Here is a 115,343-nt window from a genome sequence, read left to right as displayed (position 1 = left end):
TTTGCGCATTGCCCTGCCGGGCGCACACGATCCACACCGGGTTTTCTGCCGCCATCCGGTGCATGGCGAGAATCGGCTTGCTGCGGGCAGCCTGCAGTTGCAGTACATCCCACTGCGCACCAGCCTCTTCGAGTGCAGCGGTTGCCGTGGCAAGGTTTTCCAGGGTCACGAAATTCATCACCAGCCAGCCCTCGGTGCGCAAACGCTTCAGGCAAAGCTTGATCAATCCGGCCAGCTCACCCCCGGAGCCACCAATAAAGACCGCATCCGGATCCGGCCACAAATCAAGCCCCTCCGGCGCCTTGCCATGAACGAGGGTGTGATTGCTCAAGCCGAAAGCCGCGCGGTTTCGCCCGGCAATCGCGAAATCATCGGCATTTTTTTCGATTGCCCAGACGTGGCCTTGCGGACACAAACGCGCCGCCTCGAGCCCCACCGAGCCGCTGCCCGCGCCGATATCCCAGACGCGACTATCTGCACGCAGCTGCATCCGCGCGAGGGACACGGCCCGCACCTCCTGCTTGGTGATCAGGCCCTTCTCCGGCTGGCGCTGGGCATAGGTGGCATCCATCAAGCCGAAACGCACCGGCTGGCGACGCTCGCGCACCCGCCACAGCAGCAGCACATTGGGGTCGGCAAACTGCATGCTGGCTGCATCGGCCGGGCGCAGATCCGCCAGCACCCGCTCGCCGGCCTGATTCAGGCGCTCGGCCACGGCCAACTCGAAATCCTCTGCCAGCCCCTCCGCCATCAGCAGCCGGGCAACCCGGTCCGGCGTATTGGCCGGGCTGGTCAGCACCAGCAGCCGGTCATGTCGACGCAAGGCCTGCGCCAGTTCATACAAACCATGCCCGGGCGCTGCGCCGCACTGCCATTCGCCGGCATCCCGGGCATGGATGGATACGATGCGCGCATCGGCCCAGGGCAGACCGACACGTGCGCAGGCCAGCTGCAGGGTGGATACATTGGGCAGCACCTCGATGGCCTGCAGACACAGCTGCGCCGCCAGGTAAGCCGCGATGCCGTGACACAGCGGATCCCCGGTGGCGAGCAGGACCACCGCCTGATTCGCCTCGCGTGCCAAGCGGATGCGCTCCACAAGCTCGGGCAAGGCGCCCAGCACATGGCGCTCGGCATCGGGCGCGATTTCGTCCTCGAACAAGCCCAGGGTTCGCGGTGCGCCAATCACCAGCTGCGCTGCGCGCAGGTGGGCCAGTGCGGGAGACGCCAGGCTGGCCGCGCCATCATCCAGCACACCGATCACGCGGCACGGCATGGGATCGCGCGCCACGGTATTACACAACACATCATTCATGGTTTCAGTCCTGCTCCTCGTCATCGGCCACTACTGGCTGCAGCGGCAGATTGGCCCGCTGCGGATCGGCGGCGGCGGAGTGCGCTGCGCAGATTTTCTGGCCATCGAAATCACACACCAGTACCTGCAGCGCGAAGCGGCCGGCGTAGCGCCCCACCTGGGGGTCACACAAGGTATGCACGGTGCGTTCGGCCAGCGCCTGGTGAAAGGCAAGATGCAACCCGCGCTCGGCCATGCGCTCGGCCGCAAAACGCGCGGTCGGATTGGCTTCGATCTCCGTGCAATCCTCGGCACTGGCGCCAATCCCGGCGGCCAGCTCGGCCAGCAGGCGGGTGTCCACCTCGGCCCGGTTGGCATGGGTGATGGTTTCACCCTGGGCGATCTTGGTCAGCTTGCCGACCATGGCGGCGATCACCACCTGGCGGATGCCGCGCATAGCGGCTTCGTCCAGCGCATAGCGCAGGAAGTCCCCCATCTGCACAAAGGCACCCGGCGCTAGATCGGCGTATTCACGCATCGCGAACTGCTCGGTGCGCCCGCCAGTCGTCAGCACCACAATCGAACGCGCGTTTCGCTGGCCGAGGCTGGCCGCCAGTTGCACGCCCTGAACCACGCTCGCGCGCCAGGCTGCAGTGCTGTAAGGCTTGACGATGCCGGTGGTACCGAGAATCGAGATGCCGCCGAGAATGCCCAGACGCGCGTTGTGTGTCTTGCGCGCCATCTCTTCGCCGCCAGGCACCGAGATGATCACGCGCAACCCGTCCTGTGCCAGCAGGCTGCCCGCCACCTCCCGCAGATTGGCCTCGATATTGGCGCGCGGCTTGGGGTTGATCGCGGCTTCCCCCACCGGCAGCCCCAGCCCGGGCAGGCTCACCACACCCACCCCTGCTCCACCGGTAATCTCGATCCAGCCGGCACGCCCGGGCAGGCGCTGCAGCTCGGCCGTGAGCCGGGCGCCATCGGTACAGTCCGGGTCATCGCCTGCAAACTTCACGACGACCGCCCGCGCCATCATGACGTGGCCATCCTCACCGGGCGGCTGGCAGTAAGGTTCGCAAACGGCAAACTCCACGCGCTGCGCATTCGGCAATTGCGACTCGATGCGCGCGGGGATCACCCCCAGCATCAGCCCATGAACCGCTGCCCGCGCCGCTGCGGCAGAGCAGGCACCTGTCGTGAAACCGGTACGCGTGCCGCGCGGTTTGGGCGAGGCGCCCGTGGCATCACTCATGCGGGCGCTTTCTGCCTGGCCTCGGCTAGGGCCAGCAAGGCATGCAGTGCCGCCACCACCAGTGTGGAGCCGCCTTTGCGGCCCCGGATCACGATCCACGGCACGGCATCGATTTCCGCCATCAAGGCCTTGGACTCTGCGGCGGCCACAAAGCCCACCGGCATGCCGATGACCAGCGCGGGACGCACGCCTTCTTCGCGGATCAGGCGCACCAACTCGATCAGCGCCGTGGGCGCATTACCGATGCCGACAATGGCCCCCTCCAGCAAACCCAGGCGCTGCGCCTTGCGCATGGCCTGCACGGCCCGCGTCGTATCCGCCAACTGGGCAGCGGCGATCACATCCGGATCGCTGATGAAGTGATGCGCCTGAATGCCAAAGTGCGCGAGACGCGGCCGCGAGAGGCCAGAGCAGATCATCTCGACATCCGCCACCATCGCTGCACCACTGCCCAACATTGCAACGATGCCGGCCTCCACCGCCTGCGGATGGAAAGCCGTCAGGCCGTTGAACTCGAAATCGGCATTGGCGTGAATCATGCGGCGCACGATGGGCCACTGCTCGGCGCTGTAGGCATGCGTGCCGACCTCCGCATCGATGATCGCGAAGCTATCGTGCTCGATGAGCTGACCAGCACGCGTGAGCTGCTCGGTGACGGTATTCACACTGCTCATCCGGCGTGCTCCGCATGCAGTGGCTGCGCGCCAGGGGGCACGAAACTCAGCGGCTGCTGCGCATGGGTATGCTCATGTGAGTGACCATGCCCCATGTCATGCGCCAACTCACGATAGCTGCAGCCATCGCAAGGCAAAGTGCTCTCGGCGCGCCCCGCCTTGAGATCTTCCACCCGCTGCTCAAGCAGGGCAAAGATCTCGGGCTCGAAACCGAAATGCTCGCCACAGGCAAACCGGATCTGCGGATACTGGCTGCGCAGATGCGCCACCTGGCGATGGATGCGCTGCATCAGCGTGCCGGTGTAGAGGTAATAAGGCAGCACCACGATCTGGGTCATGCCCAGCAAGGCCTGACGCTGCACCACCCGCTCCAGGCGGGGCCAGGTGATGCCGGTGAAAGCCAGATCCACCAGCTCGTGATCGCCTTCCTCCTGCAACCAGCGCGCCATCTTGGCCATGTCGCCATTGGCGGCGCGATCCGACGAGCCACGGCCGAGCAGGATGATGCCGGTGGTGGTCGGGTCCGGCACGTCCAGCTGCTGCATGCCAGCGCGCAGACGATTCTTGAGGATATCCAGGATCGGATCGCAAGCGCTCAGATGGGGGCCATACAGGAATTCGACCCCCGGGTAATGTTCGCGTGCATGCTCGATGGCTTCCGGGATTTCCATCTTCACATGCCCGGCTGCATTGAGGATCAGCGGCAGCACGAAGACGCGCCCGCTCTGTGCAGCCGCCGCGAGCAAGCCATCATGCAGCGATGGCGGAGCGAACTCGATGAAGCAGACCTCGATCCGCCATGCCGGCTGGCGGCTGCGCCACTGCGTAACGAAATCGCGGATTTCGGCGTTGCCGGATTCCTCGCGCGAGCCGTGGCCGACGAGGAGGATAGTCGTGGTGTTCATGCGCTGGCCTTTCTGAATCGATGGGTAAAGCGCGGGTCGTAAAGCTTGGAGCGTGCGAGTTCGGGCCATTCGCGTGCGCCCAGGGTGGGGCTTGCGATCACCATGGCCTGGCTCACGATGTGCGCTTCACGACACTGTTGTTTGATGGTGGCGAGCGTGCCGCGCAGGATGATTTCCTCACCCGGCCAGCTCGCCTTGTGCACAACGAGAATCGGCGCATCCTCCGCCCAGCCCGCTGCGCGCAAGCCCGCTTCGAGCTTGTGCATCAGGGTGATGGACAGGAAGATGCACAGCGTGCAGCGATGCGCCGCCAGCGCCGCAAGATCTTCACCGGGAGGCATCGGGGTGCGGCCTTCGATGCGCGTAAAAATGGTCGTCTGGGTGATCTCCGGCAGCGTAAAGCTTTCCACCGCCGCCGCCGCCGAGGCCATTGCCGACGAAACACCGGGCACCACGCCCACCGGAATGCCCAACGCATCCAGTGGCCGCACCATCTCGATCAGCGTGCCGTAGAGCGCCGGATCTCCGGTCTGCAGACGCACGACTACAGGATGGCGTGAGCTCTGTTCGACGAGCCACTCGGACATCTGCTCCAGCGTCATGTCCTTGCTGTCGGTGATCACACACGCGGATGGCGCCCAGCGCGTAGCGGCCTCGCTGACCAGAGAGCCGGCGAACAGGATCGCGCCGGCCGCTTCGATCAGGCCACGGCCCTTGACCGTGATGAGCTCAGGATCGCCCGGGCCGGCACCGACGAACCAGACCGTGCCGGACTGGCCGGCAGGCGTCTTTGCGACAACGGACATCGTCAGGCCGCGCTGCGCTGAACCAGCTTCTCATCCAGGCACAGACGCGCCCAGGCCGGCGTGTCCGTCTGCCCGGAAGCTCGCGTCAGCAGGCTGACAATGCCCCAGGTAAAGACCGGCTCCAAGAGCACCAGCGTCACATAGCTCGCAGCGAAGTGAGCCCACTCCACGAGTGGCGTCGCCACCAATCCCTGGCTGAGCCAGAAACCCACCATCAAGGTGACGCCTGAGTAATAGAAACCATCCAGCTTGAGCAGGGACGCGATCTCGCCATTACGGGCTGCCTCAGTCAGGCGGCGGCCTACGCTGAAGTGCGCTGCCAGCAGCGGCAGCATCAGTGAGAGCGCATTGACGCCCAGATGCAGCAGATCCTGCGGTTCGAATATCAGCCCCTGCGCCAGCAGCCCCAGGGCGAAGCCGAATAGCGTTGGCAGGAAACCGAACAACAGGTAGATCGGCATGGCGCCAACAAAATGCAGTTCAGACGGTCCCACCGGCAGGTGATACATCTGCATGAACAGCGAGAAAAAACCTGCTGCCAGCAGGGTGCGCAGCCACAGCGCCGGGCGCAGCAGCAGGCCCGGCAACTGGCTGACCAGTAGCGCGCTGGCGACGACATTGGCGCCGAGAATTGTGGAAGCGGCCAGTTGGCCCGGTTCGATATGCATTGCGACTCTCCTTTGCGCCCCCACCGGGCGCTGCGTAGTGGATGAAACGACGCAGGCCGGAACGGCCAGGAGAGAAAGAAGGGATGAACATCATGAGCTGCAGCCCGTGGTGAGGGACACCGGATGGGCACAGGCAGGGACGCAATGAGGCCCCTCATGACATGCACCCCATCGCCCACCGCAACGGCCTGCGTCAATGCATCAGGCAGGTCTCCGGGCTTGCGAGTGGTGGCCTCAAGGCACACCGGAATGAACCGCCTTCCCATACCCGACTGGATACAGTGGCCAGATCAGCAGCAGCGTGCTGACCGGTTCATTCTTGACTCGCTTACCGTTGCGGGGGCAGCGCCGGAATTGTCGCAACCCGAAGGCTGCACGCACCGGCTTCCCATTTCACCTGCACGTGCATGACACAGAGCAGGAACCTGAAGCTGCGATAAGTGTAACGACAAAGCGCTGCTTTCTGAAAGCGCCCGATGTTGTAGAGGATCTCTCGACCCTGGCGATCGCCTCAGAAAAGAATGTTTCCACGCCTGGAGACAATTTATGCAAGCGAATGTCGCTCGGGGCGTTGGTGTGCTCAGTACACGTCGCGCCGGTAGCGCTTTTGAGCGATCAGCAAGTCCAGCCCTTCACGCCCAAGCAAGGCTTCAAGCATGGCATCCACGCCACCCGCCATGCCCTGCAAACTACCGCAGACATGAATCACTGCGCCTTCACCCAGCCAGCGCATGAGGCGTGCGGACTCGCCACGCAGAAAGTCCTGCACATGGCCGCCGCCCGGCTCGCGCGAGAAGACACGATCCACCTCCAGCAAGCCCGCCTGCACCCAGACTCCGAACTCGGTTTCGCACACGCTATCGGTGGCACGATGGCGTTCCCCGAAGACCAGCCAGTTTCGCCCGAAGCCGCGTCGCACACGTTCGCGCAGCAAGCCACGTAGGCCGGCAATACCGGAGCCATTGCCGATGAAAATGCTGGGGCTATCGTCCTCAGCGAGAGTGAAGCTCGGATTTGCCTGCAGCCGCAGCGCCAGTTCGTCATCGAGCGGGCAATTCAGGGTCAGGAAACCCGAAGCCAGCCCGATACCCAGGGCATGATGATGCTGGCGTACGATTAACTGAAGACACCCATCTTCGTGGATCGACGCAATCGAGTAGCGACGTGGCGCCGGTAGATCCGGCTCAACGGAACATAAATGGGGACAGGGAAGGATCTCTACCAGTGCGCCGGGAGTCCAGTGTGGCAGCTCCCCTTTGGCTGGCAGCAGCGTGAGTTCGAACAGTGGCGAGCCACTGCTGCCAGGGTTGAGCAGCGTGCGCTGCGCAAGGCGCCACGGCTCCCAGGCCGGCGCGGCTTGGGCTGAAGCGCTCAGGCTGTCATCCCTCACACCAAAGCGCTTCAGCCCTGCAAACCAGTGCTCGACAGCCGCCGGCTCGGTTTCACAGGCAGGCGTAAGCGGCTGCCAGGCTTGAGCCCCGAAACGCAGCAAGGCGGCCTGCAAGCTGTGGCCGAAACCGCAGAACTGACGGTACTGCCGGTTTCCCAGTGCGAGCACTGCAAAACGCAAACGTTCGAGTTCCAGATCGGCCAAACCCAATGCTCGAGCAAAGCCGCGAGCCGTATCAGGCGCCTCACCTTCGCCGAAGGTACTGACCACGAACAGCGCCTGCGGAAAGCCCGCCAGCTCTGCCGGCTGAAGACTGGCAAGTGGCCTCATCACCACAGCGCGGCCAGCGGCCTGCAGCGCGGCGGCAGTGCGCAGCGCGAGCGACTCGGCGCGGCCGGTCTGACTCGCCCAGGCCACCAGGATGGACTCTTCCGCCGCTACGCCTACGACCGGCAAAAGCGCCTTGCGCTGACGCTCAGCCTCGCGCGCGCCACGCCGCCGCGAAAGATAGAGCAGCCAGCCAGTCACCCCCAGCACCGGCAGTGCCAATGCCGAAAGCATCATAAAGAGTTGCACGGCGAGACCGAAGTCGCGCCCCATATGCAGCGGATGAATCATCGCCAGTACACGCTTGCCCGTGCTCTGTTCGGCAAAGCGCTCGTCCTTCTTCAGCTTGCCATCGAGCGCGATGAGCATACGGTTGCGCTCGCGCTGATGCGCGGCATCCGGCAGCAGCCACAGGATTTCGAGCGCAGCCGACGCGGTTTCCGGCGGCCGTACGCGCAACTCGCGCCAGGCCGGCACCTTGTCGGCAAAGCGCTGCCAGGCGAGCGAAATGTCCGGCACGGCTCCATTAAGATCGGCCTTTGGCGGCATCTCCTTCTTCACGCGGGGCGCGCGTTCAATACCGGCCCAGCTGTCGACAGAGCTGCGCACGCTATCGAAGGACCAGTAGATTCCGGTAGCTGTAAGCAGCAACCAGGCCGGCAGGGCCCAGGTTGCCAGCACCGCATGTAGGCTCCAAAGGAAGGGCCTACCCTTCAGGCGTGGGTTGAAGCCAAGCCAGGTGCGCAAGTCCAGAGGCCTGCGGGGCCAGCGCAGGTAAAGGCCCGACGCGATCAGCAGCAACAAGCTACTCGACAAAATGCCGGCGACGACTCGCCCCGGCTCACGTGGCAGCAGAAAAAAGCGGTGCAGGCGCTCGATCCATTCAAAGAAAGCCTGGCCACGCGCTTCGCCAAGCAGTTGGCCGGTATAGGGATGGACATAGAGCGGCAGCAGCTTGCTCGCCCCAGGAGGCGTCTGCAGCAGCAGTTGCACGCTGCGCCCCGCTTCGGCAGAAAAAATAGCGGTGGTGATTCGCTCGCCACTGGGCAGCGGCACCACTGCAGGCAGAAGCAGCGGCGGTGCGAGCATGGGCACCGATTGCACCGGCACGCTGCGCAGACCCGGATTCAGCATATCGAGGATCTCCTCCTCGAACGACATCATCGCCCCGGACAGCCCGATCAGCATCAGGAGGCTGCCGGCAGTGATGCCGATCAGCCAATGCAGCTGAAAGAAGCTCCAGCGCAGGATTGCGCTCACCCCGCCGGCAGACCTGCTCATCTCAGAGATCGATCTTCATGCCGAGCTTGACCGTGCGCGGCGCCCCAGCTGCAAGTCGGGTACCGGCACCAGCCCAGTATTCTTTGTCAGTCAGATTCTCGATGTTGAGCTGCCAGCTTACTGCCCTAGAGAAGATGTGAGTCGCATAACGCGCACCAGCAGCGTAGAGCGTCACCGACGGTAGCCATGCCTGGTTCAGATCATCAACGGGACGACGCCCTGTGTAGTAGCTGCCCCCATTGAGTGTAAGGCCCGGCACCCAGGCCACATCCAGCGTCAGGAAGGCGCTCGCCGTCCGGCGGGCAGCATTTTCGGGCAGCTTGCCAACGTAGGCCGCCGCGCTCTTGCGGAAACGCGGATCCAGCCATTGTGCCGAGGTGAGCCAGCCCAGATCCCGTGTGATCTTGCCCTGAGTCGAGAGTTCGAGGCCGCGATAGCGTTGCTCGCCATCGGCCACGTAGTAACCATCGGTGCCGGTGTAGGCACCGGGCCGGTCGATCTGGAAGATTGCCGCAGAGAGCAACGTATCCCCCAGCACCTGCCAGCGCGAGCCCAGTTCGTACTGCTTGCTCACGCCAGGCGCCATCCGCTCACCCACGTTGAGCGCGCCGGTCGGGGCTGTGTCACCCTCCTCCAACCCTCGCGCATAAGAGGCGTAGAGCGAGAGCGAAGTGAGCGGACGATACACCGCGGCAAGCATCGGCGTAGTTTTGCTGACGTCATAGTGGTTGTCGGCCTGGTCGCTTCGATACAGCGAATACCGCAAACCACCGATGATTTGCCAATGATCAGACAGCGCAATGCGGTCCATCGCGTAGAAGCCGGTATCGGTGGTATTGAGCTCGGCCGTGGTCGGGCTGGTTGGCGTGGCAGCCCACACGACAGAACCGATCGAAACCGGACTGTAAAGATTCTGTGAAGCCACGGTGTAGGTGGTGCTGTAAATCGCGTCTTGCGACTTGTCCGTCTGCGAGAGCCCTAAGGTCAACTCGTGACGCCGGCCAAACGCGTCAACCGTGCCGAAAAGCTCGCTCTTCACTAGATCGGACTTCACCAGCGAATGCTGGCTCGTGCCCTGGATGCGGCCAGCGCCAGTCGCCACCGTGGCCGCGCTAGTGAAACGGAAGGTAGCCAGATTGCGATCGCGCGAGGTCTGCGCATGGCCACCTTCGAAGGTCAGCGTCCAGTTGTCGTCCAGCGCGTAATCGGCTCGGAGCAAGGCGTTCACTGCATCCGTCTCGAACTTCGAGTCACTCGGGCCGACGCTCTTCTTCGGGTCAACCGGATGCGGCAGCGTAATCACGCCATTGACTGCTGTCGGCAGCGTAACGCCGACCTGCTCGGTGGTCTTGCGGTGATCGTATTCGAGGTCCGTTTTCACGCGCAGGCGGTTCGACACCTTCCAGTCGAAGGCGGCCGCAGCAAATCGGCGATTGCCGGAATCCACTCCGTCGAGATAGCTGCCCACTGCGCCACCACCCGCATTCAGCCGCAGCCCATACTGGTCATTCTCGCCATAGCGACGACTCATATCCGTGGCCAGTATCGCGGTGCCATACTGATCAAGGTTCATCGATACGCTAGTCAGGGGCTTTGCGGTCGGCCGCTTGGTCACATAATTCACGATGCCCGCCGGCGCAGCAAAGCCATAGTAGAGCGCGGACGCGCCCTTGAGAACCTCAACACGCTCCTTGTCCTCAAGCATGGCCTGCCCGAAGTTCATGATCGGCAATGAACCGTTCAGCCGGTAATTGGTGCGGTTCTCCACCGCGATGCCACGGATAACCAGCTGATCCCAAGTTTCTCCGCCATTTTGCTGGCGCGTCACGCCGGCGGTGTTGCGCACGGCGTCATACAGGCCGCTGGCAGCCTGCTGATCAAGTGCTTCGCGTGTCACCACATTTACCGTGGAAGGCACATCCATCACATCCAAACCGCGGAAGCTGCCTGCCTCCACCGTATCGGCACGCAGACCACGGGCACTCTGGCCAGTGACGGTGATCACGCCCAGTTCGCTGATCGGAGCTGAGGCGCTGGCGGTAGGTTCAACGGCGCGCGCTGCCAGGGAGAAGAGTGCAAGGAGTACGGCCGCATGCTGTTTTCGGCATGCGGGCAGGACAGACAGGCTGTTCATGAAAAGAGGTTTCCTGCTGGAGTGGAGGACGGCACGAACACCGCATCGTTCGCGGCATGCGAACAATGAGAATGATACGCATCTGCACTCAAGTCAAGAACTATGACTTTCGTCGTAGAAGAGCACACCGGCAAAGGAGTCCACAACTAAGTCGCACTGCACCCTAGGAACAATCACACGCAGTTCGCGTGAACATGTGCGCGCGAGACTCGCTCTTCAAAGTGGGCAGACAGGCTCCGGTTTTGACGGCACCATCAACTCACGCCAGACAGAGCAGACAGGAAAATAAGAAACAGCAACAAATCAGAAGCTTGGGATTTGTTTTCTGAGAAAGATGCTGAACCTATTCGGTTTCCGAAAAGTCCCCAGCACATCGGCAGGTAATGAATAACCCACTGCAAGACTTGAAAACCTAGTGGTGCCCAGGAAGGGACTCGAACCCCCACGTATTGCTACGCCAGAACCTAAATCTGGTGCGTCTACCAATTTCGCCACCTGGGCCTTGAGGGGGCTGCGAGCGCAGCACACCGAAAGGAGGCGCGCATTATAGCCCGGCCGAAGCCTGCTGAGGGCAGCTATACTCGCTGCCCTCATGAGCGTTGATCATTACGAGAACTTTCCGGTTGCTTCCATCCTCCTGCCACGCCATCTGCGTGAGCCAGTGGAGGCCATCTATGTTTTCGCCCGCACAGCGGACGATATTGCTGACGAAGGCGATGCGTCACCTGCAGAGCGCCTGGCGAGCCTCGCCAGATACCAGCAACAGCTTGATCAGATAGAAGCCGGCAGCACACCGGACGAGCCGCTGTTTGCCCGTCTGGCGCTGAATGTGCGCCAATGGGCCCTGCCGATCCAGCTTCTGCGCGATCTGCTTGACGCTTTTGCGCAGGATGTGGTCAAGAAGCGCTATGCCGACTTTCCGGATTTGCTCGACTATTGCCGCCGCTCTGCCAACCCCGTCGGGCGGCTCCTGCTGCATCTCTACGCCGAAGCTACAGATGAAAACCTGCACCGCTCCGACCTCATCTGCTCCGCGTTGCAACTGATCAACTTCTGGCAGGACATCGGTATCGATTGGCGCAAAGAGCGCGTCTATCTGCCACAAACAAGTCTTGTGCAGTTTGCGGTCAGCGAAACGCAAATTGCTGCCGCAGATTGCGATGCAGCCTTTCGGGCGCTGATGCAGCATGAAGTGCAGCGCGCCCGTGCCATGATGCTTGAGGGCTCCCCCCTCGCTGCGGCGCTGCCGGGCCGCGTCGGCTGGGAATTGCGACTGGTGGTTCAAGGCGGACTGCGTATCCTCGAGCAGATCGAAGCCGTGGATTACGATGTGTTCCGCCAGCGCCCAGAGCTGGGCAAACTGGACTGGCTGCTGCTCGCCTGGCGGGCTCTTTGGATGAAATGACATGACTCCCGACGAATATTGCGAACAGAAAGCCGCCGCCAGCGGCTCATCCTTCTACTACAGCTTCCGTTTCCTCACCCCGGATCGGCGCCGGGCAATCACCGCGCTGTATGCCTTTTGCCGTGAGGTGGACGATGTGGTCGATGAGACCCACGATCCGGAAGTGGCAGCCCGCCAACTTGACTGGTGGCGCCTGGAAGTCAGCAAGATTTATGCGGGCGAGCCCGATCATCCGGTCGGCAAGGCGCTGGTGCAGGTCGTCCGCGACTTTCGCCTTCCGCAGGAGCAACTGCTCGAAATCATCGATGGCATGCAGATGGATCTGGAGCAGGCGCGCTACGCTGACTTCAAGGACTTGCAGCTCTACTGTTATCGGGTAGCCAGCGTGGTAGGCCTGCTTGCGGCCGAGATCTTCGGCTACACGAATCGCCAGACGCTCAAATACGCTCACGACCTGGGCATTGCCTTCCAGCTCACCAATATCATCCGCGATGTGGGCGAAGATGCCCGCCGCGGACGCATTTACCTGCCGGTATCCGAGCTGGAGCAATTCAATGTCCCGGCGAAAGACATTCTCGATGCGCGCAGCAGCGAAAACTTCCAGCGCCTGATGGCCTTTCAGATCGAACGCGCGCAGAAATACTACGATCAGGCCCTGGCTCAACTGCCGGCGGAAGACCGCAAGAGCCAACGCGCCGGCCTGATCATGGCGGCAATCTATCGCGAGACCCTGCACGAAGTGGAGGCTGACGGCTGTCGCGTGCTGACACACCGGGTTTCGCTGACCCCGCTGCGCAAGCTGTGGCTGGCGGTGAAAGCCTGGATCAAGAGCTGAAATGAGCACCCGCGTCGCCATCATCGGAGCCGGCTATGCCGGCCTAGCAGCCGCTGTCGAACTGACCCGGGCCGGCGTTGACGTAACCGTCTTCGAAGCTTCTCGCGTGATGGGTGGCCGTGCCCGCGTAGTGGAGAAGGATGGCTTCCGGCTGGACAACGGTCAGCACATTCTGCTCGGCGCCTATACCGAAACGCTGCGCCTCTTGCGCTTTCTGAAAGTAAATCCAAAGCGCCTGCTGAGCCTGCCTTTCGTGCTGCATGTGCCAGGGCGCCTCAACCTGCGTGCGGCCGCCCTGCCCGCTCCGCTACATCTGGCTGTTGGCCTGTTGCGCAGCCGTGAGCTCTCCTGGGCAGACCGTTTTGCAGCCCTGCGCCTGATCCGCTTCCTGAAAAAAAACGACTGGAAGCTTGGTGAGGACTACCCGGTCAGCACATTGCTCAAGCGCACCCGGCAAACGCCCCTGCTGTGCGAGCTGATGTGGAACCAGCTGTGTGTGGCGGCACTCAATACGCCGCCCGAACAGGCTTCCGCTCAGGTATTTGCGAATGTGCTGCGCGACTCGGTCGGCGCCTCTGCCTCAGCTTCCGAAATGCTGATCCCGAGGGTCGACCTCTCGGAACTACTGCCGGTGCAGGCCGGAGTGTACTTGGGCACGAACGGCACTGCGATCCACACCGCAAGCCCGATCAAACAGGTCAGCCTGATTGATGGGCGCTTCTTTCTGGAGGGAGATCCGGGGGAGAGCTCGCACTACAGTCATGTCATCGTCGCCACCGCGCCCTATCACGCCAGCAGTCTGCTCGGTAATTTTGCCGAGCTGACTTACCTGCGTGGTCAGATCGATGCCCTGTCACATGAACCGATCACCACCGTATATCTGGCCTACGATGAGGACGTCAGCCTGCCCGAGGCGATGATCCAGCTTTCCGGTTCGGTCGTGCAGTGGCTCTTTGACAAGCAGCGCAGCACCGGCGAGAAAGGGCTGTTGGCAGGCGTGATTTCGGCCAGCGGGCCTCACACGGCACTCTCGCGCGAAGAACTCGCACTGCAGGCACATCAAGCAGTGGAAGCCCTGTTCCCCCTGCGCAAGCTGCCAGCACCTCGCTGGAGCCAGGTCATCACCGAGAAACGCGCCACCTTTGCTTGCCGCCCGGGCGTTGTACGCCCACTCACCATCACACCAGTCAGGAACCTCATGCTGGCGGGCGACTACGTCAATTCCCCCTACCCTGCCACCATCGAGGCCGCAGTGCGTTCCGGCCTCAATGCGGCTCGCCAGGTACTGCGCAACCCGGCCTGAAAGCAAGACAGCAAGGGCCACCGCTGCACGTGCAGGGATAGCCTTCTACCGTCTATTTTGCAGCACAGCCGAGCAGGCTACTTCTTTCCGCCGGGCATCTGGGCAAAGGAAGAGAACGCGTCGCTGGAGGCCTTGGCGACCTGCTCCAGCGTCTTGCGGGCGGTATCAAAAGTGTGCTGCAGGGCTTCAGCAGCGGCGTGACTATTGAGCGGCATGCCCTTGAGCATCTGCTGCATGGCATCGAACATTTCCTGGCCGCCCTTGTTGAGCTGATCACTCACCAGATGGCCCAGTTCGGCCTGCATATCGGAGGTAATCTCGGCAATGCTGCGGCTACAGGAGAACATCTTGTCCGCCGCATGCTGCGCATAGCGAGCCCGCAACTCCATTGCGTCCTGCGGTGATTTGGCCTGAGCCAGCGCCTTGGCGCTGTTCACGCCGTCATCAAAGATCTCGCGGGCCACATCCACCTGCAATTGCAGAATGCGCTGTGAGTTCTCAATGGAAAGCTGTGCGAGGCGCATGGCAGATTCAAGGTTCTTTTTCTGCATCTGGGCCACTGCGTCTTCCGGTTTCGTTGGCATACAAAACTCCTCTTGTCAGGAAAACACTCACAAAGTTCTGGCCTTGCTGCAACAGGGATTGCCCCAGCAAAGACCCTCTCCTACTTTACGGCCGCAGGCGGCCGGACTTGAAAGCCCGTCATGCGGGCCCCATGTTTCCATCAGACAGATACAGGAGCCCCAGCCATGCGTTTCGACAAGCTCACCACCAAATTCCAGCAGGCCCTCGCAGATGCTCAGAGCATTGCCGTGGGTCACGAAGGCCAGTACATCGAACCACAACATCTGCTTGCTGCTCTGCTGGCTCAGGAAGACGGTGGCACCGCCTCCTTGCTGACCCGAGCCGGAATGAATGTACCGGCGCTGAAGACCGCATTGGACCGCGCCATCGACCGCCTGCCACAGGTGCAGGGCGGCAATGGGGAAGTACAGGTTGGCCGCGATCTCGCCAACCTGCTCAACGTGACCGACCGCGAAGCCCAGCAACGCGGCGACCAGTTCATCGCCAGCGAGATGTTCCTGCTTGCGCTCGCCAAGGACAAGGGCGACACCGGCAAGCTTTTCAAGGAACACGGCGCCAGCCAGAAAGCACTGGAAGCCGCCATCGAAGCCGTGCGCGGCGGTGCCAGCGTGAGCGACGCCGAAGCCGAGTCTCAACGTGAAGCATTGAAGAAATACTGTCTGGACCTCACCGATCGTGCCCGTCAGGGCAAGCTGGACCCTGTGATCGGACGCGATGACGAAATCCGCCGTGCGATCCAGATCCTGCAGCGCCGCACCAAGAACAACCCGGTGCTGATCGGCGAACCCGGTGTGGGCAAGACCGCCATCGTCGAAGGCCTGGCCCAGCGCATCATCAATGGCGAAGTGCCGGAAACCCTCAAGGGCAAGCGGGTGCTGTCACTCGACATGGCGGCGCTCCTCGCTGGCGCCAAGTATCGCGGCGAATTCGAGGAGCGTCTGAAAGCCGTACTCAACGACATCGCCAAGGAAGAAGGCCAGCTCATCATCTTTATCGACGAGCTGCACACCATGGTCGGTGCTGGCAAGGCCGAAGGCGCAATGGATGCCGGCAACATGCTCAAGCCCGCGCTGGCGCGCGGCGAACTCCACTGTATCGGCGCAACGACGCTGGACGAATACCGTAAATACATTGAGAAGGACGCCGCGCTGGAGCGCCGCTTCCAGAAGGTGCTGGTCGACGAGCCCTCGGTGGAATCCACCATCGCGATCCTGCGTGGCCTGCAGGAGAAGTACGAACTGCACCACGGCGTGGACATCACCGACCCGGCCATCGTGGCGGCGGCCGAGCTGAGCCACCGCTACATCACCGACCGCTTCCTGCCGGACAAAGCCATCGACCTGATCGACGAGGCCGCCGCGCGCATCCGCATGGAAATCGATTCCAAACCCGAGGTGATGGACAAGCTGGAGCGCCGCATCATCCAGCTCAAGATCGAGCGCGAAGCCGTTCGCCGCGAGAAGGACGAAGCCTCGAAAAAGCGCATGGACCTGATCGAAACCGAGATCGCCAGGCTGGAGCGCGAATACACCGATCTGGAAGAGGTCTGGAAAGCCGAGAAGGCTGTGGTGGTGGGCTCGCAGCACATCAAGGAAGCCATCGAACAGCTCAAGCAGCAGATGGAAGAAGCACGCCGCAAGGGCGACTGGCAGAAGATGAGCGAGCTTCAGTATGGCGAATTGCCCAAGCTGGAAGCCCAGTTGCACGCGGCCGAAGGCGCGGAGACCTGTCGCCCGGCCAACAAGCTCTTGCGCACCCAGGTCGGCGCAGAGGAAATTGCCGAGGTTGTCTCACGCGCCACCGGCATCCCGGTCGCCAAGATGATGCAGGGCGAACGCGAAAAGCTCTTGAAGATGGAAGAGAAGCTGCACGAACGCGTGATCGGGCAGGATGAAGCCGTGCGCCTCGTGAGCGACGCGATCCGCCGCTCCCGCGCTGGGTTGTCTGAAGAAGGCAGGCCCTACGGATCCTTCCTCTTTCTCGGCCCCACCGGGGTGGGCAAGACCGAGCTATGCAAGACACTGGCCGGCTTCCTGTTTGATTCCGAGGAGCACCTGGTCCGCATCGACATGAGCGAGTTCATGGAGAAGCACTCGGTCGCCCGCCTGATCGGCGCGCCGCCCGGCTACGTGGGCTACGAAGAAGGCGGTTACCTGACCGAGCAGGTGCGCCGCAAACCCTACTCCGTGCTGCTCTTCGACGAAGTCGAAAAGGCCCACCCGGACGTCTTCAACGTGCTGCTGCAAGTGCTGGGCGACGGCCGCATGACCGATGGTCAGGGCCGCACCGTCGACTTCAAGAACACCGTGATCGTGATGACTTCGAACCTGGGCAGCCAGATGATCCAGCAGATGGCCGGCGAGCCTTACCCGGCCATCAAATCAGCCGTGATGAGCGAGGTGAAGACCTTCTTCCGTCCCGAGTTCATCAACCGCATCGACGAGGTGGTGGTTTTCCATGCGCTGGGCGATGCGCACATCAAGTCGATTGCACGCATTCAGCTGGAGAACCTCAAGAATCGTCTGGCCAAACTGGAAATCGGCTTGACCGTGACAGAGGCTGCGCTATCTGAAGTCGCCAAAGCTGGCTTCGATCCTGTTTTTGGCGCCCGCCCGCTCAAGCGCGCGATCCAGGAGCACATTGAGAATCCGCTGGCCAAAGAAATCCTCGAAGGACGATTTGGCGCAAAGGATACGGTTGTGGTGGATGACGGCAATGACGGTATCCGTTTTCACAAGCCAAACTGAGAGGAAATTAAAAAGGCCCGGCAAACCGGTAATGCAGTCCAGTTAAGGCTCTTTAATGTGCCTAGTTAGATAGCGATGAGGTTTGGCTTTGACTACACGAGGGCATTCTCGCCCCCGTTGTTTTTCAACGATGGCCAATTGCAATTGCTGGCGCAATCAATTGCACACCTTTGCAGTTATGCCTCAGCGCTGGACCGTGGAGCGCTCGTTTGCGTGACTTGAGCAGTCTCGCCGACTGTGAAAAACGCGGAGCGTCAGCTCAATACAAGTCCCCAGTTCATACACCTAGCACTCTTAACCTTGCTGCTGAAAAGATCGTGAACAGCTTCTTAGTACAGCACGCTGCGTCAGTTGGGCATTGCCTTTCCGCCAACACGAGCTAAGCTTGGGATGCGTTTCAAGCGCTTGCTACTTTGCTTGGAACGATTCACAAGAGACAGGAGGCTTTATGGTTCTTAGTCCGCCGCAGTCAGTGGCGAGAGTTCAGTAAAAGTCCGACGGCTGACCGCCGAATACCTGGGCCGTGAGTGCCTTGGTCAAAGACCTGCGAAGCCCAAGCCCGAAACGCTTGGGCTTCATGTTTTGGTGCCGATAGGGTTTGACGCGACTGCAGCATCTAACCTCTCTGTCGATGCAAATCCTGATCGCGCTCGCGCTGCGTTCAGGCGGCCCCAACGCGGACGCAACTGCCCTCAACAGCCAAAACCCGAACCCTTGAGCCTGCACTCAGTTTCGCTTCGGCAATACATGCCCAGCGATCCGAACCGAGCACCGGACGCTGAAACAACACTTCGCCCGGCACATAAGGCTCGACAGCCTTTACCAGCAGCCCTATCTCGCCAAGCGCTTCGGACGAGCTACCGACACGCAGATCATCCGGCCTGCGCCGGAAAAACCGCAGCCAGCCGAAGGTAAGCGCGGTCGAAAGCACCGCCCACAGCAAGAGTTGAAGTGTCATCGGCATGGGGATGAGCAACACCAGCAAACCCAACGCCAGTGCCGCAACACCCAACCAGATCAAGACCAGTGCCGGCAAAGCAAGCTCGGCCACGCAAAGCGCAAAGCCGATCACGATCCAGTGCCACCACAGAATCGACATGAATTACTTGCTTCCACCAGCGGCAGTCGCCGCCAGCTCAACGACATTGGAAGCGTCCTCAGCATCCCCTAGACGGGTCAGTTTGCCTTCAACCGACGCCCCGCAATCCATGCGCAGTTGCCGATAGCTGATATTGCCAGTAACGCGGGCACTGGCTTGCAGCTCGAGGAAATGTGCAACCTCCAGATCGCCGACGATGGTGCCGTTGATCACCGCGTCGTAGGCACTGACATTACCGTGAATACTGCCCTGATCACTGAGCACGAGCAGGCTCTTTGCACCACTTCGCGGCAAAACGTTGCCACGGATATGTCCGTCCACACGCAAACCATCAAGGAAATGCACATCCCCCATCACTTCCATGTTGCCGGCGATCAGGCTGGAAAGCTTGGTCAGTTCGATCGGACTATCTTTCTTTTTTCCAAACATAGCGAGACTCCGGATTCGTTACTGGCCGCCCTGCGCGCCAGTAGCCGCATGACTGCGATAAAAACTCAGGTTCTTGTTAGCCTGCTTGAGCGCTTCAGCCTGACTGGCTGCTTCGCGCTCCAATGATTCTCGGGTTGCTCGCTCATGCCCCAAACTCATCTTGAGCTCTGAGAGTTCAGCCTGCAGCTTGGCATTCTCTGTCTTCTGGGCAGCAAGCGCTTCGTGAAGTTGCAAGGCGGGCGCGGCACTGGAAGGCATCAGGAAAAAGCCTCCGGCCCCCATCAGCAGGACGCACAGTGCGAAAAGCATCAAAAACCGTTTTCGCTGCCGCGAAGTGTCGATGGTCAAGGCAAAAGATGCACCACTAAGCGTACGGGTAATGCGGTCAGATTTACGCTCAGACATTCGGAACCTTATCGCCGATATTCAGGTAATACATGGGGTCCACAAAACGTCCGTTGTGCAGAATTTCGAAATGCAGATGCGGTCCGGTCGAACGGCCAGTTGTCCCGACGGCCGCAATCAATTGTCCCGGCGTGACCAGGTCGCCTGTTTTTACGTGCATCTTCGAAGTGTGGGCATAGCGCGTGAGCAAGCCGTTGCCATGATCGATCTCGATCACAAAACCAAGCTCTGACACCCAGCCAGCATTCTTGACCCGGCCACCACCCGCAGCATGGATGGGGGTACCAGACTCAGCCTCGAAATCAAGGCCCGAATGAAAAGCTATCCGACCAGTAAACGGATCAACCCGATTACCGAAGCGCGAGCCGATACGCTGATCCTGCAGCGGCTGCTGTGTGGGCAAGGCCATGTAATTGACACTGCGTGTTGCCGCAGCGGCTTCGACCTTGCGCAGCAGATCCTGCAGGCAAGTCAGTGTCTTTTCTGCGCCTGCAATCTGAATTTCGCTCGCGCCCCCTTGGCCAGCAGCAGACTCACACAATTGCGCCGCGAGTACCCGCCCTCCCGCTCCACCCTTGGCCGGAGAGCCAACTCCGGCCTGCACAGCGGGCTTACCGGTCTTGAGTTCGGCAACGCGGGACTCAAGCATTTCAAGTGCTGTAAGTTTTTTCACTAGAGACCGCGCCTCTGACTCCAGCGTCAACAAACGCCCGCTGACATCACCAAGGCGATCAAAAGTAAAGCGTTCTTTGACTGGGTCAGTCTGCCTCGCTTGAATGCCTGGCATCTGCTGCGCCGGACCAAAATGCTGGCCCAGCACCCAACCCAAAGCAAATGCGCCGCCTGCAAGACAACTACACAGCAGGCATGCGCCGGCCACGACTCGTCTCAGACTGAGCATGCGCACGCCAGACTGCGCCACCCCCTGCGATGTATGCAGAATAAATGCCATCGTATCCCTCCCTGATGCGCCGTGCGATCTTGCTTGCTGCAAATCGCAGCCGGTGAGAATTAGATGAAAAAGCTCACCGAACTCAGGTTGTAATTCAGACTTACAAGATAAGGCTCTTGCAGAGCCTGTCATCGGCAGAATCCGTGGGATATTAACACTTCGCCACACAAAAAAGGCAAGCCACCCCCCGACCAGAGGAGACTTGCTTGCCTTGAGCGTTGCTGAAACGGGGTCAGTGCCGGCTATGTTCAGCCAGCTTTAGCCAAGTATCCACGACGGTATCCGGATTCAACGAGATCGTCTGAATCCCTTCATCCATAAGCCATTCAGCGAAATCAGCATGATCCGAAGGGCCTTGACCACAAATGCCAACGTATTTCCCTAGGCGATTACAGGCTTTAATTGCGGCCGACAACAGAACTTTGACCGCTGGATCACGCTCATCAAATGCATGAGCCACCAAACCCGAGTCACGATCCAGCCCCAAGGTGAGTTGCGTCAAATCATTCGAGCCGACGGAAAAACCATCAAAGTATTCGAGGAAACGCTCAGCCAGCAAGGCATTAGAAGGAATCTCACACATCATGATGAGTTTAAGCTCGTCCACTCCACGCTTCAGTCCGTTTTCTTCGAGCAGACGCACTACTTCGCGCGCCTCCTCCAGCGTACGCACAAAAGGCACCATCAATTGAACATTGCTAAGCCCCATTTCTCCGCGTACTTTTTTCATTGCCAAGCATTCCAGCTCAAAACACTCCCTGAAACTGTGAGCGATGTAACGTGATGCACCGCGAAAACCAAGCATTGGATTTTCCTCTTCCGGCTCATAGATTTCCCCTCCGAGCAATTTCCGATATTCATTCGATTTAAAATCGGAGAGCCGGACAATCACGGGCTTGGGCCAGAATGATGCCGCGATAGTAGCGACTCCTTCAGCCAGACGCTGGATGAAAAAATCCCGAGGAGAATCATAACCTCTTGATTTTCTTAAAATCTCCTCCTGAACACTAGCCGGCATTTGCTCAACCTCGAGCAGCGCCTTGGGATGGATACCGATCATGTTATTGATCACAAACTCAAGCCGTGCCAGCCCAACACCAGCATTCGGAATTTGTGCAAACTCAAATGCCAGTTCCGGATTACCTACGTTCATCATGATTTTTACGGGGATCTCGGGAAGATTCCCCATATCAGTACTAACAACCTCGTATTCGAGCCGCCCACGATAGACATAGCCGGTATCACCTTCTGCACAGGAAACCGTGACTGAATCTCCCTCAAGCAGGACCTCGGTGGCGTCTCCACACCCCACAATGGCCGGAATCCCTAATTCACGCGCAATAATGGCGGCATGACAAGTGCGCCCCCCGCGATTGGTCACAATTGCTGCCGCCCGCTTCATGACCGGTTCCCAGTTCGGATCAGTCATGTCCGTCACGAGAACATCCCCCTCCTGGACCCGATTCATTTCTGCAGCACTAGCCACGATGCGTACCGGCCCCGCCCCCACTTTCTGGCCGATGGCACGTCCACTCGCAAGCACGCGGCCATGTTGCTTAAGTCGATATTTCTGGCGCACCAGAGAATGGGCCTCCTGTGATTTGACCGTCTCAGGGCGGGCCTGAAGGATATACAGCTTGCCATCCTCACCATCCCTCCCCCATTCGATATCCATCGGGCGGCCATAGTGCTTCTCAATGATGCAGGCGTATCGAGCCAGCTCAAGCACTTCGGAATCAGCCAGAGAAAACTGCTGACGCTCCGCTTCGGCCACATCCAGCATCCGAGTGGAACGCCCGGCTGCCGTCGCTTCGGCAAATACCATCTTGATAAGCTTGGAGCCCAGACTGCGGCGAATCACTGCATTCTTGCCAGCAACAAGCATGGCCTTGTGCACAAAGAACTCATCAGGATTCACTGCACCCTGTACAACGGTTTCGCCCAGCCCATAAGATGAAGTGATAAACACCACGTCATGGAAACCTGATTCGGTATCAAGCGTGAACATCACCCCGGCAACTCCTTTATCGGAGCGCACCATACGTTGCACACCCACAGAAAGTGCAACATCGGCGTGAGTAAAGCCTTTATGTACCCGATAGGCTATGGCGCGGTCGTTATAGAGCGAGGCGAAAACTTCACGAATGGCGTGAAGCAAATTCTCGAAGCCACGGATATTCAGGAAACTTTCCTGCTGCCCCGCAAAGGATGCATCAGGCAAGTCTTCGGCGGTGGCTGATGAGCGCACCGCAAAACTCCCATCACCGGCCTTGCTCAGACGCTCGTAATGAGCCCTTATTTCTTCTTCCAGCGGCGCTGGAAGAGGGGTTTCAACAATCCATTGACGAATGCGCGCACCCGTTGCGGCCAAGGCAATGACATCTTCAACATTCAGGCAGCCAAGCTCGGCATTGATCCTGTCAGCGAGACCTTGGTGAGCGAGAAAGTCTCGATAGGCCTGGGCCGTCGTAGCAAAACCACCTGGCACTCTGACACCCGCGCCATTAAGTTGGCTGATCATTTCCCCGAGTGAAGCGTTTTTACCGCCGACCAAAGGAACGTCACTCATCCGCAGGTTTTCGAAAGGGATGACATGCTGGCTCATGGGAAAACCTCTCTGTTGTTTGGGGTTGGCTTATTGATTACTGACGTATTGCGGATCATTCTATAGAGCGAATTGCTGCAATGCATCAGAAAGAACCCCTACGGTCAATCACGCATCAAGTGATTGTTAGGAAAGGATTTTGTTCATGAAAGAACACTCTCTGCGAACCGTTTTTTTCATCTCCGACGGCACGGGCATCACCGCTGAGACACTCGGCCACAGCCTGCTCGCACAGTTTCCTGACTGCCGTTTCAGGCATGTCCGGGCACCTTTCGTGGACAGCCTCGACAAGGCTCACGATTGTGTCAGGCAGATTCGCGCAGCAGCACTACGTGACGGCTTGCGGCCGATCGTAGTCAGCACATTAGTCAACGCCGAAGTAGTAGCCGCCTTGCGGGGGGCCAATGCGCTGTATCTCGATCTCTTCGAGCAGTACATCGGGCCGCTGGAGAGTGAGCTGGGCATGCGTTCAACACATACAGTTGGCCGCTTTCACGGAATTGCCGAGAGCGAGGACTACAAATTTCGCATCGAAGCCATCAACTTTGCACTGGCTCATGATGATGGACAGAGCAACGCAAAGTTGGCCGAGAGCGATGTGATCCTTGTCGGAGTTTCACGCTCAGGAAAGACACCGACCAGTCTTTATCTGGCAATGCAGTTCGGTGTAAAAGCTGCAAATTACCCGCTTATCCCGGAAGATTTCGAACGCAATAAACTACCAGCAGATCTCACCCAGCATCGCAACAAGCTCTATGGATTAACCATTACACCAGAACGACTGTCTCAGATCCGACAGGAACGGCGCCCCAACAGCAAATACGCGGCCCTGGACAACTGCCGACAGGAGATCGAAGCGGCCCAACGCCTGATGCGCCGAGAGGGAATTCCATTCATCGAATCGACAACCCGCTCCATAGAGGAGATCTCTGCAAAAATTCTGCAGGAGGTTCGAATCAATCATTCCACATACTGAAATATAGGTATTTACCCCTATGCCCGTGCAATAAAAACTGCGCGGGCTTTTTAATTTTTGATTTGTGCAGCGCACTCATCAAAGGTGTTTGAGCACCGTCAACCCTAATAGGCAGGCACATACGAACAATGCGATCACCCGAAACGTTGACTCATTTTTTACACAACGTTCCTTCGGGCAAGCATACAAAGTGTCTTGTTGATAGATGCACCTAAGAGGAGACGGTTATGTCATTTGCAAGTTTGGCCGAACAGGCTGGCGCACGAGCATTAGCGCGCAGCGGCAAGGCCCTAGTAAGTCGTTTTCAGTGCCTCCTGGCGCTGGCATTCGGCGCAGTTTCACTTCCGGCCATAGCAAACGGCGGCGAGGCCAACCTTGTCCTGCCGAAGCTCAATGACCCGGCACTTGCTACGTTCCTCAATGGTATGACTGGTAGTTCGCTGCTGGGCTGGGGCCTTCTGATCTGTGTGCTGGGCCTGATTTTCGGCGCTGTGATCTACAACCAGGTCAAGAACCTGCCTGTTCATCGCTCAATGGCCGAAGTTTCTGAACTGATCTACGAAACCTGCAAGACCTACATGATCACGCAAGGCAAGTTCCTGCTGATCCTGGAAGCCTTCATTGCCGTCATCATCATCGGCTACTTCGGTTTTGTCGCTCAGAATGCCCAGGGCGGCGCAGGTCTGCCAGCCAGCGAAGTGCTACTGATTCTGGCCTTCTCACTGGTCGGCATCGCCGGTTCCTTTGGCGTGGCCTGGTTCGGCATCCGCATCAATACCTTTGCCAACAGCCGAACTGCTTTTGCTTCGCTGCAAGGCAAAGCTTTCCCGGTGTACGCGATTCCGCTGAAGTCCGGCATCTCAATCGGCATGCTGCTGATTTCGACCGAACTGCTGATCATGCTGGCCATCCTGCTGTTCATCGATCCCTCGCTGGCCGGCAAGTGTTTCATCGGCTTCGCTATCGGTGAATCCTTGGGCGCAGCAGCCCTGCGCATCGCAGGCGGCATTTTCACCAAGATCGCCGACATCGGCTCCGACCTGATGAAGATCGTCTTTAAAATCAAGGAAGACGACGCCCGCAATCCCGGCGTGATCGCCGACTGTGTGGGTGACAATGCAGGTGACTCCGTTGGCCCGACCGCCGATGGCTTCGAAACCTACGGTGTGACGGGTGTCGCACTGATCTCCTTCATCATGCTGGCTGTTCCGGAAGCAGCCACCCAGGTTCAATTGTTGGTGTGGATCTTCGTGATGCGCGTGATGATGATCATCGCCTCTGGCGCGTCTTACCTGCTCAACGAAGCTTTCGCCAAGGCCAAGTACGGCAAGGTCGAAAAATTCGATTTCGAGCATCCGCTGACCTCGCTGGTCTGGGTGACCTCCATTGTTTCCCTGATCCTGACCTTTGTGGTTTCCAAGGCCCTGATCGGTGACCTCAGCATCAACGGCGTGGCCTACACCAGCCTGTGGTGGCAGCTGTCCCTGATCATTACCTTCGGCACCTTGGCCGGCGCGATCATTCCGGAAATCGTCAAGGTATTCACCTCGACCAAATCCGGTCACGTCCGTGAAGTGGTAACGGCCTCCCGTGAAGGTGGCGCCAGCCTAAACATCCTGGCCGGTCTGACAGCAGGCAACTTCTCGGCGTTCTGGATGGGGGTGATCATCGTCGGCCTGATGACTGGCGCTTACCTTGTATCGCAGGGCGAGCTGGCTCACGTGATCAACCCTGACCTGGCCAAGGGCAGCATCATGGCCGCCGTATTCTCTTTCGGCCTGGTCGCTTTCGGCTTCCTGGGCATGGGTCCGGTGACCATTGCGGTCGACTCCTATGGCCCGGTGACCGACAACGCCCAGTCCGTCTATGAACTCTCCACTATCGAAGCCATTCCCGGCATCGAAGCGGAAGTGAAGAAGGATTTCGGCTTCGATGCGAACTTCGACAAGGCGAAGGACCTGCTCGAAGAAAACGATGGCGCCGGCAACACCTTCAAAGCCACTGCCAAGCCGGTACTGATCGGCACGGCCGTAGTGGGTGCTGCCACCATGGTGTTCTCGATCATCATGCTGCTGACCGACGGTCTGAACGCCGATGTACAGAAGCTCTCGATGCTCTACCCCCCCTTCCTACTTGGTCTGATCTCGGGTGGAGCAACGATCTTCTGGTTCTCTGGCGCATCCACCCAAGCCGTATCGACCGGGGCCTACCGTGCGGTTGAATTCATCAAGCGCAACATGAAGCTCGATGGCGAAACCAAAGCATCCACGGAAGACTCCAAAAAGGTCGTGGCGATCTGCACCCAGTACGCGCAGAAAGGCATGTTCAACATCTTCATGGCAGTTTTCTTCGGCACCCTGGCCTGCGCCTTCGTTGAACCCTTCTTCTTCATCGGCTACCTGATCTCTTTGGCCATCATTGGTCTGTACCAAGCTGTGTTCATGGCCAACGCCGGCGGCGCCTGGGATAACGCTAAGAAGATCGTTGAAACCGAACTGCGCGCCAAGGGTACCGACCTGCACGCGGCAGCCGTGATTGGCGATACAGTGGGCGACCCGTTCAAGGACACCTCCTCGGTGGCCATGAACCCGATCATCAAGTTCACCACCCTGTTCGGTCTGCTGGCCGTGGAGATGGGTGTTGGCATGGTTGCTCATGGCCAACAGACCTTGGCCTATGCGCTGGCCGCAGTCTGCTTGATGGGTAACCTGTTCTTCGTGTATCGCAGCTTCTATGGGATGCGGATTGAAGTGCTGAACACTGAGGCTCCAGAAGCTTCTCTTCAGGGCAGTAACGAAGTAGCTTTCGAATCGAAGTAAATCTGCGACCAGGGCCTCGGACCTGTCTCGAAAAACCGGCCCCTGCGCCGGTTTTTCTTTTTGATCGGGCAATCCGCTTGCAGGAAAACCCTAGCGTTGTTTTATAATTGGCCGATCTTACCCGGAGAAAAACATGTTCGTATTTGGCAAGGATTGCGTACTCGAAGATATGGGCGGTGGCGTCAGCCGCAAGATTCTGGCTCACAACGGCAAGATGATGCAGGTGGAGGTTCACTTCGCAGATAACGCCATCGGCTACATGCACAACCATCCGCATGAACAGCTGACTCACGTCCTGTCTGGTGAATTCGAATTCACCATCGGCGACGAAGTCAAGATCGTTTCGGCTGGCGACACTCTCTATAAGGAACCGAACATCATGCACGGCTGCAAGTGCCTGAAGGCTGGCGTGCTGCTTGATACCTTTACGCCGATCCGTGAAGACTTCCTGAAAAAGTAAGCTCTTTTGTGATCAAGTAAAGAAACCGGCCTTGTGCCGGTTTTTATTTTTCAGCATCTTTGTGCCATACGCAACCAGTCGCCCCACTGGGGCGGCACCTGCTCGAAACGTACACCGGTCAGAATGCTATCGGACTCAAGTACCTGATAGCACACCCTGCTGCGTAGGATGCACTCCCCTTGCCCCGGAATCTGCAGACGCAATCGTAACAAGGAGCCTGGCGCGAAGGCATGCGCCGAGCGCAGGCGCAAGCCCTCTTCGCTGACATCGACTGCGTGGCATGCCAGCAACTCCCCCGTCGTGCGCGTTACCAGTAAGGGCCAGTCAATGCGCCGGCGCAAAGCAGCACGCCGCTCACGCTCGCGTTGCGTAAGCATGGAGCAATCCGGCTCTTTGTCTGAAGCATCAAGCATTGGGTAAAGGCTCACTCAAGGGATGCCCCAGTATTGCCCCGTCACCGGGCTCGCACTGAAGGCCTGCCCTTTAAGTCTCTCAAGGGGTGTTCAGCACAAGCGGCCCAGTACCGACAGGCTCCGTCGAAAGGTAGAATGCTGCTTTGCGAAACCCACTGGTTTCCTCCCGTTTTCCATTCCGGACCCTATCCCGTGAGCGCACCCGACAAGAACGCTGCCCCTGCCGCAGCGCAAACCACCAATTTCCTCCGAAACATCATCGATGCTGAGCTTGCCAACGGCAAATTCGCGCAGCGTGGCTGGGCCGGCCAGCCTGGCGAGGGCAGCCTGCATGACGCAGCGGCCCCAGACCCCGCCCGGATCCGTACCCGCTTTCCGCCGGAGCCGAATGGCTATCTGCATGTAGGCCACGCCAAGTCGATCTGCCTGAACTTCGGTCTCGCGCGCGATTACGGTGGTGTGTGCCACATGCGTTTTGACGATACCAATCCGGAGAAGGAAGATCAGGAGTACGTCGACTCGATTCTCGATGCAATCCAGTGGCTGGGCTTTTCGTGGGACGCGAACGGCACCCATCATCAGTATCAGGCCAGTGACTACTTCGATTTCATGTACCACGCCGCCGAGCTGCTCATCGAGCGTGGCATGGCTTACGTCGACCAGCAAACGGCCGATGAGATGCGCTCCAATCGCGGCACGCTGACCGAAGCCGGCAAGAACTCGCCTTGGCGCGATCGCCCAATCGAAGAAAACCTGCGCCTGTTCCGCGAGATGAAGGACGGCAAACACGCCGAAGGCAGCATGATTCTGCGCGCGAAGATCGACATGGGCTCGCCCAACATCAATCTGCGCGACCCGGCGATCTACCGCATCCGTTTTGCCGAACACCACAACACCGGCAACAAGTGGTGCATCTACCCGATGTATACCTTCGCGCACCCGATCGAGGATGCGCTGGAGCGCATTACTCACTCAATCTGCACGCTTGAGTTTGAGGATCAGCGCCCCTTCTACGACTGGCTGCTCGGCCAACTGCGCGACGCCGGCATGTTTTCCGAGCCGCTGCCGCGCCAGATCGAATTCGCCCGTCTGAACCTGACCTACGTAATCACCAGCAAACGCAAGCTGATGCAGTTGGTTAACGAAAAGCACGTGGAAGGCTGGGACGATCCGCGCATGCCCACCATCGTTGGCCTGCGTCGCCGCGGCTACACGCCCGAAGCCATCCAGCTGTTCTGCGAGCGCATCGGTGTCTCCAAGGGTGACAGCTGGATCGACTACAGCATTCTTGAAGGCGCCTTGCGCGATGACCTGGACGAAAAAGCTCCGCGCGGCATGGCTGTGCTCGATCCGCTCAAGCTCAAACTTACCAACTGGAACGCACTCTTTGGTACCGGGCACACAGAGCCCTGCTCCGCCCCGGTCCACCCTCACCACGAAGCCATGGGCGTGCGTAAGTTCAATCTGACCCCTGAAGTATGGATTGAGCGTGAAGACTTCCAGGAAGTGCCTGAAAAGGGCTTCCGTCGCTTGTTCCCCGAAAACATGGCACGCCTGAAGTACGGCTATGTCATCAAGTGCACGGGCTGCGAAAAGGATGCCGACGGTAACGTAACGGCGGTACTCGCCGAGATCGTGCCGAACACCAAGAGCGGCACGCCAGGCGCTGACAGCGTCAAGGTCAAAGGCGTGATCACCTGGGTTTCCGCCTCCGAAGGCGCACCTGCGGAGATCCGCCTGTACGACCGCCTGTTCACCGAAGCTCAGCCAGACGCTGGTGGTCGCAACTTCCTCGATGCGATCAACCCTAACGCGAAACGCGTAATCCAGACCTGGGTCGAGCCGGGCCTGACAAACGCTACAGCGGGAACCAGCTTCCAGTTCGAGCGTCACGGTTATTTCGTCGCCGACCGCAAGGATCACGGCCAGAGCGGAAAACTTGTATTTAACCGAACGACCACGCTGAAAGACAGCTGGGGCAAGTAACCCCGCTCAGGAAGGGGCTCGCAGAAGCCCCTTTTTCACGCCTCACGAAAGAGAAAACCATGGCCGGAAGCAGTCTGCTCGTCTTGATCGACGATATCGCCACCCTCCTTGATGACGTAGCCCTGATGAGCAAGGTTGCGGCCAAAAAAACGGCCGGTGTGCTGGGAGATGATCTTGCACTCAATGCCCAGCAAGTAACTGGCATTAATGCTGATCGTGAGTTGCCGGTGGTCTGGGCGGTAGCCCTCGGCTCGCTGCGCAACAAGCTGATCCTGGTGCCATCCGCCTTGCTGATCAGCGCGATTGCTCCCTGGCTCGTCATGCCACTGCTAATGATCGGGGGTGCATATCTATGCTTCGAGGGCTTCGAAAAAATTGCTCACAAGTTTCTGCATGCTCAAGAAGAAGCTTCCGAGCATGCCGAGCGTCTGCAAGCCCTGCAAGACCCCAGCATCGACATGCGGGCCTTCGAGCGCGAAAAGATCAAGGGGGCCGTGCGCACCGACTTCATTCTTTCAGCCGAGATCATTGTGATCGCGCTGGGCACGGTGGCCAATGAGCCTTTCATGAGTCGCCTTCTGGTACTTGCGACGATCGGATTCGTAATGACTATCGGGGTGTACGGCTTTGTGGCCCTGATCGTGAAGCTGGATGACGCGGGCCTCTACCTCAACGCAAAACAGAACATCGCGGCACGCAAGCTTGGTCAAAGTCTGTTGTGGTTTGCCCCGTGGCTGATGAAAGCCCTCTCAGTGGCCGGCACAATAGCGATGTTTCTCGTCGGTGGCGCAATCGTGCTGCACGGCATTCCCGGCAGTCACGCCCTGCAGCAGCAGATCGAGGTCTGGGTGCATGACATTCCCCTGCTTCCCAGCCTGCTACCAACGCTGGTCAATGCCCTCGCCGGCCTCCTCACAGGTGCGCTTTGCGTGCTGCTGCTCAGCCTTCTAGCCCCCCTGATCAGCGGCCTGCGCAAGGCGCAGTAAAAACCCCAGGCGCGGCTGGACGGGGGCGGAGTGCCCGCGTATCCTGCCTTCTCGGTTGTGCCCACTACCAACCGAGCATCGTTCTGCTCCGCGTAAATGCGTTCACGCACTGCCAGCCCGCCAGGACTGTGCGTTCCGTCCCGCCCATTTCCCCGCCGCACAACTCCGATTCACGCGCCTTCCGACATGGCAGGCGGCAAGAAGCAGGTAGAGCCAGTGCCGGGTTATCAGGTCAAGCACGAAAACATTTCGGTGGTCGGTGTCGCCGATCTCCACATCCGCTCGCTGCTCGATCGTCAGCAGTATTCAGATCCGAATGGCGAAGCCGAAGCGCTGGGCGTGCCGCCCGCAAGCTGGCCCCTGTTCGGTTTGCTCTGGCCTTCCGGCCAGATTCTTGCGCGTCTGATGGCCGAGCGGATAGTCACTACCGAACGCATTCTGGAGCTGGGTTGTGGCTTGGGCCTTGCCAGCCTCGTCGCACACCGCCGCGGCGCGGATATCACCGCCAGCGACTTTCACCCACTCGCAGCCAGCTTCCTGCTGGAAAACCTGCGTCTCAACGCAATGAGCGCTCTGCCCTTCGTGCGCACGGGCTGGCAGGACGACTGCACCGAACTGGGACGCTTCGGCCTGATCATCGGCAGTGACGTGCTCTATGAGCGCGACGAAGCCGGCGTGCTGCCAGCCTTCATTGAACGTCATGCCTACGCTCAAGCCGAGGTGCTGATCGTTGATCCGGACCGGGGCAACCGTCCGCACTTCAATCGGCATATGAGCACACTGGGCTTTGCTTTCAGCGACACCCGCGCCGACTGCATCCATCCCGATGGCAGCCGGTACAAGGGGCGAATCCTGCGCTATCGGCGATAAAGCGCCGCCGGCGTGCAGGCGGCTGCGCTTTCTGGTTCAATCCGGGAACTCCAGCAGCGCGAGAGACTGAATCATGGACATCCTGATCACCGGCGGCACTGGCCTGCTTGGCCGCGCCTTGTGCAGTGCACTGCTTGCCAATGGGCATCGCCTCACAGTCCTCAGTCGCCGCCCAGAAAAGGTTCCCAGCCTCTGCGGCGAAGGCGTGCGAGCGCTGCGCAGCCTGGATGAATGGTGGCCCGAAATGCACTTCGATGCCATCATCAATCTCGCTGGCGCACCCATCATCGACCGCCCCTGGAGTGAAGCCCGCAAACAGACCCTGTGGCGCAGCCGGGTCGGCCTCACGCAGCAACTCGTAGCGGCCATTGAGCGCGCGCGACACAAACCCGGCGTACTGCTGTCGGGTTCAGCAATCGGTTATTACGGTGATTGTGGCGACGCCACCTGCTCCGATGCCATCTACAGCAATCCTGGCGCCCAGGACTTTGGCGCCCGCCTGTGCGCCGCCTGGGAAACAGCCGCCCTCGCCGCCGAATCGGCCGGCACCCGTGTATGCCTCTTGCGCACCGGGCTTGTACTGACACCTCACGGGGGACTACTGGCTCGCCTGCGCTTGCCGTTCAGCCTGGGACTCGGTGGGCGCTTGGGAGGCGGTCAGCAGTGGATGAGCTGGATCCAGATCGAAGACTGGGTTGGCGCAGTACTTCACCTGCTCGACACAACATCAGCGCGTGGGCCCTACAACCTCACCGCCCCACAGGCGCTGCGCAATGCTGACTTCACAGCGGAACTGGGTGCGATGCTGCAGCGTCCGACGCTCTTACCAGCACCGGCTTTCGTTCTGAAACTTCTGCTTGGTCAGCGAGCCTATCTCTTGCTGGGTGGTCAGCGCGTATTACCGGACCGCCTGATAGAAACGGGCTACCACTTTCGCCATCCTGAAATCCGTGGTGCGTTGCGCAGCGGCCTCTAAACTTCCTGCCTGTGCATATGCCCCGCCGTCGCATCGCCCACCTCGACATGGATGCCTTTTATGCCTCTGTCGAACTGTTGCGTTATCCGCAGTTGCGTGGCCAACCCGTCGTTATCGGGGGGCGCAGCGTGGATGCACCACGGCAAACGGCGGATGGCAATTGGCATTACGCCCGGCTGCGCGATTACGTTGGTCGCGGCGTGATTACCACTGCGACCTACGAAGCCCGTGCGCTGGGAGTTGGCTCTGCAATGGGCATCATGAAGGCGGCTCGACTCGCTCCCAATGCCGTACTGTTGCCGGTAGATTTCGAAGCTTATCGTCACTACTCGCGCCTGTTCAAAGCCGCAGTACGCGCAATCGCACCACTCATGGAAGACCGCGGTATCGACGAGATCTACCTTGACCTCACCGAGCTACCAGGAGAAACACGCGCGCTCGGCCAAAGCCTCAAGGATGCGGTGCGCGCAGCAACAGGCCTCTCCTGTTCCATCGGCATCAGCCCCAACAAGCTGCTTGCCAAGATCTGTTCCGACCTCGAGAAACCGGACGGTCTTACCGTGCTGGAGATGGACGAGATTCCCGCTCGGATCTGGCCTCTGCCAGTGCGCAAGGTCAACGGAATCGGCCCCAAAGCCGAGGAGAAATTGGCCACCCTGGGCATTCACAACATCGGCGAACTGGCAGCCTGCTCTCCGCGGTGGCTGCAAGAGCACTTCGGCAGCAACTACGGGGGCTGGCTCCATGATGCAGCCCACGGCCGCGATCAACGCCCGGTGGTGACCTATTCCGAACCCAAGTCAGTCAGCCGCGAAACCACCTTCGAACGTGATCTGCACGCTCGAGCCGATCGCAACCAGCTCTCCGAAATTTTCACCAGCCTGTGCCAGCGCGTGGCGGGTGATCTGGAACGCAAAGGCGTGCTCGGACGCACCATTGGAATCAAACTGCGCTACGAAGACTTCTCAACAGTTACGCGGGATCTGCGTTTGCCCGAGGCCACCGCAGACGCCGGCATGATCCGCCGTGCTGCCGGTGAATGCCTCAAGCGCGTCGAGCTTGGAAAGCGCCTGCGCCTGCTAGGTGTGCGGGTCAGCCAACTGGAAAGCCGATCACAGCAGAACTCAACGGGCCCGCAGCCGGGCGAGCAAGCCGGCCTGCCATTCTGAAAATCGGCGCACAACTCAGCAATAGCGATCAGCCCTGCTGCCCCACACTGAGCTAGGCTTGCCAATCCATCCAACCGTCGAGTCACACCATGCCTTCCCTGCTCCGCTTCACCGGCATTCTGGCGCTGCTAGGCCTTGTGGCCTGCGCCAAGCTCCCGGCAGACCCAGCTGCCAGCCCAAAGATTCGCATCACTCTCGTAGGCGATTCCACCCAGACCGAAAAGCAGGGCTATGGCACAGGCTTCTGCGCCAACCTCGTCAATGTTGATTGTGTAAACCGCGCCAAAGGGGGTGCCAGCACCAAGACCTATCGCCGGGATGGCCTGTGGGCAACGGCACAATTTCCGAAGCCGGACTGGATGCTGATTCAGTTTGGCCACAACGATGTGCAGAGCGCCTCTCACGGCGATCGTGAAACCGATCTTGCTACCGAGTACCCCGCCAATCTGCGTCGCTACATCGAAGAGGCCAGGGCCACCGGCATCAAGCCCGTTCTGGTCACTCCGATCGCGCGCCGCTACTTCCAGGCCGACGGCAAGATCGTAGATGACCTGCCGGGCCATGTCGCTGCCATGAAAAAAGTAGCCGCCGAGATGAATGTGCCCCTGATCGATCTACACGAGATCAGCCAGCGCTACTTCGAGCAACTGGGAGAGATCGAAGCCCACAAACTAGGCCCGACCAAGGCCGGCCCCAATGGCACGACGGTGCCGGACAAAACCCACTTCAACCAGCAGGGCTCGTATGTGCTCGGCCGTATGGTGGTTGAAGCCATGGGGCGCACAGCGCCCGAGTTGTCTCCCTACATAAGACCTCTTGCCGCCAAGCCCTGAGCCAGGCTTTTCAGGGCACAATCCGGGCGACACGCCATTTGCATGATCGTTGGAGATTCGCCCCATGATGCTCGAAGACACTCGCCCTGCCCTGCGTATTGCGCACGACGCTGCCACCCCGGCTGAACGCTGGGGGGCACTGCGGGCATCCGAGGCCGACTGGCAGGCCTTTCGCGCCATGTGCGAAGCACTACGCGGCACTTACTTTGGCTTCCCGGTACAACGCTGGCTTGCTTGGGGGCTGTATCACACGGTGTATCGCAAGGTAGGCAGCTTTCTCGCCGACAGTGACTTTCTGGCAGACGAAGTCGGCGTGATGAGCCGTGCCGAAATGGCGATCATGCAGCGTCAATACACCTTTGCTCACCTCGCTTCGAATTTCGTCAAGCCCGGTTGCTCCAGCACCTGCGTCCGCACAGCAGAAGGCTGGCGCCTGATGCGCAGCCTGGACTGGGGAAACCTGAATGTCATGGCTCCGGCAGTGCGCGCTTACGAGTATGTGAATACGGCCGGAGGTGTCACGCATACCGCTGGCGTACAGGGCATGGTCGGGGTTCTGACCTTTTGTCGCAAGGGACTCGCGGGCAGCATCAACTTCGCTCCGAACCCAAAGAGCCTCACGCCGATCGGACGCGGCATCGATCCGCTCTTCCTGCTGCGCCTGCTGGTTGAAGACCCGAGTATCGATACGCTTGAGGCTGCGGTCGAACTGATCACCCGCACCAAACTCTCGGCCCCGGTATTCATCACCCTGTGCAGTGACAAGTCGGACGCAGCCGCCGTCATCGAAATAGCCCGCGACGGCCGCTATAACGTGCGCCTTGCCAAAGATGGACTGCTGGTACAGACCAACCATTTCGATCCGAATGGCCCGTTTGGAGAGCAGAATCCGACCCGGGTAATGCAGGATGGCAGCCCTTGGGAGTGGTACTACAGCGACTTGCTGGAAAACTCGCAACGCCGCTCAGCAGATCTGGAGCAACGCTTGCGTCACATGGTCGGAGCTCCAGCGACCGATGTGGAAATAGCTTGTCGCGAAGCGTACAGCGTCCCCCCTACCTGGAACCACGAGAGTATTTACTGGACCTTCGCGGCCCCGGGCGAAGGCAGCATGAAACTCTGGGTGCGCGATTGCGCGGGGGATTACCCCCACGCAATCTGAACGCGGGTGCCGATCAGAGGAAAAACTCTTCCAGACGCTCGAATACGCGACGATTCGCTGCATGGCGCTCGACGCGGATCACGTCCTCAAGCTTCTCGAGTTGAGCAATCATCTGCGGCAGACGCGCATCGTCATACACCAGCAGCCAAATGCGGCTCTCCGCCCCATCTCCCACGGGCATGCACAGAATGCCTTCCACGTTAAAGGCGCGTCTGGCAAACAGACCACAGACGTGAGACATCACGCCCGCATGGTTCTTCACCGTCAGCTCCAGAACCACCTTGTGCACTTGCCCAATCACTTCTGCATTCATCTCAGCCTCCAATCATTTCGGTATTGGCTGCGCCCGGAGGCACCATCGGGAATACCTTCTGATTCACGTCGATCGAGCAATGAATCAGACAAGGCCCCGGCGTTTTCAACGCTTGGGCGAGCAAAGCACGCGGATCTTCGGTCTGATCCAGATCGAAGACCTGCATGCCAAAGCCCTCGGCAATTTTCTGAAAATTGGTATGGCGACGATAGTCTGCAGAGAAGATGCGTTTCCCGTAGAACAGATCTTGCTGCTGGTGCACGAGGCCGAGCGACTGGTTGTTCATCAGCACAACTTTGATGTTCGCCCACTCTTCAACTGCGGTATCCATCTCCTGGATGTTCATCTTCAGGCTGCCATCGCCTGAAAAACACACCACCGTTCGCTCTGGCTGCTCCAGCGCCGCACCGATAGCTGCCGGCATCCCGAAACCCATGGTGCCAAGCCCCCCCGAAGTAAGCCACTGACGCGCACGGCGGAAGGGATAGGCCTGCGCCACCCACATCTGATGTTGTCCCACATCAGTCGCAATCACCGCTTCGTCATCAAGCAGATCCGCCACAGCTCGCACCAGCCCGTAATGGCTGCGAGGATCTTCTACACCCGGCAAGGCCAGTGGATGTGCGCGCTTGAGTTCATTCACGCGCGCCACCCATTCGCGGCGCGGGTTGCTCAGAACCTTGGTAGACAACTGCTCCAGTACCCTGGCCACATCACCATGAATCGCCACGTTCGGACGCTTGATCTTGCCAAGCTCGGCCGGATCGATATCAATATGGATAATTCCGGCATTAGGACAGAATTTTTCGGCGTTTCCTATGGCCCGATCATCGAAACGAGCCCCCAGCACGATCAGCAGATCGGCCTCTTCGAGCGCATAGTTGGTATAGCGCGCACCGTGCATGCCCAGCATGCCCAAAGAGAGCTCGTGATCGACTGGCATAGCGCCAAGCCCCATCAGGGTCATGGTGGTCGGCAGGCCAGCACGCTCGGCGAGTGCCACGGCAGCCGTGCAGGCCTCGGCCGCAATCACCCCGCCCCCCAGATAAAGCACCGGCGTGCGGGCCGCATTGATCAAGCCAGCCGCGCGCTCCACCAAGGCAGCCTCCACGAGCGGCAGGGGATCACGGCGAGCCGGCTCCGGCAAGGCTTCGAGTTCGATCACGGCAGTGAGCACATCCTTCGGCACATCCACCCACACCGGTCCCGGGCGCCCCGACTCCGCAAGGCGGAAAGCGTCTGGAATCACCTCAAGCAAATCCCACACATCGCGTACCAGCCAATTGTGTTTGGTGATCGGGATCGAAATGCCATAGGTATCTACCTCCTGAAAGGCATCTGTGCCGATCATGCTGCTCGGCACCTGGCCGGTGATGCACACAAGCGGAATCGAATCGAGCTTGGCATCAGCAATAGCGGTGACCAGATTGGTGGCGCCCGGACCACTGGAGGCGATGCAAACGGCCGCCTTGCCAGACACACGCGCCATGCCCTGAGCCATGAAACCAGCCCCTTGCTCATGACGCGCCAAAACGTGATGAATTTTCGTACTCTGTGAAAGTGCGTCGTAGAGCGGCAAGGCGGCACCGCCGGGAATGCCGGCAATCCGGGTAATGCCTTGCTGCTCGAGCAGCCTGACGATCAGCTGTGCCCCGTTCAACTGCATGGTGTACTCCTGGTTCTGGTTGGTCTGTAGTGCCGACACGCCGTGGATGGGCATAAAAAAACCCCGCCCGGCTCGCGCCGGCGGGGTTGAATCTCTTGAGTCTGACTCGTCCCCGTTACGGCGCGTTGCCGCCTACGCCTACTACTACGCGTACGACTACGACTGCCACAAAAGCGGCAGGGGCAGAGCGCAGGACGGAGCAGAAAACGGAGTTCACGAGAATTGCCAAACCGAAGTGAGAAACGCCATCCAATTGAAGCACAGGGGACGACAACACACAAGTGTCCGAAGCGCCCGGAATAACCCTCAGGAAACAGCAGGCTTCATGGCAGGCAATACTTCATATCGTCCTGGCAGCAAGGGTTCTGGCCTTCAGAATTTCTTCATCCCGCAAGCATCTGCGCATGATTTTGCCGACGTTGGTCTTGGGTAATCCGTCACGAAACTCGACCAGATGCGGCACCTTGTAGCCAGTCAGGTATTGCTTGCAATGGGCAATCAGCTCCTTTTCCGTCAGCCCGGGCTGCTTGCGCACTACGAAGACCTTAACCGCTTCGCCTGAAAATTCGCTGGGCACGCCAATCGCAGCCACCTCCGCCACGCCCGGATGCGTTGAGACAATATCCTCCACTTCGTTCGGATAGACGTTGAAACCGGAAACGAGGATCGTGTCCTTCTTGCGATCAACGATGCGCACGAAGCCCTGTTCGTCAATCAGCGCTACATCACCAGTACGCAGATAACCGTCACGGGTCATGACCTGTGCCGTATCGGCCGGCGCATTCCAGTAACCGCGCATGACCTGCGGACCCTTCACGCACAACTCACCGGGCTGGCCAAGTGCGACTTCGCAATCATTCTCGTCACGCAGAGAGATATCGGTAGAGGGTACGGGCTGGCCGATCGAGCCGTTGTATTCAGTCTGGTCGATCGGGCAACAGCACACGCCGGGTGAGGCCTCAGTCAGACCGTAGGCTTCAATCAGAGTACTTCCAGTCAGTGCGCGCCAGCGCTCGGCAACAGTCTTCTGCAGCGACATGCCTCCGGAGAGCGACATCCGCAGATTGGAGAAATCCAGGGTCGGAAACTTTGGATGGTTCATCAACGCATTGAACAGGGTGTTGACCCCCGAAATCACCGACCAGGGATATTTCCCGAGTTCCTTGATGAAGCCGCCCATGTCACGCGGATTGGTAATCAGGAGATTACGCGAACCGATCATGAAGAACACGAAGCAATTCACGGTCAGCGAAAAGATGTGGTACAGCGGCAAAGCAGTCACGATCAGCTCGCCCCCCCAGCGAAGCCGGGACCCGACCCACACATGGGCCTGCAGGAGATTGGCAAGAATATTGCCATGGGTCAGCATCGCGCCTTTGGAAACGCCAGTCGTACCGCCGGTGTACTGCAGGAAGGCGATGTCCTCACGTGTCACCTCTACCGGGCGCAGAGTCTGCCGTGCGCCCAGACGCAGGCTCTCGCTGAAGCGGCGAGCCCCAGGCAACTGCCAGTGCGGCACCATTTTTTTCACCCGGCGCACAACGAAGTCAACCAGCGAGCCCTTGAGCATGCCCAGCATCTCGCCAAGACTGGTGACCACCACATGCCGGACATCGGTGTTCGCAATCACGCTCTGCAGCGTATGGGCGAAATTCTCCAGAACCACGATGGCCTCAGCGCCGGAATCCTTGAGCTGATGTTCCAGTTCACGCGGGGTGTAGAGCGGATTGCAATTGACCACCGTATAGCCTGCACGCAACGCACCGAACATGCATACAGGGTATTGCAACAGATTGGGCATCATCAAAGCGATGCGTGCGCCCTTGGGCAACCCCAATACGCCCTGCAGGTATGCTGCGAAGCGTGCAGACAGCGCATCGACCTGACGATAAGTCAGCTCGGCACCCATGTTGATGAAGGCGACTTTATCCCCCCACCTTGACACACCACGGGCGAAGAAATCCGCCAGTGAGCTGTATTCAGTCAGATCGATCTCGGCGGGCACCCCGGCCGGATAGCTCTTCAGCCAGATTTTCTCCATCGGCTTTCCTTGCTGATATTGCGGCGCAGCAAGGCTTTGGGGGCCTTTGCGCGGGCCCGAAGCATACCCCAGAGCGCGTTGAACGAGGCTGTCAACGATCAGAGCAGTGCATGCTGGGCTTACCGATCGGCAAAACCTCATCAGGCCAGTTGCGGACGAAATTGCGCAGGATCAGGCTCTCGAAGCCTTGCGCCTCCAATACTGCTCGCGCCACATCGTGAAAAGACACCAGCCCCTGCAGCACGCCAGACTCCACTACAGGCAGATAGCGCTGATGGTAATCCACCAAATGGGTGCGCAATTCGTACAGATCCATGCGCGGATCCCCCACAGCCGGATCACGCAGCATCGCGTCGGCGACTAAAACGCCCTGCCAGAGTGCCCCAGCAGCGTTGATCGCCGCCAGCGCCTCGCGGAAAGTAAGGATGCCAACCAAGGCGCCACACTCAATCACCACCAGCGAACCGACATCCTGCTCGCTCATCAAGGCCAGCGCATCGGCCAGAGTTTTCTGCGGCGAGATCGTGTAGAGCGTCTTGCCCTTGATGGCCAGTACATCACTCAGCAACATAGGGACCTCCACAACAGCTCAAGCTTGCTCGAACTTGATCGCTCCGGACTCTGAGAGCACCAGTAGTGCATTAACTCTGCACCCTGGAAAGATCGCTCGCATCACTTCACGATAGCCCTCGATCTGCTGTGTGTAATCCGCGAGCAACACGCCTGTCAGGGCATACCCAATCGTGCAGAGCAGCACCAGGGCAGCGTCCTCAGCGTCCGCCCAGCGATCAATGCGTCCGACTTTTCCATCCGCCGGCACGGAAGGCGTCTCATCCCAGGTATGCCGATAGCAGACAGAATCAAAGAAGCGTCGCAGTGCCAGACGCTCCGCAGCGCTCAAGCTCTAGGAACACGCCCGGCAAGGGCCAGCCGGCAAAGTACGCTTCGAGCCAGATGCAGGGCCTTGCCTAGACAGGCTTCCACCGCCACGCTCAGTTGCGGATCAAGGGCAGTCATGGCCGTGGAGTCTTTGCTGGTGACCCATCGAAGGCAATAGGGAGACGACGTAGGCGGGGCGGAAGGTAGAATCCTCAGACTTTTTCAAATAATGTAACAAATGCCACCCACCCGAATCTGTCTGGTCCGCCACGGCGAAACCGCCTGGAATGCCGAGCAGCGCCTGCAAGGCCATGAGGATATTCCACTGAACGCACGAGGACTGACGCAAGCAATTGCTGCCGCACAAGCCCTATCGTCACAACGCTTCGCCGCCATTTATTGCTCCGACCTGCAGCGCGCTGCCGTCACTGCAGCCACCATAGCAGCGCTGCATGGTACTGAGGCCAGACTCGAGCCGCGCTTTCGCGAGCGTCACTTCGGAGCCTTGCAAGGCCTCACGCGTACGGAAGCAGAAGTACGCTATCCGGGCCTCTACCCCCGAATCCGAATGCGAGAGCCCACAACCGTTCCGCCTGACAACGGCGAATCCCTGGCAGCCTTTGCCGAGCGAATCAGCTCTGTCTTGCTAGAACTTGCCCTGCGTCACCCGGGAGAAGATCTGCTCGTCGTGAGCCACGGTGGCTGTATGGACATCATGTACCGGCTGGTCACCGGCAAGCCGCTGGAGGAGCCGCGGGATTTCCCACTAAGCAACGCCACGCTGAACTGGATCAGCTATGAAGCTGGCAACTGGGCTCTGCTGAGCTGGGACGAGCGCAGCCACCTGCAGACGAACTGCGACGAAATCTCTGCCTGAACAAGCCCTTGCCTCTCGCCCGGGCAGCCATGCCGGGTTATCATTCGCCTTTATCCCCCTCCGCTTTATGGCCTGACACCATGTTCTCCAGAAAAGACTCCCTTGCCAAAATCGATCCCGAGCTGTTTGCATCCATTTCCGATGAAAACCAGCGTCAGGAAGATCACATCGAGCTGATCGCCTCCGAAAACTACGTGAGCTGTGCGGTCATGGAAGCGCAGGGCTCGCAACTGACCAACAAGTACGCCGAGGGCTATCCCGGCAAGCGTTACTACGGCGGCTGCGAGTACGTGGACGTGGCCGAGCAGATTGCCATTGACCGCCTCAAGGCGCTGTTCGGCGCCGACTGCGCGAACGTGCAGCCGAACTCCGGCTCGCAGGCCAACCAGGCCGTGCTGATGGCCTTCGCCAAACCTGGCGACACCATCATGGGGATGAGCCTCGCTGAAGGCGGCCACCTGACCCACGGCATGCCGCTAAACATGTCCGGCAAGTGGTTTAACGTCGTCGCCTATGGTCTGGATGCCAAGGAAGAAATCGACTACGACAAGATGGAAGCCCTGGCCCGCGAGCACAAGCCGAAAATCATCGTTGCCGGTGCTTCCGCTTACGCCTTGCGTATCGATTTCGAGCGTTTCGCCAAAATTGCCAAGGAAATCGGTGCGATTTTCTGGGTGGACATGGCGCACTACGCTGGCCTGATCGCCGCGGGTTACTACCCGAACCCGGTGCCGCACGCCGACGTCGTCACTTCTACCACCCACAAAACTCTGCGCGGCCCGCGCGGTGGCGTGATCCTGATGAAGGCCGAGCACGAGAAGGCCATCAACTCCGCGATCTTCCCAGGCCTACAAGGCGGCCCGCTGATGCATGTGATCGCCGCCAAGGCCGTCGCATTTAAGGAAGCTGCTACGCCCGAGTTCAAGAAGTATCAGGAACAAGTAGTCATGAACGCTCGCGTCATGGCCCGCGTGCTGGGTGAAGAACGTGGCCTGCGCATCGTTTCCGGCCGCACCGAAAGCCATCTTTTCCTGGTTGATCTGCGCAGCAAGAAGATCACCGGTAAGGAAGCCGAGGCTGCGCTGGGCCGTGCCCACATCACGGTCAACAAGAACGGCATCCCGAATGATCCGGAAAAACCCTTCGTCACCAGCGGCATCCGTATCGGTAGCCCGGCCATGACGACCCGCGGCTTCACGGAGATCGAAGCCGAACGCGTTGCCCATCTGGTGGCTGACGTGCTTGATGCGCCGAACGACGAAGCGGTCGCCGAGCGCGTACGCAATGAAGTCTCGGTGCTGTGCAAGAAGTTCCCGGTGTACGGCGCGTAAGCCGCTTCAATACATACGGTGCAAAACCTGATGCGACCGGATTCTGGAACGGATTTCTCCCGTACAGACCGGTCGCGTTTTCATTTGGCAGGCCCTTCACAGCACGAGCACGCACAATGAAATGTCCGTTTTGCGGCACCCCATCGACCCAGGTCACCGACACCCGTGAAAACGAGGAAGGCGACCTGATCCGCCGCCGCCGTCGCTGCAACGAATGCGACAAGCGCTTCACCACGTATGAGCGCATCGAACTCAAGATGCCGCAGGTGGTAAAGAAAAATGGCAGCCGTGCGGAGTACGAGCGCGAAAAACTGCTGGGCAGTATGAAGCTCTCGCTGCGCAAGCGCCCGGTGACAGCGGAAAGCGTTGAAGCCGCGCTGGATCGCATCGAAGGCCGCCTGCTTTCCTTGGGTGAGCGCGAAATTCCCAGCGAAAAACTGGGAGAACTGGTGATGCGCGAATTGAAGCGTCTAGACAAGGTCGCCTACATCCGCTTTGCATCGGTCTACCGCAACTTCGAGGATGCGGAGGAGTTCTCCGAAGCCATCCGCGAAGTCACTACCCCCGCGAAACCCCGCCCACGTAGCCGCAGCTAACCGTGTTCCAGCCTGAAGATGAGCGTTTCATGGCCCGCGCCCTCGAACTTGCCGCGCGCGGCCTCTACACCACCATGCCCAACCCGCGCGTGGGTTGCGTCATCGTGCGCGAAGGCAAGATCGTCGGCGAAGGCTGGCATGAGCGTGCTGGGGAAGCGCACGCCGAAGTTCATGCCCTGCGTCAGGCCGGCGCGCTGGCCAATGGCGCAACGGCCTATGTCACGCTAGAGCCGTGCTCGCACTTCGGTCGCACGCCCCCCTGCGCCCAAGCCCTGATCAACAGTGGTGTGCGCCATGTTGTGTGCGCCATGCAGGACCCCAATCCGCTGGTCGCCGGACGCGGGCTGCAAGGCCTGCGTGAGGCGGGGATCGAAACCCGCTGCGGGCTATTCGAAAACCAGGCCCGTCAGCTCAACGAAGGTTTCGTCGCCCGCATGGAGCGCGGCCGCCCCTGGCTCCGAATAAAGTCAGCCGCCTCACTGGATGGCCGTACCGCACTCGCCAATGGTGTGAGTCAATGGATCACCAGCCCCGAAGCACGACTTGATGGCCAACACTGGCGAGCACGCTCTTGCGCCATCCTGACCGGCATCGGTACGGTATTGGCCGACGCCCCTCGCCTCACCGTGCGTGATATCGAACTTGTGCGCCAGCCACTTCGAATCATCGTCGACAGCCAGTTGCGCTGCCCGCCCGATGCAGCCGTACTGGCTGATGGCCGCGCCCTGATTGTGACCTGCTGCGCCGATGTAACACGCCATGATGATTTCACAAGCCAGGGGGTCGAAGTACTGCAGCTCCCCGGCGCTGACAATCAAGTAGACCTCAGCGCCCTGCTCCGCGAACTGGGACGGCGCGGGATCAATGAGGTCATCACCGAAGCCGGCGCACAGCTTAACGGAGCCCTGATCACTGCCGGCCTAGCTGATGCCTTGCTGCTCTACCTCGCACCCAACCTGCTCGGCAGCGGCTCGCGAGGCATGTTCGACTTGCCGGCGCTCGCTACGCTGACTGAGGCTCCTCGACTCACCATCAACAGCCTTGAGCCTATCGGCCCAGATCTGCGTATCCAGGGGCAATTCAAGCACAACTGACAACTTGTGTTTCCGCATGTACTGACGCTGTGGCACAGATCACGCCGTAAGAAAACTTCTTACAAAACAGCAAGCGAAAAAAGTAGAGTTCGCTCAACAGAACTACTACTAAAGCGCTAAAAATGATTCCCGCAGTATCCGCCTTCGATTCCGCCCTGTTTGTTGGCGGAAACGCTCAAGTCCCAAACATCGCCCCCGCAGCGGCTAGCGCAACCACGAACCTCAGCTCAGGGTTTGGACAGCTGGCCGATGCTCTAATCCTGACCAGCCTGCTAAATCAGGATAAGGAAGACAACAGCGATCGCATGGTACTTGGCGAATTGATTATGTTCGGCGAGGCGCTTACGGCTGCCAGCAAAATCAGCCAGCAACTCGATTCGCTATTCGCCGGCATTAGCCAGTTGAGTGGCGTATCCGCCATCCAGTCAGCCTGAACGAAAGCCTCAAGCCGGCGACCCGCACACCGTGCAATGTGGGTCCTGCGCATAACGCATTTCGCGCCAACGCATTGCCAGGCCGTCTAGCACCAGCAGCCGCCCCACTAGAGGCTCACCACAGCCAGCCAGCAGTTTGAGTGCCTCGGCCGCCTGCATGGATCCGACAATGCCCGTCAGCGGAGCAAAGATGCCAGTGACTGCACAGCGCATTTCGGCCACATCCTCCCCTTCAGGAAACAGGCAGTGGTAGCAAGGCTTGCCTGGCTCACGCAGATCAAACACTGAAACCTGTCCATCAAAACGCACCGCGGCACCGGACACCAGCGGCTTGCAGGCGGCGACACAGACGCGGTTGATCGCATGGCGGGTCGCAAAGTTGTCGGTACAGTCCAGCACCAGATCAACATCCTGCACAAGCGAAGCCAGCGCCATTTCATCGAGTCTGGACTCCACTGCGCGCACCTGCGTGAGGGGGTTCACAAGAGCCAGGCACTCTTTGCCCGAGGCAGCCTTGTTCTGGCCGATCGAATCGGCTACATGCAGAATTTGACGTTGCAGATTCGAGAGATCAACGGTATCACCATCGCACAGAACGATCTCTCCCACTCCAGCAGCGGCAAGATACATTGACGCCGGCGAACCCAACCCACCTGCGCCAACGATCAGCACCCGGCTTGCCGAGATGGCCTCTTGCCCCTCAACACCCAATTCGGGCAGCAAGATGTGGCGGGAGTAACGCAGAAGCTGTTCATCATTCATCGCAAAGCCGCTGTACCCAAGCAAAGATGCAAGTGTAGCCGGTGAACGTAAAAGCCCGCAGACCTTGCAGCTGCGGGCTGTGGATCACGGTGCGCTTCAAAGCGCTGGCTTTGCCGGCTCGGCCTCTGCCTTGCGGCGCCGTGCTGGCTTGCGCCGTACTGCACCCGGATCAAACTCGCCATCAAGTGATTTGAGCGCGTCCTTGCGGGCCTTGAGGGCCATCTTGAAAGCACCTTCCTCACCATACTTCTTGACGGAGAACTTCACCCGTTTGCGGCGCCCATCCGGCAGCGGCCAGGAGGCCACCCAGAACCAGCGCTGCTTTTCTTCCGGCAGATCGCGGGTTTCGGAGGCACAGTAGCGGCATACACCAACAACACCAGAACGATTGTTTTTCTTGACGATGTTGGAGTACTCGCGCATCGAGAAGGGTGGATGTTTTGCGATGACTTCATCACGGTACTGCTTGGCTGCCAGAAAGGATTTCTGCTTGCCGCCGTGCACGCCATCGCTGAAATGCTTGCGGAAGATCTGGCCGCGCCGCTGAACGGTGACGAGCCAGCCGTGGGTACGGCTGACTTCGTTATCAACGCGGCTGATTCCGTACACACTGCCTCGGCTCACTTCAATCCTCCATCTGCTGTTCATTGGAACGGCGGCGATAGAGGAGATTTCGGCCTTGAATGGAGAAACTTTAGGGACGAAAGGGCAAACGGCTCCGTAAAAGGAGCCGCCGCCACTGTCATCAGGCACCCGGACGTGCTTCTTCCGGATTCAGATAACGGAAAGGAAGACCAACAAAGACTGCGCCACCAACGATATTGCCTGCAGTGCTGAAGACTAGGTTGTAGAGCGCATCACGAAGATCGATGCTGCCGTTGCCGAGGAGCGACATCGAGAACGTACCCATGTTGGCTATCGAGTGCTCAAAGCTCAGATAAAGGAAGATGAAAACCACCAGAATCATGATCGAAATCTTGGCTATATCTTCCTTCATCGACAGTGCCAAACGCACGGCAAGGCACACCACCCAGTTGGCAAGAATGCCTTTGATGAAGATGACTAGCGCGCCCTGATGCACCTTGTGTGCAGCGCCGACATAAAGAGCGTGATCAGCAGGCAGTTCTGCCAGGGTTCCGGCGCCATACAGCAAGCCAGCGACGATCAGTGCCCCCACAAGGTTACCGGCGTAACAGACCGTCCACAACACCGAACTCTGGAACCAGGTGGTACGCCCCTCTGCGGACGATACCGCGAGGTACATGTTGTTGCTCGTGAACAATTCGGCATTCGTAAATACGATGATCGAAAGACCCACGCCGAAGAAAGCGGAAGCGATCACTTTACCGAATGGAGATCCATGCAAGTTATGTGACAACGCCCAGTACACGAAGACCACGATGGACAAATACATGCCAGCGAGCACCGCGCGCATCAGATAGCGTGCGGGGTCGCGTTCGAGCAAGCTCATCTTTCGTTGCCCGCTGGCGGCGGATTTTTCTACAAGGGGACGATCAATCATGGATTCGGGCTCCGGAGCGGTCGTATCGACCTGTTGTTGCGAGGGTGCTGCATTGCATCACATCACAAATGCGTTTGCCTTGATCCAGACAAAACGCCAACGCACTCCAACTCAAATACGCTGTCGAACCTGCTCGAACAAACAGACGGCTGCTGCTGCACCCACATTCAGAGATTCGATCATGCCAGGCATAGGGATCGTCACCCTCCTGCTTGCAAGCGCCAGCAAATCTGTTGGCACCCCTTGACCTTCGGAGCCAAACACCCAAACACTAGGCACGCTCAGATCAAGTGCGTAGAGCGAGACGCTATCGTCCGCCAGACTCGTAGCCAGCACCTGCCGACCGCAATTGGCTAAGCGCTGCACAAGATCGCAGCCCTCTTCAATGACAAGCCGGAACTGTGCCCCCATCCCCGCGCGCATGGCCTTAGGTGACCAAGCCTGGGCGCATTGCCGGTCCAGCCACGCCTGACGACAACCGGCCGCGGCAGCTGTGCGAAGCAGCGTGCCGAGATTGCCGGCATCCTGCACGCCGGCCAGTACCAGCACATCATCAGTGCTATCCGTTTCCCGTCGCGGCCCATGCAACGGGATCTCAGCCAGAATACCGGTGGGAGTCACGACCGGACTCAATGCTTTGAAGAGCGCTGGAGCCAACACCAGCACTTCCGGAGACAATCCCCGCTCTCCCAAAGCTGCCAGCGCACTGCGCACAACTGGCGAATTTTCCATACCCTCCTGCAACAACAAACGACTCAAGGGCCAGTCGCTCTCAAGAGCTGCCTCCAGCAGATGCTCACCATCTATCAGGGTCGCTGCCTCGGCGCGACGGCTGCGAGCGTCTTCGGCAAGTCCCTTCAGGCGCTTGAATTGAGCGTTGTCACGTGAAGAGATGTGCTTCATGCTCCGTCGCCGAAGAGATTACCTTGCGCCAGCAAGCTTGCGACGGGACCGAAGCTGCGCCGATGCACCGGGGTTACCCCATGGCGGCTCAGCGCCGCGAGATGTGCAGGAGTTGGATAGCCCTTGTGTGCGGCGAAACCATACTGCGGATAGACGCGATCCAACTCTTCGAGCTGTGCATCACGATGGGTCTTGGCCAAGATGGACGCGGCAGAAATAGCAGGCTCCAGTGCATCGCCCTTGACGATCGCACGTACTGTCATCACAAGGCCAGGAGGCACCCGGTTACCATCGATCAAAGCCAAACCAGGAGCTCGGGACAAACCCTCGATAGCACGCCGCATGGCAAGCATGGTGGCGTGCAGAATATTAAGACGGTCAATCTCCTCAACACTGGCCTCAGCCACCGCCCAACTCAGGGCGCGCGCCTTGATTGCCAGCGCCAGCCTGTCACGCTGGCCTGGGCTGAGCTTCTTGGAGTCCGCCAGCCCCTCGATCGGAGCCTGCGGATCGAGGATCACTGCTGCAGCCACCACACTCCCGCACAGCGGGCCACGCCCTGCCTCGTCCACGCCACATATCAGTAGATTGCTCATGAACGCCCCAAGGCAGCGAGCACTACTGCAGCGGCTTTATCCGCGTTGTTCTGACGCAGGCTCAGATGCATCTGTTCGAATTTTCCAGCCAAGGCTGCACGAGCAGCCGCGTCATCCAGCCACTTACCAAGCGCAGCGGAAAGTTTCTCGGGCGTGGCATCGTTCTGAAGCAACTCTGGCACTAGGAACTCACGCGCCAGGATATTGGGCAAACCCACCCAGGGAAGATAACCCATGGCCCGCACGATCTTGAAAGTCCATTTACCAACTTTGTAACTGATGACCATTGGGCGTTTCAGCAAAGCAGCTTCCAGTGTTGCCGTCCCACTTGCCACGAGTACTACATCCGAGGCAGCCATCGCATCATGAGCATGCCCAAACATCAGGCGTATAGGCAACTCACCCGCACCGGCCTCATGTAGAGCCTTTTCGAAAATATCCCGGGTACTGCGCGTAATCAGAGGCACGAGAAACCGAAGTGCGGGACGCTCAGCAGCCAAACGCTTGATGGTTTCCACATAGATCGGAGCTAGGCGGCTAACCTCACCATTGCGGCTCCCGGGAAGGATCGCAAGGACTTGCTCTTCAGCATCAATCTGCAGAAGTTCGCGCGCCTTGAGTCGCTGATCTTCAAGCGGAAATACATCGGCCAGAGGATGCCCGACAAAGCTCGCGGCGATGCCTTGCTTGGCATAGATTTCAGGCTCGAATGGAAACAGGCACAACACGTGCTGCGCAGCCCGTCCAATCTTGTACACCCGGCCACCACGCCAAGCCCAAATCGAGGGACTGACATAATGCATGGTACGAACACCTGCTCGACGCAGCTTGCGTTCAACCGGAAGGTTGAAATCCGGCGCGTCGACTCCGATAAAGAGATCCGGTGGCTCCTGCTTAAGGCGCCGCAACAGACCGCTCCGAACGCGCAGAAGCTCAGGCAAACGCTTGAGCACGTCGACAAAACCCATGACCGCGAGAGTTTCAGCCGACCACCAAGACTGCAGACCGGCCGCCTGCATGCGCGGACCACCGATACCGACGAACTCGGCATCAGGCACACGTTCACGCACGGCAGCGATCAGGTGTGAGGCCAGCAGATCCCCCGAGGCCTCACCGGCCACCATGGCGATTCGCATACTGCCTCCTGGATTCAGCGGATGATGCCGCGCGTGGAGACCGCGAAGAAATCAAGCAGCAACTGCAGCTCCGGTACCCCACCCACCGCAGCAGAGATGCTGGCCTTGGCTTCTTCGAGCGACAGATTCTGACGATAAATCGCCTTGTAAGCACGTTTGATCGCCATGATCGCCTCGGACGAATAGCCGCGCCGCTTCAGGCCCTCGCTATTGATGCCATGCGGGGTGCAAGGGCTGCCGTTACTGATCACGAACGGCGGAATGTCCTGCGTAATAATAGAACCACCGCCAGCCATGCAGTGCGCACCAATAATGCAGAACTGATGCACTGCAGCCATACCACCAAGAATGGCGAAATCACCCACATGCACATGACCGCCCAAGGTCACATTATTGGCCATGATCGTGTTGTTACCGACCTGGCAATCATGTCCGATATGCACGCTGGCCATGAACCAGTTGTCGTTCCCGATGCGCGTAACCCCCGCATCCTGGGCGGTACCGATGTTGAAGTTGCAGTACTCGCGGATCATGTTGCGATCGCCGATCTCCAACCGAGTCGGCTCGCCCGCATACTTTTTGTCTTGCGGAATCTCGCCCAGCGAAGCGAACTGGAAAATCCTGTTTTCGCGCCCGATCCGGGTGTGCCCCTTGATCACGACATGCGAGGCGACAACACTTCCCTCACCGATCTCGACGTGCTCACCGATAACGCTATAGGGGCCGATTTCAACACCTTCCGCAATCTTCGCAGAGGGATGGACGATGGCTGTTTCGTGAATCATGCGATTTGCTTGATGGCGCACATGAGATCGGCTTGAGCCGCGATTTCATCGCCGACCCGGGCGATGGCCGAATACTTCCAGATACCGCGCATTTCACGCTCAAGCTTGGCTTCGAAGGTCAGCGTATCACCCGGCAGAACCGGGCGCTTGAAGCGGGCATTGTCGATCCCGGCAAAATACAGGATGGTGTTCTCATCCGGAATGGCTCCGCGCGACTTGAAGGAAAGAATCGCTGCTGTCTGGGCCATTGCTTCGATAATCAGTACACCAGGCATGACGGGCGAATGAGGAAAATGTCCAACGAAGAACGGCTCATTGATCGTCACGTTCTTGATCGCCGTAATGCGCTCCCCAAGCGTCATTTCGATCACCCGATCCACAAGCAGGAACGGATAACGATGCGGCAGATACTTCATGATTTGGTGAATATCCATCCCACTCACTTCTTCTTCTCCAATTCTTCCAGTTTCTTTTCCATGTCTCGCATGCGCTCATACATCGCTTCAATTCGCTTGAAACGCGCTGCGTTGCGCATCCAATCCTTGTGCGGCTCAGCGGGGAACATGGCGGTATAAACCCCGGGCTGCTTGATATCCTTGGTCACTGCCGTGGCGCCAGAAATCAGAATGTCATTGCCGATCTCAATATGACCGTTAACACCGACCTGCCCCGCCAGCATGACGCGACTTCCGACACGCGAGCTACCCGCGATGCCGACCTGTGCCGCCATCGCAGTGTTGTCACCAATCACGCAATTGTGTGCAATGTGGCAAAGGTTATCGATCTTGACGCCATTCCCGATAACCGTATCATCCAGCGCGCCGCGATCCACCGTGACATTTGCGCCGAGTTCGACACCATCGCCGAGCACGGCACGGCCAATCTGAGGAATTTTTTCCCAGCGACCGTCCTTGTGCCGAGCGTAGCCAAAACCATCGCTTCCGACCACAGAGCCCGCGTGCAGAATGCAATTCTTTCCGACGATACAATCTGCATACACCGTTACATTTGCGCGCAACGTGCTGCCCTCTCCGATCGAAACGCCTTGCTCGACAACACAGCCGGGGCCAATCACGACATTTTCGCCCACAATGCAGCCCTCTCCGACATACGCCATTGCCCCAACACTGACTGAGTCGGGCAACTCGGAGAGAACGAGCGCGCGCGGGTGAATCCCCGCAGAAGGACCCTTCGCAGGATTCAGTAATTGAGCCACGCGCGCAAAATAAAGATGAGGATCCGCCGCAAGGATACGCGGCAAGGCAGTTTCTTCAGCCATTGAAACTGGCAAAATCACTGCAGCAGCTTGGGTACCCACCAAGGCTTGGCGATATTTAGGATGTACAACAAATCCGATCTCGCCAACTGATGCACGCTCAAGTGGCGCGACCTGAGAAATGGACACGCTTGCATCACCCCGCAGCTCGCCACCCAGCAACTCAACGATTTCTTGCAGACTAAAATTCACGCAGCTCACCTGATGTCAGAGAGGGCCTTAAGCACCTTCTCCGTGATATCAATATTCGGGCTGAAATAGACCGCCTCCTGCAGGATCAGATCAAACTTCTCGCGCTCCGCGATCTGCTGGATCACGCGGTTGGCCATATCCTGAATCCCGGCAAGCTCTTCGTTCTGGCGTTGTGCGTAGTCTTCTCTCAACGCCCGCTCCTTGCGCTGGAAGTCACGGCTGAGATCAGAAAACTCACGCTCCTTGCTGCGCCGTTCTGTATCCGGCAGAGAAGGAGCGTTTTTTTCCAGCGCAGCCTGCATGGACTGCATCTGCGATTCAATCTTACGCAGCTCGGTCTGTCGTTTATCGAATTCGCGCTCCAAGCGCTTCAAGGCACGCTGTGCCGGAGCAGACTCTCGCGTAACCCGCTCAGCATTCACGAATCCGATCCGCATCTGTGCCGTAGCCATACCAGGCAGGGCCAGCACCGCGCACAAGAAAGCTACAACCAGCACACGCATTGCTCGCTCCTCTTTGCTTAATTGACCGCACCGATCATGAACTGAAAGCGCTGGGTTTCATCACCAGACTTCGGTTTAATCGGGAAGCCCAGACTGAATTTGAGCGGCCCAATCGGCGACATCCATTGAAAACCAAGGCCGGTACTGTAGCGCATCTCTTGAGCCCCAAAATGCGCATCACTCACCCCCCAAAGGACGCCGGCATCAAAGAAAACGCTCAGACGCATGCTGCGATCCTTTTCTTTGACTCCTGGCATTGGGAAAAAGAGTTCAGCAGTATTCACCCAACGCTTGGTTCCGCCCAGCGTGTCGCCCGTCTCATTGCCACTTTCATCGGTCACTTTCGCACCGAGAGAATTATCCTTGTAGCCCCGAATAGTTCCAATACCACCAGCATAATAGTATTTGTAAAACGGGACCGGTTTTCCACCATAACCGGTTGAATAACCAAAATCTGTACTCAGCATCAGTGAAGAGTCAGTACTGACCGGCACGTAATCCTTTAGCTGATATGTGAATTTCACATACTGCATCTCTGCAGGTGGTGTAGCAATTTCCATGTTGACCTTCTGGTAAAGGCCACGCATCGGATAGAGATAGCTGTCACGCTTATCGCTGGACCAACCTGCAGTCCATGCCAAGGTCGTATTATCCTCGCCGAACTGCTTGACAAAGTCTTTGTACTGCTGAGGGCTATCGTCGTAAACGGTTGTAACCGTGTTATCAACTGAAACGCCCAGATGAATACGTTGATCCAGACCTATTGGAACGCCAAAACGAACCCCTCCCCCCTTAGCGTCGCTGGCATAACGGCCAACAGAGAGCGAATCAGTATCAGTCTTGCGCTCATAAATATCGAAACCGCGACTGACACCGTCTACTGTCCAGTACGGATTGTCATAACTCAGCGACGCAGTGCGATTGACCTTGCCTGTATTGACAGCCAGCGACAATGCATTCCCGCTACCGAACAGGTTATTCTGGGAAATCGACGCCATAAGCCCGAGTTTATCCGTCGCAGAATAGCCCAGACCAAGGGAAAGCGAGCCGGTTGAACGTTCCTTGACGTTCACATTTAGATCAACCTGATCTGCAGCATCGGTCACCGGCACTGTATCGATTGACACATCCTGAAAAAACCCAGTGCGATCGATGCGCTGCTTGGATTTATCAACGCTGGCACGATCGAACCAGGCGCTTTCCATCTGAAGCATTTCACGGCGCACAACCTCTTCCCGTGTCTTGTTGTTACCGACCACGTTGATTCGATTAACATATGCACGGCGTGCAGGATCCACGAACAAGGTCAGCGAAACCGTTCGATTGGCTTCATCAAGTTCCGGTACCGCATTCACGTTGGCAAATGCATAACCATCGTTCCCCAGACGGTCAGCAATCGCGCGAGTTACGTCATTGACTTTGGCGCGGGAGTAAACATCGCCAGCCTTGAGTGTCACCAGCGCGCGCAACTCTTTTTCCGGCACAAGCAACTCGCCAGCCAGCTTCACGGAACCGATCCGGTACAACTCACCTTCATTGATGGCAAGTGAAACGTAGACATCCTGCTTGTCTGGCGTAATGGAAACCTGGGTGGACTCAATCGAAAAATTCAGATAACCGCGATCCAAGTACCAGGAACGCAACTCTTCGATATCCGCAAGCAACTGTTGCTTCGAATACTTTGCATTGCGAAACCAGGAGAATATGCCGCCAGACTCCTCGAGACTCATCAAGCCAAGCAACCGGTCTTCCTTGAAAGCAGATGCGCCGATGATGCGGATATTCTTGATGCGAGCAACCTGGCCCTCCTTCACTTCGAAGTTGATGGCCACACGATTGCGCTCAAGCGGTGAAACCGTGGTTCGCACCTCGGCACCGTAGTAGCTCTTGGTCAGATAGAGGCGCTTGATTTCCTGCTCGGCCTTTTCCAGCTGGGAACGGTCGAAAGTGCGTGACTCAGCAAGTCCAACCTCTTTGAGGCCCTTGAGCAGATCCTTAGCGTCAAACTCCTTGTTGCCGGAGAAGGCGATCTGCGCAATTGCTGCTCGTTCGTCGACAATGACGACCAGCACATCTTTTTCAACCTCGATACGCACGTCACGGTAAAAACCGGTGGCGTACAAAGCCTTGATGGCTTTGGCGACGGCATCTTCGCTAACTGAATCGCCGATCCGGATCGGCAAGTAGTTGAACACCGTACCAGCCTCGGTACGCTGAACCCCTTCAACGCGGATATCCTTGACAACGAAAGGCGAGTAGGCAAAGGAAAGCGGAGACAGGAGTGCTAGGACTCCAATCTGGATTGCAGTAAAAGTCTTTGACATCAGCCGAAAAATACCCGATTGAGATCGTTGAAAAAGGCCAGTGACATCAGTAGTGCAAGGATGATCATCCCCAGCCGTTGCCCGAGCTCCTCAAGCCGCGCTGACAGAGGCTTTCCCCGGATGTACTCGATCACATAATACAGTAAGTGTCCCCCATCCAGAATCGGCACAGGCAGCAGATTCAGCACACCAAGGCTGATACTCACCATCGCCAGAAAACGCAGGTAAGTGTCAAGCCCGGCGCTGGCACTCTGACCTGCGTAGTCAGCGATGGTCACCGGTCCGGATATGTTGCGTAAAGAGACACGCCCAGTCAGGATGTGCCCCATTACCTCAAGCGAAAAACGGCTCGTATTCCAAGTCTGAGTAATCGCCTGAAACACCCCCTCGAACAGGCCGTAGCGCACCTCGATTGAATCGCGCTGCAGATCAATACCATCTGTCTGCACCGCAACGCCGATGCGGCCACGCGTGCTCCCAGCCTGGGCTTCAGGTCGTACGGTCAATTGCGTTACAGACTCGCCACGCTGCACTTCCAGCAAAACGTCTTTTCCGGCAGAGGAGGCAATCCGCTCAACGAACTCAGCCCATATCTCAATGTGCTGAGCATTCACGGCCAGGATGCGATCTCCAGCGAGCAATCCAGCACGTGCGGCAGGACTGGCCGGCAAGGGCTTGCTAAGCACTGGTGGAATTCGTGGAGGCGGCAGCACGAGCCCCAGTTGCAACATCGGGTCGGCTGCGCGCTCGTCAATCTCGATGCCAGCAAGCGGCAGGTTCAAAGAGGTAAGCTCAGCTTCACCACGCTGCACATCGAGCACAAGCACTTCTTCACTCAGCGCGTTCTGCAGCAATCGTGCACGCAACTCACTCCAGCCACGCACATCCCGGCCATCCACGCGCAGGACGACGTCGCCTTCACGCAATCCGGCCTGGGCAGCAACTGTCGCAGCTGGCACAGCACCAAGCCGGGCCGGCAGATCGCGGGTACCGGCCCAAGCCAGACAGGAATACACCAGCACCGCCAGCAGAAAATTCGCTAACGGCCCCGCTAGCACGATGAGGCTGCGTTTGCCAACGGACTGAGTGTTGAATGCACGCGCTAACTCGCCGTTCGCAACCGGAGCCTCGCGCTCATCCAGCATACGAACGTAGCCTCCAAGTGGCACAGCTGCCAGTACAAACTCAGTCTCATCCTTGCCGAAACGCCGCGAAAACATCACTGGACCAAAGCCCAGAGAAAAACGCAAAACCTTAACCCCGCACCAGCGGGCAGCCAGAAAATGGCCGCATTCGTGGATAGCCACGAGGACGGCGATAGCCAACAAAAAAGACAAGGCGTAGTGCAGGATGCTCATGCTGTAACCGTTTCGAGACAACGAATCTGCACACGCGCGCACTCGCGAGCCCGTGCGTCTGCCGCAAGGACAGCATCAAGATCATTCAGCTCAACCACCTCCGCCGAATCCAGCACAGCCTCAACCACGCGGGCAATCTGATCAAAACGCAGGCGACGCTCAAGGAACGCAGAAACAGCCTCCTCGTTCGCCGCATTGAGAAGCGCAGGGGCGCTCCGTCCAGCCTTCAGTGCTGCATAAGCCAGCCGCAGACAAGGAAAACGCCCAAAATCTGGCACTTCAAAATTAAGACGAGCAATACGGGTGAGATCCAGACTCTCGACGCCCGAGCAGATCCTCTCCGGATAAGCCAGTGCGTGAGCAATCGGGGTGCGCATATCCGGATTACCCAATTCGGCAATCACAGAACCATCTTCGTACTGCACCATGGAATGGATCACGCTCTCCGGATGGATCAACACATCAATCCGCTCTGCATCGACACCGAAAATCCAGCTCGCCTCAATAACCTCCAGCCCCTTGTTCATCATCGTGGCGGAATCAACTGAAATCTTGCGTCCCATAGACCAGTTCGGATGTGCACAAGCCTGTTCCGGGGTCACTGTACGCAGCAAAGCCGGCTCCAACTGACGGAAAGGACCTCCCGAGGCCGTCAGCACCAGTTTGCGTACACCACTTCCTTTCAGGCCGTAGGCAAACCCTGCAGGAAGCGACTGGAAAACGGCATTGTGCTCGCTATCGATAGGCAATAGCACCGCGCCAGATTGACGCAACGCCTTCATGAATACGTCGCCAGCCATGACCAAAGCTTCCTTATTGGCCAGCAAGACCCGTTTGCCACTTCGCGCTGCAGCTAGACAAGAGCCCAACCCAGCCGCTCCGACAATCGCCGCCATGACGGTGGTGACGTCTGAAGCGCTTGCGATCATCTCAAGAGCCTCTGGTCCGTACAGAATTTCCGGCAACACTCTGCCAACCAGCAAACGCCTCAGCTCAAGCGCCTCACCAGGACCGGCCACAACAGCAACGCGAGGGCTAAATTGCAGACACAGCTCTGCGAGCTTGGCGACTTGACGGTGGGCACTCAGCGCAAAGACTTCATAGCGCTCCGGATGCCGGCTCACTACATCCAGCGTGCTGAGGCCTATCGAGCCCGTCGCGCCCAAAACAGTCAGAACCTGCTTCACGCCAGAACTCCTCAGGCCAGCTGAATAAACAAAAGCAGTGTGCCTGCGCAAGGCATGAAAGCCAGCATTGCATCAATCCTATCCAGCACTCCACCATGCCCCGGCAACAGACTTCCTGAGTCCTTAACACCCGCTTCACGCTTGAGCAAGGATTCATACAGATCGCCCATTACACATACCGCGACAGCCAACAGCGAGAAAATCAACATGAGCGGTAGGTTCAGTGCATTCCGGATTGCTGGCACAAAAAACCACAGCAGCAAGCAAAAAACCAGCACTCCAGCAATCGCTCCACACACACCTTCCCAAGTTTTACCTGGGCTGATTTCGGGCGCCAGCTTGCGTTTGCCAAAACGCCTGCCAGCAAAGAAGGCACTAATATCAGCTATGCATACCACCAGAATAGCCGCCACCATCAGCAGAGGATCGGCACGCCGTAGCTCCAGCATTGCCATCCCACAGGAACTCAACATCAGAATTGCAGCGAAGTACTTCCAGTACCAACCAGCCGGCTCCATACGAAAATACAGAAAGGTTGGCACAGAAAACAGCCAAAACGAAACACTGATGAGATACAGCGCAGCAAGCAAAAACGGAAGATCTTCAATCAATTCACGTGGCGTGCTGGCGCAATAGAGTATCGGCAGCACGCTTAGCAATGCGATCACAAGCTGACCAAGCACGCCAATCTTGACAAGCCCGCACCACTCACGCACAGCAAGCAGCACAACCAGAGAGATTAAAGCTCCCCAGGCCCAATCAGGCAGAAAAAAAATGGCCAGAATGATGCCCACACCCAGCATCAGTGCGGTAATGACGCGCTGCTTCAGCATATTCAGTCCTGTTTGTCGGGGCCGCTGGCCAGTTGCTCACTGGTGCGACCAAATCGACGCTCACGCTTGCGATAGGAATCGATCGCCTGTGCAAAAGCAGCCTCATCAAAATCTGGCCACAGACAATCGGTGAAGTAAAACTCGGTGTAAGCCAGCTGCCAGAGCAGGAAATTGCTGATGCGCTGCTCACCACCTGTCCGGATATAGAGATCAGGCTCCGGAGCGTCGGCCAGACATAGATGCGGGGCCAGATCTTCTTCCGTGTATGCCCCCTGCTTCTCGGGGCTGGAGGCCAACATGGCATTGACAGCATTCACAATATCCCAGCGTCCACCGTAGTTGGCGGCGATGGAGAGGGTGAGTGCAGTATTGCCGCCAGTCTGAACTTCAGCTAAGCGGATGGTTTCGATCAGTTCAGGATCAAAACGAGAAAGATCGCCAATCACGCGCAGGCGAATGTTGTTCTTGTGGAGTTTTTTGACTTCTTCACGCAGAGCCTGCATGAAGAGCTGCATCAGGAATGAGACCTCATCAGCCGGACGGCGCCAGTTCTCCGAACTGAAAGCAAATAATGTCAGGTGCGAAACCCCCTGATCGACGCAAAGCTTGACAACCTTGCGCACGGTATCCAGCCCTCGCTTGTGTCCTGCAACCCGGGGCAACAGGCGCTTGCGCGCCCAGCGCCCATTCCCATCCATGACAATGGCAATGTGCGCAGGAACATCATTACGCTCAGGAATGCCGCGAGTCGAACTGATGAGACGAGAGAGCATGAAATGGCGAACCGGACAATTACGGCGCGCGCATCAAATCTGCATTAGCTCTTGCTCTTTCTGAGCGAGCAGCTTGTCGGCTTCAGCGATGTACTTGTCAGTAAGTTTTTGCACGTCATCCTGCGTGCGTCGTTCATCGTCTTCCGAGATTTCCTTCGCCTTAACAGCTTCTTTCAGGCCGTTGTTGGCATCCCGCCGCAGATTACGGATAGCGATACGAGATTCTTCAGCTTCGTGACGGACAACCTTGATGAGATCCTTGCGGCGCTCTTCGGTCAACATGGGCATCGGTACACGTACCACATCCCCCATGGTCGAAGGATTCAATCCCAGATCAGAATCGCGAATAGCCTTCTCGACCTTGGCAATCATGGGCTTTTCCCACGGCTGCACGCCGATGGTACGCGCATCCAGCAAGGTCACATTAGCAACCTGGTTGATTGGCGTGGGATTACCGTAGTAGTCAACCGTCAGGTGGTCCAACAGGCCGGCATGAGCTCGCCCTGTACGAACCTTGCCGAGGTTGGCCTTCAGGGCCTCAACGGACTTTTGCATCTTCTGTTCGGTGGTTTTCTTCAACTCGGCAATCATCATCAGGCCCTCAAATATGCACCAGCGTACCTTCGTCTTCGCCCATAACCACGCGCATCAGCGCACCAGGCTTGAAAATACTGAAAACCTTGATCGGTAACTTTTGATCGCGACACAGCGCGAAAGCAGTGGCATCCATAACTTGCAGATTGCGCGAAATAGCTTCATCGAAGGAAATTTTCGTGAAACGAGTCGCCAACGGATCCTTGTTCGGGTCCGCCGTATAGATGCCATCAACCTTGGTTGCCTTGAGCACAATCTCGGCTTCCATCTCGGTGCCACGCAAAGCAGCAGCCGTATCAGTGGTGAAGAAAGGGTTGCCAGTACCCGCCGCAAAAATCACGATCTTGCCTTCTTCAAGGTAACGGATCGCCTTGTTACGGATATAGGGCTCAACCACCTGCTCCACATTCAGGGCTGATTGAACACGGGCAGCCACGCCGGCCACACGCATTGCATCACCCAGAGCCATGGCATTCATGATGGTCGCCATCATACCCATGTAGTCGGCAGTGGCGCGGTCCATACCGGAAGCCGCGCCAGCCATGCCACGAAAAATGTTGCCACCGCCAATCACGATGCCTACTTCGACACCGAGGCGAGCCACTTCCGCCACTTCCGCCACGATGCGGGACACCACACCCTGGTTGATACCGTAAGCATCATCGCCCATCAGGGCTTCGCCGGAAAGTTTAAGAAGAATTCGCTTATAGGCAGTGGGCATTTTTAGTACTCCGATCAGCGTGCAGCAGCGGCGGCAGCTGCTTGAGCAGCCACTTCAGCAGCAAAGTCATTGACCTTCTTCTCGATGCCTTCACCCACCAGGAACAGGGAGAAGCCAGCAACCGAAGCAGACTTGCTCTTCAGCAATTGCTCAATTGTCTGCTTGCCATCTTCAGCCTTCACGAAGACCTGGCCCAGCAGAGTCACGTCCTTGAGGAATTTCTGCACCGAGCCCTCAGCAATCTTCTCGATCATGGCTTCCGGCTTGCCGGCTTCCTTGGCCTTTTCGATTGCAACACGGCGTTCGGAGTCAATGGCAGCAGCATCGACACCAGAAGCATCCAGAGACTTCGGCTTGGAGGCAGCGATGTGCATGGCGATATCACGCGCCAAAGCATCTTCACCGCCGACCAGATCCACCAGGACGCCAATCTTGGCGCCACCGTGAATATACGCAGCCACCTTGCCCTTGGCTTCGACGCGTTCGAAACGACGGATACTGATGTTCTCGCCAATCTTGCCAACCAGCGCGGTACGCACGACTTCAACGGTCGAGCCATCCAGCGGCAGCGCCGAGATAGCAGCCACATCAGCCGGGTTCTGAGTTGCAATCAGTTCAGCCACAGACTTGGTAAAGCCCAGGAAATCATCGTTCTTGGCAACGAAGTCCGTTTCGCAGTTCACTTCAACGATTGCTGCCAGCTTGCCGTCAGCCGAGATATAGGTGCCAACAATGCCTTCGGCTGTCACACGGGCGGCCGCCTTGGAGGCCTTGTTGCCCAGCTTCACGCGCAGAATTTCTTCGGCCTTAACCATATCGCCGTCAGCTTCGGTCAGAGCCTTCTTGCATTCCATCATGGGCGCGTCAGTCTTGCCGCGCAGTTCAGCAACCATGCTTGCGGTAATAGCCGCCATGCTTACTCCTGAATTCTGTAAGTTAACTTCAAAAACAACAGGCTCGCTTGCGGTCCGACAAGCCGGACCACCAGCGAGCTTGCAGCAGACTTATTACGCCTGTTCGGCGCCTTCTTGCACTTCGACGAATTCGTCGGAAGCAGCGGCGACGATATCCTGCACCATGTTGTTCTTGCCTTCCAGCACAGCATCAGCCACGCCTTGGGCATACAGACGGATAGCGCGGGACGAGTCATCGTTACCCGGGATCACATAGTCCACACCTTCCGGCGAGTGGTTGGTATCAACCACACCGATCACCGGAATGCCCAGCTTCCTGGCTTCAGTAATCGCAATCTTGTGGTAACCGACGTCGATCACGAAAATCGCATCCGGCAGGCCAGCCATATCCTTGATACCGCCGAGGCTCTTGGTCAGCTTTTCCAGCTCGCGCTTGGCCAGCAGGGCTTCCTTCTTCGACAGACGCTCGACCGAGCCGTCTTCGAACATCTGTTCCATATCCTTCAGACGCTTGATCGACCCCTTGACCGTCTTGAAGTTGGTCAGCATGCCGCCGAGCCAGCGCTCGTCAACGTAGGGCATGCCAGCGCGCTGGGCTTCTTCAGCGAGGATTTCGCGAGCCTGGCGCTTGGTACCCACAAACATCACATTACCCTTGTTGGCGGCCAGTTTCTTCACGAAAGCCATGGCTTCGTTGTACTTAACCAGGGTCTTTTCGAGGTTGACGATGTGAATCTTGTTGCGATGGCCAAAAATAAAGGGGGCCATCTTGGGGTTCCAGAAGCGTGTTTGGTGGCCGAAGTGGACACCAGCTTCCAGCATTTGACGCATGGTCACTGCCATTTTGATACTCCAAATATCAGGGTTAGCCTCCGTTCGCCGTGCCGCGCAATGCGCAGTCTTGCTGCCCCGAAGAGACAGACCCGATCCGGCGAACGTGTGGATTTTCCGGCCACCGAGAGAAGCTCTGCGGACGACCAGCCAAGTCCGAACTGGACTTAGCCAAAGATTATAGCAGCGCAAAGCCCGTAGCCTCAAGCAACTCAGCGCATTCAAGCTGGCGCACAGGTTTGCCCGGTATTGCCTTCTGGGTTAGCCTTGACACTCCCCCGATCATGAAACAGCTGTTCACAATGAGCATTGTCATCAAGAGCGCTGACGAAATAGAACGCATGCGCGTCGCTGGCCGTCTCGCCGCCGAAGTACTGGATTACATCGAGCCCTTCGTCCAACCCGGGGTCAGCACCGAAGAGCTCGATCGTCTGTGTCATGACTATATGGTCAAGGTACAAGGTTGTGTGCCGGCGCCGCTGAATTACGCGCCTCCCGGTTACTCCCCATACCCTAAATCGATCTGCACCTCGATCAATCATCAGGTATGCCATGGTGTGCCCGGCCCGAAAGCCTTGAAAAAAGGGGATATAGTCAATTTAGACATTACCGTCATCAAGGACGGCTTTCATGGCGATACCAGCCGTATGTTCATCGTAGGCGGAGAGAGCAGCATTCTTGCGAAGCGGCTCTGCCAAATCACCCTGGAATGTCTGTGGCTGGGCATTGCACAGGTACGCCCTGGAGCACGCTTGGGCGACATTGGCCACGCCATCCAGCAACACGCTGAAGGCGCAGGTTTTTCGGTGGTTCGCGAATTTTGCGGCCACGGAATCGGACGAAAATTCCACGAAGAGCCGCAGGTCGTCCATTACGGGCGCCCCGGCACGGGCTCCGAACTTCTGGAAGGCATGATCTTCACTATCGAACCGATGATCAACGCTGGCAAAGCTGCCATCTCTGAGCTGCCGGATGGCTGGACAATCATCACCAAGGATCGTTCGCTGTCAGCCCAGTGGGAGCACACTCTCCTGGTCACAGCTGACGGCGTAGAGGTTATGACCAGCTCTGCCGGAGCGCCGAAGGCTCCGGATTGGATTACAGGCAGGCCGATCATTATACCGGCCTACCCGTCCATTCCTCGCAACTGAGTCGTCCGTATGAATCGAGAAATTGTCGAAAGGCTGCGCGCCCGCCTACTGCAAGGCCAGCGCTCGATCCGCAATGAATATGAACAGCACGGCACCCCAACCAGGATGCTGCACAGCAGATCAAAGCTGGTCGACGGCATATTGATCGAACTCTGGCAGGTGACCGGAATGCCAACCGATGCCACGCTGGTCGCAGTGGGCGGCTATGGCCGTGGAGAGCTTTATCCTTGCTCTGACGTCGACATCCTTGTCTTACTCGGAGGAGACGCAGATCCTGCGCTGAGCGAACGCATCCAGCAGTTCATTGGCCAACTCTGGGATCTTGGTCTGGATATCGGCCACAGCGTGCGCACCGTGGAGGAGTGCATTGAAGAAGCCACCCGCGACGTCACTGTGCAGACAAATCTACTCGAATCTCGTCGCCTCACGGGCAGCCAAGCGCTCTATCGGCATTTTGTTACCGGAACTACTGGCTGCTTTGACCCTGAGAGCTTCTTTCACGCCAAGCGGGCCGAGCAAGAACAGCGCTACAACCGCTTCAACCACACGCCTTACGCTGTCGAACCCAACTGCAAGGAGAGTCCGGGCGGCTTGCGTGATCTTCAGACCATCATCTGGATAGCGCTTGCGTCAGGCCTCGGCACACGCTGGAGCGAGCTGGCTCGGCATGGCCTCATCACGCGTGAGGAAGTGAATGCACTACGCAAGAATGAGCGCCTCCTGCAGCAGGTGCGTATCCGCCTTCACTACATTGCCAATCGCCGTGAAGATCGGCTGATCTTCGATCATCAGGAGGCATTGGCCAAAGCCTTCGGCCTCAAGGCGACCAAGGCGCGCCGCGCTTCAGAAGTGATGATGCAGCGTTACTACCTGGCAGCCAAGAAAATCACCCAGCTCAACACTATCCTGCTGCAAAACCTAGGCGCTCGCTATCAACCGCTATCCTCCTGGCAGGCTCATAGCCTCAATGAACGCTTTCAAAGCCTGGGCGATCAGTTAGACATTGTTGACGACGCTCTCTTCGAGCGTCATCCCAGTGCAATCCTCGAAGCCTTTCTACTGATGGAGCAGCACGCCGAGCTCAAGGGCATGACGGTTCGGACTCTACGCGCCCTCTGGCACGCCCGCAAACTAATCACGCCGGCCTTTCGTCGTGATTCGACAAACCGCGGCTTGTTCCTACAACTACTGCAAGAGCCCCGCGGCCAAACTCATGAGTTCCGTCGTCTGAATCAGTACAGCATCCTGGGCACCTACTTGCCTAATTTCGGCCGCATTGTTGGCCAGATGCAGCACGATCTGTTCCATGCCTACACCGTAGATCAGCACATCCTGCAGGTGCTGCGTAACGTGCGCCGCTTCCTGATGGAGGAGCATGCTCATGAATATCCTCTGATGACCCGGTTGGCGAGTGAATTCGAGCGCCCTTGGCTATTGTTCGTCGCAGCCCTCTTCCACGACATCGCCAAAGGGCGTGGCGGTGATCACTCAACACTGGGAATGGCCGACGCGCGCCGTTTCTGTAGCGAACACGGCCTTTCGAAAGAGGACAACCAACTGGTGGTCTGGCTCGTCCAGCACCACCTGACAATGTCACAGATTGCTCAGAAACAGGACTTATCAGACCCGGACGTTATCCGAAAATTTGTTGCATTGGTCAGAACGGAACGCCGTCTGGCTGCGCTATACATCCTGACCCACGCCGACATTCGCGGCACCAGCCCCAAGGTATGGAATGGCTGGAAGGCCAATCTGCTCGAAGCGCTATTTCTGGCATCGCGCCAGTTGCTCCGCGGGAAACAGCCGGATCAAGTAATGGGTATTTCAGAGCGGCAGGAAGCCGTACGACAGAAGCTTCGCTTCTTCGGCTTGCGTCCAGACTCGGAAAGCGCCTTCTGGCGAGAGCTCGACACACTCTACTTCTTGCGCCACGACGCTGACGAGATCGCCTGGCATACGCGGATGCTGTATTACCGACCACGGAGTGAAGAGCCTGTCGTAAAAGCTCGACCAAGCCAAGTCGAAGCCGGCATCCAAGTCATGGTATATACCCGCGACCAACAGGATCTGTTCGTCAGGTTGTGCGCTTTTTTTGCGCGCATGGGTTACAGCATCGTGGATGCAAAGATTCACACCACCAGCAACGGCTACGCGCTGGACAGCTTTGTCGTCATGGACCCCAATGAGCGAGACAGTTATCGAGATGTAATCGCATTAATAGAGCATGAACTCTCCGCTAAGTTAGCGCGTACCGATGTGGTTGACGCGCCATCCAGCGGCCGTCTTTCACGCCAACTCAAGCACTTCCCGATCGCTCCCTCCGTCTCCTTGCAGCCAGATGAACGCGGGCAGCACTACATCCTGTCGATCATTGCAGCCGATCGCCCCGGTCTGCTATTTCTGATTGCAAGAATCCTGGCCGCACATGAAGTGAATCTCCACACAGCAAAAATTGCCACACTTGGCGAACGTGCCGAGGACACATTTCTGGTGAGCGGCCCCTTGCTGGGGAATAGCGCCAAAACAGTTCAGCTCGAAGCAGATCTTCTCGAAGCGCTGAAGATCTAGGCTGGACTACACGAGGCTGACTACGCCACTAATCGCTCAGCCAGCCTCGTGACGACAAAGAATAAGAGCCTCGACTTCACTCAGATCCTCCTTGCGCACGCTGCCGGAATCTTCCTGCAAACTAACACTCATCTCCGCGATTCGTCGCAACGAACGCAAGTCATCCTCCTCACCCCTCAAGCCCGCGCATGCACGCTCGAGCAAGGCATTCATAGCTAGTAGCTGAAGCCTACAGGCACCCAACTCAACCTTCCTTAGATCCACACACCCTCCTCTCTTGGAATCAGCACTCTGGATCAACAACTCGCAAAAGGCTCTCATCACCTTGCTCCGGGAGCCTCTTTCAGAAGCCAGAAAGATGACAGAGCTGCCTCCGGACTTCACGACTAGAACATAAGCGGGCCGCTTTACAGCGGCCCGAAACCGAGAAACACAGGAGTCTTGATACTGGCGCCTGTAAGGGAGTAACGTCCGCCAAGGAGAAATCTTGAGCCTGCGTGGCAATCCGTAGGCACTAGCCCCAGGAACAAGAGCTTTGGAGGGGATTTACACTTCAGACTTTCCAGAAAGGCCCCCATGGACACGCCAATCCGAATCGATCATCAACAACTCGCTAGACTTATCTCAAATGTCTTGGAACGAGCGGGAATGGAAGCCGTCATGGCAGCCGAAGAAGCATCAATAATGATCGAAGCGGACCTGCATGGAGTTCCTTCTCATGGTGTGCGGATGCTTCCAGGACTGCTCGCCGCGCTTAAAGACGGGCGCGCCACTGCCAAACCGCAGATCAGCCTGAAAACTGGCTTCGCTGCTACTTGCATGATGGATGGTGATAATGGCCCCGGCCGCAGCGTTTCAATCCGCGCAATGGATCAGGCAGTTGAGCGCGCACGCGAATTCGGCATTGGCGCATGCCTCGCCATGCATACAACGCATTGGGGGCGTGCTCATGCTTACGCCTGCCACGCCGCACAAGCCGGCATGATCGGTTTATGCACAACCAATGCCATGCCGACCATGGCCGCCTGGGGAGCCACAAGCAAGATTATTGGCAACAATCCACTTGCCATAGCGCTGCCACGCAGCAACGGAGCGGGGCCTCTTGTACTGGATATAGCGATGAGCCAAGCCGCTGTCGGCAAGGTCGGAACTTGGCTACGAGAGGGGCGGGAGCTGCCAGCGGGGTGGGGCCTTGATGCCAATGGACAGCCCAGCACGGACGCGAAAGCGATCCTGAGCGGCGCAGTGTTACCGTTTGGCGGTCATAAAGGTGCAGGTCTGGCGCTGATAATGGAACTCATGACCGCTGCACTGGCTGGCGGAGCTTTCGGCCATGAAATTGTAAAAAAGGATCGCAGCGGCCTCGATCCAAACTCCTGCAAGCTCTTCATCGCAATGAATCCGGATGCGTTTGGAGGGCTTGAAACCCTGCATGTGCGAGTGGACAGCTATCTAAGCTACCTTGGTGAAGCCGCCCGCCCATTTACATGGCCGGGCGAGCGCGGCTGGCAGGAGCGCAAGCACAATCTGCTTGCTGGCGTCCCCTTACACCCGGAAATTTTTGCACAGCTCCAGTCGCTTGGGCTGCGCATAGAAGCTTGATTTCAGCGAGACAGACCCAGACGCCCCTCTTCATATTGCGCGAGGAGGCCCCAGCTGCGGCCACGTCGGCGTACCACGTCAAGAATCGCCATCGGCTTGATTGACATCCGTACGGCCAATGCAGCCTCCCCAGTGATGGGCTTGCACGCTTGAGCCTGTGCAAGCAAAGGACTGTGAGCAACGACTGAATAGTTGTGTGACGACTTCATTTGCTACAACTCCTTGATTTCCTGAAATTATGGAACACCCAGAAAGGACAAAAACTCTTAAAGACGCGTAAATCCATCGCGAATCAAACCAACGGCAAGTCCTTCAATGATCAGTGCTTGGTCCTTGGTATTGATCACGATTGGTTGAAAATCCGGGTTTTCTGCAATCAACTCGACAATGCCGTGCGGGCGACGCTGCAATCGCTTCACTGTCACGTCATCCTCTACCCGAGCCACAACAATCTGACCATCCCGCGCTTCACTGCAGCGATGAACAGCAAGTAAATCTCCTTCCAGAATGCCCGCATTGATCATGGAGAGTCCGCGCACCTGCAATAAGTAGTCAGCTCTTGGGGAGAACATGCCGGGATCCACCGGCAAGTGACGCTGGATATGCTCCTGAGCCAGAATGGGCGAGCCTGCTGCGACACGTCCAATCAGAGGCAAGCCTTTCTCCTGCTCCTGCTCAATCGCATCCTGCAGCAGGCGGATACCACGTGCAGAGCCCGACTCCAGCCTGATAGCTCCTTTTTGCGCCAATGCACGCAAATGGCTCTCAGCAGCATTCGGCGACGCAAAGCCAAACGCTGCAGAAATTTCAACGCGGGTAGGAGGAATGCCGCTCTCGACAATTTTCCCGCGGATAAAATCCAGAATGTCCTGTTGGCGTCGGGTAAGTTCGCTATTCATGTTTGGCTCCTGTGCATAAATGTATTTTTATACAGTACTGTATAAAAAATCAAGTACATTTTTGTGCAACCGGTGTTTAGCACCTCACACTCACCATCAGGCGCTTAGAACTCTGATCATCAGGCACCAGAAATGAAAAAGCCCGCGCTTATGCGCGGGCTTTTTCATCAACAAAACTTGGTCAGTCTGCCTTCGTTGCTTCACGCGTCTTGACTTGCACTCCTTGGCGATTGCGGATACCGGCAATGTAAGCACGCAAGTCTTCCTGACCCAAAGTCAATGCAAACTGACGCCGCGCCTCCACCAACTCAGCCGGAGCAACTTCCGCCCCTTTATTCACCTTCTCGATACGGTACACCGAGTAGGCATCGCCATGAGCACTGCCTGCGTAGACCGGAAGTTTGTCAGTCGAAACCGCAAAAATAGCTTTGCGTGAATCGGCGCTCAACTCGGGGCTTCCACGCTTTACGCTCTTTGCTGATTTCCATCCTCCTGACACGACTTCGCCAGCCTGCAGTTTCTTGAGGGCAACCTCGCCGTCAGCCAAAGCAAGTCTGGAAGCCTCTTCGGCACGCGCCAACTCTTCGGCCTGCGACTTCACTTCATCAAAACTACGTGTCGCAACCGGCTTATGATCCAGAATGCGGGCAGAAATGACCACCCCATTTCCCAGATCAACCGCTTCGGTATTGCGCCGATTCTGCAGGGAGTCAGCCGAAAACAAAGCCGCCTGAAGTTTGGCGTTACGAAGCAGCGGAGGCAACGCCTCACGCGCCAGCCAATCGGTCTGAACCAGCGGCAAAGAGAACTTGTCCGCCACCGGCTTCAACGCATCCGGCTGCTCGTAAACCATGTTCCCGAACTGGTCTGCCAACTCTGCAAAGCGCTGATTACCCATCTGCTTACGCGCCCCGGCCATAGCATCAGCCTTGACTTCGTCATAACTCTTGGCTTTGCCGCCACGACTATCAGTCAGCTGGATGATGTGATAGCCAAACTCAGTTTCCACCAGGCCCGAAATCTCACGCTGCTTCAAAGCAAAGGCAGCATCCTCGAAAGGCTTGACCATTGCGCCGCGACCGAAAAAGCCCAGATCGCCACCCTTTTCGGCAGATCCAGGATCATCTGAAGCACTCTTGGCAAGCTCAGCAAACTTGGCCGGCATCGATTTCACTTGAGCCAGAATGTCTTCCGCTTTCTTGCGCGCGGCAGCCCGAACCTCAGGCTTTGCATCAGCAGGCACCTGGACCAGAATATGGCTGGCACGGCGCTCTTCCGAACCCTCAAATGCCTTCTGGTTTTCGTCGTACCACTTGCGGGCGTCCGCCTCAGTAACATTCAGATTACGCGTAATGCTTTCGAGACTCAGCTGAATGTACTCAAGTCTTACCTGCTCCGGCGTCTGGAAGCGCGCCTGGTTAGCATCGTAGTATTTGCGCGCTGCATCATCAGTCAACTTGACCTTGCTAGCGTAACCCGCAGCATCGAATACCAGCTCAGCCACGCTACGCTCTTCTGCTTCAAGCGCCAGGAAGTACTGCACACTGGGCGCAGGCGCAAATGCACTGTATGCAATCGGAAGCATGAGCTGTTGCTGCGCCATCCCTTCCCGTACTCGCTGCTCAAAGGCGGCTGGCGTTAGACCCATGGCACGCACCCTAGCTTCATACATGGGGAAGGAGAACTGGCCGTTTTCCTGAAACTCGCGCTCGCTCTTGATGTAGCTCTGCACGGCTTCCGCGCTGACCACCAAACGGCTATCAGCGATGCTGCCCTTGAGCGCCGTCTCGTTGATCAGGCGGTCAAGAACTGCTGTCTTGAATGCAGGGCTTTCTACGTAGGCCTTGTCAAACGCTCCACCCAGCTGCTCGCGCAAGGAGTTCTCCTGATCACGCACAGCTTGATCCAACTGGTAGCTCGAAATTTCCACCTTGCCCACCTTTGCGACCGCATCGGCACCCGGGCCGCCATTGCGGAAATAGGCATCAACGCCGAAGAAGGCAAAGGGCAGCGTAATCAGCGCCAGAAAGAGCTGGACAATTTTGGGATTATTACGAACGGCGTCAAACATGATTGATGAGCGACCAGTAAGAAGTTGCAGGATGAAGACCGGCACATATGACAAAGGCGAACCGTGGTTCGCCTTTGTCTTGAATCTGGCGGAGTGGACGGGACTCGAACCCGCGACCCCCGGCGTGACAGGCCGGTATTCTAACCGACTGAACTACCACTCCGCGAAAACCTGAAACACAGCAAGCACCGGATACTTGGTGGGCGCTGACGGGCTCGAACCGCCGACATCCTCCTTGTAAGGGAGGCGCTCTACCAACTGAGCTAAGCGCCCCCAACCGAAGCGCTACCAGCGCTCACTAAGCCGATCAGTTTAAAGCATCTTTCAATGCTTTGCCAGGGCGAAATTTAGGAACTTTTGCTGCCTTGATCTTGATCGCAGCGCCAGTACGGGGGTTACGGCCTGTTCGAGCAGCGCGTTTTCCGACAGAAAAGGTCCCGAAGCCGACGAGCGTGACATCATTGTTCTTCTTCAGGGATTGCTTGATGGCTGCGATGGCGGCATCCAGAGCCCGCCCAGCGGCTGCCTTCGAAATATCTGCCTGCTTCGCGATGACTTCTACCAATTCGGATTTGTTCACAACAACCCCCTCGATGTTTGAGCGTTGAAACTGCGATAGTCATTCCATCAATCGCCGGTACGATATCTCACTCCGGCGGCAAACCTTTGTCAGAACCGGTTTTATAACAAGCCCCCTCATTGATGGTCAAGCCGCAGCGCCGCGTAAGCCGCCGAAATGAGCTGGCTCTATCCAGGGCCCGACTCAGCGGGTCAATAAGCGCCGGTACAGATTTAGAGCGATTTCCTCAAGAAACAAGCGTTGATTAAGCGGGTGTTGCGCCAACGGACGATGGGCGTTCATCTCCCGATAGCAGTGCAGCCATGCATCCCCATTACCGCGCGCCAATTGCTGCAATTCAGCAGCATGATCGGCAAAAAAACGAGGCGACAAACCCTGAGCCACCCGCACCCCATCACTGAGCCAGCGCTGCAGCCAGGACAACAAAACACTCATCGTGAAGCCAGCCTCGGCAGCCCCTTTGGCCTTCAGGCGCGCTTCCCAGTCAGCAGCGAGGCGCAAAGGATCGCGCCCACGCATATTGGACAAGTCGGCTGCAAGTTGCTGGCGAGAGAGCTGCAGCGGTCCTGAGGCGAGTTCTCTAGCCGCCAATGGCAGACCACTGGCAAACCCGAGCAGCGCTGGATTGACAATGCCTGCACGCTTCATCCATCCCACGGCCTCAGCGGTATCCGGACGCGGAAAGTCGATCACTTGGCAACGACTGCGGATAGTCGGCAACAAACGACGAGGCGCATGACTAAGCATCAAATACATAGCCAAGCCGTTCGGCTCTTCGAGCGACTTCAATAGGGCATTTGCAGCAGCCGTATTCATGGCCTCAGCCGGATCGACAATAACAATCCGGCGCCCCCCTGCATGCCCGCCCGCCCCCACTTCAAGCGAAGCCTGAAGACCGCGCACCTGGTCAATGACGATCTGGGTGGATTTCGCCTTTTCCTTTTTCCCCCCGTCACCACCCTCCCCTTCATCATCAGCCAGAGCTTCGTCAGCCGCTGGAATCAGGGTAAAAAAATCTGGATGATTCCCCGAAGCAATCCAGGTGCAATCCGGGCACTGACCGCAGGCGCTCCCGTGAGCACCCGGCTGCTGACACAGCAATGCTCGCGCCAGATGCTCGGCAAACAAACGCTTGCCACTTCCTGATGGACCACAAAACAACAAGGCATGCGGCAAGCGCCCATCACGCGCCCGCAGATCACGCCACAAGGGTTGCAACCATTCCGGCAAAGCTTCAAGACTCATGCGAAACGCTCCTCCAAATGGACCAGCACATCCGCACAAACAAGCTCTGGCTCACGCGCTGAATTGATCACGACAATCCGCCCGCCACTTTGCTCTGCGCGCAAGAGATAAGCATTGCGCACCCGCTCGAAAAAATCTCTTTGCTCGAGTTCAAAGCGGTCTGCATGCGCCCGACCACTGACCAAACGCTGTGCCGCGATTTCAGGCGGCAGATCAAACAGGAAAGTCAGATCCGGCTGAAGCCCAGGATGCACCCACGCCTCCAGCTCCAAAAATTTTTCCGCGGGCAGCCCCCGCCCGCCACTTTGATAGGCAAAAGTCGCGTCGCTGAAACGGTCGCATACAACCCAAGCCCCTCGCTTCAAAGCTGGCTCGATGAGTTGCACCAAATGCTCGCGACGCGCCGCAAACATCAGTAAAGCCTCGGTTTCGAGATGCATGGATTCGTGTAGCAGAAGTTCGCGCAATTGTTCCCCAAGCGGCGTACCACCAGGCTCTCGCGATTGCACGACCTCGTAAGCGTGCGAACGCACCCAGTCTATGGTGGCTGCAATCTGGGTACTCTTACCAGCACCATCAATACCCTCAAAGGTGATGAAACGGCCACGCATCGTCATGATTTCCTGCCTGCTCTCTGGTAGCGCGCCACAGCGCGGTTATGTTCATCCAGCGTACGTGAGAACTCGCTGCTGCCATCACCCCGTGCCACGAAGTAAAGATAATTGCTGGGAACGGGATTCAAGGTAGCCTGCAAGGCAGCCTGTCCCGGCAATGCTATGGGAGTAGGTGGCAAGCCGGCGCGTGTATAGGAGTTGTACGGAGTATCGGCCTGCAAATCGCGCCGGCGAAGATTGCCATCGAAGCTAGCTCCCATGCCATAGATGACAGTAGGGTCACTCTGCAAGGGCATGCCAATGCGCAAGCGATTGATGAATACCGACGCTATCAAAGCCCGGTCCGCGGCTCGACCCGTTTCTTTTTCGACCACAGAGGCCAGGATCAAGGCCTCGTACGGCATCTTAAAAGGCAACCCCGCCGCTCGCTTTTCCCAAGCGTCCCGCAGCACCCCATCCATCCTCTGGCGAGCGCGCAGCAGCAAGTCGAAGTCACTGGCGCCGCGCGAAAAACTGTAGGTGTCGGGGGCAAAGAGACCTTCTGGAGTCTTACCAGCGAGATCGAGCCGGTGCATGAGCTCTGCATCGCTTAATTGGGCTGAGTCATGCTTCAGCTCAGGGTGAGTATTGAGCACGGCGCGCAGGCGGGCAAAACTCCAACCCTCGACAATCGTGACATCTGCGTACGCATTGGCGCCCGTCGACATCAATTGGACTAGCTCCCAGGCCGTAATCGGCTTGTCGATACGATAGCTGCCAGCCTTGATACGAATGGAGTGCCCTGAAAGGCGAGCCAGCCAGGTCAGCACTGGCGGCCAGACATTAATGCCTGCATCAGCCACCGTGCGCGAAACTTGCTTCATGGAATCACCACGCACAATCTCGAAATCCACGGCGTTGCTCCGCATGGTCAGCGGCTGACTACCTAACCACGCACCAGTCGCAAGCAGCAGAACGCTCAGCAATACACACAGCTTCAGGAAACGGACAAGAATGCGCAGCATCGACAATACGAAGGGCTTGAAGCCGGGCGGGCCCGGCGGCCTCGTATAATAACGGAAACCCCCAGACAGCCCCCTCCGGACAAATACCATGACCTCAGAATGGCAAGCATTTCTGCAAACCCAAGGCGCCAGCTTCGACGCGGCGTACGTAAGCTTTCTCCCCGCTCGTGACGAAACAGCGCTCGCTGCCAACGATACGGTTCTCACGCCACTGAGCCACCTTGGCCTGATTTCGGCTACCGGCGAAGAATCCGCCAGCTTCCTGCACAACCTCGGCTCAAATGATGTCAAGAAACTTCCGCCTGGACGTGCTCAGCACAACAGCCTGAACAGCCCCAAAGGCCGCATGCTGGCAAGCTTCATTGCCTGGCACAGCACGGATGGCTATCTGCTGGCACTGTCCGCAGACCTGCACGCCAGCATCCTGAAGAAGCTGTCGATGTACGTACTCCGCGCCAAGGTGAAACTTGCAGACGCCAGCAGCGAGCGCGTCCTGCTGGGGCTGGCAGGCACGGGAGCCGGCGCCGCACTTGCGGCGGCGGGGCTTGCTGAACCCAGTAACGCGCTGGATGTATCACAAGGAGAGGCGCGCGTGATCCACCTCGACGGATCACGCTACATCATTGATTGCCCTGCACAAAACGTTGAAAAGCTCTGGCAAGCATTGACCGGCGCCGGCGCCAAACCAGCCGGTACTGCGGCTTGGCGCTGGCTGGACATTCAGGCTGGCCTGCCACTGATAACATCAAAGACACAAGACGAATTCGTGGCCCAGATGCTCAACTTCGAATTGCTCGGCGGGGTGAACTTCCAGAAGGGCTGCTACCCCGGGCAGGAAATCGTTGCGCGCACGCAATATCTCGGCAAGCTGAAGAAACGCATGTATCGCGCGCATCTCGCCTCAGCCGACAATGCGGACATCGGCAACGATCTGTATGCGCCGGAGTTCGGCGCACAATCATGCGGCAAGCTGGTCGCGCTGGAACCCTCGCCTGTTGCAGGCGTGGATCTGCTGGCCGTGATGCAGATCTCGGCCTTCGAAGCTGGCGAAGTACATCTTGGCGCACCAGACGGCCCGCTCCTGAGCCTGGCCCCCCTGCCCTACTCGATCGACTAGGCCTCGATCAGCACTAGCGTACCGACCGGGACTAAATCGAAGAGCTCGATAACATCCCGGTTGCGCATGCGTATACAACCATGCGAGGCGGGCACGCCCATCGGCTCACTGTCTGGTGTGCCGTGAATGTAGATGTAGCGGCGCATGCTATCGACGCCCCCCAACCGATTGCTGCCAATTTCGGTACCGGACAGCCACAGAATTCGGCTCAGGATCCAATCCCGCTCAGGAAATTGAGCATGAAGCTGTGGCGTCCAGATTTCTCCGGTCGGGCGACGCCCCTTGAAAACCGCATCTTGCGGCTGCCCTCCACCAATCTTGGCACGAACAAGGTGCTGCCCGCGTGGAGTCTGATAACTCCCGGCCTTCTCGCCAACGCCAAGCGCGGCAGTCGATATGGCATAGCGGCGGATGGTGGCCCCTGCCGCATCATGCAAAGTCATACTTTGGGTTTTGATACTGACGCGAAGATCCACGCCCTCTGCCCTCAGGCCGTCATCACGCGCTGGCGTTTAGCCGCGAAAAAGGCCGAGAGCATCTGCCCGCACTCCTCTGCCAGCACGCCACCCTCTATGCTCGCGTGATGATTAAGGCGATTCTCTGCATAGAGATCAAATACGCTGCCGGCCACGCCGGTTTTCGGATCCTTCGCGCCATACACCACCCGGGCAATCCGGGCATGAAAAATAGCGCCGCTGCACATTGCACAAGGTTCCAGCGTAACGTACAACTCGCATCCGGGTAATCGATAATTGCCAAGATTCGTCGCCGCATCGCGCAGCGCCATGACCTCAGCGTGCGCGGTCGGATCATGCCGACCAATCGGGTGATTGAAGCCCCGTCCAACGATCTGGCCATCCAGCACCACGAGCGCACCAACAGGCACCTCGTCCAGCGCGCCAGCTTCACGCGCCAAGGCCAGCGCTTCGCGCATGAAGTTTTCGTCTCGCTCACTCATTTAGGCTCCTTGCGCTGCTTCCATACGGCGAGCATCAGGGTCAACATGCCCAGCAGGACCTCATCCAGAAAGGGAATGAAATCCGGCAACAACAAGTCCAACAGGAACAACCCAAATGTCAGCAAGAACAATTGAGGAAAACGCAGGCGTTGCGCAAACCCGAGCAGCGCGCCGGGCAGAAACCTAGCCATCAGGCGCGAGAAAGCAGGCATGGGCCGCGCCTTATTCCCACTCAGTCATCAACGAGCAAATAAAAACCTTGCTTGCCAATGGGTTACAAAACAAACAAGCTCCGATACCACGAAAAGAACCATGCCCAGAAAATTTTCTCTTGGCTCTCAAAATTATCACCACTCACCTCACTTGAGGCCTGGCGCACGCCGGGCATCCTCTCAACTACATCGGCTTCGATAGAGGCGCAGCCACCCTCTGCATCGAAAGCTCCGGCCACGCCTCACAGGCAGGAATGATACCAGCTGGCATCCACTCATCAGCCATCTTTCCAAGCTCAAAGACCATCATGGGCTGCGGTGCAGGTGGATCGATTCTTTGGCATGCTCGATCAATGGCCAAAAGCATTTCAGCTTGCTTGAATAGTCAGCCGCCCCTCCCTCGTGAATTCACAGAAAAGGCTTGCGTTCATACATCCGGGAGCTCTGTCTGAGCACATATCGACCACGTACGCATCCAGAGCTTCGATCGCGCAAGCATATCCATTGCGCTGACGAGGCCTTTATCATCTCGTCATGAGCAAAAATCCTGGTTGATCTCATGGGTGGGCAAGGCTGACCACGACTGCGCCGAAGGTGCGCGGGGTGACGACCTCGGCCCGGTTGCCTCTGCCATCAAGGCACACGCCCCTTTCGACAAGATCCACCTGCTCTCCAATTACGAGTTCGAACGCACCAAGGCTTATTGCGCCTGGCTTGAGAACACCACGGGCTGTGCGGAAACCGATCTTTATGGCGTCGATCTCAGCAGCCCGACGAATTACGCCGAGATCTACAGCAAGGTCTGTGCGGAGCTCAAAGCCCTCCGTTTGCCGAACAACGACGTCGAGATCACTTTCCACCTGAGCCCAGGCACGCCGGCCATGACGGCCATCTGGATCATCCTGGCGAAGACACGCTTTCCGGCCAAACTGATCCAGACCTCAAAGGAAAAGGGGCTGGAGTAGGTCGATTTCTTTTTCGACCTAGCCAACGAATACCTACCCGAATTTCTTCAGCGCAGCAGCGAACGCATCGAGCGGCTTAGCCAAGAAATCCCGGTTGTGGCCGAGTTCTCAAAGCTCATCCACCGCAGCCCGGTCATGCGCGAGCAAATCCAGCTCGCACAAAAGATTGCCGCTCACGAAGTCCCCGTACTGATCCTCGGCGAAACCGGCACAGGCAAAGAACTTTTTGCCGAAGCAATTCACGCAGCCAGCAGTCGTGAAGGCAAACCCTTCATTCCAGTCAATTGCGGCGCCATGCCCAAGGACCTCGCCAACTCCGAGCTCTTCGGTCACAAGAAAGGTGCCTTCACCGGGGCGGATTCCGCTCGCGCCGGCCATTTCCGCGAGGCCGAAGGCGGCACGCTGTTTCTGGACGAGATCGGCGACTTGCCGCTCGACTCACAAGTGCGCCTGCTACGCGCCTTGCAGCAGCATGAGATCACCCCGTTGGGTGAGTCGAAGCCCGTCAAGGTGAATGTGCGCATCATTGCTGCTACCACCGGCGCAGCTTGGTCGGAACCAAAATGCGCTGTTTCAAGTTGCTCGGCGAGCGCGTGATGGCCCGTGACTTTGATAGGCAGGTTGCGGAGCTGCAAATTCGCGCGGCGCTGCTCAACCGTTTTACCCAGCTCGGAACGCCTCAAACCGTGCGCGTGGCATAAATCCGTCTGGGGTCAGGGGATTTGCTGCCTTGATTCGATTTGTACAACAAAGCCTCTCACCCGGGAAATCCGCAGGGCTTAAGGAATCTTAAGAATCCCGCCGTTGCCGCAGGTTTTGAATAGGAATTAATCTCAATTCCATATCAAAACCTCAGCCTGTCATGGCCTATCCGCTCCCTGTCGCCAGCCTGCTCGCTCCTTTCGAGCGGCGCGTCCTCCACCCCTGGATGAATCGCAATGTACGCACCATTCCCGCGCCGGAATCGGTGTACCCTGCCTTGCTGGGCTACAGCCGGGCGCCGCGCCTGGCTTATCTGCACATTCCCTTCTGCGCCAACCATTGCCTTTTCTGCGGTTTCTATCGCAACAAGGCCGGCGAGTCAGTCATGGGCGCTTATGTCGATCGACTGATCGAAGAGATCGCGCAAGACGGGCAGCGTGAGGGCATCCGCAACGCGCCGATCCAGGCGGTGTTCTTCGGCGGTGGCACGCCGAGCGCACTTTCCGCCCAGGACCTGAACCGCATCCTCAAGGCGCTTCACGAACACCTGCCGCTGGCCCCGGATTGTGAAATCACCATCGAGGGCCGGGTGGCCGGTTTTGACGACGAAAAGATCGCAGCCTGCCTCGAAGGCGGCGCCAACCGTTTTTCCATCGGCATCCAGAGCTTCGACACTGCCCTGCGCCGCCGCATGGGGCGCAAGGCCGCGCGCGAGGAAGCAACGAATTTTCTGGCCGATCTGGTCGCCCGCGACCGGGCCACCGTTGTCTGCGATCTGATCTACGGTCTGCCGCTGCAGACCGATGAGATCTGGCGCAGCGACGTCGCCTTGTGCCATGACATCGGGCTTGATGGCGTCGATCTTTACTGCCTCAGCCTCCATGCCGGCAGTCCGCTCGCGCTCTCCATCGACAAAGGCGCCCTGCCACAGGCCGCAGACAACGCGACTGCCGCCCGCCGCTACCGCGAAGGGGGAGAGCTGCTCGAAGCAGCCGGCTGGACCCGGGTCAGCCAGGCCCATTGGCGACGCACCCCGCGCGAAAGAAACATCTACAACAACGCGACCAAAACCGGCGCGGACTGCCTGGCTTACGGCGCCGGTGCGGGCGGCATGCTGGCCGGCCACCGCTTCATGCAGGAAAGCGACAAGGACAACTACGAAGCCTGCGTGGCGAACGGGCAGAAAGCCATCAGCGCCATGCTTGCACCGCCTCCCCATCACCGCGCCTGCGGCAAGGTGATGGAAGCACTGGAGAACGGCGCGCTGGATCTTGCCGGGCTGGATCAGCTGGTCGAGCCCGGCTTCAGCCAGGCGCTTTCACCGCTCACTGAACACTGGTCCGGGCAAGGACTGACCGAACAGCGCGGCAGCCAACTGGCGCTCACCGCACACGGCCGTTACTGGCACAACAACATCGCCGCCCAGCTTTTTGCGCTGATCGGCAACTACATCGACGGGCCGCAAACCACGACCGGCAACATGCCGGAAGGCGGGCATCCCCCTGGCATTCCACGCCCCGTCCATCCCGCTTCAAAACCCCAAGGCCATCCTCATGAACATGTCACCTGAAACTTCCGGCAAGGCGCGGGAAACGCTTCGCGCCCTGCTGGCCAGCGACCCGTCCGGCATCCTGGAAAACATCGCCATCGAACACGGCATCAGTCTGCAGACGGTGTTTGAATGCCTGCCTGACGAGACACGCAGCTTCGCCCCCGGCAGCGAAGCCGAATCCGTGCTTCTGGATATCGCCGCATGGGGCCCGGTAACCGTGCTGGTGCACACCCCGGACGTGATCCTCGAATGCAAGGGGCCTTTGCCCGCAGGGCGCTTCGCTCACGGCTACTACAACATCGGAGGAGGCAGCCCGGTCAGCGGACATCTGCGGCTGGACCGCTGCGCCGCCATCGCTTTCGTGCGCCGGCCCTTCATGGGTGCGGACAGCTGCTCGGTGAATTTCTTCAATGCCGCCGGAGAGGCCATGTTCAAGGTCTTCGTCGGCCGTGATGACAAACGGGCGCTACTGGCCGATCAGATCGAACGCTTCACGGCGCTGCGCGAACGTCTGAGCACGGAGGTCGTCGCATGACACCCCAAACCCTGATCGTCTTCGGCGCGCGCCAGGGCGTCGGCCTCGAGCTGGTCCGGCTTGCCTGTGCTGCGGGCTGGAAGGTACGCGCCGTCGTTCGCCCCGGTTCGGAGCACGCAGCCCTGGCCGCCACCGGCTGCAAGATCCTTGAAGCGGACGCCTTGTCTGCCCCGGCCGTCTCGGCCTGCTTCAATGGCCGCACGCGCAATGCCTGGGTAGTGAGCACCCTGGGCGACAGGGAGGGCATCGTGGATGCCCCCGGAAACCAGCATGTGATCCAGGCCGCCCTGCAAGGCCAGGCCAAAGGCTTGCTGCTGGTCTCCTCACTCGGTGCCGGAGACAGCCGCGCCTATGCTTCCGCAAGCCTGCTCGCTGCCATCGGCCACATCCTCGAAGCAAAAACCCGTGCTGAAGATGCCCTGCGCAGCAGCGGCCTGCCCTTCTGCATCCTCCGCCCGGGCGGCCTGGTGGATGGCCCGGCCAGCGGCACCGCACAACTCATCCAGCCCCAGGATGTGCACGGTTTCGTCCGGCGCAGCGATCTGGCCGCGATCATGTTCAGGCTGCTCGACCATGGCCGCCTACTGGATCAGACACTGGCTGCAATCGATCCCTCCTGTCCGCCACCGGCCCGCTATGCACCCGTACGGGCAAACCCGGAAGCGCTCACTGCATGACGGTACCCACACCCTGCCCAGGGGCTTACAACTTTAGTGATAGCTTTGTTATTGAGAATGATTCTCGAATACAATGAGCCTCCATTCCAGTAGCCGTCTTTCCCGAGGCAGCCGGTCCGCCGTCGCCATGTTTGCGCATGCCTGCGGAAGGCTTGCAGCCTCCGGGACACGCCCCCCTCGGGCGAGCCAACGAATCTTTTACAGGCAGGGCAGAACATGCGTGTACTGATTGTTGAAGACGATACCCGGGTGAGCTATTGGCTCAGTTGCAAATTGCAGAATTGCGGTCACAACTGCCGTCTGGTCGAGGATGGCGAAACCGCGCTATGCCTCATGGAGAAGGAAGCTTTCGATGCACTCCTGATCGACCGCATGCTGCCGGGCATCAGCGGCATCGACGTACTCAAGGCCTTGCAGAATCGCCCTCACCCGCCGGCCATGGTGCTGTCGGCAGTCGACCAGCCGAGTGACCGGATCGAGGGGCTGCGTGCCGGGGCATCGGACTATCTCGGCAAACCCTTCGATTTCACCGAGCTGCTGCTGCGTCTGGAAGGGCTGGTGCGGCGCGGCCAGTCCAGCCGTGAAGCGGAGCACCTGCTGCATGTCGAAGACTTGATGATCGACCGCCGCAGCCGGCGGGTCAGTCGTGGTGGTCAGCCGATCGACCTGACCGAGAAGGAATTCGCCCTGCTGCTCGTGCTGGCGGAGCACCCCGGTCGCACCGTGAGCCGCGCCATGCTGCTCGAAAAGGTGTGGGGCTACCAGTTCGACCCGCAGACCAATCTTATCGACGTGCATATCTCCAAGCTGCGCGCCAAGGTGGATCGTGGCTTCCAGAGCTCCTTGCTGCGCACCATCCGTGCGGTGGGATATGTCCTGGGTTGAACGCATCATCCGCCTGATCGAGACCAGCACTTTCAGGCACGCCGCACTCAGCGCATTCGTCTTCCTGCTGATGGCCTTCGGCTCGATGCTGCTGAGCAGCCACCAGATCGAAAGCCTGCTGCTGGACCATGTCCATGGTCTGGTCCTCTCCGACATCCAGGAACAGGAACGCAAGACACTGAGCGACTCGCAGACACTGGCCAGCCGCCTGAACCGCGATCTGCCGCACGAAAAGGACGACAAGATTGCCCTGGTGCTCGGGCCCGATGGCACGGTGCTCTACGGCACCCAGAGCCTGCGTCAGGCGGTGGCGCGGAATCAGGCACCGGCAACCGGCTGGCGCAACCTCAGCATCCAGGGCACCAACACACCACCGATGCGGGTGGTCGGCATGCAGCTCCAGCTGGCCGATGGCGGGATATTCCTGAGCGCCTTCAACGTCTTGCCGATGCTCGAACGCGTGCGGGTGATCCCGATCGTGGCGGGTTCCGGGCTCTTCGCCGTGCTGCTCAGCAGCCTGGCCATCGGGCTGTACTCCAGCCTGCGCAGCATGCGCCGCGTGGACCGCATCCGTTCGGCACTGCGTGCCTATGTGGGCGGCGAGCGCGAGGTCACCGTACCGGCCAGCCCGAATGGCGATGAATTCGATCTGCTCGGCATGGACATCAACAACGTGCTGGCGCGGATCAGCCTGCTGATGGACGAGGTCAAAAGCGTCAGCAGCCATCTCGCCCATGAACTGCGCACACCGCTGACCCGGCTGCACAACCGGCTGGAGAGTGCGGCCGAGCGGGTCGACAGTGAATTGCGTGACGACATCCTGGCCGCCGTGGAAGAAGCCGAGCGGATCCAGCGGATGTTCAAGGCGGTGCTGCGCATCGGCGAGATCGAGGCCGGGCGCTGCGCGCACTCCTTCGAATGGTTCGAAGCACGCGGCCTGCTGGGCGATGTGATCGACTACTACCAGCCACTGGCGGAAAGCAGCGGCATCACACTGCGGCAGGAAGCCTGCGCCGGATGCAAACTCTTTGGCGACCGCGCCCTGCTCTTCCAGGCCCTGGCCAATCTGCTCGAAAACGCCCTGAAATACGCGGGCGAACATGCCAGCATCACACTGCTGGCCCGTCTGCGTGATGGCTGCGTCGAGATCGGCGTGGCGGACGATGGCCCGGGCATTCCACCCGACCAACGCGGCGAGGCGGTGAAACGCTTCCGCCGCCTGCATGGCAGTGAGCGCAGCGGCAGCGGACTCGGCCTGGCCCTGGTCAATGCCATCGCCAAACTGCACTCGGGCGTGTTGCTGCTGGAAGACAACCCGCCCTGCGGGCTGCTGGCCGCGCTGCGCCTGGCCCGCAACCACTGGGACGAAGAACGCGCCGGCCTGATCGACGCGCTGCGCAGCTGAAGACATCCTCCAGAACACGCGCCCCGAAATTTTCCCGCCTGCAGCAAGCATTGCACGCCAGCACCTGCGTGCATGCCTTCAGACCGGCATACCGTCCGCTTGGACAGAATCAACAGCTCCTGCCTTCCCGGAAAGAAACCGGGGATTGCCGCCCCCCCCCGGGGGCGATCCGTCATTTCCGGCAAGCGCATGAAGCGGCACGCAGAACCTTAGCGCTTGAACTGGCAAGCTTCTGAAGCACGCCAGCAGATCGTGAAGCGTACCTCCTCATGCAATGGCTGGAGCCCTGATATCAATCAGCGGCCACCACTTGCGGCTCGGGGCGCCGCCACAGCCAGATCGCACCTGCCGTCATGCCCAGCGCAGCGAGCACCACCACCCAGCGATGCGACACCACAAGCGCCATCACCACCAGGCAAACACTCAGCGCCAGCGAGGCACTGAGTTTGGCCCGGCGCGACACCAGGCCGCCGTTCTCCCAGTTGCGGATCAACGGCCCGAACAGGCGGTGCTGGCATAGCCAGCGATGAAAGCGCGGCGAGCTCTTGCTCGCGGCAAAGGCCGACAGCAGGATGAACTCGGTGGTCGGAATCCCCGGAATGACCAAGGCGACGATCCCCACCGCAAAGCTCAGCCCGGCCAGAAGCAGCCAGGCGATGCGCCAACGGGAAATGGGGGCTGCAGCGGCGCCATGCTCGCCGCGGACAAGGGCTTGTTGTCGATTCATTCTTTGTGTTCTGGTGCAGCCTCCGGACCGCCGGCCGGAGGCCACGCCACTGGCCTTCAATCCAGCTGGAAATGATGTTGCAGAAGTTCGCCGAAACGATCATAGGCGGCGTTCGCCCCGGCGATGACGTGATCATGGTCCTCGAACGCAATCGCTTCGCTATCCAGAGAGGCTACGAAGCGACGCCAGACAATGGCACGGCCTTCAGGATAAGCAGCAAGGTTGCGTGCCCCGAAGTCGGCCGAGAGACCCAGGCGGGCCTGCGCTTCCTTGAACAGGAAGGCCGCACCCAGGGTGGAGCCTTCCGACACATAGAGCCAGCCGAATGCTGCAGGCATGCTCACACCCTGGCTGGCAATCGGTGCCTCGGGCACCGCTGCGCCCAGATCGGTGAGATCGTCGCGCGAGGCTTGCTGGCGGCCACGGCTGTCGAGGTCCGGCACAGCAGCACGCACGGCCGGATCGCCGAACAGATGCTCGATGTCGCGCTGGAACAGGTACTGAGCTGCCACGAAGCGCGCATAGGCTTCACGGCTGGAGAACGGATTGCCACGCTCCATCAGCCGGTGCATGCGTTCATGCTGGGCTGCGGTCTCGCCCTTGAGACGGGCGGAAAGGCTGGCGATTGCGGTTGCGATGTCATTCATGATGGTTTTCTCTCGTGGGTGATCAATCGATATTCGAAGCCGGCGACCCCTGCACCGCAACCGGAACCTGAACCGGAACCGGTGAAACGCAGGCAATGCCGATATGCTTCCTTTTTACGACAGACCGCGCCTCGTGACACGTTAAGTTGTCTTCATGTTTTCCGGCCCCGCAAGGCTTTCCGGCCTGCCCGCCAGCGGTGCGCCACCTGTATCCGCGCATCTCAGAAACCACTCTCGCGCACCAGCACCGACAGCACGCGGCGCCAGGCCGCCAGAGCCAGGCTTTCAGCCGGTGCGGCAATACTCAACCGGCCGCGCAAGACCTGCGGCCGCGACAAACCGGCATGGCCCGCCTGCGGCATGAGCAGCACACGGTAGACCGGTTGCTCGGGCATCCAGATGCCGCCCTCCGTTTCGCCGCTGCCCATCGGCACGCGCGTGGCGGCAATGCCCCCGCCATAAGCCGAGACCAGCTCGGTGTGTCCGGCCAGACGCCGCGTGGCAGTGCGCGCGATCTCGCGGACCGTCAGCGGCAACGCGGCCACGCCGGGATCCTCGGCCACGAAGCTGGCGTCGGCACCGACCTTGAGCCGATGCAGATCGGCCTCCGCCACATAGGCCTCGACCAGCGCAGCCTCCGGTGCTGCCAGCGTGCCCAGCCACTCGCCCGCCGCCAGCCACTCCCCTTCACGCAGGGGTGCGGCCAGATCCACCATCTGCCCCGCAAAAGCCGCGCGCACGGTCAGTGCATCGCGCTGGCGCAGCAGCACGACTTCACGCGCCCGCGCCGCCTGCAGTTCGCTCTGCGCAACCGGTACGCTGGCCGATCCGGCCTGACGCATCGCCTGAAAGCTGGTCTGCCATTCGAGCATCTGGATACGCCGCTGCACCAGTGCCAGCTCATGCGCAAGTTCCGGCGCCTGCAACACAAAAAGCGGCCGCCCCTCGGCCACCCGCTCGCCCGCCGCCACCAGGATGCGGCCAACCTGGGCACTCACCGGCGTCACCAGTTGCGCCTGGCGCTCGGCGCGCAACAAGGCCGGTGCCTGCACACTGCCGCGCCAGGGCAACACCAGCAAAAGCAGCAGGATGATCAAGAGCGTCAGGGTGAGGCGGCTGCGGGCATTCCAGGCCGCTTTCCCCCGCTGCTGCAGCCGATGCCGCCATTGAAGCAACTCGCTCACGATAGGCCGGACCAGAAAGACGCCGATCTCCACGGCAAAGAGGGCAATGCCTAGCAGCTTGAAAGCAAAGTGATAGACCAGCAGCGCGATGCCAAGAAAGAGAAAGAAGCGATAGACCCACACGGCAAAGGCATAGCCACACAAGACTCTGGCCCGCCAGGGCGCAAACACCTCGGGCGAAGGCTCGCCCAGATCGAACAGCCATTCACGCAGCCGCCAGCGTGCCAGGGCAAAAGCGCGTTCTTGCAGGTTGGGCACATTGAGCGCGTCGGAGAGCAGAAAGTAGCCGTCAAAGCGCATGAAGGGGTTGAGATTGACCGCCAGCGTCAGCAGCCAGGTGGTGGTCGCCAGCATGAAGGCTGCGCTGCGCAGCATGCCATCGGGCAGAAAACTCCAGGCCAGCGTGGCCCAGGCGGCTATCGCGGTCTCCGCCAGCATGCCGGCGGCACCGATGCTCATCCGCTGGCGCCGCGAAGCCAGCCGCCAGGCCCCGGAGGTATCGGTGTAGAGCACCGGCCACATGACCATGAAGGCCACGCCCATGGTCGCCACCCGACAGCCGTGGTGGCGTGCGGCAAAGGCATGCCCAAGTTCATGGACGACTTTCGTCGCTGCCAGCACCAGGGCCGAGAGCGCTGCCCCCTCCAAGGTGAAGAAATGCAGGAAGGTGTGCACAAAGGCATCCCATTGCCGCGCCACCAGGAACAGGCCGAGCCCCCCGGCAAGCAGGGTGGCCAAGGCAAAGCGCCGATTGAAGAAGAATTGCCGGACCCCGGGCAACAGGCGCAACAGCATCGCGTCCGGGCGCAACAGCGGAAGCCGGAAAAAGAGATAGTGCTTGAGCAGCTTGCCCGCCCAGTGCTCGTCACGCTGACGCCTGGCCTGCGCCAGCAGCCCTTGCAGGGCCTGCGCCCCCTGCACCCGGACCAATGCGTTCGCCTGCAAGAAACGGGCGAAGGCCTGCACATCGTCCACCTCAAGCTTCAAGGCCGTTTCACGCGAGACCGCAGCGGCCACGGCCTGCGCACTGCCCAGCGACCAGCGCGCCAGCATCTCGGCCTCGGCCCGTCCCAACTGGAAAAACTGCGCCCGGCCCGGATCCTCCAGCGACCAGGCCGGTGCGCCATCGTGGTTGCGCGGCGCGGCATGCAGGAGCAACTCCTCGCGCAGCACGGGCAGATCATGGCTAGCGGCTGGCAGAGCCGCTGTCCGGGGCATAGGCATGTCCAGCAAAGCCTGGGGCGACATCTCAGACCCCCAGCCAGACGCGAGCCGCCGCCAGCGGCCGCCGCAGCAGATAAAAAACCAGCGCGCGGCGCTCGCCATAGAGCTTTGCCGTACCCTTCAGCCCCACACGCGGCGTGCCCTCACCCGCCGCCAGGCGGGCCCGCACCCGGTAGGCCAAGCTGCCATCGGCGGTCGGCGTGGCGCGATAAGCGACACGCAGAAGGCTGGCATCGAGCGGACTGGCGGGGGAGCTATTGAGGAACAGGCGCACCTGAGCCCCGGCCGGCAAGGCAATGGCATCGGCCACCGGCAGCAAGACTTCGAGCTCGACATCCTGCGGATCGGCGATCTGCAGGATGCGCTCACCCGGCTGCACCGGTTTGCCGACCCAGTCGGCAGGATCATCAAGGATCACCGTACCGGGCCGTTCGGCATGCAGCTGGGTGCGCGCCAGCGAACGGGTGTAGTAATCGAGGTCGGCCCCGGCCTGATCACGGCGACCCTGCAGCAGGGCCAACCCGGCCTTGCTGCGCTCGTCGAACAAGGCTTGCTGCTGGCCCTGGCGTAGTTCGGCTTCGGCCACCGCCAGCGCCTGCCGGGCGGCTTCCAGGCGGCCTTCCAGCTCACGGGCATCCAGCGCCACAAGCAACTGGCCAGCCTGCACCTGCTGATCTGGCTGCACCGCGATGCGATCCACTACCCCCTGCAAGGGCGCTCGGACAGCCAGCGGGGCACGCGCCACGATCTCTGCTGGAGCCAGCACCGATTGGCGCACCGGCAAGACCATCAACACCAGCAGGAGCGCCGCACCGGCCAGCCACCAGCTGCGGCGACGCTGCGGCAGACGCAGGCCAGCCAGCCAGGGGCTCCGAAGCGAAGCCCGCTCTGCGCGCAAAGCCTGCCAGGCATGTGCGGCAGCGTCCGCCAGCAAGGCCAGCACCGATGTTTCATGCGCCATCCAGGGTTGCTCGCGCAGCAACAGCAGTCCAGCCGAGGTATCACCGGATAACTTCAGCGGCAACCACCAGGCATGCGCGGGCAGATGCTCGATCCAGCTCGCCAATTCGTCTTCCGGTGGCGACAAGGGGCCGGGCGCGAACAAGGCTGGCGTGCAGCGCGCCAGCAATGCGGCCAGCCAGACATTGAAGGGCGCATTGGCCTCGGCCACGACCAGCCCGGAAAGCGCCAGGATCCGCCCGCCCCGGGCATTGCCCAGCCACAGCACGGCCTGCCGGTAGGGCAGCAACACATGGGTATCATTGACCAATAGAAAGTGCAGCTCATCCTCGCTGCGACAGGCACGCAAACGCTGCTCAAGCTCCACCAGCAAGGCTAGCAGCGCCTCCGGACGTGGCGATGGCGAAGGCTCGGACGGCCTCATGGCTTGCCAGCACCGGTCGGAGGGTCGATGCGCACACTGCCACTCATGCCATGTAGTAGAACAACTTCACCACGACCGCTGGCAGGATTATCCAGCCGGCCAATGACTTTCACCGACTGGCTCACCGGATCGATGCTGCCGGCAATGCGCTGCACGCGGGCCACATGGCGTTGCCCGGTCTCATCCACTGTCAGCTGCATCGGCATGCCCGGCTTGAGCCAGGCCAGCCAGCGCGACGGCACAATGGTCTGGACCTCGAAGGCGCTGTCGTCATACACGCTGAGCAGCTCCTTGCCTTCGGCGACATGCTCGGCAGCACGCACAAAGGTCTCGCCGACACGTCCGGCGAAAGGCGCACTCACGCTGCAGCGGCGCACCATCACCCGCTCCATGCCACTCTCTGCACCCGCGACGGCCAGCGCCGCACGGGCTTGCTCGACATCGGCCCGGCTGATCGATTTGAGCGCATCAAGCTGCTCGGCAACTTCCAGCTTCTTTCTTGCAGCCAGCTCGGCCTGCTCGGCCCGTGTCTGGCGGGCACGGTTGAGTGAGCAGTCATAACTCACAAGCACATCACCCGCCTTGAAACGCTGGCCTTCACGTAGAGGCATGCTACTGATCCGACCGGCCAGCTCACTGGTCAGCACGGCATAACGCACGGCCATCAGCTGGGCCCGTAAGCCACCCACGTCCTCGCGCGCGGCAGCGGTCGGGCCACCGGCCAGCGCCATGCCCGAACACAGGGCGAGCCACAGCAAGCCCAGATGGCGCAAAGCATTAACGCGCATCAGCCATGCCTCCACCCGCTGCCAGCGAACCCAGGCTGTGCCAGCGCTCGCCGCTGACCTGGCGTAGAGTCGGAGATGGCAGCACAGCCGCTACCGGGGCCGGCACAACGACGGCAGGCGCGGGCGCCGTGGCCACACTGGTGACGGTCGCCTCGGGCAGACGCGGGATCTCCAGCGCACCGGAGGCAATCACCACGTCAGTGCGACGGATGGCCGATGCTAGGCCTTCTACGCTGTGATCACCGACCTGCCTAGGCAAAGGATCGATACCGGCCGCCTGCAGCAACATGCCCTGGGCATTGAGCAGATCGGCATAGGCCAGATCCCGCGCACGCGCCGACAACAAGGCCTCGACGCGGGCGCGCGTCAGCTCAAGCTGGGTTTCGGCGCGGCTGCGACTGGCGTTCTCGACCTGACGATGGATATCGCGCTGCAGGCTGCTCAATTCACCGGCCCTGACGAAGACCTGCTCGGCGCGGCTGCGCTCCAGCCAGGCAATGTTGACCTGGGTGAGCACACTCATGCGCAAGGCCTGGCGTCGCAACTCTGCCACTTGCTCACGCCGCTCCGCACTGCGCGAGATGGCCGGCCAGGACAACACATTGAGCAGATTCCAACTCACTTGCACGCCGGCATCGGCCCACGAGTTGTTAACCAGGAAGTGATTGCTGTCGTGGTTCAGGCCGGCAAACAAGGACGCATTGGGTAATAGACGCAGCAGGGCCATGCGCGTCTCCAGCAATGCATTGCGCGACTGGTAAGCCTCTTCACGCAGTTCTGCCCGCCCCGTGATCGCCAGCGACTCGAATTGCTCGCGCTGATACGGCAAGGCGGGCACCTGCATTTTCGCGTCATCGACCGCGGCCAGGCTGAACTCTGCGCCAGGCGCCAGGTTCATCAGGCTGGCCAGGCGGGCCTTGGCCACCGAGAGTTCGGCATCCAGCGCTTCGAGCTGGCGCACAAAGCCAATCAGGTCACGCTGGTAACGCAGTGCGGCCAAGGGCGTGACCAGACGCTTGTCCTGGCTCTGGCGCGAGAGATCGAGAGCCTGCCGCGTTTCCGCCAGGGCATTGCTCACCTCGGCGCGCAAGCGTTGCGCCGTCACCGCAGTCCAGTAGGCACTACGCGCCTGGCGCACGATGTCAGCGACCACCCGGCGGCGGCGTTCCTCGGCCGCCAGCGCCTTGTTGCCTTGCGCCTTGGCGCCGAAATAGCTCAAGCCGAAATCCAGCACATTCCATGACAGCTGCAAACTGGCGGTATCGCCATTGCGCTCCTGACTGGTGGACGCTTCGAGCGATTCGCTGCCGGTGCGCAGGGACTGACTGGAGGAGCCGTAGTCATTGCTGCGCGTGCGCAGCCCGGCCTGCGCCGTCAGGCGCGGCAGCATGCCCTGGTTCTGCACGACCACAAGATCGTCCTCCAGTGCCCGTTCCATCAAGGCCAGACGCTGCTGCAGGTTGTACTTGAGGGTGCGGGCGACGGCTTCTTCCAGAGTCAGCGGCCCTTTCACGGGCTCCTGTGCGGCAAACATCAGTTGGCGATCAGCCTGGTCCTGGCGCAGCAGATCGTGTTGCGTCAGCGCTACAGGCGGTGTCACCGCACAACCGGCCAGTGCCGCCAGGCTGGCGACGGCCAGCAGGCGCAGCGCGAAGCGGGGGGTGACCGCCAGATGGCGGCTGGAGCTCTTGTTGGAATTCATCACGGTATTCAGCCTTCCACGGAAATTCGTTATTAGTGAGGATTTGCAGCATTCGGAGACTGCAGACTGGCGAGCAAGCGGGCAGCATCAGCGCGCAGATCAGGCACTGCATGCGTGCGTAGCAACTGGCTCAAGGAGGATTTGCCGGCAAGGCCGGGCGCAGCGCTGTCGGCTGCGGCGGCATCGGCTTGCAGCTCCAGCGGGATGCTCAGCGTGCGCCCGTCGAGGGTGCGGGCTTCGAGCAGCAGCCGGATCGCGCTGTTGCGATGACCGACGGCCACAATCAGGCCTTGTTCCTGGTCCAGGCGGATGCCGCTGTCCGCCGGCAAAACGCGCCCATCCGCCAGCCGCAGGCTGATACTGAGCAGCGGCTCGCTGCTCTGGAACAGACCACGCGGCAAGACGATGAACTGGCGGTTGCCACTGACATCGAGCTGCCAGCTGGCACTGAAACGCTCCAGGCGCGCCGATAGCCCGCCGTCGGCCGCCGCCAGCGCGAGTGGCGTGCGCTGACCATCGGCCAGCAAGGCTCCGGCTTCGGCTTGCTCATCCGCCAGACGCTGGGCCTCGGCGGCATCCAGCATGTCGAGCAGCGCACGCCCGCTTTCAGCAGGCTCAGGCTCGGGCGAGGTGGCCACACCTGCTGGCTCGCTTACGCCGAGCGATGTCGCCAGCCGCTGGAACAGCATCCCTTGCGCGGCGCTCAGCTCGGGCGCCTCGCGGACCCGCTCGGTGCTCAGTAGCACGACCGGCACCACCGTCGGGCTTTGCGCCAGCGGCAAGCTTTCCACCTGCACCGTCAGCAGAATGCTGCGCGTCGCACTACCGCCACGTCCGTCACCGACGCTGATCAGCAACGGATAGTCCCCCGCCTGCAACGGACTGCCGCTGAGGCTCAGACTGGTGGCGTCAAAACTCAAACCGCTGGGCAGGCCGCTCACGCTCCAGCTCAGGCTGTCGCCATCCGCGTCACTGAACAGATTGGCCGGCAGCGTCGCCTGATAAGCCTGGCCGACTGTGGCCGCGCTCAGGCTGTAGCTGGCCTCGCTAGCGAGCGGCGCGGCATTGGCCGCCTCAACGCTCAAGCTGAAGCTGCGCAGCGCCTGGGCGCCCGAGGGATCAGTCGCCGTCACGGTCAGCGTGTAGGAACCGCTGCTGCCAAGCGTGCCGGAGAGCGTGCGCGTCGCTGCGTCAAAACTCAGACCGCTGGGCAGGCCCGTCACGTTCCAGCTCAGCGTATCGCCGTCCGCGTCACTGAACAGATTGGCCGGCAGCGTCACCTGATAAACCTGGCCGACGGTGGCCGCACTAAGGCTGTAGCTGAGCTCGCTGGCGACCGGCGCGGCATTGGCCGCCTCAACGCTCAAGCTGAAGCTGCGCTGCGCCTGAGCGCCCGAGGGATCGGTCGCCGTCACGGTCAGCGTGTAGGAGCCACTGCTGCTGAGCGTGCCGGAGAGCGTGCGCGTCGCGGCGTCAAAACTCAGACCGCTGGGCAGGCCGGATACGGTCCAGCTCAGCGTGTCGCCGTCCGGGTCACTGAACAGATTGGCCGGCAGCGTCACCTGATAGGCCTGGCCAACCGTGGCCGTGCTCAGGCTGTAGCTGACCTCGCTGGCAAGCGGTGCCTGATTGCTCGACGCCAGGGTGGTGACCTGCTGGCTGTACGCGACACTATTGGCCTGCCCATCGTTGAACACCAGGCTGATGCTGTGACTACCGGCACTGCCGCTTGCATTGCTGTAGGTGATCTGGCGCAGGATGGCATTGGCTTGCGCCTGGCTCAGGCTGGCGCTGAAGCTCAGCGTGGCGCTGTCACCGCTCTGCACCAGGGTGGCGACCTCGCTGCCATTGAACAGGATGCTGGTGCCGCTGAGGCTGTAGCCTGCGCCATCCTGGAAGCCGAAGCGATCACCGCTCTGACCGATGAGGCTCAGGCTGGCGCCTTGATAATCGTTCGCTGTATCCAGCTCTGCGTCGCTCAGGCTCAGCGCCGGCGCCAGCAGTACCGGCGTACCGCCAATCTGCACCGCCGGAACAGTCTGCTCCGGCACCCTCAACACATCCAGGCCGCTGCCCAGCACCAGCAGACCGCCATCGGCGGACACGGCGAGCTGCTGCGCGCCGCTCTGCCCGCTGTGCGAGGAAAGCTGTTGCCAGCTTGCTGTGGCGTAATAGTTCAGCGTGCCATCAGCGAGGCTGACGAACAGCGCCTTGCCGTCCGTAGAGAGGCTCACATCAATGATCCCGGAAGCACTGATCGAGCCCAGGTGGGTCAGCACACCGCTGCCGGTATCCAGCGAGAAAGCATCAATCTGCGAGTCGCTGGTGACGACCACAGTGCGGCCGTCATCACTGACGGTGACGTGTTGCAGGCCCTGCAGCGCGGCGCTGCCGGTGCGGGTATAGCCGAGCAGGCTCAGCGCACCGCTGGCGTCACGCTGATAGACGATCAGGGAAGAACCCGCGGCGGCATTGGTGACCACATAGACCAGATCGCCCTCGCTAACGATGTCGGTCGCCGCCCAGAGATTGGGGGCGCTCCACATGTCGCCATCGATTTTTCCGGCGTAGCTCAAGGCACCGCTGCTGGCATCACGGTTGAGCCAGACCAGTTTTTGGTTGCCGCTGCTGAAGAGGTAGAGGTTCTGGCCATCTTCCGAGAGTGCAACCCCCTCGATGCCGGAGAGCGCGCCGCCATGCAGCGCATAGTCCTCGGATATCGAACCGGCATATGTGATCTGGCCCGCGCTGTCGACACTGAACCAGGCGATCACACCTTGCTGGCTCTGTGCCATCTCACTCAGGGCATACAGGGTCTTGCCATCGGAAGAGAGCTGCAGTTGCTCGATGGCACTCAAGCCAGACGCTGCCGCGAAAGTCTTCACATAGCTCAGCACCCCGCTGCTGGTGTCGCGGCTGAACAAGGCGATGGCGCCATTGACATCGGCGACATAGACCAGGCGCCCATCGCTGGAGAGCGTACCGGCGCTGAGCGTATCCAGCCCGGCTACCGCAGCCACTTGCTGCAAGGACTCCAAGGCCCCCAGCGACAGCACCGGGTCGCTACCGATACTCGGCAAATCATTGCTGGCGCTGATGGCGATGGATAGCTCCAGCGCTGCGGAGCTCAAGCCGCGCTGGTCGACCAGGGTGATCTGAACCGCCACACTGCTCACCGGCGCATCGCTGCTGTTGGCATAGCTGATCTGCCGCAGCACGTTTTGCACATCGGCCGTGGTCGGGATCACACCTGCCGCATCGCTGAAGCGGATCGTCACCACACCATCGGAGATGCTGAAGCTAGCAATGGCCTTGCCGTCCTTGAGCAAGCTGCTGCCGCTCAGGCTCAGGCCGTTGCCGGACAGGAAGCCCAGGCTATCGCTTGCGCTGTGACCTTCGCCCAGGCTTAGGGTGAGCACCGCAGCGTCGTAATTGCCGGCACCGCCATTGAAGGCGTCCATCTGCGCATCGCTCACCGTCACGCCCGGTGCAATGGCGATCGCGGCGGCCTGTTCGCTATAGCTGACCGCAGAGCCGCCGCCCAGGCTGGGCGCGCTATTGACGGCGCTGGCAGCGGCCAGGCTGACCAGGGCCTGGCTGCTCGCCGTGGCCGCATCGTCACCGCCACCAGAGTCTTTGATGCTCAGACTGATGCTGCGGCTGCCGCTGAGGCCGTCACCACTGTTGCTGTAGCTCAGGCTGTCGATGGCGCTCTGGGCACGCTCCGCGCTGGCGTTCAGATACAGGGTCACGATGGTCTTGCCATCTGCGATCTGCACCGCGTACACGATGCCTGTGCCGGTGGTGAGGGTGCCGCTGGTGGAGCTATCAAGAACGATCTTGCCGCCGTCCACACCGAGAATGTCGCCGGCATTGGCGGCATCCAGGGTGAGGACCACCTGCCAGACAGTCTGCCCGGCCTCCACGGTATCGATGCGGGTGTTCTGGAACAGCTTGACCGCCTCGCCTTCGGAATGGAAGGTCGGACTCAGCCCGCTGGTCTCGATCAAGGGTGAATCATTGACACCTTCGAGCGTGACATCGACGCCCAGGGTGTCGGTATGACCACTCCCATCATTGAGCTGCAGCTGAAAGTTTGCCGTAGCGGCGGGGTCGTTGCTGCTGTTGCTGTAGGCGATCTGACGCAGCACGTTCTGCGCCGTGGCCTGGCTGATGTTGGCCGTGAAGCTCAGGCTGAGCTTGCCGTCCTGTTGGACGAAGTCGGCAATGGCCTGGCCATTGAGCAGGATCTTGCCGTTTTCCAGGCTCAGGCCGTTGCCTGCGAGGAAACTGAAGACATCCTCGGCCTGGGCGCCACCGCTGCGTTCGATGACGATGCTGGCGCCCTGATAGTCGCCGGCACCGCCATTGAGCGCGTCCAGTTGCGGATCGGACAATGTCCCGCCGGGCAGCAAGGCCACAGCTTCGCCATCCTCGACGTAAGTGGACGTGGCGGGCTTCAGATCCAGCACCAGCAAACCGTCGTTCCAGGAGAAGGTGCCGGTCAGGTAGAGCTGGCTGCCATCGGCACTGAGGCTGGCATGGCGCAAGCTACCGAAATCGATCTCGTAACCGCCCCAGCTGTAAGCCTCTCCGACGCCACTGATCCACTCGTGCAATTCGAGTGCACCAGACGCATCGCGCAGATACACACCGATCTTGCTCTCGGCGATGACGATCAGCGCGGCACCATCCTGAGACACGATCAGCTGCTTGGGCTGTTCATCGAGCGTGATGACGCTGCCTGTCGTGCTCAGGCTGCCATCGCTGCCGACGCTAAAGCTGTGCACGCTGCTGTCATCGACGACATACAGCGTCTTGCCATCGGGCGACAGGGTGAGCGAGCTGGTGTAGTAGTACTGCTCGCTCGCCGCCGGGTTGGCGCCCTGCACATCGCGCAGATGCACCAGGCTGCCATCACTGCTGACGCTGAACACGCTGACCAGCGTGTCACCGCCGGTGGTCCCGGCGAACAGGAAAAGGCCATCACTGGAGAATTGCAGCGCGCTGAACTGGGCCTCCAGATTGCTGACCGTTTCCGAGTCTTGCTCGACCCAGCTGCCGTTCTCGCGCTGGAACACTTTGAGCGTGTCGCCGGCCGTCAGATAGAGCTTGTTGCCCTGGACGCTGACCTCGCCGGTGATGGCGATCTCCAGACTGCCCTGGGCGCTCAGCGCGCCGCTTGCGGTGTCACGACTGAACACAGCAATACCGCTGGCATTGCTTACATAAAGTGTTGCGCCATCGCTCGACACGCCGATGGCGCTGCCGCCCTGCAGGCCGTTGTCTGCGCTGGCATCCAGCGTCGCCTGCAGGCTCAGCGAGCCATCCGCGTTACGCAGGAAGGTGTAGAGGGTCGTGATCTCGACATCGCTACCCGTGCCCGTTTCCTCGTTATAAACCCACTCTGAAGTGGTGCGCAGCGCATAGACCTGGTCGCCCACGCTGACCACGTCCAGCAAGCCGGCATAGGGACTGGGGTAGTTGTCCGAGCTGATCAGTTCAGCCAGTTCGAGCGCACCGGTTTCGGCGCCGAGCGCCGGATCCTGCCCCACCTCGACCTGCACCGTGGCCGCAATGGAAAGCACGCTCGCATTGACGCCACCGTTGGCCGTAGCACCGTTGTCCTGGATGGCGCTCAGCGTGATCACGCGCGCCCCTGCAACACCAGTAGCCTTGTCGGTATTGGCGTAGGCGATGCCATCGATCAGGCTGGCGGCTGCCGTGCTACTCAAGCCTGCGCTGCTGCTCAGCACCACAGTCGCCACCCCGGTGTCGGCATCGACACTGACCTGCCAGCTGTAGCCACTAGTCGTCGTGCCACTGCCGGCCACCAAAGCCACCGTAGTGCCATCGATCCGCAGGGTTTCATTAGCTCCATTGTGCAGACCGGACACGGTCAGCGTCAGGCTGGTGATCGCCTGCACGCTTTCGACGGTGGACACGGAGACATCCGTAAACAGATCGACGGCCGCCTTGCCGGCACTCTGCTGTGTGCTGAGCGCCGTGGAACTGACGGTCGGCGCATCGTTCACCTCGCTCACCGTCAGATCGATATTCATCGAGGCCTTGCCGCTCGCAAACTGATCCTGTACCGCCAGGGAGAGGCTCAGCAGGGCGCCGGGATCCTTGCCCGTGTTGGTGTAGCTGATCTGGTGCAGCACCGCATTAGCGACAGCCGTGCTGACATCGCCGGTGAAGACCACGCAGAGCGTGCCGCCCTCACTGCTGAAACGGGCGATGATTTCGCCATTGAGCAGGATCTCACTGCCCTCCAGGCTGAGGCCGTTGCCCTCCGTGAAACCAAAGCTGTCATCGGTATTGGCCCCCGTTGAGCGCACCAGGCTCAGGGTCGCGCCCTTGTAATTGCCGGCGCCGCCATTGAGCGCATCGTAATCGGCATCCGCCAGACTCAGAGACGTGGCCGGGTGGATGCTGCTGCCCTCGGCATAGGCCAGATTCAGGGAAGCAGGTGCGCTGACCAGACTCAGCACCGGAGTGCCAGCGTACAGGTTGCGCCCAGCGTAGATCGATTGGCCGTCGGCACTCACGGTGATTCGCGACACCGCGCCGGCGATGCTCAGGGTGCTGGCCAGAACCGGCGTGCCATCCGCCGCCAGGTGGTAGATCGCCAGCTTGCTGCTCGCACCGCCGCCAGCGTAGAGCGTCGTGCCGTCCTCCGACAGGAAAACGACATGCGGGTATTGGCTGAGGCTGGAGTAAACACTGTTGGTGGCGTTGACCAGGCTAAGGGAGTTGCTCTCGCTGACATAGTTCAGGGTGGTCAGGAAGCCGTTGGTAGTCACCAGGTAAATATGCCCGTCGTCAGAGACGGCAAGTGAAGCGCCCCCGTTGAAAGCGTTCGAACTGCTGATGGTGAAACTGCTGCTGGTTCCATTGATGGCATCGGAATAGGTGAGCGTGGTACCGCTGCGGGTGAGCTGACCCGCCTCGCTGAGGCTGCCATCGGACGCACGGGTAAAGATCGTCAGACGTGAATTGGAGGCGAGGACGTACACGGTGCCGTCGTTGCCGACGGCCATGGTCACGGCGGTCCCCAGCCCGGCCTTGGAAGTGTCCTTGTCAAGCAGACTCAAGCTGCCCGCATCACTGAGCTGATAGGTGTAGAGCGTCGTGGCCGACAGTACGTAGAGATTGCGGCCCTCGCTGGCTGCGCGAATGTCGACGACCTTCTCGCTGGGCCCGGCCAGCTGACCGAGCAGGCTCAGCGTGCCGCTGCTGGCATCCACCTGGAACACGCTGAGGGTATAGGCGGTAGTGCTGCCGGTAGAGCTATAGCCAGCCAGGTAAAGCACGCTGCCGTCGGCCGAGAAGGCCACCGACGTGACACCCTGCAGGCCGTCAATCTCGATGCCGTTGTCGGCATTGCCATCATCGGCCGTGCCTTGACGGAAGGTTTGCAGCAGCGTCAGCGCCCCACTGGCGGTATCGCGTGCATAGACGCTCAGGTAGTGAGTGCCGCCTGCGTTGTTGGCCGTGCTGCCAGCGATCACCAGGGTACTGCCATCCGCGGACAGCTGAATGCTGTTGACGTAATAGTTGTAGCCACTGAGGCTGCCATCACTGCTGTAGATCAGCTGGTCTGCACTAAGCACCAGTTCCGGCGTATGGTTGTCGGCCTCGGCCTGGGAGATCACGCGCAGGCTCAGGCTCAGTTCAGCGCTGGCACCGTGTTCATCGGTGACTTTCACATTGATCTGATAGTCACCCACACTGCTTGGTGTGCCGCTGAGCGTGCGGGTCGCGGCGTCGAAAACCAATCCCTCGGGCAGGCCGCTGACGCTCCAACTCAGCGTGCTGTCGGCGTACACGCTGTCGGCATCACTGAACAGCGCAGCGCTCAGGGTCTGACTGTAGGCGCTACCGACTGTCACGCTGGCCAGCGTGGCCGGTGCATCCGCGCTCACGCTCGGCGCACGGTTGTCGATCTGCTCGACCACCAGGCTCAGCGTCAATGAAGCACTGGCGCCATAGATATCGCTTGCTGTGACGACGAGCGTGTATTGCCCCACGGCGGCGGTGCTGCCGGACAGGGTGCGGGTAAGCGGGTCAAAGCTGAGCCCGGCGGGCAGGCCGGAGACCGACCAGCTCAGCGTATCGCCGTCGAGATCGGCAAACAGCGTGGCCGGCAAGGTGGTGCTATAGGCGGTTTCAGTGGTGACCTTGGGTGGCGTGAAGTCGCCGGCACTGGCCTGTGGCACGCTGTTGGCACGAAAGCTCAGGCTCAAAACACTGCTGACCAGCAAGCCATCGCTGAGCTGAACATCGAGTGTGAGCAGGCTGCCGGCGACCGTTGTCGCAGCGCTGCTGTAAGTGAGTTGCTGCAGCACCTGGTTGGCCACCGCCGTGCTGGTGTCGGCACTGAAGCTGACGCTCAGCCGGCCTTGCCCATCGACGCTGAAACTGGCGATCACGCTGCCATCCAGAGTGATGCTGCTGCCGGACAAGACCAGGCTATTGCCTGCTGTGAAGCCGAAGCTGCCCCCCGCAACGCTGGGGCTGACGCTGATGCTGGCGCCCTTGTAGTTACCGGCGCCAGCATTCAATACATCGAAATTACTGTCGCTCAAGCGCAGCCCGCTGGCAAAGCTGCCCGCCTCACCCAGGTTCAGATTGTGGATATCGCTGTAGCGGCTCAGCGTGCCACCTGCGACCAGCAGCGAGCCTTGTGCCGAGACCGCGATATCACTGCCGCTGCCCGCACCGGTCACGCTGCCGACAGGGCTCAGATCGCCATTGCTTTCGAGGGTATAGACCTGGAGCGTGCCATTGCTGCGAGCGGCATAAAGCTGGCTGCCGTCCGCGCTGAGCGCCAGGCTGCCAACCCCACTCAAGGCGACGCTGCCTGACTCGCTCAATGCTCCGTTCTTGAACTGGAAGATGGCGATGACGCCATTGTCCGGGTCCGCGACGTAAAGACTCTGACCATCTGCCGAGACGACCAGGCTGTCATTCGCGGTACCCCGGCCGATCGTGCTGGAAGTGATGCTGGTCAACAGACTCAGGCTGCCATCGGCATTGCGCTGGTAGACAGTCAGGCTGGCCGGGTTCAGGACCCCGACCCCGGCGTAGAACACGTAGACATGATCACCCTGCGTGGCAATGACCCCGTCGCGTCCATTTCCATTGCTGGCGGCACGGCCGAATATAGCCAAGGCTCCGGTCGTTGCATCGCGACTGAATATGACCACGTCGTTGTATTGGGTACCCACATAGACATAGGCGCCATCGCTGGAAATCGCCAGGCCACCGGTGGCATTGCCGTTCCCGGTGGCAACGGTGCTGGCGCTGACGATGCGGCCATCACTGGACAAGCTCAGTTGCACCACCGTGGCCGTACCGGAAATGCTGTAGATCGACTTGCCATCGCTGCTGACGACCATCTGGCTGACACTGCCCAGATCCGTGCTGGTGAAGGTTTGCAGGGCGCTCAGTGTTCCGATGCTGTCCACCGAAAACACCTGGATGCCGTTGCTACCCGCCACATAGGCAAAGTTGCCGTCCGTGGAATAGGCCACCTCGTTGGCGCCAAGCTCGGCCAGCGTCAACTGCTCGCGGATTTCAAGCGCGCTGACGGCCTCGATCACCGGTGCCGCATTGATCGCACTGTCGATGGTGATACTCGCCTGGATCGCACTCAGATCGCTGCTCTGCCCCCCTTCATCGCTGAGGCTGCGCAGGGTCACGGTGGCAGTGCCGGCGCTGACCGTCTTGTCCAGTGCCTGGTAGGCCAGACCATCGATCAAGGCTTGAGCGCCGGCCACGGTGTCGGAGGCGAAAGAATTGATCTGCACCGTGATGGTCGTGGTGCTGCCTGAAACCGTCACGCTATAGACATAACCATCGTCGGCGGCGCGTGTCGTACCGCTGCCGGCTTCGAGCGTGATGGCCTTGCCATCGATCACCAGGGCTTGATTGCTACCCGCGCGATCGATGCTGATGACCAGCGTGCTCAGGGGTTCGGCCGTACTGGCGGTTTCGGCTGTCACGCTGACCGCCTTGAACAGATCCACCGCCGGAAAGCTGTCCGTCGTATCGGTGACGGTGATCGTGGCATTCACCGGGGTGGCCTGGATGCCCGGTGCATCGGTGCTGGCAGCAACCTCCTTGGCCACTGCGTCGACCGTGGCCACCGCAGCGGCATCGAACATCATGCGTGGTTCCAGAACCAGGGCTTGGAAACGACGCGGCGAAGGTAGGCGTGTGGTCATGACGATCTTCCGGGGCAATAGGAATGAAAATGGGCAGCAAAAGCAGGCATCAATCGATCAAACGGACATAGGTGCTTTTCTGTCGGATGTCCTTGAGGATCTCGTCCAGGCGGTCCTGGATCGTGCCTTCCCGAGCCACGAAGTCGAAGCCGGACAGATAAGTGATGTCGCCCTTATCTTCGGCGCAGTTGGTCAGCCCCGGCCCAGCGATGCGCCTGAATTGAGAAGCCCCATCAATCGTGCCGCTGGCGTTCAGATCATTGTTCGGGATCTCGTCCTGGCCCACGGCGATCAGGAAGAAGCGCAGCTTGCGCTGACGGAAGCTGTCACACAGCCGGGCGAAGCGCCGGGTAATGACCGAATCATTGACGCCGCCCCCTTGAGTCGCGCCGCCATCCACGCTCTCACCGACATAGGCGTTGTAGGAATCGCTGTCGAACCAGCGCTGGCCGGTGGTATTGACGAGCATGACGATGGTCTTGTAACTACCGCTGTTGTCATCCAGAAATTCACCCGGCAAGCCATTCGGAAGACCCCAGCCCGAGCTTCCCTGAAAAGCCGGCGCCAGCGCCATCGCCGCCCAGCCCATGGCAATCGCGTAATTGACATTGAAGCGCGTCGTCATCTGGTCGAGCCGCTCGCCAATCTTGTCCAGATCATTGCTCAGCGGCAGCAGCGGAGCATGCGGGCAGCCCTTGTCCGCCACCATCCAGCGGGTGTCATTGGCACCGTTGGCCTGACCGAAAGTCGGGTTGGGGCCGATCCAGCTGATGGCTGGTGCGCCGGGGCTGCCGTTCTCGGGCAGATCGGCGCGGTAGTAGATCCTGAACTGCCCCCCTGGGGGCTGGTCCCAGAAGTAGTTTTCGTCCAGATTGAGACCGCGATACATGCACAGCAGATTGGCACGACGGTCCGGAATACGGCGGTCCGTCAGGCCGGCATAACCGCTGCGGAACAAGGCGGTCAATTCGACCGGGCGCAGCGCACTGGCCATCGCCCATTGCCGAAGACGCTGCGCATGCTCGGCGCCCGGACCAGGCGGACCCAGCTCGACCGACACGTTCACCGCCTGGCTATAAGGCACCAGCGCCAGCCATGCGTTTTCCCGGCTGTCTACCAGGTTTTCTGCAAAGTGCCGACCCAGGCGCCGCAGCACGGCAAGATTGCTGGCGTTCTCGCTCAGGGTATTGGGCAGCACCAATGAAACTTCCAGCGGCTGATAGCGAGCGATCGCGGTCGATGACACGCTGACCGTCTGCGTGCCGGCCCCGGCCAGGAGAGGGGTGCCGGCAAAGCTGGCGCTGACGGTGTAACCCTTGCCTTCCTCGTTTGAAACCGGGCTCAGCTGGATGAGCAAACCCTCTGACAGTTGCGCGGCATCCGTTCCGAGGTTGCTGCGCACATAGCTCTCCGCAAGCGTCTGTACATCCGTATCCGGCTCGCGCGCCACCGCCTGTGCCACCGCCAGCGCGGCCGCATCGGTGGCGCGCTTGAGCTGGGCGGCATCACTCTTCAAGCGGGCCGCATCCAGTGCAAAGACCGAGATCGACAGCAGACCGGCAACCAGCATAAGGATCAGGGGTAGCGCAGCCCCGCGAGCGTGATGTCGGTTCATGATTCGCTGTAGGCCAGTCCCGTGGCCTTGTTCTCGTTGGTGAGGGATTCATCCAGCGTCGGCTTGAGGATGATCGCGCGCTGAACGGTACGGACCTGCAACACATCGGGCAGACTCACGCCACCTGCCAGGGTGATGTCTGCCGTGCTGCGGCAGCTGTGCACCACGATGTAGGAAAACGTGCTGGTGTCATCACTGCTGTCGCCCTGCTCCGCTGGCATAGCCTCCGGCAGCTCACCGGTATAGAGACCGCCGCTGACCGGCGAATCACAGAGCGCTCCCCCGGCACCACGCTTGAAACCCCAATTGACCTTGCCAGACTGCAACACATTGAGGATCAGCAACTGGTAGCGCGCCGGCGCGTCCTGGGTGCCCACTTCTACCAGTGCTTGCAGCCCGCTCTCGGTGAGTTGCTGCTGCATGGCCAGGGTCAGGGTCAGTGAACCGTTGCGCTGCTCAAGCTCGGCACGGGTGATGCCGACACGGTACATGTCGCTGCCGACCACACCGACGCCGAACAACAAGGGCATCAGCAAGGCCACCTCGACAGCCAGGCTGCCGCGCTGACGACAGGAGCGGGTCATCGGGCGCATCAGCCGGCATCCTTGGGCAGATAGCCCAGCAGTTGCTGGTAGCGATAGCGGAACGTGGCGTTGTCCATCACCAGCAGACGTGGAATCGGCGTGATGAAGTCCTTGCGGATGTCGACGGTGATCCGCCAGACCGGAACCTGTTGCTGGCTGCTGCTCTGCGCGGCATCCGCCTCGCTGTCACCGCCCTTGCCCATCGCGTCGAGCGAGCTGAAACGCTCCACACTGACCTCGACGATGTTGCTCTCGGCAAGATAACCATGGGAGGCCGCTGCCATCTGCTGGCGGATCCGGGCTTCCATGCCATCGCTCTCGATGCCGGCCGCCCCTGCCGGGCGGAATTCCTGCAGGGCACGCTCCAGCGCGGTGTTGCCGATGTCGATGGTCAGGCCGATGCTGGCCAGCTCCATGAACATCATGGCGCCAGCAATCACCACCGGCAGCACGAAAGCGGCTTCCACTGCCAGCGTGCCACGCTGGCGACGCGCAGAGAATCCGCCTCTCACGACTTGTTCTCCTCGCGCAGCGCCAGCAACTGGCGGCTCGCAGCCAGGAATTCCGCAGCCACCGGTGCGCCAGCGCGGATCCGCGCCCGGTAACTTTCCAGCGTCTGCAAAGCCTTGTCTGCCATGCGGCCAGACAGGAAGCCGAGGGATTGCCGCGCTTGGGCATCCTGCCCGTCGAGCAGATAGGCCAGGGCCAGGTTCAGGCGTGCGGTCGGCAAGCCGGTGGCGCTGGCCTGGTTCAACAGGCGGATGGCCTCGCTCGCATTGCCGCTGGCCAGATGCGACAGGGCGAGATTGTTGAGCACGCGGAAATCTGCCGGGTCGAGTGCCGCAGCACGGGCGAACCGGGTGCGGGCCTGCTCATGGCGGCCCAGGGCATCCAGCGCAACCCCGCTGGCATTGAGCGCGGGAAGATTGTCGGCATCCTGCTGGAGCACGCACTCAAAGTCATGCAAGGCCTCTTGCGTCTGCCCCAGTGCCAGCCGTGCCCGGCCCAGGCCACCACACAGAGCGATCCGGGCGGCAGGCGAAAGCGCCTCACCACTGCGCTGCAACTCGCGCCGCGCGCGGCCGAAGAGTGCAAGGCTGTCTTGCGAAGCCTGCACGGTGGCCGCTGTACTCGCGTATTCCAGCAGCTCCAGAGGGGTGAGCAGCTGCTTGCGATCCATCTGCGCATAGACCTCGGCGGCGGACTGGAAACTCCCCTGATCGCGCAGCAGTCGGGCCAGCCGCAAGCCTTCGCCGCGGCGCGTCTCACGCTCGGTTGCGAGCTTGGCGGCGCTCTCCTCCTGCGGCTGACGCGCGGGCACGGCAGCGGGCAGGCCGGCAACAGTCGAGGCAGCGGGAAGCGTGCGGCTGCTCAGCACGGCTTCATTGCGCACCGAAATGGCACCACAGCCTGTCAAGGCGAGGATCAAGGCAAAGACAGAAAAGCGTGACAGGGTCTTTTTCATGACATCAGGGAACGGATGACGCGCATCAGCGCGGGCGTGGCAACCAAAGCCACCACAGGAGGCAGGATCAGGGTCATCAGGGGCAGCGAGAGCTGCGCGGGCAATTTGCCGGCACGCTCTTCCAGACTGAGGATCAGGTTGCTGCGGCTTTCATCGGCGATGGTGCGCAGGGCCTGTGCCAGCGGCGTTCCGTAGCGCTCGGCCTGGATCAGTGAAGACACCATGCTTTCCACTGCCGCCACATGGGTGCGCTCGGCCAGATGGCGCAGGGCCTGGGCACGATCGGGCAGCAATTGCAGCTCGGCGCTGGTGTAGCTCAGTTCCTCGGCCATGACCGGTGCGCTCAGGGCCAGCTCGCGGGAAACCACCTTGAGGATGCGCGGGAAAGGCAAACCGGCCTCGGCACAGATCACCATCAGGTCGAGGGCGTCAGGCATGCTGCGCGTCAGACTCTCGTGACGCCGTGCCGCGCGCCGCTTCACCAGCAGTTCAGGGCTGGTTGTGCCGGCAAACAGCGCCAGCAAGCCAACGGCGAGCCCGGTCAGGCCAAAACGGCTGGCCGGTGCGAGCAGACCCCACAGGGCACCGACAAAGAACAAGAGCCCGCAGGCATATTTCGCCAGCATCAGCAGGCCCAATGCCTCGGGGCGATGCCAACCAGCCGTGCCGAGCAGACGGCGCAGCGTCGCGCGATCCTGGGCGGTGCCGGCGGCACGCTCACCGAATGCTGCGAGGCGGCCCAACCAGGGCGCCAGTGGCGCCTGCTCCAGGAGGATGCCCTCCCCTGGCTGCCCCAGCCTGATCGTGCCGGGCGCTTGCAGACGTTCCTGCAAGGGATTGCGGGTCAGCTCGCGGCGCCACAGCAATACGGTCGCAATCAGGCTCGTGAGGAACAGCCCCAGCAGGACATCGAAAAAGAGATCTTCACTCATGCCCGGGCCCTCATCCGACGCGCCGCACCATGAGGTGGGTGATCAACAAGCCAAGGGCCACACTGCCCAGCGCATAAGCGGTCACCTTGAGCCCGGCCGCATCGCTGAACATGAAACGGAAATCCGCCGGTGCGTTGAGGTACATATAGGCCAGCACCCCCGGCACCAGCAGGGCCACGATCTTGGTCGAGGCACGGGCTTCGGACGTCTTGGCCATCACCTTCATCTTCAGCTCGGCGCGGGCACGCAGCGTGGCCGAGAGGCGCTCCAGGGTATCGCCCAGACGCCCGCCGGACTCCTGGCTGATGATCAGGATCACCGCGAAGAAACGGTATTCGGCAAGCGGCACGCGCTGGGCCGAGGTCTGCATGACCTGACGCAGCGGCAGGCCAAGGCGCAGCCACTGGTCGACCTGGTTGAATTCCTCACTCAGTGGCCCGGGCTGATTGGCTGCGGTGATGGCGAAGGCACTGTGCAGCGGCACCCCGGCACGGCAGATGCGGGTGATGGCATCGATGCATTCCGGCAGATGACGGGTGAGTTCGGCCATGTATTTGCCCATCGCCGTCTGGTAGCCCAGCAGCAGGATGGCGGCAAAGCACAGCAGACCCGCCCCCAGACCGGCGGCCAGCGGCACCGGCGTCATGCGACCGAAGAGCATGCCCAGGAAAGCGGCAACGGCAGCGATCAGCACAAGCCGGCTGCGCAGGCCGGGCAACCAGCCGATGCGCTGCAGGCCGATGTAGAGCCCGTCGAGCGCCGCCCCAAGCCTCGGGTGCTGCGCCAGCCCATTCTGCAAAGCGATGGGCAACCAGGCCCGCTCCGGCGGGATGGCAATCGAGTCCGCGGTTTGCAAAGCGGCTTCGGGCAGACGATGCAACAACTCGCGCTTGAGTGTGGCCAGACGCGCGGCAATAGCCTCCTCACGCCGCTCACGCGCACTCAGCGCACGCACCGTGAAGAAGCCTATGAAGACGAGCACAAACACCAGCAGGGTGAACAGATCCAGCATCAGACGCCTCCCTGATCGAAGAGGTGCGCCTTCTCGGTGTAGAAATTGGGCCGCAGTCCGCTGCCCAGGTGCTCGCCGATCACATTGCCACCGGCACTGAAACTGCGCGTCTTGAAGGCGAACAATTCCTGGGTCTGGATGACTTCCTCTTCCATGCCGCAGACCTCGACGATGGAGACCAGGCGGCGGGCACCATCACGCATGCGCTCGATCTGCACGATCAGGTCCACCGCGCTGGCGATCTGGCGGCGGATGGCGGCCAGAGGCAATTGCATGTTGGCCATCATCACCATGTTCTCGAGCCGCGCCAGGGCGTCACGCGGGGTATTCGCATGCACCGTGCACAGCGAGCCGTCGTGCCCGGTGTTCATGGCTTGCAGCATGTCGAAGCATTCACCGCCACGCACTTCGCCGAGGATGATGCGGTCCGGTCGCATGCGCAGCGCATTCTTGAGCAGGTCGCGCTGATCGACGCGCCCGCCGCCCTCGGCGCTCTCGGGCCGGGTTTCCAGGCGCACGGTGTGCACCTGCTGGAGCTGCAGTTCAGCGGCATCCTCGATGGTGACGATGCGCTCGGCTTCGCTGATCTTTTGCGACAAGGCATTGAGCAGCGTGGTCTTGCCCGCGCCGGTGCCGCCGGAGACGATGACGTTGAGCCGCGCTTCCATCGCCCGGCGCAGCAGTTGCGCCATCTCTGCCGACATCGCGCCGCGCTCGGCCAGCGATTCAAGCGAGAGGTCGCGGCGCATGAATTTGCGGATCGAAATGGTGGTGCCATCGAGCGCCAGCGGATGGGTGATCACGTTGACCCGACTGCCATCGGGCAAACGTGCGTCCACCATGGGGTTGGCCTCGTCGATACGCCGCCCCACGCGGGCGGCGATGCGCTGTGCGGTGTTGAAGACGTGCTCTTCGTCGATGAAGGTGATCGAGGTGAGCTCCAGTTTGCCGAAGCGTTCGACAAACACCTGGTTGGCCCCGTTGATCAGGATGTCGTTCACGCTGTCGTCGGCCAGCAAGGGTTCAACCGGACCGATGCCGACCATCTCGTCGAGCATCTGGCGGGCAATCAGGCTTTCTTCCTGGGCGGCAAGCTGCAGGCGCTGCTCATCGCAGATCCGGCGGATCAGTGCATCGATCTGGCCCTGTAGCCGCTCACGCGGCATCGCCGCAGCCTTCATCGGATCAATCTGTTCGAACAAGGCGGTGCGGATCAGTCGGCGCTGCGACTGCTGCTCGCTGCTGGCTGCGCCACGGGGCGTCGGCTCGACCCGTAGCGGCGCGGCAGGCGGCTCGGTCACCACGGCACGCGTGCCCGTCGGCAAGGGCTGCGGGCTCATCGACGCAGGCGTCAGCTTGCTGGCAGGCACGGCAGGAGCGGCCTGCGCCACCGGAGCATTGGCGGCAGGCATCTGCAGGCGCAGCTGGGGAGATTTTCGGGGCAGCATCTTCGTCGTTCTCTTTCTCTGGCGTGCTCAGGAATACGAATGGCGGTCCGCCGTGTTGCGCAGCAGTTTCTGCACCCAGCCTGCCCTGGGCGCTGCAGCGGCTTGCGGCTTGCGCCCGAGCAACTTGTCGGCAAGCCCCAGCAAAGCCTGTGCAAAGGCAGGGTGACTGGCCAGGTCCAGCGGGCCCTTGAGCAAGCTGTCGGCAAGGAGGCAGCCGGCATGGGGCAACACCAGATCCACCTGGCGACCGATGAATTCCTCGAACTGCGCCTGAGTCAGCCGAGCAGCGCCGGCAGGGCGCGTCGGGTTGAGCACCAGCAGCAGGCGCTGGCCGGAACGCTCGTCACCAAAACGCTGCACCAGCCGGTGCACATGACGAGCGCATTGAACGTTCAATTCGAAGAGCACCAGGCGCACGTCGGCGTGATCCAGTACCTCGGCAACACCTTCGGTGTGGCAGGCCGGCATGTCCCAGATCACCAGCGAGAAAAGCTGGGTGAGTGCGCCGCCCAGCTCCAGCACACGCTCCGGATCCACCGGCAGGTGTGCGGCCGGGCGCTGGGCCAGCAAATGCAGGCGCTGCGGCACGCCACCACTGAGCGCGGCAGGCAGGCTGTGCATGCTCCGCTGCAGCATGCGCGGATCAATCTCGGGCGCAGCGAGCAAGGCCGCCAGCCCGGCGTCTGCCTCGGTGCCCAGCAACAGGGGCAAATCACCCTTGCTACGGTCAAAATCCACCAGCACGCAAGGCGTCTGGCGCTGGCCCGCGATCAGTTGCCCCAGCGCTGCAGCAATGGTGCTGCAACCAGCCCCGCCCCCCGCGCCGGTGATTGCCACGGTGCGCCCGCCGGGCAAGCGCTCGCCCATGCCGAGCGGCACACCATTGGCGGCACGCTCCAGGGTGCTGGCCAGCAGGCTCAGTCGCAAAGGCTTGAGCAGATAATCCACGGCGCCGGCCTGGAGCAACTGGCGGTAGAAATCCACGTCCTGGGTGTCACCCACGGCAATGATCCGGGTTGCCGGGCCGTAGGCAGCGGCCAGTTCGGCCAGGGCCTGCAAGGGATGCGCTTGCCCCGCCAGGTCCACCAGCAGCATGCCGGGCAACACATTGCCGGCCGCCCAGGCCAGCGCCTCGGCCACACCGCCGGGCAGCAGCGCCTGAGGCTCGCGCTGCAGCCGGGCCAGCATGTCGGCCAATGCCGCGCGCTCTGGTTCAGCCACGAAGGCCACCAAGCTCTCAGCGGTGCGCTCGCTCGACGCAGAATTCGGGCTCTTGTTCATGCTCAGTCCTTGAAATCGATGTCGACCAGATCGCGGATATCGCCTTCCTGATAACGCGTCACCGCACTCACGGCGGCGGCACCATTGCCGCCATCCAGCGTGCGCGGGCGCATCAGGTCGCGTGGGTCGCTCACCATGGCCGCCAGGTTGGCGCGCGTGGCACAGCCCAGCCGGCCCATGCCGTCATAGGGGCGCAGCATGAGTTCATCCGGGCGGGCAACACGGCAGTCAGGCAGGCTGACCACCAAGGCCTCGGACTGCAGTTCCAGATCCCACGTGTTGTCCTTCGCTTCTTTCAGGCGCGCCGCATCTGCCGGGCGGGGTTTCACCACCGGCGAGCGGGCACCGCTGCGTACCAGCGCCTGGGCCAGGCGTTTTGCCAGGGCTTCGCCACGCTCGTTGAAAGGGGTGATGCTCAGGGTCTGCGACTGCAGACGCCCCTGACTGGACAGCATGCGATTGGCTTCACGCAGGGATGCCTCGGTCAGCCCGCGCTGATCCTCGGCGACTCTGAGGGCAAGCGCCACCGCACGCGGCTCCACCACCGGCGACGGGATCGTGTCCTTGCCAAAGGATGCCATCCGCATATTGTTCAGTGAGGTCTCGCAGGCGGAAAGCCCCATCACCAGTGCCAGGCCAAGCAGGCAGGCCCTGGAGCCGGGCGAAGGCGCCGCGCCGGTTTCGAGTCTCTGGACGTCGTGCTTCATGATTTCGGAGCTCCTGCTGTATCAGTAGAGATAGCCGGCACTGCCCAGCTCGGGCAAAGCGGCGTCAATAGAAGGAATGCCCCTGTTGGTCAGCTGCAGCGTCTGCTGCGACACCGGATCAACCACCTGGGCCGTGACAAGAAGAACCAACTCCGATTCCTTGGCCTCGGTCAGTTCGTGCTCGAACAGGCGTCCGAGCCAGGGAATGCGCGAGAGCCCGGGCACCCCGCTGATCTGCTGGGCGCTGGTGCTGCGCAACATGCCGGCAAGCGCGAAGCTCTGGCCGCTGGCGAGTTCGACTGTGGTGTCGGCACGGCGCACGGTGAAGGCGGGAATGGTGGTTCCGCCGTCAAGCACGACCTGCCCCTCGGAACTCAGCTCGCTCACCTCGGGTGCGATGTGCAGGCTGATGCGATTGGCCGAGAGCAGGGTCGGCGTCATGCGCAGGATCACGCCGTAGGACTTGTAGTCGATCTGAACATTGTTGTTGGTGATGATGACGATCGGCACCTCGCCACCGGCAGCAAAGGCCGCGCTCTCGCCGGACATCGCGGTCAGATTCGGCTCCGCCAGCACGGTGGCCATGCCCTGGGAGGAAAGTGCGGACAGCAAGCCCCCCAGCGAAAACGAGCCGCGCTGGACGATCGTGCCGCCAATCGCCGCACCGCCAGTCACCGTACTGGGCATCAGCGCGCTGTAGCCACCACCGTTCATGGCGGTGAATACGCCGGAGGCATTGCCGACGCCCATCGTGGCACCATCAAGCACCGAGGCCCAGTTGAAACCCAGCTCATGCGACAGGGAGCGCGACACCTCGACCACCCGCACCTGGATGTTGATCTGCGAGGACAGCTCGACCTTGAGCTGGTTGATGACACCACTGCTCTGGCCGCTGCGGGCCGGGCCAGCGCCTGCCGAACCCGACGTCTTGCCGTTGCCATCCAGATAGGCCTGGACCTGCTCGACCACCTGAGCCGCCTCGATCGGTGTGCGCACCTTGCCGCGCACAATCATGCGGTCATTCACCGAGGGCTCCAGCTCCACCTGGGCGTCAGGCACGGCACGCGAGATCTGCTCGCGCAAGGCATCAAGGTTGTGCTCGGACACCACACGCAAGGCGGCAACCACCTCATCCTTGGCATCCAGCGCATACAGCGTGGTCGTACCCACGCTCTCGCCAAACACGAACAGGCTGCTCGGCGAGGGCATCTGGAAACTCGCCACCTTGGGGTCAGCCACCAGCACCTTGGCAGCCGCCCGCGGCAACTGCAACAAGCTGCCTTCACGGACACGGACACGCACCTGCCCCTGCTCTGCCACCTGACGCAGATTCGCAGGCAAGCTGGACGGCGCCGCATTGACGACGACGGAAGGGGCGGCCCGGGTTTCAGCCGCCGCCGCTACGGCGGCAAAGCAAAGCATGGGCAACACCACGGTAGACCTGTACAGCGACAGGCGGGAGACACGTCTGGGGATCGACTGGAAGCTCATGGAACCACGTCATTTCTATCTATTTGTCATTAACAGAAAATATGCCCGGCCAAGCAGGACACACATCCGCCATCGGAAAAAGGAAAACGCCCGGCGCCGGACGCCGCCAGCACTCAGAAACTGATCGCGCCTTGCTTGCTTCCCTCGTAGGTTTTCACCGTGACGCTGGCACCGCTGCGCCGGGCATTCGGGAAGATTTCGGTGGTATCGGAAAGCCGCGTCACACGCCGCGCGGGGCTTGCCGCTTCTGCCGTCGCGACAGCATCACCCTGCCCCGGCAAGCCTTCTTTCACCCCAAGCAAGGCCACCTGCAGGGTGCCCACTTCCCGTGCCACCGCCAGCCGCTCTGCGGCTTCGGAGGTCACCTCCAGGGTCAGCGTTTCATACACCGGGCGGCTCGACGCACTGCGCACAGCCTTGCCCTTGGGCTCACGCTCTGCCTCTTCCTGAGGCAAGGCAGGTGCAATGCTCTCGACATTGTTGTTGAGCGCCAGCACCCTCACGCGGCGCAGGATGGTCTGTGCCGCCAGGGAAGCCACAGGGCTGCTGGATTCGCTCGACAACTGAGTATCCCGCTCAAGACTCAGGATCACATCCACCCAGTCACCGGCAGACACCAGGCCCGCATTGCTGGCCACCGCACTGGTGGGAATCGATACCGCACGCATGCCAGGCGCCAGCACCGCCGACACAAAGCCCGGCTCGCCGGCACGGACCAGGGCATCTCGGGTCAGAGCTTCGCCGGCAGCCAGTGGCCGACGCGGTGTCGCACCATAAAGGCCTCGCTCGACCGCCAGCGCGTCACCATCGCTGCGCACCGAAAAATGACTCGCACGCAGATCGCTTTCCGGCACCTCGGTCCAGCTCAGCACGCCACCGTTGATGAACTCACCCGGCAGCAGATCACGCTGCACGCTCAGCACACGGAAAACCACCGGGCGAGCCGCCGGCACCTCCTTGACGATGGTCACCGGGGGCGGCGGCCGCATCAGCGCCCGCGCCACCAGAGCCGTCGCCGTCGCAAGCATCAAGGCCCCCGTCAACAACACAACCGATTTGCTTTTCACTTGCTATCTCCCACACAACGGCATGCGCCCCCCAGGGGCTGCAATGCCGCAAAACCAGTCACCCAAGGCTCAGGATGCAGGCCGCGCCCGCCGCGATAGCCAGGCCATAAGGAATGCCCTGCGGCGCAGAAGAGCCCAACATCACGGGCTCCGGAATCAGCAGACGTGGCCAGTACAGGGCCAACCCCTGCGAAAGCCGCAGCACCGCACGCGCCAGCAGCAGTTCAAGCATCCGTAGCAGCGGCAGGCCCAAGGCCAGGACCCCACCCGTCATCGAGGTGATGAGCAGAAAGTTCAAGGCCTGATCACCGAACCACAGGCTCAGCACAGCCACCAGCTTCACGTCCCCTGCCCCGACCCAGCGCACCACAAACAAGCCGAGCCCCACCAGCAACACCAGCGCCGCGGTCAGCAAACCGCTCGCCATTCCCTTCGGCCAGACCGCCGCCTCGCCCTGGCACAGGCGCCAGGCCAGCCCCGCCAGCCAGAGCCCCAGCAGGCCAAGCACCAGCCAGTTGCTGATCCGGCGATAGAGAACATCCGAGAAAACCACCCAGATCAGGGCGGCACTCAACACGAGCGTGGCGGCGTCTGAAAACACGGAATACAAGTCCGGCCCGGCTGCCAACACTTAGTTGCCGGTGGTGCCGCTTTGCTTGATGTCCTGCCCGGAAGCTGTGATGTCATTCGCGATGCTGGTGAACTTGTCGCGCAGGGCTGTCACGAAGGCCCCGTCGGAACCAAAGATCACACCAACCGCAGCCGCCATGGCGGCAGCCAGAATCCCGTACTCGATGGCGGTCACACCGCTCTCGTCACGCAGAAAGGCTTGCAGTTGCTTGAAGAAGGAACGCATGGAAGAACCTCTTGATCGTATTGAAGAAAGCAGAGGCACCGACCTAATGGAGGGCACCAGACAGGATGCAATTAAGAATTATTCCTGTTTGCAAAACAATAGACCAACCATTAAGAAGTCTTAAGGGCATTGACGAAAGGCAAGCCGTGCTTGCCCAGATCCAGCAGGCCGGTTACACGGATGCCGACTGAGAAAGGCGCCGTGATTACGGCAACATCAGTTAACCTCATGGCTGTCGCACAGAGCAACGGCAGCAATGGCTGGCGATGGTTGAACGTCAGCAACCTAACGGGTTGTGTTCCCCCTAGGTGGAAGCTCTGGATAATCGTTCTGGCAGATGACAAGTCGGTCATTACAGTGAAGCCTGTCGTCCCCTACGGGCTCATGCATCAATACCTGAAGTTCGGCCAATGCCGACATTGGCCCTTCGACCTGGATCAGGCTGAAAAGCGGTGGTTAGCCTCGCGCGGCGGGGCGAGCGAGCAAGGCTGCACGGAGCGGCTGGACGTGATCCATGCCTGGTTGGTCGAAGATCTGCCCGGCGGGCGAGTGTGCGCACTCACCCAGGAAAGCCAGAAAGGCAAGCCCGTCCAGGCATTGGCCACCAGCAAGCCGAACATCATGATCAAGGGTCATCAGGACTGGCGGACGGGTCTGGTCGAGGCCACGTGCAAGACCAAGGCGCAGTGACGATCCTGCCACCGTCCGCACCCAAATGCGGGCAGCGACTTCTGCTGCTGCGTTCAATCCACGCGCGCCCCGTTAGGCACGCGCGACAATGACTGCGCTTCGAATGGTCGCTGTTGGCGTTGTTTAAATTCACGCGACTTTGTATCGCCTAGCTGCCGGCGCGTACCACTGGCGCAGCCTGATCGAAACCTAAATGCGCTGTTTCAAGTTGCTCGGCGAGCGCGTGATAGCCCGCGACGTTGATCGGCAGGTCGCCGAGTTGCAAACTTGCGCTGCACTGCTACCAGCCTGGCGCAGGTATTCTGATTCGGGCAATGGGCCAACACGCCGCAGCTTGTTCTCGATGACGCGGCGCCCCCAGCGATCGGGCGCCGCATCGCGGAATACACCGAATTCAGTCAGCCGCCAATTGGCCGTCAGTGGAGGCTCTCGCTGTGCATCAATACCCTCTCCAGGCAAAGCGAGGCTCAGCGGGCTAGGGCCAGGCGCTGCTTGCGTTCAACGTAGCGGAGACCATAGCGGAACCGCGACTGTAGTAGCCTTCAACGCTTTGACGGACTCATCATCGGCCTTATGTGGAGCTCTACATAAGGCCGACAACAAGTCGACCATTGCTGCAAAGCCTGTCGCCACCTCCGTCTATCCGAAGCTCAACGCCTGGAGCTCGGCCAGAACAGTCATTCGACAAGTAGGCCTGGGTGGTCTGCTCTCGAGCACTTAGCTGCCGCTGAGCGTCGAACGTCGCAAACGTTCATCCGCGATCCGTCGAATTCACACTCCCGACCCATTGCGGGCGGTCGGATTCTTGGGAAGCAGACGTTCAACGTAGAAGTGAGGGGCAGCCGAAGCGAAGCGTAGGGAACCACAAGCGCAGCTTGTGGCTGTCCCGCTCGACTGCAGGGTTAGACGTTTTGCAGATCACGGCCATACCAACTTCACCAGATTTTCCGTCTCGACCGGCAAAGTCTGCGATTTCATAGCAGCCTTCCACTCTTTGGGCATTGGGGTCTGACGACTCGTCTCCATGGCGCCATTAATGGAGATCTTCAGCGCAAAGACGACGGTGCCGCTAGAGACATAGAAACCCCAGTTTTCTCGGATCAACTTTTTGGTTCTGTCTTCGAGTGCGATGGGGACTGCAGGCTCCATATCAAACCAAGCATTGACCTTCCTTCCCTCGCGCACCGCTACGACCAGGAAACCAGAGCTGCTTTGAAGCTTCTCTTCCTTCCATTCCCTCTCGGTCTGCGCCTGGACTGTCCGAATGAGGTTCGCAAACTCTGAATCGCCCCGGCTTCCCTAGACTGCTCCGAGCTTCATGAAATACTGCTTTTCGTAGTCTATCGGAGACATGCCATTTGCGTGGCTATGTCGCCGT

The 115,343-nt window shown here is 60.1% G+C and carries 99 protein-coding genes, 3 tRNA genes, 3 pseudogenes and 1 riboswitch (1 of these 106 running past the window's edge); of the genes and pseudogenes, 34 read left to right on the top strand and 71 right to left on the bottom strand.

What is annotated here, in order from left to right:
- The 9 genes from cbiE to C0V76_RS15415 form a co-directional block, all read right to left on the bottom strand.
- Positions 1–1,315, bottom strand: the 5' portion of a protein-coding gene (gene cbiE / locus C0V76_RS15455; RefSeq protein ID WP_101943549.1) for a precorrin-6y C5,15-methyltransferase (decarboxylating) subunit CbiE. 29 nt of this gene lie to the left of the window's left edge; 1,315 of the gene's 1,344 nt are visible here — the first part of the coding sequence; the start codon lies at positions 1,313–1,315; its stop codon lies off the left edge, out of view.
- Between the two features lie 4 nt (positions 1,316–1,319).
- Positions 1,320–2,546 (bottom strand): cobalt-precorrin-5B (C(1))-methyltransferase, encoded by a 1,227-nt coding sequence (locus tag C0V76_RS15450; protein ID WP_101943548.1) that lies wholly within the window; start codon positions 2,544–2,546, stop codon positions 1,320–1,322.
- Positions 2,543–3,220 (bottom strand): precorrin-8X methylmutase, encoded by a 678-nt coding sequence (locus C0V76_RS15445; RefSeq protein ID WP_101943547.1) that lies wholly within the window; start codon positions 3,218–3,220, stop codon positions 2,543–2,545. Before C0V76_RS15445 ends, C0V76_RS15450 begins: the two co-directional genes overlap by 4 nt.
- Entirely contained in the window at positions 3,217–4,125 is a 909-nt protein-coding gene (locus tag C0V76_RS15440) for a sirohydrochlorin chelatase (RefSeq protein ID WP_101943546.1), read from the bottom strand. Before C0V76_RS15440 ends, C0V76_RS15445 begins: the two co-directional genes overlap by 4 nt.
- Positions 4,122–4,931 (bottom strand): precorrin-4 C(11)-methyltransferase, encoded by an 810-nt coding sequence (gene cobM, locus C0V76_RS15435; protein ID WP_101943544.1) that lies wholly within the window; start codon positions 4,929–4,931, stop codon positions 4,122–4,124. Before cobM ends, C0V76_RS15440 begins: the two co-directional genes overlap by 4 nt.
- A 2-nt stretch (positions 4,932–4,933) precedes the next feature.
- Positions 4,934–5,599 carry an energy-coupling factor ABC transporter permease gene (locus C0V76_RS15430; RefSeq protein ID WP_101943543.1) on the bottom strand — a complete coding sequence of 222 codons (666 nt, stop codon included), beginning with the start codon at positions 5,597–5,599 and terminating at the stop codon, positions 4,934–4,936.
- 186 nt (positions 5,600–5,785) lie between these two features.
- Positions 5,786–6,043, bottom strand: a riboswitch (cobalamin riboswitch).
- Positions 6,044–6,179: 136 nt separating this feature from the next.
- On the bottom strand, positions 6,180–8,597 hold the full coding sequence (locus C0V76_RS15425; protein WP_101943542.1) for a sulfite reductase flavoprotein subunit alpha: 2,418 nt from the start codon (positions 8,595–8,597) through the stop codon (positions 6,180–6,182).
- Between the two features lies 1 nt (position 8,598).
- Positions 8,599–10,731 carry a TonB-dependent siderophore receptor gene (locus tag C0V76_RS15420; RefSeq protein WP_101943541.1) on the bottom strand — a complete coding sequence of 711 codons (2,133 nt, stop codon included), beginning with the start codon at positions 10,729–10,731 and terminating at the stop codon, positions 8,599–8,601.
- Positions 10,732–11,147: 416 nt separating this feature from the next.
- A tRNA-Leu gene (locus C0V76_RS15415) sits at positions 11,148–11,232 on the bottom strand.
- A gap of 91 nt (positions 11,233–11,323) precedes the next feature.
- Between C0V76_RS15415 and hpnC the strand changes: the two genes are divergently transcribed.
- Genes hpnC through hpnE form a run of 3 tightly spaced genes read left to right on the top strand, consistent with a single transcriptional unit; the run spans position 11,324 to position 14,274 of the window.
- Positions 11,324–12,136: a squalene synthase HpnC gene (gene hpnC, locus C0V76_RS15410; RefSeq protein ID WP_101943539.1), complete on the top strand. Its 813-nt coding sequence runs from the start codon at positions 11,324–11,326 to the stop codon at positions 12,134–12,136.
- Position 12,137: 1 nt separating this feature from the next.
- Positions 12,138–12,971 carry a presqualene diphosphate synthase HpnD gene (gene hpnD / locus C0V76_RS15405; protein WP_101943538.1) on the top strand — a complete coding sequence of 278 codons (834 nt, stop codon included), beginning with the start codon at positions 12,138–12,140 and terminating at the stop codon, positions 12,969–12,971.
- Position 12,972: 1 nt separating this feature from the next.
- Complete coding sequence (gene hpnE / locus C0V76_RS15400; RefSeq protein WP_101943536.1) at positions 12,973–14,274, top strand: hydroxysqualene dehydroxylase HpnE; 1,302 nt, start codon at positions 12,973–12,975, stop codon at positions 14,272–14,274.
- 77 nt (positions 14,275–14,351) lie between these two features.
- Here hpnE and C0V76_RS15395 read toward each other — a convergent pair whose 3' ends face one another.
- Positions 14,352–14,858, bottom strand: a complete 507-nt coding sequence (locus C0V76_RS15395) for a phasin family protein (RefSeq protein WP_101943535.1) — start codon at positions 14,856–14,858, stop codon at positions 14,352–14,354.
- A gap of 165 nt (positions 14,859–15,023) precedes the next feature.
- On the opposite strand from C0V76_RS15395, the gene clpB reads away from it, so the two are divergent.
- Together clpB and C0V76_RS15385 are read left to right on the top strand one after the other, a co-directional pair.
- Positions 15,024–17,606: an ATP-dependent chaperone ClpB gene (gene clpB, locus C0V76_RS15390; RefSeq protein ID WP_101943533.1), complete on the top strand. Its 2,583-nt coding sequence runs from the start codon at positions 15,024–15,026 to the stop codon at positions 17,604–17,606.
- Between the two features lie 151 nt (positions 17,607–17,757).
- Positions 17,758–17,927 (top strand): annotated as a pseudogene (locus tag C0V76_RS15385) (transposase); the annotation flags it as partial.
- Positions 17,928–18,267: 340 nt separating this feature from the next.
- Here C0V76_RS15385 and C0V76_RS15380 read toward each other — a convergent pair.
- From C0V76_RS15380 to ppsA, 5 genes are all read right to left on the bottom strand, one after another.
- Positions 18,268–18,705 carry an NfeD family protein gene (locus tag C0V76_RS15380; protein WP_101943531.1) on the bottom strand — a complete coding sequence of 146 codons (438 nt, stop codon included), beginning with the start codon at positions 18,703–18,705 and terminating at the stop codon, positions 18,268–18,270.
- Between the two features lie 3 nt (positions 18,706–18,708).
- Complete coding sequence (locus C0V76_RS15375; protein ID WP_101943529.1) at positions 18,709–19,134, bottom strand: polymer-forming cytoskeletal protein; 426 nt, start codon at positions 19,132–19,134, stop codon at positions 18,709–18,711.
- Positions 19,135–19,152: 18 nt separating this feature from the next.
- The gene (locus tag C0V76_RS15370; protein ID WP_101943527.1) at positions 19,153–19,443 is read right to left on the bottom strand and encodes a hypothetical protein; all 291 of its coding nucleotides are present in this window, start codon (positions 19,441–19,443) and stop codon (positions 19,153–19,155) included.
- Between the two features lie 88 nt (positions 19,444–19,531).
- Positions 19,532–20,623, bottom strand: coding sequence for a M23 family metallopeptidase (locus C0V76_RS15365; protein WP_101943525.1), 1,092 nt, complete (start codon positions 20,621–20,623; stop codon positions 19,532–19,534).
- Positions 20,624–20,723: 100 nt separating this feature from the next.
- Positions 20,724–23,096: a phosphoenolpyruvate synthase gene (gene ppsA, locus C0V76_RS15360; RefSeq protein ID WP_101943524.1), complete on the bottom strand. Its 2,373-nt coding sequence runs from the start codon at positions 23,094–23,096 to the stop codon at positions 20,724–20,726.
- Positions 23,097–23,241: 145 nt separating this feature from the next.
- On the opposite strand from ppsA, the gene C0V76_RS15355 reads away from it, so the two are divergent.
- The 3 genes from C0V76_RS15355 to C0V76_RS15345 all read left to right on the top strand — a co-directional run bounded on the left by C0V76_RS15355 (position 23,242) and on the right by C0V76_RS15345 (position 27,351).
- Positions 23,242–24,072: a pyruvate, water dikinase regulatory protein gene (locus tag C0V76_RS15355; protein WP_101943522.1), complete on the top strand. Its 831-nt coding sequence runs from the start codon at positions 23,242–23,244 to the stop codon at positions 24,070–24,072.
- Positions 24,073–24,314: 242 nt separating this feature from the next.
- Positions 24,315–26,891 (top strand): sodium-translocating pyrophosphatase, encoded by a 2,577-nt coding sequence (locus C0V76_RS15350; protein ID WP_371460281.1) that lies wholly within the window; start codon positions 24,315–24,317, stop codon positions 26,889–26,891.
- A 133-nt stretch (positions 26,892–27,024) separates the two neighbouring features.
- Positions 27,025–27,351: a cupin domain-containing protein gene (locus C0V76_RS15345; protein ID WP_101943519.1), complete on the top strand. Its 327-nt coding sequence runs from the start codon at positions 27,025–27,027 to the stop codon at positions 27,349–27,351.
- A gap of 50 nt (positions 27,352–27,401) precedes the next feature.
- Here C0V76_RS15345 and C0V76_RS15340 read toward each other — a convergent pair whose 3' ends face one another.
- Positions 27,402–27,728 (bottom strand): PilZ domain-containing protein, encoded by a 327-nt coding sequence (locus C0V76_RS15340; protein WP_158239255.1) that lies wholly within the window; start codon positions 27,726–27,728, stop codon positions 27,402–27,404.
- A 228-nt stretch (positions 27,729–27,956) separates the two neighbouring features.
- Between C0V76_RS15340 and C0V76_RS15335 the strand changes: the two genes are divergently transcribed.
- From C0V76_RS15335 to C0V76_RS15305, 7 genes are all read left to right on the top strand, one after another.
- Positions 27,957–29,750 carry a glutamine--tRNA ligase/YqeY domain fusion protein gene (locus C0V76_RS15335; protein ID WP_254048264.1) on the top strand — a complete coding sequence of 598 codons (1,794 nt, stop codon included), beginning with the start codon at positions 27,957–27,959 and terminating at the stop codon, positions 29,748–29,750.
- A gap of 59 nt (positions 29,751–29,809) precedes the next feature.
- Positions 29,810–30,736, top strand: coding sequence for a DUF808 domain-containing protein (locus tag C0V76_RS15330; RefSeq protein WP_101943513.1), 927 nt, complete (start codon positions 29,810–29,812; stop codon positions 30,734–30,736).
- A 186-nt stretch (positions 30,737–30,922) separates the two neighbouring features.
- Positions 30,923–31,606 (top strand): methyltransferase, encoded by a 684-nt coding sequence (locus C0V76_RS15325; protein ID WP_254048263.1) that lies wholly within the window; start codon positions 30,923–30,925, stop codon positions 31,604–31,606.
- 73 nt (positions 31,607–31,679) lie between these two features.
- Entirely contained in the window at positions 31,680–32,582 is a 903-nt protein-coding gene (locus C0V76_RS15320) for a TIGR01777 family oxidoreductase (protein WP_101943512.1), read from the top strand.
- 17 nt (positions 32,583–32,599) lie between these two features.
- Entirely contained in the window at positions 32,600–33,751 is a 1,152-nt protein-coding gene (dinB, locus tag C0V76_RS15315) for a DNA polymerase IV (RefSeq protein ID WP_101943510.1), read from the top strand.
- 89 nt (positions 33,752–33,840) lie between these two features.
- Positions 33,841–34,584, top strand: coding sequence for a rhamnogalacturonan acetylesterase (locus tag C0V76_RS15310; RefSeq protein ID WP_101943508.1), 744 nt, complete (start codon positions 33,841–33,843; stop codon positions 34,582–34,584).
- Positions 34,585–34,648: 64 nt separating this feature from the next.
- Positions 34,649–35,746, top strand: coding sequence for a carcinine hydrolase/isopenicillin-N N-acyltransferase family protein (locus C0V76_RS15305; protein WP_101943506.1), 1,098 nt, complete (start codon positions 34,649–34,651; stop codon positions 35,744–35,746).
- A 13-nt stretch (positions 35,747–35,759) separates the two neighbouring features.
- Here the strand turns inward: C0V76_RS15305 and ilvN are convergent, their stop codons facing one another.
- The 5 genes from ilvN to C0V76_RS15280 form a co-directional block, all read right to left on the bottom strand.
- Positions 35,760–36,059 carry an acetolactate synthase small subunit gene (gene ilvN, locus C0V76_RS15300; protein WP_101943505.1) on the bottom strand — a complete coding sequence of 100 codons (300 nt, stop codon included), beginning with the start codon at positions 36,057–36,059 and terminating at the stop codon, positions 35,760–35,762.
- Between the two features lies 1 nt (position 36,060).
- A complete protein-coding gene (gene ilvB / locus C0V76_RS15295) occupies positions 36,061–37,725 on the bottom strand; it encodes an acetolactate synthase large subunit (protein ID WP_216821771.1) in 1,665 nt (554 codons plus the stop codon).
- Between the two features lie 340 nt (positions 37,726–38,065).
- Positions 38,066–39,766 (bottom strand): AMP-binding protein, encoded by a 1,701-nt coding sequence (locus C0V76_RS15290; RefSeq protein WP_101943501.1) that lies wholly within the window; start codon positions 39,764–39,766, stop codon positions 38,066–38,068.
- A gap of 91 nt (positions 39,767–39,857) precedes the next feature.
- Positions 39,858–40,337, bottom strand: coding sequence for a CBS domain-containing protein (locus tag C0V76_RS15285; protein ID WP_101943499.1), 480 nt, complete (start codon positions 40,335–40,337; stop codon positions 39,858–39,860).
- A gap of 18 nt (positions 40,338–40,355) precedes the next feature.
- A complete protein-coding gene (locus C0V76_RS15280) occupies positions 40,356–40,667 on the bottom strand; it encodes a hypothetical protein (RefSeq protein ID WP_143707441.1) in 312 nt (103 codons plus the stop codon).
- Positions 40,668–40,883: 216 nt separating this feature from the next.
- Between C0V76_RS15280 and C0V76_RS15275 the strand changes: the two genes are divergently transcribed.
- The 5 genes from C0V76_RS15275 (at position 40,884) to C0V76_RS15255 (ending at position 44,977) form a co-directional block, all read left to right on the top strand.
- Positions 40,884–41,522, top strand: coding sequence for a histidine phosphatase family protein (locus C0V76_RS15275; RefSeq protein ID WP_101943496.1), 639 nt, complete (start codon positions 40,884–40,886; stop codon positions 41,520–41,522).
- Between the two features lie 80 nt (positions 41,523–41,602).
- A complete protein-coding gene (glyA, locus tag C0V76_RS15270) occupies positions 41,603–42,853 on the top strand; it encodes a serine hydroxymethyltransferase (RefSeq protein WP_101943493.1) in 1,251 nt (416 codons plus the stop codon).
- A 116-nt stretch (positions 42,854–42,969) separates the two neighbouring features.
- Positions 42,970–43,449 (top strand): transcriptional regulator NrdR, encoded by a 480-nt coding sequence (nrdR, locus tag C0V76_RS15265; protein ID WP_101943492.1) that lies wholly within the window; start codon positions 42,970–42,972, stop codon positions 43,447–43,449.
- A 2-nt stretch (positions 43,450–43,451) separates the two neighbouring features.
- Positions 43,452–44,543, top strand: a complete 1,092-nt coding sequence (gene ribD, locus C0V76_RS15260; protein WP_256376426.1) for a bifunctional diaminohydroxyphosphoribosylaminopyrimidine deaminase/5-amino-6-(5-phosphoribosylamino)uracil reductase RibD — start codon at positions 43,452–43,454, stop codon at positions 44,541–44,543.
- A gap of 122 nt (positions 44,544–44,665) precedes the next feature.
- Positions 44,666–44,977 (top strand): hypothetical protein, encoded by a 312-nt coding sequence (locus C0V76_RS15255; protein WP_101943490.1) that lies wholly within the window; start codon positions 44,666–44,668, stop codon positions 44,975–44,977.
- Between the two features lie 9 nt (positions 44,978–44,986).
- Here C0V76_RS15255 and C0V76_RS15250 read toward each other — a convergent pair whose 3' ends face one another.
- The 19 genes from C0V76_RS15250 to rpsB form a co-directional block, all read right to left on the bottom strand.
- Positions 44,987–45,739 carry a molybdopterin-synthase adenylyltransferase MoeB gene (locus tag C0V76_RS15250; protein ID WP_101943488.1) on the bottom strand — a complete coding sequence of 251 codons (753 nt, stop codon included), beginning with the start codon at positions 45,737–45,739 and terminating at the stop codon, positions 44,987–44,989.
- A gap of 96 nt (positions 45,740–45,835) precedes the next feature.
- The gene (locus tag C0V76_RS15245) at positions 45,836–46,492 is read right to left on the bottom strand and encodes an AP2/ERF family transcription factor (RefSeq protein ID WP_254048262.1); all 657 of its coding nucleotides are present in this window, start codon (positions 46,490–46,492) and stop codon (positions 45,836–45,838) included.
- Positions 46,485–47,261 carry a formate/nitrite transporter family protein gene (locus tag C0V76_RS15240; protein ID WP_101943484.1) on the bottom strand — a complete coding sequence of 259 codons (777 nt, stop codon included), beginning with the start codon at positions 47,259–47,261 and terminating at the stop codon, positions 46,485–46,487. Before C0V76_RS15240 ends, C0V76_RS15245 begins: the two co-directional genes overlap by 8 nt.
- A gap of 111 nt (positions 47,262–47,372) precedes the next feature.
- Positions 47,373–48,164 carry an RNA methyltransferase gene (locus tag C0V76_RS15235; RefSeq protein WP_101943482.1) on the bottom strand — a complete coding sequence of 264 codons (792 nt, stop codon included), beginning with the start codon at positions 48,162–48,164 and terminating at the stop codon, positions 47,373–47,375.
- The gene (gene rnhB, locus C0V76_RS15230; protein WP_101943480.1) at positions 48,161–48,760 is read right to left on the bottom strand and encodes a ribonuclease HII; all 600 of its coding nucleotides are present in this window, start codon (positions 48,758–48,760) and stop codon (positions 48,161–48,163) included. Before rnhB ends, C0V76_RS15235 begins: the two co-directional genes overlap by 4 nt.
- Positions 48,757–49,896: a lipid-A-disaccharide synthase gene (gene lpxB / locus C0V76_RS15225; RefSeq protein WP_254048261.1), complete on the bottom strand. Its 1,140-nt coding sequence runs from the start codon at positions 49,894–49,896 to the stop codon at positions 48,757–48,759. Before lpxB ends, rnhB begins: the two co-directional genes overlap by 4 nt.
- A 14-nt stretch (positions 49,897–49,910) precedes the next feature.
- Positions 49,911–50,681, bottom strand: coding sequence for an acyl-ACP--UDP-N-acetylglucosamine O-acyltransferase (gene lpxA / locus C0V76_RS15220; protein WP_101943478.1), 771 nt, complete (start codon positions 50,679–50,681; stop codon positions 49,911–49,913).
- Positions 50,678–51,115: a 3-hydroxyacyl-ACP dehydratase FabZ gene (gene fabZ, locus C0V76_RS15215; RefSeq protein WP_101943476.1), complete on the bottom strand. Its 438-nt coding sequence runs from the start codon at positions 51,113–51,115 to the stop codon at positions 50,678–50,680. The genes lpxA and fabZ overlap by 4 nt, the downstream gene beginning before the upstream one ends.
- Positions 51,116–51,120: 5 nt before the next feature.
- Positions 51,121–52,149, bottom strand: a complete 1,029-nt coding sequence (gene lpxD / locus C0V76_RS15210) for a UDP-3-O-(3-hydroxymyristoyl)glucosamine N-acyltransferase (protein WP_101943700.1) — start codon at positions 52,147–52,149, stop codon at positions 51,121–51,123.
- Positions 52,150–52,154: 5 nt separating this feature from the next.
- On the bottom strand, positions 52,155–52,652 hold the full coding sequence (locus C0V76_RS15205) for an OmpH family outer membrane protein (protein ID WP_101943474.1): 498 nt from the start codon (positions 52,650–52,652) through the stop codon (positions 52,155–52,157).
- 17 nt (positions 52,653–52,669) lie between these two features.
- Complete coding sequence (gene bamA / locus C0V76_RS15200; protein WP_101943472.1) at positions 52,670–54,976, bottom strand: outer membrane protein assembly factor BamA; 2,307 nt, start codon at positions 54,974–54,976, stop codon at positions 52,670–52,672.
- A complete protein-coding gene (gene rseP / locus C0V76_RS15195; RefSeq protein ID WP_101943470.1) occupies positions 54,976–56,334 on the bottom strand; it encodes an RIP metalloprotease RseP in 1,359 nt (452 codons plus the stop codon). Before rseP ends, bamA begins: the two co-directional genes overlap by 1 nt.
- On the bottom strand, positions 56,331–57,521 hold the full coding sequence (gene ispC, locus C0V76_RS15190) for a 1-deoxy-D-xylulose-5-phosphate reductoisomerase (RefSeq protein ID WP_254048260.1): 1,191 nt from the start codon (positions 57,519–57,521) through the stop codon (positions 56,331–56,333). Before ispC ends, rseP begins: the two co-directional genes overlap by 4 nt.
- 11 nt (positions 57,522–57,532) lie before the next feature.
- On the bottom strand, positions 57,533–58,354 hold the full coding sequence (locus C0V76_RS15185; RefSeq protein WP_101943468.1) for a phosphatidate cytidylyltransferase: 822 nt from the start codon (positions 58,352–58,354) through the stop codon (positions 57,533–57,535).
- A 2-nt stretch (positions 58,355–58,356) separates the two neighbouring features.
- Positions 58,357–59,127, bottom strand: a complete 771-nt coding sequence (gene uppS / locus C0V76_RS15180; protein WP_101943466.1) for a polyprenyl diphosphate synthase — start codon at positions 59,125–59,127, stop codon at positions 58,357–58,359.
- Between the two features lie 33 nt (positions 59,128–59,160).
- The gene (gene frr, locus C0V76_RS15175) at positions 59,161–59,718 is read right to left on the bottom strand and encodes a ribosome recycling factor (protein ID WP_101943696.1); all 558 of its coding nucleotides are present in this window, start codon (positions 59,716–59,718) and stop codon (positions 59,161–59,163) included.
- 10 nt (positions 59,719–59,728) lie between these two features.
- On the bottom strand, positions 59,729–60,442 hold the full coding sequence (gene pyrH / locus C0V76_RS15170) for a UMP kinase (protein ID WP_101943465.1): 714 nt from the start codon (positions 60,440–60,442) through the stop codon (positions 59,729–59,731).
- Positions 60,443–60,456: 14 nt separating this feature from the next.
- Positions 60,457–61,356, bottom strand: coding sequence for a translation elongation factor Ts (gene tsf, locus C0V76_RS15165; protein ID WP_101943463.1), 900 nt, complete (start codon positions 61,354–61,356; stop codon positions 60,457–60,459).
- A gap of 93 nt (positions 61,357–61,449) precedes the next feature.
- Positions 61,450–62,199 carry a 30S ribosomal protein S2 gene (rpsB, locus tag C0V76_RS15160; protein ID WP_101943461.1) on the bottom strand — a complete coding sequence of 250 codons (750 nt, stop codon included), beginning with the start codon at positions 62,197–62,199 and terminating at the stop codon, positions 61,450–61,452.
- 290 nt (positions 62,200–62,489) lie between these two features.
- Between rpsB and map the strand changes: the two genes are divergently transcribed.
- The 3 genes from map (at position 62,490) to C0V76_RS15140 (ending at position 67,508) form a co-directional block, all read left to right on the top strand.
- Positions 62,490–63,338 carry a type I methionyl aminopeptidase gene (map, locus tag C0V76_RS15155; protein ID WP_101943460.1) on the top strand — a complete coding sequence of 283 codons (849 nt, stop codon included), beginning with the start codon at positions 62,490–62,492 and terminating at the stop codon, positions 63,336–63,338.
- Positions 63,339–63,347: 9 nt separating this feature from the next.
- The gene (locus C0V76_RS15150) at positions 63,348–65,906 is read left to right on the top strand and encodes a [protein-PII] uridylyltransferase (RefSeq protein ID WP_101943458.1); all 2,559 of its coding nucleotides are present in this window, start codon (positions 63,348–63,350) and stop codon (positions 65,904–65,906) included.
- A 576-nt stretch (positions 65,907–66,482) separates the two neighbouring features.
- Positions 66,483–67,508 carry an Ldh family oxidoreductase gene (locus tag C0V76_RS15140; protein ID WP_101943455.1) on the top strand — a complete coding sequence of 342 codons (1,026 nt, stop codon included), beginning with the start codon at positions 66,483–66,485 and terminating at the stop codon, positions 67,506–67,508.
- 266 nt (positions 67,509–67,774) lie between these two features.
- Here the strand turns inward: C0V76_RS15140 and lexA are convergent, their stop codons facing one another.
- The 8 genes from lexA to mltG all read right to left on the bottom strand — a co-directional run bounded on the left by lexA (position 67,775) and on the right by mltG (position 73,921).
- A complete protein-coding gene (gene lexA / locus C0V76_RS15130; protein ID WP_101943452.1) occupies positions 67,775–68,407 on the bottom strand; it encodes a transcriptional repressor LexA in 633 nt (210 codons plus the stop codon).
- 181 nt (positions 68,408–68,588) lie between these two features.
- Positions 68,589–70,523, bottom strand: coding sequence for a SurA N-terminal domain-containing protein (locus C0V76_RS15125; RefSeq protein ID WP_254048269.1), 1,935 nt, complete (start codon positions 70,521–70,523; stop codon positions 68,589–68,591).
- 41 nt (positions 70,524–70,564) lie between these two features.
- A tRNA-Asp gene (locus C0V76_RS15120) sits at positions 70,565–70,641 on the bottom strand.
- Positions 70,642–70,675: 34 nt separating this feature from the next.
- Positions 70,676–70,751, bottom strand: a tRNA-Val gene (locus C0V76_RS15115).
- 34 nt (positions 70,752–70,785) lie between these two features.
- Positions 70,786–71,058, bottom strand: coding sequence for an HU family DNA-binding protein (locus tag C0V76_RS15110; RefSeq protein ID WP_101943449.1), 273 nt, complete (start codon positions 71,056–71,058; stop codon positions 70,786–70,788).
- Between the two features lie 183 nt (positions 71,059–71,241).
- A complete protein-coding gene (holB, locus tag C0V76_RS15105) occupies positions 71,242–72,303 on the bottom strand; it encodes a DNA polymerase III subunit delta' (RefSeq protein WP_101943448.1) in 1,062 nt (353 codons plus the stop codon).
- Positions 72,300–72,914, bottom strand: a complete 615-nt coding sequence (tmk, locus tag C0V76_RS15100; RefSeq protein WP_254048258.1) for a dTMP kinase — start codon at positions 72,912–72,914, stop codon at positions 72,300–72,302. The genes holB and tmk overlap by 4 nt, the downstream gene beginning before the upstream one ends.
- Positions 72,915–72,916: 2 nt before the next feature.
- Entirely contained in the window at positions 72,917–73,921 is a 1,005-nt protein-coding gene (gene mltG / locus C0V76_RS15095; protein ID WP_101943694.1) for an endolytic transglycosylase MltG, read from the bottom strand.
- Positions 73,922–74,009: 88 nt separating this feature from the next.
- Between mltG and C0V76_RS15090 the strand changes: the two genes are divergently transcribed.
- On the top strand, positions 74,010–75,038 hold the full coding sequence (locus C0V76_RS15090) for a folate-binding protein YgfZ (protein WP_101943446.1): 1,029 nt from the start codon (positions 74,010–74,012) through the stop codon (positions 75,036–75,038).
- Here C0V76_RS15090 and C0V76_RS15085 read toward each other — a convergent pair.
- From C0V76_RS15085 to C0V76_RS15075, 3 genes are read right to left on the bottom strand one after another with little or no spacing between them, the layout of a single operon-like run.
- Positions 75,035–75,514 carry a L,D-transpeptidase gene (locus C0V76_RS15085; protein WP_101943445.1) on the bottom strand — a complete coding sequence of 160 codons (480 nt, stop codon included), beginning with the start codon at positions 75,512–75,514 and terminating at the stop codon, positions 75,035–75,037. The genes C0V76_RS15090 and C0V76_RS15085 overlap by 4 nt on opposite strands.
- Positions 75,515–75,525: 11 nt before the next feature.
- Entirely contained in the window at positions 75,526–75,996 is a 471-nt protein-coding gene (gene tadA / locus C0V76_RS15080; RefSeq protein ID WP_101943444.1) for a tRNA adenosine(34) deaminase TadA, read from the bottom strand.
- Positions 75,993–76,208: a DUF6116 family protein gene (locus tag C0V76_RS15075; RefSeq protein ID WP_216821765.1), complete on the bottom strand. Its 216-nt coding sequence runs from the start codon at positions 76,206–76,208 to the stop codon at positions 75,993–75,995. Before C0V76_RS15075 ends, tadA begins: the two co-directional genes overlap by 4 nt.
- Positions 76,209–76,759: 551 nt before the next feature.
- On the opposite strand from C0V76_RS15075, the gene C0V76_RS20130 reads away from it, so the two are divergent.
- The 8 genes and pseudogenes from C0V76_RS20130 to C0V76_RS15040 all read left to right on the top strand — a co-directional run bounded on the left by C0V76_RS20130 (position 76,760) and on the right by C0V76_RS15040 (position 82,929).
- Complete coding sequence (locus tag C0V76_RS20130; protein ID WP_216821764.1) at positions 76,760–77,173, top strand: RNA repair transcriptional activator RtcR family protein; 414 nt, start codon at positions 76,760–76,762, stop codon at positions 77,171–77,173.
- A 135-nt stretch (positions 77,174–77,308) separates the two neighbouring features.
- Positions 77,309–77,770: a sigma-54 factor interaction domain-containing protein gene (locus tag C0V76_RS20125; RefSeq protein WP_216821763.1), complete on the top strand. Its 462-nt coding sequence runs from the start codon at positions 77,309–77,311 to the stop codon at positions 77,768–77,770.
- A pseudogene (locus C0V76_RS15065) lies at positions 77,707–77,874 on the top strand (IS5/IS1182 family transposase); the annotation flags it as partial. The gene C0V76_RS20125 and the pseudogene C0V76_RS15065, both read left to right, overlap by 64 nt.
- A 161-nt stretch (positions 77,875–78,035) precedes the next feature.
- On the top strand, positions 78,036–79,445 hold the full coding sequence (gene hutW, locus C0V76_RS15060) for a heme anaerobic degradation radical SAM methyltransferase ChuW/HutW (protein ID WP_101943443.1): 1,410 nt from the start codon (positions 78,036–78,038) through the stop codon (positions 79,443–79,445).
- A complete protein-coding gene (gene hutX / locus C0V76_RS15055; protein ID WP_101943442.1) occupies positions 79,429–79,962 on the top strand; it encodes a heme utilization cystosolic carrier protein HutX in 534 nt (177 codons plus the stop codon). The genes hutW and hutX overlap by 17 nt, the downstream gene beginning before the upstream one ends.
- The gene (locus C0V76_RS15050) at positions 79,959–80,639 is read left to right on the top strand and encodes an NAD(P)H-binding protein (RefSeq protein WP_101943441.1); all 681 of its coding nucleotides are present in this window, start codon (positions 79,959–79,961) and stop codon (positions 80,637–80,639) included. The genes hutX and C0V76_RS15050 overlap by 4 nt, the downstream gene beginning before the upstream one ends.
- 216 nt (positions 80,640–80,855) lie before the next feature.
- Positions 80,856–81,524: a response regulator transcription factor gene (locus tag C0V76_RS15045; protein WP_101943440.1), complete on the top strand. Its 669-nt coding sequence runs from the start codon at positions 80,856–80,858 to the stop codon at positions 81,522–81,524.
- The gene (locus C0V76_RS15040) at positions 81,511–82,929 is read left to right on the top strand and encodes a HAMP domain-containing sensor histidine kinase (protein ID WP_101943439.1); all 1,419 of its coding nucleotides are present in this window, start codon (positions 81,511–81,513) and stop codon (positions 82,927–82,929) included. Before C0V76_RS15045 ends, C0V76_RS15040 begins: the two co-directional genes overlap by 14 nt.
- A gap of 292 nt (positions 82,930–83,221) precedes the next feature.
- Here C0V76_RS15040 and C0V76_RS15035 read toward each other — a convergent pair whose 3' ends face one another.
- The 20 genes from C0V76_RS15035 to C0V76_RS14940 all read right to left on the bottom strand — a co-directional run bounded on the left by C0V76_RS15035 (position 83,222) and on the right by C0V76_RS14940 (position 113,275).
- A complete protein-coding gene (locus tag C0V76_RS15035; RefSeq protein ID WP_101943438.1) occupies positions 83,222–83,656 on the bottom strand; it encodes a YbaN family protein in 435 nt (144 codons plus the stop codon).
- Positions 83,657–83,712: 56 nt separating this feature from the next.
- A complete protein-coding gene (locus C0V76_RS15030) occupies positions 83,713–84,303 on the bottom strand; it encodes a biliverdin-producing heme oxygenase (RefSeq protein ID WP_101943437.1) in 591 nt (196 codons plus the stop codon).
- Between the two features lie 221 nt (positions 84,304–84,524).
- A complete protein-coding gene (locus tag C0V76_RS15025; RefSeq protein ID WP_254048257.1) occupies positions 84,525–86,705 on the bottom strand; it encodes an HlyD family efflux transporter periplasmic adaptor subunit in 2,181 nt (726 codons plus the stop codon).
- A 31-nt stretch (positions 86,706–86,736) separates the two neighbouring features.
- A complete protein-coding gene (locus C0V76_RS15020; RefSeq protein WP_101943436.1) occupies positions 86,737–88,095 on the bottom strand; it encodes an efflux RND transporter periplasmic adaptor subunit in 1,359 nt (452 codons plus the stop codon).
- Positions 88,092–88,883: an efflux RND transporter periplasmic adaptor subunit gene (locus C0V76_RS15015; protein WP_101943435.1), complete on the bottom strand. Its 792-nt coding sequence runs from the start codon at positions 88,881–88,883 to the stop codon at positions 88,092–88,094. Before C0V76_RS15015 ends, C0V76_RS15020 begins: the two co-directional genes overlap by 4 nt.
- Positions 88,873–90,585, bottom strand: a complete 1,713-nt coding sequence (locus C0V76_RS15010; protein ID WP_101943434.1) for a TolC family protein — start codon at positions 90,583–90,585, stop codon at positions 88,873–88,875. The genes C0V76_RS15015 and C0V76_RS15010 overlap by 11 nt, the downstream gene beginning before the upstream one ends.
- 32 nt (positions 90,586–90,617) lie before the next feature.
- Positions 90,618–100,817: a putative Ig domain-containing protein gene (locus C0V76_RS15005; RefSeq protein WP_101943433.1), complete on the bottom strand. Its 10,200-nt coding sequence runs from the start codon at positions 100,815–100,817 to the stop codon at positions 90,618–90,620.
- 49 nt (positions 100,818–100,866) lie between these two features.
- Positions 100,867–102,432: a pilus assembly protein gene (locus C0V76_RS15000; RefSeq protein WP_143707439.1), complete on the bottom strand. Its 1,566-nt coding sequence runs from the start codon at positions 102,430–102,432 to the stop codon at positions 100,867–100,869.
- Complete coding sequence (locus C0V76_RS14995; protein WP_101943431.1) at positions 102,429–103,025, bottom strand: TadE/TadG family type IV pilus assembly protein; 597 nt, start codon at positions 103,023–103,025, stop codon at positions 102,429–102,431. Before C0V76_RS14995 ends, C0V76_RS15000 begins: the two co-directional genes overlap by 4 nt.
- Complete coding sequence (locus C0V76_RS14990; protein WP_101943430.1) at positions 103,025–103,528, bottom strand: hypothetical protein; 504 nt, start codon at positions 103,526–103,528, stop codon at positions 103,025–103,027. The genes C0V76_RS14995 and C0V76_RS14990 overlap by 1 nt, the downstream gene beginning before the upstream one ends.
- The gene (locus C0V76_RS14985) at positions 103,525–104,481 is read right to left on the bottom strand and encodes a tetratricopeptide repeat protein (protein ID WP_101943429.1); all 957 of its coding nucleotides are present in this window, start codon (positions 104,479–104,481) and stop codon (positions 103,525–103,527) included. The genes C0V76_RS14990 and C0V76_RS14985 overlap by 4 nt, the downstream gene beginning before the upstream one ends.
- Positions 104,478–105,413, bottom strand: coding sequence for a type II secretion system F family protein (locus C0V76_RS14980; protein ID WP_101943428.1), 936 nt, complete (start codon positions 105,411–105,413; stop codon positions 104,478–104,480). The genes C0V76_RS14985 and C0V76_RS14980 overlap by 4 nt, the downstream gene beginning before the upstream one ends.
- Positions 105,414–105,423: 10 nt before the next feature.
- Positions 105,424–106,425: a type II secretion system F family protein gene (locus tag C0V76_RS14975; RefSeq protein WP_101943427.1), complete on the bottom strand. Its 1,002-nt coding sequence runs from the start codon at positions 106,423–106,425 to the stop codon at positions 105,424–105,426.
- Complete coding sequence (locus C0V76_RS14970; protein ID WP_216821760.1) at positions 106,425–107,873, bottom strand: CpaF family protein; 1,449 nt, start codon at positions 107,871–107,873, stop codon at positions 106,425–106,427. Before C0V76_RS14970 ends, C0V76_RS14975 begins: the two co-directional genes overlap by 1 nt.
- Before the next feature lie 27 nt (positions 107,874–107,900).
- Positions 107,901–109,154, bottom strand: coding sequence for a response regulator (locus C0V76_RS14965; protein ID WP_101943426.1), 1,254 nt, complete (start codon positions 109,152–109,154; stop codon positions 107,901–107,903).
- A 2-nt stretch (positions 109,155–109,156) separates the two neighbouring features.
- Complete coding sequence (locus C0V76_RS14960) at positions 109,157–109,861, bottom strand: CpaD family pilus assembly lipoprotein (protein ID WP_101943425.1); 705 nt, start codon at positions 109,859–109,861, stop codon at positions 109,157–109,159.
- 21 nt (positions 109,862–109,882) lie between these two features.
- Positions 109,883–111,283, bottom strand: coding sequence for a type II and III secretion system protein family protein (locus tag C0V76_RS14955; RefSeq protein WP_254048256.1), 1,401 nt, complete (start codon positions 111,281–111,283; stop codon positions 109,883–109,885).
- 182 nt (positions 111,284–111,465) lie between these two features.
- Entirely contained in the window at positions 111,466–112,419 is a 954-nt protein-coding gene (gene cpaB, locus C0V76_RS14950; RefSeq protein ID WP_158239254.1) for a Flp pilus assembly protein CpaB, read from the bottom strand.
- A gap of 58 nt (positions 112,420–112,477) precedes the next feature.
- Complete coding sequence (locus C0V76_RS14945) at positions 112,478–113,020, bottom strand: prepilin peptidase (protein WP_101943686.1); 543 nt, start codon at positions 113,018–113,020, stop codon at positions 112,478–112,480.
- Positions 113,021–113,050: 30 nt separating this feature from the next.
- On the bottom strand, positions 113,051–113,275 hold the full coding sequence (locus tag C0V76_RS14940; RefSeq protein WP_101943422.1) for a Flp family type IVb pilin: 225 nt from the start codon (positions 113,273–113,275) through the stop codon (positions 113,051–113,053).
- 228 nt (positions 113,276–113,503) lie between these two features.
- Here C0V76_RS14940 and C0V76_RS20115 point away from each other — a divergent pair, with 228 nt between their 5' ends.
- Both C0V76_RS20115 and C0V76_RS20245 read left to right on the top strand, forming a co-directional pair.
- Positions 113,504–113,965, top strand: a complete 462-nt coding sequence (locus C0V76_RS20115) for a hypothetical protein (protein ID WP_216821759.1) — start codon at positions 113,504–113,506, stop codon at positions 113,963–113,965.
- A gap of 163 nt (positions 113,966–114,128) precedes the next feature.
- Positions 114,129–114,263: pseudogene (locus C0V76_RS20245) on the top strand (IS5/IS1182 family transposase); the annotation flags it as partial.
- Between the last annotated feature and the right edge of the window lie 1,080 nt (positions 114,264–115,343).

This window comes from Uliginosibacterium sp. TH139 (genome assembly GCF_002855595.1).
Lineage (GTDB): Bacteria > Pseudomonadota > Gammaproteobacteria > Burkholderiales > Rhodocyclaceae > Uliginosibacterium > Uliginosibacterium aquaticum.
Note: the sequence above shows the minus strand (reverse complement) of the source record. Positions and strands in the feature narration are given on the sequence as shown.

Bases quoted from the DNA above. Each gene is read 5' to 3' on its own strand.
- ppsA (WP_101943524.1), bottom strand. From the start codon at position 23,096: ATGAGCCAGCATGTCATCCCTTTCGAAAACCTGCGGATGAGTGACGTT.
- pyrH (WP_101943465.1), bottom strand. From the start codon at position 60,442: ATGCCCACTGCCTATAAGCGAATTCTTCTTAAACTTTCCGGCGAAGCC.
- lexA (WP_101943452.1), bottom strand. From the start codon at position 68,407: ATGAATAGCGAACTTACCCGACGCCAACAGGACATTCTGGATTTTATC.
- bamA (WP_101943472.1), bottom strand. From the start codon at position 54,976: ATGTCAAAGACTTTTACTGCAATCCAGATTGGAGTCCTAGCACTCCTG.
- nrdR (WP_101943492.1), top strand. From the start codon at position 42,970: ATGAAATGTCCGTTTTGCGGCACCCCATCGACCCAGGTCACCGACACC.
- C0V76_RS15440 (WP_101943546.1), bottom strand. From the start codon at position 4,125: ATGAACACCACGACTATCCTCCTCGTCGGCCACGGCTCGCGCGAGGAA.
- ilvB (WP_216821771.1), bottom strand. From the start codon at position 37,725: ATGCAGTTGAACGGGGCACAGCTGATCGTCAGGCTGCTCGAGCAGCAA.
- tadA (WP_101943444.1), bottom strand. From the start codon at position 75,996: ATGAGTGAGCGAGACGAAAACTTCATGCGCGAAGCGCTGGCCTTGGCG.
- uppS (WP_101943466.1), bottom strand. From the start codon at position 59,127: ATGCTCTCTCGTCTCATCAGTTCGACTCGCGGCATTCCTGAGCGTAAT.
- C0V76_RS15040 (WP_101943439.1), top strand. From the start codon at position 81,511: ATGTCCTGGGTTGAACGCATCATCCGCCTGATCGAGACCAGCACTTTC.
- C0V76_RS14940 (WP_101943422.1), bottom strand. From the start codon at position 113,275: ATGCGTTCCTTCTTCAAGCAACTGCAAGCCTTTCTGCGTGACGAGAGC.
- C0V76_RS14985 (WP_101943429.1), bottom strand. From the start codon at position 104,481: ATGAAAAAGACCCTGTCACGCTTTTCTGTCTTTGCCTTGATCCTCGCC.
- fabZ (WP_101943476.1), bottom strand. From the start codon at position 51,115: ATGGATATTCACCAAATCATGAAGTATCTGCCGCATCGTTATCCGTTC.
- C0V76_RS15235 (WP_101943482.1), bottom strand. From the start codon at position 48,164: ATGAAGCACATCTCTTCACGTGACAACGCTCAATTCAAGCGCCTGAAG.
- C0V76_RS15445 (WP_101943547.1), bottom strand. From the start codon at position 3,220: ATGAGCAGTGTGAATACCGTCACCGAGCAGCTCACGCGTGCTGGTCAG.
- ilvN (WP_101943505.1), bottom strand. From the start codon at position 36,059: ATGAATGCAGAAGTGATTGGGCAAGTGCACAAGGTGGTTCTGGAGCTG.
- rnhB (WP_101943480.1), bottom strand. From the start codon at position 48,760: ATGAGCAATCTACTGATATGTGGCGTGGACGAGGCAGGGCGTGGCCCG.
- C0V76_RS14965 (WP_101943426.1), bottom strand. From the start codon at position 109,154: ATGAACAAGAGCCCGAATTCTGCGTCGAGCGAGCGCACCGCTGAGAGC.
- C0V76_RS15255 (WP_101943490.1), top strand. From the start codon at position 44,666: ATGATTCCCGCAGTATCCGCCTTCGATTCCGCCCTGTTTGTTGGCGGA.
- C0V76_RS15355 (WP_101943522.1), top strand. From the start codon at position 23,242: ATGAAAGAACACTCTCTGCGAACCGTTTTTTTCATCTCCGACGGCACG.
- C0V76_RS15365 (WP_101943525.1), bottom strand. From the start codon at position 20,623: ATGACAGGCTCTGCAAGAGCCTTATCTTGTAAGTCTGAATTACAACCT.
- glyA (WP_101943493.1), top strand. From the start codon at position 41,603: ATGTTCTCCAGAAAAGACTCCCTTGCCAAAATCGATCCCGAGCTGTTT.
- C0V76_RS15150 (WP_101943458.1), top strand. From the start codon at position 63,348: ATGAATCGAGAAATTGTCGAAAGGCTGCGCGCCCGCCTACTGCAAGGC.
- map (WP_101943460.1), top strand. From the start codon at position 62,490: ATGAGCATTGTCATCAAGAGCGCTGACGAAATAGAACGCATGCGCGTC.
- cobM (WP_101943544.1), bottom strand. From the start codon at position 4,931: ATGTCCGTTGTCGCAAAGACGCCTGCCGGCCAGTCCGGCACGGTCTGG.
- C0V76_RS15420 (WP_101943541.1), bottom strand. From the start codon at position 10,731: ATGAACAGCCTGTCTGTCCTGCCCGCATGCCGAAAACAGCATGCGGCC.
- C0V76_RS20115 (WP_216821759.1), top strand. From the start codon at position 113,504: ATGGCTGTCGCACAGAGCAACGGCAGCAATGGCTGGCGATGGTTGAAC.
- hpnC (WP_101943539.1), top strand. From the start codon at position 11,324: ATGAGCGTTGATCATTACGAGAACTTTCCGGTTGCTTCCATCCTCCTG.
- C0V76_RS14975 (WP_101943427.1), bottom strand. From the start codon at position 106,425: ATGCTGGATCTGTTCACCCTGCTGGTGTTTGTGCTCGTCTTCATAGGC.
- C0V76_RS15140 (WP_101943455.1), top strand. From the start codon at position 66,483: ATGGACACGCCAATCCGAATCGATCATCAACAACTCGCTAGACTTATC.
- C0V76_RS15425 (WP_101943542.1), bottom strand. From the start codon at position 8,597: ATGAGCAGGTCTGCCGGCGGGGTGAGCGCAATCCTGCGCTGGAGCTTC.
- C0V76_RS15330 (WP_101943513.1), top strand. From the start codon at position 29,810: ATGGCCGGAAGCAGTCTGCTCGTCTTGATCGACGATATCGCCACCCTC.
- C0V76_RS15015 (WP_101943435.1), bottom strand. From the start codon at position 88,883: ATGCGCGTTAATGCTTTGCGCCATCTGGGCTTGCTGTGGCTCGCCCTG.
- C0V76_RS15320 (WP_101943512.1), top strand. From the start codon at position 31,680: ATGGACATCCTGATCACCGGCGGCACTGGCCTGCTTGGCCGCGCCTTG.
- C0V76_RS15325 (WP_254048263.1), top strand. From the start codon at position 30,923: ATGGCAGGCGGCAAGAAGCAGGTAGAGCCAGTGCCGGGTTATCAGGTC.
- C0V76_RS20125 (WP_216821763.1), top strand. From the start codon at position 77,309: ATGCGCGAGCAAATCCAGCTCGCACAAAAGATTGCCGCTCACGAAGTC.
- C0V76_RS15030 (WP_101943437.1), bottom strand. From the start codon at position 84,303: ATGAATGACATCGCAACCGCAATCGCCAGCCTTTCCGCCCGTCTCAAG.
- C0V76_RS14955 (WP_254048256.1), bottom strand. From the start codon at position 111,283: ATGCTTTGCTTTGCCGCCGTAGCGGCGGCGGCTGAAACCCGGGCCGCC.
- lpxA (WP_101943478.1), bottom strand. From the start codon at position 50,681: ATGATTCACGAAACAGCCATCGTCCATCCCTCTGCGAAGATTGCGGAA.
- C0V76_RS15250 (WP_101943488.1), bottom strand. From the start codon at position 45,739: ATGAATGATGAACAGCTTCTGCGTTACTCCCGCCACATCTTGCTGCCC.
- C0V76_RS15430 (WP_101943543.1), bottom strand. From the start codon at position 5,599: ATGCATATCGAACCGGGCCAACTGGCCGCTTCCACAATTCTCGGCGCC.
- hpnE (WP_101943536.1), top strand. From the start codon at position 12,973: ATGAGCACCCGCGTCGCCATCATCGGAGCCGGCTATGCCGGCCTAGCA.
- C0V76_RS15000 (WP_143707439.1), bottom strand. From the start codon at position 102,432: ATGAACCGACATCACGCTCGCGGGGCTGCGCTACCCCTGATCCTTATG.
- C0V76_RS15005 (WP_101943433.1), bottom strand. From the start codon at position 100,817: ATGACCACACGCCTACCTTCGCCGCGTCGTTTCCAAGCCCTGGTTCTG.
- C0V76_RS15050 (WP_101943441.1), top strand. From the start codon at position 79,959: ATGACACCCCAAACCCTGATCGTCTTCGGCGCGCGCCAGGGCGTCGGC.
- hutW (WP_101943443.1), top strand. From the start codon at position 78,036: ATGGCCTATCCGCTCCCTGTCGCCAGCCTGCTCGCTCCTTTCGAGCGG.
- C0V76_RS15450 (WP_101943548.1), bottom strand. From the start codon at position 2,546: ATGAGTGATGCCACGGGCGCCTCGCCCAAACCGCGCGGCACGCGTACC.
- C0V76_RS15290 (WP_101943501.1), bottom strand. From the start codon at position 39,766: ATGGAGAAAATCTGGCTGAAGAGCTATCCGGCCGGGGTGCCCGCCGAG.
- C0V76_RS15010 (WP_101943434.1), bottom strand. From the start codon at position 90,585: ATGAATTCCAACAAGAGCTCCAGCCGCCATCTGGCGGTCACCCCCCGC.
- rpsB (WP_101943461.1), bottom strand. From the start codon at position 62,199: ATGGCAGTGACCATGCGTCAAATGCTGGAAGCTGGTGTCCACTTCGGC.
- C0V76_RS15075 (WP_216821765.1), bottom strand. From the start codon at position 76,208: ATGCCTGCTTTCTCGCGCCTGATGGCTAGGTTTCTGCCCGGCGCGCTG.
- frr (WP_101943696.1), bottom strand. From the start codon at position 59,718: ATGATTGCCGAGTTGAAGAAAACCACCGAACAGAAGATGCAAAAGTCC.
- C0V76_RS15305 (WP_101943506.1), top strand. From the start codon at position 34,649: ATGATGCTCGAAGACACTCGCCCTGCCCTGCGTATTGCGCACGACGCT.
- clpB (WP_101943533.1), top strand. From the start codon at position 15,024: ATGCGTTTCGACAAGCTCACCACCAAATTCCAGCAGGCCCTCGCAGAT.
- C0V76_RS15020 (WP_101943436.1), bottom strand. From the start codon at position 88,095: ATGAGGCCGTCCGAGCCTTCGCCATCGCCACGTCCGGAGGCGCTGCTA.
- C0V76_RS15025 (WP_254048257.1), bottom strand. From the start codon at position 86,705: ATGCCCCGGACAGCGGCTCTGCCAGCCGCTAGCCATGATCTGCCCGTG.
- C0V76_RS15395 (WP_101943535.1), bottom strand. From the start codon at position 14,858: ATGCCAACGAAACCGGAAGACGCAGTGGCCCAGATGCAGAAAAAGAAC.
- hutX (WP_101943442.1), top strand. From the start codon at position 79,429: ATGAACATGTCACCTGAAACTTCCGGCAAGGCGCGGGAAACGCTTCGC.
- C0V76_RS15205 (WP_101943474.1), bottom strand. From the start codon at position 52,652: ATGCGTGTGCTGGTTGTAGCTTTCTTGTGCGCGGTGCTGGCCCTGCCT.
- C0V76_RS15370 (WP_101943527.1), bottom strand. From the start codon at position 19,443: ATGCTTTTCGCACTGTGCGTCCTGCTGATGGGGGCCGGAGGCTTTTTC.
- rseP (WP_101943470.1), bottom strand. From the start codon at position 56,334: ATGAGCATCCTGCACTACGCCTTGTCTTTTTTGTTGGCTATCGCCGTC.
- C0V76_RS15240 (WP_101943484.1), bottom strand. From the start codon at position 47,261: ATGATTGATCGTCCCCTTGTAGAAAAATCCGCCGCCAGCGGGCAACGA.
- C0V76_RS15045 (WP_101943440.1), top strand. From the start codon at position 80,856: ATGCGTGTACTGATTGTTGAAGACGATACCCGGGTGAGCTATTGGCTC.
- C0V76_RS15380 (WP_101943531.1), bottom strand. From the start codon at position 18,705: ATGTCGATTCTGTGGTGGCACTGGATCGTGATCGGCTTTGCGCTTTGC.
- C0V76_RS15375 (WP_101943529.1), bottom strand. From the start codon at position 19,134: ATGTTTGGAAAAAAGAAAGATAGTCCGATCGAACTGACCAAGCTTTCC.
- C0V76_RS15285 (WP_101943499.1), bottom strand. From the start codon at position 40,337: ATGTTGCTGAGTGATGTACTGGCCATCAAGGGCAAGACGCTCTACACG.
- C0V76_RS15185 (WP_101943468.1), bottom strand. From the start codon at position 58,354: ATGCTGAAGCAGCGCGTCATTACCGCACTGATGCTGGGTGTGGGCATC.
- C0V76_RS15310 (WP_101943508.1), top strand. From the start codon at position 33,841: ATGCCTTCCCTGCTCCGCTTCACCGGCATTCTGGCGCTGCTAGGCCTT.
- tmk (WP_254048258.1), bottom strand. From the start codon at position 72,914: ATGCGTGGCCGTTTCATCACCTTTGAGGGTATTGATGGTGCTGGTAAG.
- C0V76_RS15035 (WP_101943438.1), bottom strand. From the start codon at position 83,656: ATGAATCGACAACAAGCCCTTGTCCGCGGCGAGCATGGCGCCGCTGCA.
- C0V76_RS14970 (WP_216821760.1), bottom strand. From the start codon at position 107,873: ATGCTGCCCCGAAAATCTCCCCAGCTGCGCCTGCAGATGCCTGCCGCC.
- C0V76_RS14960 (WP_101943425.1), bottom strand. From the start codon at position 109,861: ATGAAGCACGACGTCCAGAGACTCGAAACCGGCGCGGCGCCTTCGCCC.
- hpnD (WP_101943538.1), top strand. From the start codon at position 12,138: ATGACTCCCGACGAATATTGCGAACAGAAAGCCGCCGCCAGCGGCTCA.
- C0V76_RS14980 (WP_101943428.1), bottom strand. From the start codon at position 105,413: ATGAGTGAAGATCTCTTTTTCGATGTCCTGCTGGGGCTGTTCCTCACG.
- C0V76_RS15345 (WP_101943519.1), top strand. From the start codon at position 27,025: ATGTTCGTATTTGGCAAGGATTGCGTACTCGAAGATATGGGCGGTGGC.
- holB (WP_101943448.1), bottom strand. From the start codon at position 72,303: ATGAGTCTTGAAGCTTTGCCGGAATGGTTGCAACCCTTGTGGCGTGAT.
- C0V76_RS15090 (WP_101943446.1), top strand. From the start codon at position 74,010: ATGACCTCAGAATGGCAAGCATTTCTGCAAACCCAAGGCGCCAGCTTC.
- lpxB (WP_254048261.1), bottom strand. From the start codon at position 49,896: ATGCGAATCGCCATGGTGGCCGGTGAGGCCTCGGGGGATCTGCTGGCC.
- mltG (WP_101943694.1), bottom strand. From the start codon at position 73,921: ATGCTGCGCATTCTTGTCCGTTTCCTGAAGCTGTGTGTATTGCTGAGC.
- C0V76_RS15340 (WP_158239255.1), bottom strand. From the start codon at position 27,728: ATGCTTACGCAACGCGAGCGTGAGCGGCGTGCTGCTTTGCGCCGGCGC.
- tsf (WP_101943463.1), bottom strand. From the start codon at position 61,356: ATGGCGGCTATTACCGCAAGCATGGTTGCTGAACTGCGCGGCAAGACT.
- C0V76_RS15275 (WP_101943496.1), top strand. From the start codon at position 40,884: ATGCCACCCACCCGAATCTGTCTGGTCCGCCACGGCGAAACCGCCTGG.
- C0V76_RS14995 (WP_101943431.1), bottom strand. From the start codon at position 103,025: ATGCGCCCGATGACCCGCTCCTGTCGTCAGCGCGGCAGCCTGGCTGTC.
- dinB (WP_101943510.1), top strand. From the start codon at position 32,600: ATGCCCCGCCGTCGCATCGCCCACCTCGACATGGATGCCTTTTATGCC.